This is a genomic window from Aliiroseovarius zhejiangensis, assembly GCF_014656375.1.
In the GTDB taxonomy this organism is placed as follows: Bacteria; Pseudomonadota; Alphaproteobacteria; order Rhodobacterales; family Rhodobacteraceae; genus Aliiroseovarius; species Aliiroseovarius zhejiangensis.
Map to the genome: position 1 here is coordinate 792,880 of NZ_BNCH01000001.1, position 111,131 is coordinate 904,010.

General features: G+C 60.3%; 112 protein-coding genes, 1 tRNA gene and 1 pseudogene (2 of these 114 only partly in view). 46 read left to right on the plus strand and 68 right to left on the minus strand.

The genetic code is table 11. The features are described from left to right. A protein-coding gene (locus IE188_RS04000; protein ID WP_191285143.1) for an SseB family protein crosses the window boundary here: on the plus strand, positions 1-785 show its 3' portion. It extends 4 nt beyond the left edge of the window; only the last 785 of its 789 coding nucleotides appear in the window; the start codon falls outside the window, past its left edge; the stop codon is at positions 783-785. Positions 786-833: 48 nt separating this feature from the next. On the opposite strand, the gene IE188_RS04005 is transcribed toward IE188_RS04000, so the two are convergent. After that, the gene (locus IE188_RS04005; RefSeq protein ID WP_191285144.1) at positions 834-1,082 is read right to left on the minus strand and encodes an accessory factor UbiK family protein; all 249 of its coding nucleotides are present in this window, start codon (positions 1,080-1,082) and stop codon (positions 834-836) included. Positions 1,083-1,174: 92 nt separating this feature from the next. Here IE188_RS04005 and lgt point away from each other — a divergent pair, with 92 nt between their 5' ends. Genes lgt through pgeF form a run of 3 tightly spaced genes read left to right on the plus strand, consistent with a single transcriptional unit; the run spans position 1,175 to position 3,923 of the window. After that, positions 1,175-2,083: a prolipoprotein diacylglyceryl transferase gene (gene lgt, locus IE188_RS04010; RefSeq protein ID WP_191285145.1), complete on the plus strand. Its 909-nt coding sequence runs from the start codon at positions 1,175-1,177 to the stop codon at positions 2,081-2,083. Further along, positions 2,080-3,168, plus strand: a complete 1,089-nt coding sequence (locus tag IE188_RS04015) for a class I SAM-dependent methyltransferase (RefSeq protein WP_191285146.1) — start codon at positions 2,080-2,082, stop codon at positions 3,166-3,168. The genes lgt and IE188_RS04015 overlap by 4 nt, the downstream gene beginning before the upstream one ends. Next, positions 3,165-3,923 (plus strand): peptidoglycan editing factor PgeF, encoded by a 759-nt coding sequence (pgeF, locus tag IE188_RS04020; RefSeq protein WP_191285147.1) that lies wholly within the window; start codon positions 3,165-3,167, stop codon positions 3,921-3,923. Before IE188_RS04015 ends, pgeF begins: the two co-directional genes overlap by 4 nt. Before the next feature lie 16 nt (positions 3,924-3,939). On the opposite strand, the gene IE188_RS04025 is transcribed toward pgeF, so the two are convergent. Next, the gene (locus IE188_RS04025) at positions 3,940-4,440 is read right to left on the minus strand and encodes an Lrp/AsnC family transcriptional regulator (RefSeq protein ID WP_191285148.1); all 501 of its coding nucleotides are present in this window, start codon (positions 4,438-4,440) and stop codon (positions 3,940-3,942) included. A 244-nt stretch (positions 4,441-4,684) separates the two neighbouring features. On the opposite strand from IE188_RS04025, the gene trxB reads away from it, so the two are divergent. From trxB to IE188_RS04040, 3 genes are all read left to right on the plus strand, one after another. Then, positions 4,685-5,626, plus strand: a complete 942-nt coding sequence (gene trxB / locus IE188_RS04030) for a thioredoxin-disulfide reductase (protein ID WP_191285149.1) — start codon at positions 4,685-4,687, stop codon at positions 5,624-5,626. Then, complete coding sequence (locus IE188_RS04035; RefSeq protein ID WP_191285150.1) at positions 5,623-6,063, plus strand: RES family NAD+ phosphorylase; 441 nt, start codon at positions 5,623-5,625, stop codon at positions 6,061-6,063. Before trxB ends, IE188_RS04035 begins: the two co-directional genes overlap by 4 nt. A 123-nt stretch (positions 6,064-6,186) precedes the next feature. Beyond that, entirely contained in the window at positions 6,187-8,262 is a 2,076-nt protein-coding gene (locus tag IE188_RS04040) for a bifunctional sulfate adenylyltransferase/adenylylsulfate kinase (RefSeq protein WP_191285151.1), read from the plus strand. Between the two features lie 73 nt (positions 8,263-8,335). On the opposite strand, the gene IE188_RS04045 is transcribed toward IE188_RS04040, so the two are convergent. Continuing rightward, positions 8,336-8,575 (minus strand): DUF1150 family protein, encoded by a 240-nt coding sequence (locus IE188_RS04045; RefSeq protein ID WP_191285152.1) that lies wholly within the window; start codon positions 8,573-8,575, stop codon positions 8,336-8,338. Positions 8,576-8,579: 4 nt separating this feature from the next. Next, positions 8,580-8,993 carry an Hsp20 family protein gene (locus tag IE188_RS04050; RefSeq protein ID WP_191285153.1) on the minus strand — a complete coding sequence of 138 codons (414 nt, stop codon included), beginning with the start codon at positions 8,991-8,993 and terminating at the stop codon, positions 8,580-8,582. 167 nt (positions 8,994-9,160) lie between these two features. On the opposite strand from IE188_RS04050, the gene IE188_RS04055 reads away from it, so the two are divergent. From IE188_RS04055 to IE188_RS04070, 4 genes are all read left to right on the plus strand, one after another. Then, positions 9,161-9,379 carry a YdcH family protein gene (locus IE188_RS04055; protein ID WP_191285154.1) on the plus strand — a complete coding sequence of 73 codons (219 nt, stop codon included), beginning with the start codon at positions 9,161-9,163 and terminating at the stop codon, positions 9,377-9,379. Positions 9,380-9,433: 54 nt separating this feature from the next. Then, entirely contained in the window at positions 9,434-9,922 is a 489-nt protein-coding gene (gene purE, locus IE188_RS04060) for a 5-(carboxyamino)imidazole ribonucleotide mutase (protein WP_191285155.1), read from the plus strand. Further along, complete coding sequence (locus IE188_RS04065) at positions 9,915-10,991, plus strand: 5-(carboxyamino)imidazole ribonucleotide synthase (RefSeq protein ID WP_191285156.1); 1,077 nt, start codon at positions 9,915-9,917, stop codon at positions 10,989-10,991. The genes purE and IE188_RS04065 overlap by 8 nt, the downstream gene beginning before the upstream one ends. Positions 10,992-11,237: 246 nt before the next feature. Next, on the plus strand, positions 11,238-11,963 hold the full coding sequence (locus tag IE188_RS04070; protein WP_191285157.1) for an outer membrane protein: 726 nt from the start codon (positions 11,238-11,240) through the stop codon (positions 11,961-11,963). Between the two features lie 27 nt (positions 11,964-11,990). Here IE188_RS04070 and IE188_RS04075 read toward each other — a convergent pair whose 3' ends face one another. The 3 genes from IE188_RS04075 to IE188_RS04085 form a co-directional block, all read right to left on the minus strand. Next, positions 11,991-12,509 (minus strand): DUF2937 family protein, encoded by a 519-nt coding sequence (locus tag IE188_RS04075; RefSeq protein ID WP_191285158.1) that lies wholly within the window; start codon positions 12,507-12,509, stop codon positions 11,991-11,993. Positions 12,510-12,616: 107 nt separating this feature from the next. Beyond that, complete coding sequence (gene proS, locus IE188_RS04080; RefSeq protein ID WP_191285159.1) at positions 12,617-13,969, minus strand: proline--tRNA ligase; 1,353 nt, start codon at positions 13,967-13,969, stop codon at positions 12,617-12,619. A 153-nt stretch (positions 13,970-14,122) separates the two neighbouring features. Continuing rightward, the gene (locus IE188_RS04085; protein ID WP_191285160.1) at positions 14,123-14,311 is read right to left on the minus strand and encodes a hypothetical protein; all 189 of its coding nucleotides are present in this window, start codon (positions 14,309-14,311) and stop codon (positions 14,123-14,125) included. Between the two features lie 172 nt (positions 14,312-14,483). Between IE188_RS04085 and IE188_RS04090 the strand changes: the two genes are divergently transcribed. The 4 genes from IE188_RS04090 to IE188_RS04105 are packed head-to-tail and all read left to right on the plus strand — an operon-like array spanning position 14,484 to position 20,093. Then, positions 14,484-15,578: an AI-2E family transporter gene (locus IE188_RS04090; RefSeq protein ID WP_191285161.1), complete on the plus strand. Its 1,095-nt coding sequence runs from the start codon at positions 14,484-14,486 to the stop codon at positions 15,576-15,578. Next, entirely contained in the window at positions 15,578-16,261 is a 684-nt protein-coding gene (locus tag IE188_RS04095; protein WP_191285162.1) for an HdaA/DnaA family protein, read from the plus strand. The genes IE188_RS04090 and IE188_RS04095 overlap by 1 nt, the downstream gene beginning before the upstream one ends. A 41-nt stretch (positions 16,262-16,302) precedes the next feature. Next, entirely contained in the window at positions 16,303-18,501 is a 2,199-nt protein-coding gene (locus IE188_RS04100) for an RNA degradosome polyphosphate kinase (RefSeq protein WP_191285163.1), read from the plus strand. A gap of 50 nt (positions 18,502-18,551) precedes the next feature. Then, positions 18,552-20,093, plus strand: a complete 1,542-nt coding sequence (locus IE188_RS04105) for a Ppx/GppA family phosphatase (RefSeq protein WP_191285164.1) — start codon at positions 18,552-18,554, stop codon at positions 20,091-20,093. On the opposite strand, the gene IE188_RS04110 is transcribed toward IE188_RS04105, so the two are convergent. From IE188_RS04110 to IE188_RS04120, 3 genes are read right to left on the minus strand one after another with little or no spacing between them, the layout of a single operon-like run. After that, the gene (locus tag IE188_RS04110; RefSeq protein WP_191285165.1) at positions 20,090-20,440 is read right to left on the minus strand and encodes a hypothetical protein; all 351 of its coding nucleotides are present in this window, start codon (positions 20,438-20,440) and stop codon (positions 20,090-20,092) included. The genes IE188_RS04105 and IE188_RS04110 overlap by 4 nt on opposite strands. A 9-nt stretch (positions 20,441-20,449) precedes the next feature. Further along, a complete protein-coding gene (locus IE188_RS04115) occupies positions 20,450-21,493 on the minus strand; it encodes an endonuclease/exonuclease/phosphatase family protein (RefSeq protein ID WP_191285166.1) in 1,044 nt (347 codons plus the stop codon). Continuing rightward, positions 21,493-22,173, minus strand: coding sequence for a molecular chaperone DjiA (locus IE188_RS04120; protein ID WP_191285167.1), 681 nt, complete (start codon positions 22,171-22,173; stop codon positions 21,493-21,495). The genes IE188_RS04115 and IE188_RS04120 overlap by 1 nt, the downstream gene beginning before the upstream one ends. Before the next feature lie 174 nt (positions 22,174-22,347). On the opposite strand from IE188_RS04120, the gene nhaA reads away from it, so the two are divergent. Then, entirely contained in the window at positions 22,348-23,541 is a 1,194-nt protein-coding gene (gene nhaA / locus IE188_RS04125) for a Na+/H+ antiporter NhaA (RefSeq protein ID WP_191285168.1), read from the plus strand. On the opposite strand, the gene IE188_RS04130 is transcribed toward nhaA, so the two are convergent. From IE188_RS04130 to IE188_RS04170, 9 genes are all read right to left on the minus strand, one after another. Further along, positions 23,538-24,011 (minus strand): GNAT family N-acetyltransferase, encoded by a 474-nt coding sequence (locus IE188_RS04130; protein WP_191285169.1) that lies wholly within the window; start codon positions 24,009-24,011, stop codon positions 23,538-23,540. The two genes, nhaA and IE188_RS04130, sit on opposite strands and share 4 nt — an antisense overlap. After that, positions 24,008-24,625, minus strand: coding sequence for a VOC family protein (locus IE188_RS04135; RefSeq protein WP_191285170.1), 618 nt, complete (start codon positions 24,623-24,625; stop codon positions 24,008-24,010). Before IE188_RS04135 ends, IE188_RS04130 begins: the two co-directional genes overlap by 4 nt. A gap of 67 nt (positions 24,626-24,692) precedes the next feature. Then, on the minus strand, positions 24,693-26,819 hold the full coding sequence (scpA, locus tag IE188_RS04140; RefSeq protein ID WP_191285171.1) for a methylmalonyl-CoA mutase: 2,127 nt from the start codon (positions 26,817-26,819) through the stop codon (positions 24,693-24,695). Positions 26,820-26,854: 35 nt separating this feature from the next. Further along, a complete protein-coding gene (locus IE188_RS04145) occupies positions 26,855-28,399 on the minus strand; it encodes a hypothetical protein (protein ID WP_191285172.1) in 1,545 nt (514 codons plus the stop codon). A gap of 2 nt (positions 28,400-28,401) precedes the next feature. After that, a complete protein-coding gene (locus IE188_RS04150) occupies positions 28,402-30,447 on the minus strand; it encodes an acetyl-CoA carboxylase biotin carboxylase subunit (RefSeq protein ID WP_191285173.1) in 2,046 nt (681 codons plus the stop codon). A gap of 131 nt (positions 30,448-30,578) precedes the next feature. Beyond that, positions 30,579-30,785: a hypothetical protein gene (locus tag IE188_RS04155; RefSeq protein WP_191285174.1), complete on the minus strand. Its 207-nt coding sequence runs from the start codon at positions 30,783-30,785 to the stop codon at positions 30,579-30,581. A gap of 355 nt (positions 30,786-31,140) precedes the next feature. Continuing rightward, positions 31,141-31,488, minus strand: a complete 348-nt coding sequence (locus IE188_RS04160; RefSeq protein ID WP_191285314.1) for a hypothetical protein — start codon at positions 31,486-31,488, stop codon at positions 31,141-31,143. 47 nt (positions 31,489-31,535) lie between these two features. Further along, complete coding sequence (locus IE188_RS04165; RefSeq protein WP_229836470.1) at positions 31,536-32,033, minus strand: DUF6497 family protein; 498 nt, start codon at positions 32,031-32,033, stop codon at positions 31,536-31,538. After that, positions 32,003-33,535 (minus strand): acyl-CoA carboxylase subunit beta, encoded by a 1,533-nt coding sequence (locus IE188_RS04170; protein WP_191285175.1) that lies wholly within the window; start codon positions 33,533-33,535, stop codon positions 32,003-32,005. The genes IE188_RS04165 and IE188_RS04170 overlap by 31 nt, the downstream gene beginning before the upstream one ends. Before the next feature lie 169 nt (positions 33,536-33,704). Between IE188_RS04170 and IE188_RS04175 the strand changes: the two genes are divergently transcribed. The 3 genes from IE188_RS04175 to IE188_RS04185 all read left to right on the plus strand — a co-directional run bounded on the left by IE188_RS04175 (position 33,705) and on the right by IE188_RS04185 (position 37,225). Beyond that, a complete protein-coding gene (locus tag IE188_RS04175) occupies positions 33,705-34,919 on the plus strand; it encodes a multidrug effflux MFS transporter (RefSeq protein WP_191285176.1) in 1,215 nt (404 codons plus the stop codon). Positions 34,920-34,991: 72 nt separating this feature from the next. After that, entirely contained in the window at positions 34,992-36,395 is a 1,404-nt protein-coding gene (locus IE188_RS04180; RefSeq protein ID WP_191285177.1) for a helix-turn-helix domain-containing protein, read from the plus strand. Then, positions 36,392-37,225 carry an alpha/beta hydrolase gene (locus IE188_RS04185; RefSeq protein ID WP_191285178.1) on the plus strand — a complete coding sequence of 278 codons (834 nt, stop codon included), beginning with the start codon at positions 36,392-36,394 and terminating at the stop codon, positions 37,223-37,225. The genes IE188_RS04180 and IE188_RS04185 overlap by 4 nt, the downstream gene beginning before the upstream one ends. 49 nt (positions 37,226-37,274) lie before the next feature. Here IE188_RS04185 and IE188_RS04190 read toward each other — a convergent pair whose 3' ends face one another. From IE188_RS04190 to betI, 4 genes are all read right to left on the minus strand, one after another. Further along, complete coding sequence (locus IE188_RS04190) at positions 37,275-37,514, minus strand: YdcH family protein (RefSeq protein ID WP_191285179.1); 240 nt, start codon at positions 37,512-37,514, stop codon at positions 37,275-37,277. Between the two features lie 85 nt (positions 37,515-37,599). Further along, complete coding sequence (betA, locus tag IE188_RS04195; RefSeq protein ID WP_191285180.1) at positions 37,600-39,255, minus strand: choline dehydrogenase; 1,656 nt, start codon at positions 39,253-39,255, stop codon at positions 37,600-37,602. 25 nt (positions 39,256-39,280) lie between these two features. Continuing rightward, positions 39,281-40,789 carry a choline-sulfatase gene (betC, locus tag IE188_RS04200; protein ID WP_191285181.1) on the minus strand — a complete coding sequence of 503 codons (1,509 nt, stop codon included), beginning with the start codon at positions 40,787-40,789 and terminating at the stop codon, positions 39,281-39,283. Further along, positions 40,786-41,367 (minus strand): choline-binding transcriptional repressor BetI, encoded by a 582-nt coding sequence (gene betI, locus IE188_RS04205; RefSeq protein WP_229836474.1) that lies wholly within the window; start codon positions 41,365-41,367, stop codon positions 40,786-40,788. The genes betC and betI overlap by 4 nt, the downstream gene beginning before the upstream one ends. A 193-nt stretch (positions 41,368-41,560) precedes the next feature. Here betI and IE188_RS04210 point away from each other — a divergent pair, with 193 nt between their 5' ends. From IE188_RS04210 to choV, 3 genes are all read left to right on the plus strand, one after another. Beyond that, positions 41,561-42,493 carry a choline ABC transporter substrate-binding protein gene (locus IE188_RS04210; protein WP_191285182.1) on the plus strand — a complete coding sequence of 311 codons (933 nt, stop codon included), beginning with the start codon at positions 41,561-41,563 and terminating at the stop codon, positions 42,491-42,493. A 79-nt stretch (positions 42,494-42,572) separates the two neighbouring features. Then, positions 42,573-43,403 carry a choline ABC transporter permease subunit gene (gene choW, locus IE188_RS04215; protein WP_191285183.1) on the plus strand — a complete coding sequence of 277 codons (831 nt, stop codon included), beginning with the start codon at positions 42,573-42,575 and terminating at the stop codon, positions 43,401-43,403. Between the two features lies 1 nt (position 43,404). Next, a complete protein-coding gene (gene choV / locus IE188_RS04220) occupies positions 43,405-44,463 on the plus strand; it encodes a choline ABC transporter ATP-binding protein (protein ID WP_191285184.1) in 1,059 nt (352 codons plus the stop codon). A 12-nt stretch (positions 44,464-44,475) separates the two neighbouring features. Here choV and IE188_RS04225 read toward each other — a convergent pair whose 3' ends face one another. The 5 genes from IE188_RS04225 to IE188_RS04245 form a co-directional block, all read right to left on the minus strand. Then, complete coding sequence (locus IE188_RS04225) at positions 44,476-44,952, minus strand: hypothetical protein (protein ID WP_191285185.1); 477 nt, start codon at positions 44,950-44,952, stop codon at positions 44,476-44,478. A gap of 110 nt (positions 44,953-45,062) precedes the next feature. After that, complete coding sequence (gene polA / locus IE188_RS04230; protein ID WP_191285186.1) at positions 45,063-47,858, minus strand: DNA polymerase I; 2,796 nt, start codon at positions 47,856-47,858, stop codon at positions 45,063-45,065. Positions 47,859-47,950: 92 nt separating this feature from the next. After that, positions 47,951-48,133 carry a zinc-finger domain-containing protein gene (locus IE188_RS04235; protein ID WP_191285187.1) on the minus strand — a complete coding sequence of 61 codons (183 nt, stop codon included), beginning with the start codon at positions 48,131-48,133 and terminating at the stop codon, positions 47,951-47,953. Positions 48,134-48,201: 68 nt separating this feature from the next. Further along, a complete protein-coding gene (locus IE188_RS04240; RefSeq protein ID WP_191285188.1) occupies positions 48,202-48,588 on the minus strand; it encodes a histidine triad nucleotide-binding protein in 387 nt (128 codons plus the stop codon). Between the two features lie 33 nt (positions 48,589-48,621). Then, positions 48,622-50,199: a DUF5928 domain-containing protein gene (locus tag IE188_RS04245; protein WP_191285189.1), complete on the minus strand. Its 1,578-nt coding sequence runs from the start codon at positions 50,197-50,199 to the stop codon at positions 48,622-48,624. A 153-nt stretch (positions 50,200-50,352) separates the two neighbouring features. Here IE188_RS04245 and IE188_RS04250 point away from each other — a divergent pair, with 153 nt between their 5' ends. Further along, entirely contained in the window at positions 50,353-51,171 is an 819-nt protein-coding gene (locus IE188_RS04250; RefSeq protein ID WP_191285190.1) for a sulfotransferase family protein, read from the plus strand. Between the two features lie 39 nt (positions 51,172-51,210). Next, complete coding sequence (locus IE188_RS04255) at positions 51,211-51,627, plus strand: OsmC family protein (protein ID WP_191285191.1); 417 nt, start codon at positions 51,211-51,213, stop codon at positions 51,625-51,627. Between the two features lie 22 nt (positions 51,628-51,649). On the opposite strand, the gene IE188_RS04260 is transcribed toward IE188_RS04255, so the two are convergent. Further along, positions 51,650-52,645 (minus strand): adenosine kinase, encoded by a 996-nt coding sequence (locus IE188_RS04260; protein ID WP_191285192.1) that lies wholly within the window; start codon positions 52,643-52,645, stop codon positions 51,650-51,652. After that, positions 52,642-53,286, minus strand: coding sequence for an endonuclease III (gene nth, locus IE188_RS04265; protein WP_191285193.1), 645 nt, complete (start codon positions 53,284-53,286; stop codon positions 52,642-52,644). Before nth ends, IE188_RS04260 begins: the two co-directional genes overlap by 4 nt. Positions 53,287-53,420: 134 nt before the next feature. Between nth and IE188_RS04270 the strand changes: the two genes are divergently transcribed. From IE188_RS04270 to IE188_RS04280, 3 genes are all read left to right on the plus strand, one after another. Next, entirely contained in the window at positions 53,421-54,269 is an 849-nt protein-coding gene (locus IE188_RS04270) for a bifunctional helix-turn-helix domain-containing protein/methylated-DNA--[protein]-cysteine S-methyltransferase (protein ID WP_191285194.1), read from the plus strand. A 95-nt stretch (positions 54,270-54,364) separates the two neighbouring features. Continuing rightward, entirely contained in the window at positions 54,365-55,030 is a 666-nt protein-coding gene (locus tag IE188_RS04275; RefSeq protein ID WP_191285195.1) for an OmpA family protein, read from the plus strand. A gap of 107 nt (positions 55,031-55,137) precedes the next feature. Then, entirely contained in the window at positions 55,138-55,896 is a 759-nt protein-coding gene (locus tag IE188_RS04280) for a FadR/GntR family transcriptional regulator (protein WP_191285196.1), read from the plus strand. Positions 55,897-55,975: 79 nt separating this feature from the next. Here IE188_RS04280 and IE188_RS04285 read toward each other — a convergent pair whose 3' ends face one another. The 5 genes from IE188_RS04285 to IE188_RS04305 all read right to left on the minus strand — a co-directional run bounded on the left by IE188_RS04285 (position 55,976) and on the right by IE188_RS04305 (position 58,636). Then, positions 55,976-56,548: a F0F1 ATP synthase subunit B family protein gene (locus IE188_RS04285; protein ID WP_191285197.1), complete on the minus strand. Its 573-nt coding sequence runs from the start codon at positions 56,546-56,548 to the stop codon at positions 55,976-55,978. Beyond that, positions 56,545-57,087 carry a F0F1 ATP synthase subunit B' gene (locus tag IE188_RS04290; RefSeq protein ID WP_191285198.1) on the minus strand — a complete coding sequence of 181 codons (543 nt, stop codon included), beginning with the start codon at positions 57,085-57,087 and terminating at the stop codon, positions 56,545-56,547. The genes IE188_RS04285 and IE188_RS04290 overlap by 4 nt, the downstream gene beginning before the upstream one ends. Before the next feature lie 72 nt (positions 57,088-57,159). Next, entirely contained in the window at positions 57,160-57,396 is a 237-nt protein-coding gene (locus IE188_RS04295; protein ID WP_055188564.1) for a F0F1 ATP synthase subunit C, read from the minus strand. A gap of 57 nt (positions 57,397-57,453) precedes the next feature. Further along, the gene (locus IE188_RS04300) at positions 57,454-58,164 is read right to left on the minus strand and encodes a F0F1 ATP synthase subunit A (protein WP_229836505.1); all 711 of its coding nucleotides are present in this window, start codon (positions 58,162-58,164) and stop codon (positions 57,454-57,456) included. Between the two features lie 121 nt (positions 58,165-58,285). Then, positions 58,286-58,636 (minus strand): AtpZ/AtpI family protein, encoded by a 351-nt coding sequence (locus IE188_RS04305; RefSeq protein WP_229836477.1) that lies wholly within the window; start codon positions 58,634-58,636, stop codon positions 58,286-58,288. A 228-nt stretch (positions 58,637-58,864) separates the two neighbouring features. Here IE188_RS04305 and IE188_RS04310 point away from each other — a divergent pair, with 228 nt between their 5' ends. Then, complete coding sequence (locus IE188_RS04310; protein WP_191285200.1) at positions 58,865-59,188, plus strand: ArsR/SmtB family transcription factor; 324 nt, start codon at positions 58,865-58,867, stop codon at positions 59,186-59,188. An 8-nt stretch (positions 59,189-59,196) separates the two neighbouring features. Here IE188_RS04310 and IE188_RS04315 read toward each other — a convergent pair whose 3' ends face one another. After that, entirely contained in the window at positions 59,197-60,087 is an 891-nt protein-coding gene (locus IE188_RS04315; protein ID WP_191285201.1) for a LysR family transcriptional regulator, read from the minus strand. Between the two features lie 115 nt (positions 60,088-60,202). Here IE188_RS04315 and IE188_RS04320 point away from each other — a divergent pair, with 115 nt between their 5' ends. Then, on the plus strand, positions 60,203-60,769 hold the full coding sequence (locus tag IE188_RS04320; RefSeq protein WP_191285202.1) for an FMN-dependent NADH-azoreductase: 567 nt from the start codon (positions 60,203-60,205) through the stop codon (positions 60,767-60,769). 35 nt (positions 60,770-60,804) lie between these two features. On the opposite strand, the gene IE188_RS04325 is transcribed toward IE188_RS04320, so the two are convergent. The 3 genes from IE188_RS04325 to IE188_RS04335 form a co-directional block, all read right to left on the minus strand. Then, on the minus strand, positions 60,805-62,064 hold the full coding sequence (locus tag IE188_RS04325; protein WP_229836480.1) for a glycerate kinase type-2 family protein: 1,260 nt from the start codon (positions 62,062-62,064) through the stop codon (positions 60,805-60,807). An 83-nt stretch (positions 62,065-62,147) separates the two neighbouring features. Continuing rightward, positions 62,148-62,223: transfer RNA gene (locus IE188_RS04330), tRNA-Thr, on the minus strand. Positions 62,224-62,270: 47 nt separating this feature from the next. Beyond that, complete coding sequence (locus IE188_RS04335; protein WP_407648162.1) at positions 62,271-63,932, minus strand: ABC transporter permease; 1,662 nt, start codon at positions 63,930-63,932, stop codon at positions 62,271-62,273. An 89-nt stretch (positions 63,933-64,021) separates the two neighbouring features. Here IE188_RS04335 and IE188_RS04340 point away from each other — a divergent pair, with 89 nt between their 5' ends. Then, positions 64,022-64,897 carry a hypothetical protein gene (locus tag IE188_RS04340; RefSeq protein ID WP_191285204.1) on the plus strand — a complete coding sequence of 292 codons (876 nt, stop codon included), beginning with the start codon at positions 64,022-64,024 and terminating at the stop codon, positions 64,895-64,897. Positions 64,898-64,965: 68 nt separating this feature from the next. On the opposite strand, the gene IE188_RS04345 is transcribed toward IE188_RS04340, so the two are convergent. Next, on the minus strand, positions 64,966-65,223 hold the full coding sequence (locus IE188_RS04345; RefSeq protein WP_191285205.1) for a DUF2312 domain-containing protein: 258 nt from the start codon (positions 65,221-65,223) through the stop codon (positions 64,966-64,968). Positions 65,224-65,377: 154 nt separating this feature from the next. On the opposite strand from IE188_RS04345, the gene IE188_RS04350 reads away from it, so the two are divergent. Next, a complete protein-coding gene (locus tag IE188_RS04350) occupies positions 65,378-65,593 on the plus strand; it encodes a hypothetical protein (protein ID WP_191285206.1) in 216 nt (71 codons plus the stop codon). 26 nt (positions 65,594-65,619) lie between these two features. Here the strand turns inward: IE188_RS04350 and IE188_RS04355 are convergent, their stop codons facing one another. The 8 genes from IE188_RS04355 to IE188_RS04390 form a co-directional block, all read right to left on the minus strand. Then, positions 65,620-67,713: a 3-hydroxyacyl-CoA dehydrogenase NAD-binding domain-containing protein gene (locus IE188_RS04355; RefSeq protein WP_191285207.1), complete on the minus strand. Its 2,094-nt coding sequence runs from the start codon at positions 67,711-67,713 to the stop codon at positions 65,620-65,622. A gap of 164 nt (positions 67,714-67,877) precedes the next feature. Continuing rightward, positions 67,878-68,090, minus strand: a complete 213-nt coding sequence (locus tag IE188_RS04360; RefSeq protein WP_191285208.1) for a hypothetical protein — start codon at positions 68,088-68,090, stop codon at positions 67,878-67,880. A gap of 64 nt (positions 68,091-68,154) precedes the next feature. After that, positions 68,155-68,481: a TraR/DksA family transcriptional regulator gene (locus IE188_RS04365; RefSeq protein WP_191285209.1), complete on the minus strand. Its 327-nt coding sequence runs from the start codon at positions 68,479-68,481 to the stop codon at positions 68,155-68,157. An 82-nt stretch (positions 68,482-68,563) separates the two neighbouring features. Beyond that, complete coding sequence (locus IE188_RS04370; protein ID WP_191285210.1) at positions 68,564-69,577, minus strand: FliM/FliN family flagellar motor C-terminal domain-containing protein; 1,014 nt, start codon at positions 69,575-69,577, stop codon at positions 68,564-68,566. A 63-nt stretch (positions 69,578-69,640) separates the two neighbouring features. Continuing rightward, a complete protein-coding gene (locus tag IE188_RS04375; RefSeq protein ID WP_191285211.1) occupies positions 69,641-72,346 on the minus strand; it encodes an ATP-binding protein in 2,706 nt (901 codons plus the stop codon). After that, positions 72,346-72,648 (minus strand): hypothetical protein, encoded by a 303-nt coding sequence (locus tag IE188_RS04380; RefSeq protein WP_229836508.1) that lies wholly within the window; start codon positions 72,646-72,648, stop codon positions 72,346-72,348. Before IE188_RS04380 ends, IE188_RS04375 begins: the two co-directional genes overlap by 1 nt. 54 nt (positions 72,649-72,702) lie before the next feature. After that, positions 72,703-73,071, minus strand: a complete 369-nt coding sequence (locus tag IE188_RS04385; RefSeq protein WP_191285212.1) for a response regulator transcription factor — start codon at positions 73,069-73,071, stop codon at positions 72,703-72,705. Positions 73,072-73,213: 142 nt separating this feature from the next. After that, the gene (locus IE188_RS04390; RefSeq protein WP_191285213.1) at positions 73,214-74,554 is read right to left on the minus strand and encodes an XRE family transcriptional regulator; all 1,341 of its coding nucleotides are present in this window, start codon (positions 74,552-74,554) and stop codon (positions 73,214-73,216) included. A gap of 297 nt (positions 74,555-74,851) precedes the next feature. On the opposite strand from IE188_RS04390, the gene IE188_RS04395 reads away from it, so the two are divergent. From IE188_RS04395 to aat, 6 genes are all read left to right on the plus strand, one after another. Next, the gene (locus IE188_RS04395; protein WP_191285214.1) at positions 74,852-75,133 is read left to right on the plus strand and encodes a glucose-6-phosphate isomerase; all 282 of its coding nucleotides are present in this window, start codon (positions 74,852-74,854) and stop codon (positions 75,131-75,133) included. Positions 75,134-75,353: 220 nt separating this feature from the next. Next, positions 75,354-75,896 carry a LuxR C-terminal-related transcriptional regulator gene (locus IE188_RS04400; RefSeq protein ID WP_191285215.1) on the plus strand — a complete coding sequence of 181 codons (543 nt, stop codon included), beginning with the start codon at positions 75,354-75,356 and terminating at the stop codon, positions 75,894-75,896. Positions 75,897-76,009: 113 nt separating this feature from the next. Further along, the gene (locus tag IE188_RS04405; RefSeq protein ID WP_191285216.1) at positions 76,010-76,417 is read left to right on the plus strand and encodes a hypothetical protein; all 408 of its coding nucleotides are present in this window, start codon (positions 76,010-76,012) and stop codon (positions 76,415-76,417) included. Between the two features lie 200 nt (positions 76,418-76,617). Continuing rightward, the gene (gene accB, locus IE188_RS04410) at positions 76,618-77,124 is read left to right on the plus strand and encodes an acetyl-CoA carboxylase biotin carboxyl carrier protein (protein ID WP_191285217.1); all 507 of its coding nucleotides are present in this window, start codon (positions 76,618-76,620) and stop codon (positions 77,122-77,124) included. Positions 77,125-77,134: 10 nt separating this feature from the next. After that, positions 77,135-78,487 carry an acetyl-CoA carboxylase biotin carboxylase subunit gene (gene accC / locus IE188_RS04415; protein WP_191285218.1) on the plus strand — a complete coding sequence of 451 codons (1,353 nt, stop codon included), beginning with the start codon at positions 77,135-77,137 and terminating at the stop codon, positions 78,485-78,487. 5 nt (positions 78,488-78,492) lie between these two features. Continuing rightward, positions 78,493-79,149 (plus strand): leucyl/phenylalanyl-tRNA--protein transferase, encoded by a 657-nt coding sequence (aat, locus tag IE188_RS04420; protein WP_191285219.1) that lies wholly within the window; start codon positions 78,493-78,495, stop codon positions 79,147-79,149. On the opposite strand, the gene IE188_RS04425 is transcribed toward aat, so the two are convergent. The 14 genes and pseudogenes from IE188_RS04425 to IE188_RS04490 form a co-directional block, all read right to left on the minus strand. After that, positions 79,113-79,475: a DUF2155 domain-containing protein gene (locus IE188_RS04425; RefSeq protein ID WP_407648164.1), complete on the minus strand. Its 363-nt coding sequence runs from the start codon at positions 79,473-79,475 to the stop codon at positions 79,113-79,115. The genes aat and IE188_RS04425 overlap by 37 nt on opposite strands. After that, entirely contained in the window at positions 79,472-79,927 is a 456-nt protein-coding gene (gene mlaD, locus IE188_RS04430) for an outer membrane lipid asymmetry maintenance protein MlaD (RefSeq protein WP_191285220.1), read from the minus strand. Before mlaD ends, IE188_RS04425 begins: the two co-directional genes overlap by 4 nt. A gap of 54 nt (positions 79,928-79,981) precedes the next feature. After that, complete coding sequence (locus tag IE188_RS04435) at positions 79,982-80,356, minus strand: NADH:ubiquinone oxidoreductase subunit NDUFA12 (protein WP_191285221.1); 375 nt, start codon at positions 80,354-80,356, stop codon at positions 79,982-79,984. 186 nt (positions 80,357-80,542) lie between these two features. Further along, complete coding sequence (gene clpX, locus IE188_RS04440) at positions 80,543-81,811, minus strand: ATP-dependent Clp protease ATP-binding subunit ClpX (protein ID WP_191285222.1); 1,269 nt, start codon at positions 81,809-81,811, stop codon at positions 80,543-80,545. 159 nt (positions 81,812-81,970) lie between these two features. After that, entirely contained in the window at positions 81,971-82,600 is a 630-nt protein-coding gene (locus IE188_RS04445; RefSeq protein ID WP_191285223.1) for an ATP-dependent Clp protease proteolytic subunit, read from the minus strand. Between the two features lie 240 nt (positions 82,601-82,840). Further along, positions 82,841-83,686 (minus strand): annotated as a pseudogene (locus tag IE188_RS04450) (ABC transporter permease); the annotation flags it as partial. A 14-nt stretch (positions 83,687-83,700) separates the two neighbouring features. Further along, positions 83,701-84,975, minus strand: coding sequence for an ABC transporter permease (locus tag IE188_RS04455; protein ID WP_191285225.1), 1,275 nt, complete (start codon positions 84,973-84,975; stop codon positions 83,701-83,703). Between the two features lie 75 nt (positions 84,976-85,050). After that, positions 85,051-86,157 (minus strand): extracellular solute-binding protein, encoded by a 1,107-nt coding sequence (locus IE188_RS04460; protein WP_191285226.1) that lies wholly within the window; start codon positions 86,155-86,157, stop codon positions 85,051-85,053. Positions 86,158-86,270: 113 nt separating this feature from the next. Then, complete coding sequence (locus tag IE188_RS04465) at positions 86,271-87,371, minus strand: ABC transporter ATP-binding protein (protein WP_191285227.1); 1,101 nt, start codon at positions 87,369-87,371, stop codon at positions 86,271-86,273. 181 nt (positions 87,372-87,552) lie between these two features. Continuing rightward, positions 87,553-88,761: an aminopeptidase P family protein gene (locus tag IE188_RS04470; RefSeq protein WP_191285228.1), complete on the minus strand. Its 1,209-nt coding sequence runs from the start codon at positions 88,759-88,761 to the stop codon at positions 87,553-87,555. Positions 88,762-88,951: 190 nt separating this feature from the next. Further along, positions 88,952-90,166, minus strand: a complete 1,215-nt coding sequence (locus tag IE188_RS04475; protein WP_191285229.1) for an efflux RND transporter periplasmic adaptor subunit — start codon at positions 90,164-90,166, stop codon at positions 88,952-88,954. Between the two features lie 4 nt (positions 90,167-90,170). Beyond that, a complete protein-coding gene (locus tag IE188_RS04480; RefSeq protein ID WP_191285230.1) occupies positions 90,171-92,534 on the minus strand; it encodes an ABC transporter permease in 2,364 nt (787 codons plus the stop codon). Positions 92,535-92,536: 2 nt separating this feature from the next. Next, positions 92,537-93,268 carry an ABC transporter ATP-binding protein gene (locus tag IE188_RS04485; protein ID WP_191285231.1) on the minus strand — a complete coding sequence of 244 codons (732 nt, stop codon included), beginning with the start codon at positions 93,266-93,268 and terminating at the stop codon, positions 92,537-92,539. Positions 93,269-93,404: 136 nt separating this feature from the next. After that, positions 93,405-94,169, minus strand: coding sequence for a metallophosphoesterase family protein (locus IE188_RS04490; protein WP_191285232.1), 765 nt, complete (start codon positions 94,167-94,169; stop codon positions 93,405-93,407). 515 nt (positions 94,170-94,684) lie between these two features. Between IE188_RS04490 and IE188_RS04495 the strand changes: the two genes are divergently transcribed. The 5 genes from IE188_RS04495 to IE188_RS04515 all read left to right on the plus strand — a co-directional run bounded on the left by IE188_RS04495 (position 94,685) and on the right by IE188_RS04515 (position 100,244). Further along, a complete protein-coding gene (locus IE188_RS04495; RefSeq protein ID WP_191285233.1) occupies positions 94,685-96,424 on the plus strand; it encodes a type I secretion system permease/ATPase in 1,740 nt (579 codons plus the stop codon). Next, a complete protein-coding gene (locus IE188_RS04500; protein ID WP_191285234.1) occupies positions 96,414-97,709 on the plus strand; it encodes an HlyD family type I secretion periplasmic adaptor subunit in 1,296 nt (431 codons plus the stop codon). The genes IE188_RS04495 and IE188_RS04500 overlap by 11 nt, the downstream gene beginning before the upstream one ends. Before the next feature lie 143 nt (positions 97,710-97,852). Beyond that, a complete protein-coding gene (locus IE188_RS04505) occupies positions 97,853-98,674 on the plus strand; it encodes an ABC transporter substrate-binding protein (RefSeq protein WP_191285235.1) in 822 nt (273 codons plus the stop codon). Between the two features lie 11 nt (positions 98,675-98,685). Next, complete coding sequence (locus IE188_RS04510; protein ID WP_191285236.1) at positions 98,686-99,516, plus strand: amino acid ABC transporter permease; 831 nt, start codon at positions 98,686-98,688, stop codon at positions 99,514-99,516. Next, a complete protein-coding gene (locus IE188_RS04515) occupies positions 99,516-100,244 on the plus strand; it encodes an amino acid ABC transporter ATP-binding protein (RefSeq protein WP_308442432.1) in 729 nt (242 codons plus the stop codon). The genes IE188_RS04510 and IE188_RS04515 overlap by 1 nt, the downstream gene beginning before the upstream one ends. A gap of 17 nt (positions 100,245-100,261) precedes the next feature. Here the strand turns inward: IE188_RS04515 and IE188_RS04520 are convergent, their stop codons facing one another. The 5 genes from IE188_RS04520 to IE188_RS04540 all read right to left on the minus strand — a co-directional run bounded on the left by IE188_RS04520 (position 100,262) and on the right by IE188_RS04540 (position 106,884). Next, positions 100,262-100,882 (minus strand): YdeI/OmpD-associated family protein, encoded by a 621-nt coding sequence (locus IE188_RS04520; RefSeq protein WP_191285237.1) that lies wholly within the window; start codon positions 100,880-100,882, stop codon positions 100,262-100,264. A 64-nt stretch (positions 100,883-100,946) separates the two neighbouring features. Next, entirely contained in the window at positions 100,947-101,474 is a 528-nt protein-coding gene (locus IE188_RS04525) for an HdeD family acid-resistance protein (protein WP_191285238.1), read from the minus strand. A gap of 29 nt (positions 101,475-101,503) precedes the next feature. Then, a complete protein-coding gene (locus IE188_RS04530; RefSeq protein WP_191285239.1) occupies positions 101,504-103,054 on the minus strand; it encodes a phospholipase D family protein in 1,551 nt (516 codons plus the stop codon). Between the two features lie 399 nt (positions 103,055-103,453). Continuing rightward, on the minus strand, positions 103,454-105,550 hold the full coding sequence (locus IE188_RS04535) for an oxidoreductase (RefSeq protein WP_191285240.1): 2,097 nt from the start codon (positions 105,548-105,550) through the stop codon (positions 103,454-103,456). Positions 105,551-106,026: 476 nt separating this feature from the next. Beyond that, the gene (locus tag IE188_RS04540) at positions 106,027-106,884 is read right to left on the minus strand and encodes a Rossmann-fold NAD(P)-binding domain-containing protein (protein ID WP_191285241.1); all 858 of its coding nucleotides are present in this window, start codon (positions 106,882-106,884) and stop codon (positions 106,027-106,029) included. Between the two features lie 91 nt (positions 106,885-106,975). Here IE188_RS04540 and IE188_RS04545 point away from each other — a divergent pair, with 91 nt between their 5' ends. Beyond that, on the plus strand, positions 106,976-107,860 hold the full coding sequence (locus tag IE188_RS04545) for a LysR family transcriptional regulator (protein ID WP_191285242.1): 885 nt from the start codon (positions 106,976-106,978) through the stop codon (positions 107,858-107,860). 172 nt (positions 107,861-108,032) lie between these two features. On the opposite strand, the gene IE188_RS04550 is transcribed toward IE188_RS04545, so the two are convergent. Beyond that, positions 108,033-108,671, minus strand: coding sequence for a GntR family transcriptional regulator (locus IE188_RS04550; RefSeq protein WP_229836485.1), 639 nt, complete (start codon positions 108,669-108,671; stop codon positions 108,033-108,035). A 194-nt stretch (positions 108,672-108,865) separates the two neighbouring features. Between IE188_RS04550 and IE188_RS04555 the strand changes: the two genes are divergently transcribed. The 3 genes in view from IE188_RS04555 to IE188_RS04565 are tightly spaced (at most 21 nt apart) and all read left to right on the plus strand, a layout consistent with a single transcriptional unit that may run on beyond the window. Further along, positions 108,866-109,831 carry a Bug family tripartite tricarboxylate transporter substrate binding protein gene (locus IE188_RS04555; RefSeq protein ID WP_229836487.1) on the plus strand — a complete coding sequence of 322 codons (966 nt, stop codon included), beginning with the start codon at positions 108,866-108,868 and terminating at the stop codon, positions 109,829-109,831. Between the two features lie 21 nt (positions 109,832-109,852). After that, the gene (locus IE188_RS04560) at positions 109,853-110,293 is read left to right on the plus strand and encodes a tripartite tricarboxylate transporter TctB family protein (RefSeq protein WP_191285243.1); all 441 of its coding nucleotides are present in this window, start codon (positions 109,853-109,855) and stop codon (positions 110,291-110,293) included. Positions 110,294-110,314: 21 nt separating this feature from the next. After that, positions 110,315-111,131: the 5' portion of a tripartite tricarboxylate transporter permease gene (locus tag IE188_RS04565; protein WP_191285244.1), read on the plus strand. Its footprint extends 689 nt past the window's final position; the window shows 817 of its 1,506 coding nt (coding positions 1-817); it begins with the start codon at positions 110,315-110,317; its stop codon lies off the right edge, out of view.

Sequence of the window (111,131 nt, forward strand, 5' to 3'; positions counted from 1 at the left end):
CCGACACGACCCGCCTTGATGATGCCCATGCCGCAATGCAGGCCGATCTGGAGGACGATGCCGCGCGGCTTCGGTTCTATGAACGTCTGGCGGATGGAGAGCTGTTTCTGCTTCTGAGCCAGGAACCCGAGGGCGATGACCTCTCGCCCGAGCTGTTCGAACTGGAAGGCGCGACATTCGCTCTTGTCTTTGATCGCGAGGAACGGCTGGCCGAGTTCGTCGGCGCCCCTGCCCCCTATGCCGCCCTGCCGGGGCGGTTGGTCGCCAATACGCTGGCGGGGCAGAACATTGGCCTGGGGGTCAATCTGGGCGTCGCACCGTCGTCAATCCTGATCCCGCCCGAGGCGATGTCGTGGCTGGCAGAGACACTGAAATCCGGCCCCGAACAGGTCGAGGCCCGGATTGCCGAAGTTCACCCCCCGTCGGTGCCGGACGCCTTGGTCGCCTCATTGGATGCCAAGCTGGCCTCGGCAGGTGGATTGGCCAGTCATGCCTGTCTGGCAGCAGTCACCTATGCGGATGGTCGAAAGGGTCACCTGCTTGGTTTTGTGGATGCCGTCGCCGGTGCCGAACGCGCTTTGGCAGGGGCCGCGAACGAAGCCCTGACCTTTTCAGGGCTTGAGGCCGGAGAAATGGATGTGGGGTTCTTTGCCAGCAAGGATCAGGCAGCAGGGAAGCTCGCAGCCCTTGGGATCCGGTTTGATCTGCCTGAACCCGAACCACAGGAACGGCTGGCACCGGTCGCGCCCGGTTCAGACCCGGACAAGCCGCCCATCCTGAAATGACGGGCTGAGGGGCAGCGTTCGACAAATTGCCGAACGCTGCAGCAATAATCAGCCTTTGGCCTTCTTCTCAAGCGCGTCCAGACGTGACTTCAGCGCCTCGTTTTCCTCGCGCGCTTTCTGCGCCATGGCCCGCACGGCATCGAACTCTTCGCGCGTCACGAAATCACGATCTGCCAGCCAGCGGTCCATCCAGCTTTTCATTGCTGTCTCGGCCTCGTCCTTTGCCCCCTGAGCCACGCCCATGGCGTTGGTCATCAACTGGGACATATCGTCCAATATCTTGTTGCGCGTCTGCATCGGCATCTCCTCGCTTGTTGGGGTCTATATGGGGATTCCCGAAGGCAGAGACAAGGTTGACTTGCCCCGCCGGACAGGGTCAGGAATGCGGCATGTTCTTGGCTATTCCCTTTCCCGCCATCTCGCCCGAAATCTTCTCGGTCGAGATTGGCACATTCACCTTCGCCCTGCGCTGGTATGCGCTGGGGTATCTGGTTGGCATCGCCATTGGCTGGTGGATCATCGCACGCGCGATTGCGCGCCCGGGCTTGTGGCGCGGCGACGCACCAATCACACGCGCGCAGCTCGAGGATCTGGCCACCTGGGCCATCGTCGGTATCGTGCTGGGGGGGCGCCTGGGCTATGTGCTGTTCTATGACCCGGGTTACTTTCTGCAAAACCCGCTGGAGATCCCGAAGGTATGGACCGGCGGCATGTCGTTCCATGGCGGCTTTCTGGGCATCATCGCCGTCACATGGCTGTTTGCCCGCAAACACGGGATTGCGGTGGCGAAGCTGGCCGACCTGTTGGCCATCGCAGCCCCCATCGGCATCGGGTTGGTGCGGATCACCAATTTCATCAATGCCGAACTTTGGGGCCGCCCGACCACCGCGCCCTGGGGTGTCATCTTCCCCGGCGAGGCGGCGCAGGACTGTCCGGGTTGGGATGTGGCGCTCGGCGCGTGTGCCCGCCACCCCAGCCAGCTTTACGAAGCGGTGCTTGAGGGGCTTTTGCTGGCCGCGATCCTTCTGACTCTGGCCTTCCGCCGCGGGTGGCTGAAACGCCCCGGCCTGCTGACGGGACTGTTCTTTTTGGGCTACGGGCTGTCGCGCTTCGTGGTTGAGTTTTTCCGGCAGGCAGATGCGCAGTTCATCTCGCCCGACAACCCGTGGGGTCATGTCCTCCGGCTTGGTGACTGGGGGTTGACCATGGGGCAGGTGTTGACGCTTCCGATGATCGTGATCGGGATTGCCACGATGATCTGGGCAACCCGCCATTCGCAATCACCTGCCGCCCCATGACCCCGCTTGCAAAGATACTGGCGCGACAGATCGCCACCGCTGGCCCGATTTCCGTCGCAGACTTCATGGCTGAATGTCTGCTGCATCCGGACCATGGCTACTACGCCACCCGCGACCCCTTCGGCGCGTCCGGCGATTTCACCACCGCCCCCGAAATCAGCCAGATGTTCGGCGAGCTGTTGGGGCTGGCACTGGCGCAAACCTGGCTGGATCAGGGCGCACCTGCTCCGTTTACATTGGCCGAGCTTGGGCCGGGTCGCGGCACCTTGATGGCGGACATCCTGCGCGCCACGGGACGTGTGCCGGGGTTCCGCGCCGCCGCCCGGCTGCATCTGGTCGAGGCCTCACCTGTTCTGAGGACGGCACAGGCCAAATCCCTTGCTCCACGCGACGTCACCCACCACGATACGGTCGACACGCTGCCGGATGCACCACTGTTCCTGATCGCCAACGAGTTCTTCGACGCCCTGCCCATCCGCCAGTTCCAACGGGACGGCACCGGCTGGCGTGAACGTCAGGTGGGGCTTGACGGGAGCCGGCTGACCTTTGGTCTGACTTCCCCCCTGCCCGTCCGCGATCTGGCGCACCGTTTGGACGACACGCGCGAGGGTGATCTGGTCGAAATCTGTCCCGCCAGCCCCGCAATCATGGCGCAGATCGCGACCCGGATCGAGGCACAGGGCGGCGCGGCGTTGATCATCGACTATGGGGATTGGCGATCGGTGGGCGACACGTTTCAGGCCATCGCGGCCCATGATCACGTTGACCCGCTGGCAACCCCCGGCACGGCCGACCTGACCGCGCATGTGGATTTCGAAGCTCTGGTGCGGTCCGCCGCCCCGCTGACCCCGCATCTTTTGACCCCGCAGGGCCTGTTTCTGGAGCGTCTGGGCATCACCCAACGTGCCCAGACCTTGGCCGCGAACCTGTCCGGCGACGCGCTGGAGGCCCATGTCAAGGCGCACCGACGCTTGACGCACCCGGATGAAATGGGGACGCTGTTCAAAGTGCTGGGGCTGACTCGCGCGGATGCGCCGGACCTGCCTGGCCTCACCCGAACACCCGACCAGACCGGCCCCGCATGACCCTTGAGATCATCACTTCCAACGCCCTGGCACCCATCCAACACGGGTTTTTCACCCGCCGTGGCGGTGCATCATCAGGCGTCTATGCCGGGCTGAACTGCGGGGCGGGAAGTCAGGATCAATCCGAACTTGTATCAATCAACCGCGACCGGGTAGCTGATGCAATGGGGGTGACATCTGACAAGCTGTGCGGCGTGCATCAGGTGCATTCGCCCGACGTGGTGCATGTGGACGGGCCGATCAATAGTGCCAAACCACAAGCCGATGCGCTTGTCACGGCGACCCCCGGCCTTGCCCTGACGATCCTGACCGCCGATTGCCAACCTGTGTTGTTCGCGGATCCCAAGGCCGGCGTGATCGGTGCTGCCCATGCCGGGTGGAAAGGCGCGCTGGACGGCGTGCTGGAGGCGACGATCGGCGCGATGGTCGACCTTGGGGCCATGCGGGACAACATCACCGCCATCATCGGTCCCACCATCAGCCAGCGGGCCTATGAAGTCGGGCCGGAGTTCCTGGACGCGTTCATGGGGCAGAACCCGGACTATGGCCGCTTCTTCGCCGGGGGCGAAGGGGACCGCGCGATGTTCGACCTGCCGGGTTTCGGCCTTTACCTGCTGCGCGAGGCAGGCGTGGGTCGGGCCGAATGGATCGGGCATTGCACCTATGGCGACCCGGATCGGTTCTATTCCTATCGACGCAGTTGCCACAGGAACGAGCCGGATTACGGGCGTCTGATCTCGGCCATTCGCCTGTAAGCGCACGGCACCCGGATCAGGGCGCCGATCCCAGCCGCGCCTCGAGCACGTCGAAGGGAACACCCGGTTCATCCTTGGCGCCGCGAATGACCAGCGATGTCTTCACCGAGGCCACGTTTTCGGCGGCTGTCAGTTCCTCGGTCAGGAAGGTCTGGAAGGTGGACAGATCCGGGGCCACACATTTCAGAACGAAATCGACCTCGCCATTCAGCATGTGGCATTCACGAACCAGCGACCAGCCCCGACACTGGTTTTCAAAGGCGGTCAGATCGGCTTCGGCCTGGCTGACAAGCCCGACCATGGCAAAGACCTGCACCTCGAACCCGAGCGCACGCGCATCGACATCAGCGTGATAACCGCGAATCAACCCTTGCTCTTCCAGCGTTCTGACCCGCCGCAGACAGGGCGGCGCGGAAATGCCCACACGTTTGGCCAGTTCGACATTGGTCATGCGACCATCGGCCTGAAGCTCGGCGAGAATCATGCGATCAATCGGATCAAGTTTGCTTGCGGTCATGGAGGAACCTTCTCGGGTGGGTCCACTGATCCCGGCAGAACCAGAGATTTCGTTGGAAATTGCGCAGAGATTACCGCCCAGAGATCGAATGCGCAACAATCTTTCGCGCCTGCGCAACATAATTTCCACTCAAACGCATATCGGCGCGACCGGATGTCCTGTCAACGGATGCGCAGACGGGCTTTCCACCAGCCCCCGGTCGCCTTATATGCGTTGCAAACCCAGAACGCTCAAGGAAATCCGCATGTCCGACACACGCAAAACCAAAGTCCTGATCATCGGCTCCGGCCCGGCCGGTTACACCGCCGCCGTTTACGCGTCCCGCGCCATGCTGGAGCCGATCCTTGTGCAAGGGATGGAGCCCGGCGGCCAGTTGACCACGACCACCGAGGTCGAGAACTGGCCCGGCGAGACCGAAATCCAGGGGCCCGACCTGATGGTCAAGATGGAAGCCCACGCGAAAGCCGTCGGGACCGACGTGGTCAGCGACCTGATCACGGATCTGGATCTGTCCGAACGCCCCTTCACCGCCACCGGTGACAGCGGCACGATCTACAAGGCCGACGCGGTCATTCTGGCGACCGGTGCACGCGCCAAGTGGCTTGGGCTGGACAGCGAAGAGAAGTTCAAGGGCTTCGGTGTGTCCGCCTGCGCGACCTGTGATGGGTTCTTTTACCGGGGCCAGGAAATCGTGGTGGTCGGTGGTGGCAACACCGCGGTCGAAGAAGCCCTGTTCCTGACCAACTTCGCGTCAAAAGTGACGCTGGTGCACCGCCGGGACGAACTGCGCGCCGAAAAGATCCTGATCAACCGGCTGATGAAGAACGAAAAGATCGAACCGCTGTGGGATCATGTGCTGGAAGAGGTCGTGGGCGACGAAGACCCGCTGGGCGTCACGGGCGTGCGCGTCAAGCATGTCAAAACCGGCGAGATCACGGAAATACCCGCCAAGGGCGTCTTTATCGCTATTGGCCATGCGCCTGCGAACGAGCTGGTCAAGGACGTGTTGGAGACCCATATGGGCGGCTATGTGGTGACGCAGCCCGACAGCACCGCAACCTCGATCCCCGGCGTGTTCGCGGCGGGCGATCTGACGGATTATAAATACCGCCAGGCGGTGACGTCGGCAGGCATGGGGTGCATGGCCGCGCTTGAGGCCGAACATTTCCTGGCCGAACAGGAATGATCCGGTTCACCGGCACGGTCTATCGCCTGATCTTTGTGGGTCAGGACGCGACCGCGCCGGTGCCATCGCCTGAAGGACGGTTTCACCATTCCGGCCAGCTGGCCATCTATACGTCCCTGACGGCCGAAGGGTGTGGGGTGGCGATCAAGCGGTACCTGCACCCGGATGACGCACCGCGCCATATCGTGCCACTTGCCGTCGATCTGGACCGTGTTGCCGATATTCGCGGTCAGGTGGGCGCCTCGGTCATCTGGCAGGACAATCGCGCTGCAGGCTGTCCCGCGCCGACTTGGGGGTACTCGGATCAGGCCCGCGCGGATGGGGCGCAGGGTTTGATGTATTCTTCACGATCCCGCCCGGATTTGACTCATCTGACCCTATTTACAACCGACCCGGGTGCCCTGCGCATGACCGGGCTGCCAATCCCGTTTCCCTAGAGGTAAAAGTGCGTTGCGCACGGGTCACGGTCTGCATTTTCCCGACATTCCCCATGTTTCTGCTTTGCCTTGGCGGCAATTCGTGCAATGCGTTCACGCGTGAACACTCTTTGAGTCGCTGTTATGACATCGCACCCGGTGAAAGCCAACTATGCCGAGGAAGACCAAATCTTCCGCCTTCTGCGCCAGCTTGATCTGGCGCCGGACGCGTCGCAACGCGCGACTGCGGCAGCGATCGGGATATCACTGGGGCGGCTGAATGCGCTGCTCCGCAACTGCGCTGATCGCGGATTGGTCCGCGTCAGCGAACGCGCCGGCCCCGACAAGCGCCCGCGCTTTGCCTATTCCATCACCTCTCAGGGTGCCGCCGAAAAGGTGCGCCTGAGGGATACATTCCTTGCCCGAAAATTCGCCGAATACGACGCCCTGCACGCCGAGTTGACCGGCACCTCCAGTGGCCTCTCGCCCTTAAAACACAGGACACATCCCATGCAGAACAACCTCTCTCCTATCCCCGAGCTCTATGTCTCGTATGAAAGTGCGCAGAAGCTGAAAGTCGAAGCCGCAGACCTGATCAGCCACGACCTGACCCAACGGCAAACCTGCGATCTTGAGCTTCTGATGAATGGCGGTTTCAACCCGCTGAAAGGCTTCCTGTCGGAAGAGGATTATAACGGCGTCGTTGACAACATGCGGCTGGCGGACGGCACTTTGTGGCCGATGCCCATCACGCTGGACGTTTCGGAAGATTTTGCAAACTCGATCGAACTGGGTCAGGACATCGCCCTGCGCGATCAGGAAGGCGTCATTCTGGCGACAATGACCGTCACCGACCGGTGGGAGCCGAACAAATCCCATGAGGCTGAGAAGGTTTTCGGGGCCGATGACGACGCCCATCCGGCCGTGAATTACCTGCACAACGTGGCGGGCAAAATCTATCTGGGCGGACCGATTGTCGGCATCCAGCAGCCCATCCACTATGATTTCCGGGGGCGTCGCGACACACCGAACGAATTGCGCGCCTATTTCCGCAAGTTGGGCTGGCGCCGCATCGTCGCGTTCCAAACCCGCAACCCGCTGCACCGCGCGCACCAGGAACTGACCTTCCGCGCCGCAAAAGAAGCGCAGGCCAACCTGTTGATCCACCCGGTCGTGGGCATGACCAAACCGGGCGATATCGACCACTTCACCCGCGTGCGGTGCTACGAGGCTGTGTTGGACCAATACCCCGCCGCCACCACGACGATGAGCCTTCTGAACCTCGCCATGCGCATGGCCGGCCCGCGCGAAGCTGTTTGGCACGGTCTGATCCGCAAGAACCACGGCTGCACCCACTTCATCGTCGGTCGTGACCACGCCGGCCCCGGCAAGAACTCGGCTGGTGAAGATTTCTATGGCCCCTATGACGCACAGGACCTGTTCCGCGAGTACGAGGACGAAATCGGCGTCGAAATGGTGGATTTCAAGCACATGGTCTATGTGCAGGACCGCGCACAATACGAACCGGCGGACGAGATTCTGGACAAGGACGACGTGACGATCCTGAATATCTCGGGCACCGAACTGCGCCGCCGCCTGTCGGAAGGTCTGGAAATTCCGGAATGGTTCAGCTTCCCGGCTGTTGTGGAAGAACTGCGCAAAACCAAGCCGCCGCGCGCCGAACAAGGCTTCACCGTGTTCTTCACCGGCTTCTCGGGGTCCGGCAAATCGACCATTGCCAATGCATTGATGGTTAAGCTGATGGAAATGGGCGGGCGTCCCGTCACGCTACTGGACGGCGACATCGTGCGCAAGAACCTGTCGTCTGAGCTTGGCTTCTCGAAGGAACACCGCGACCTGAACATCCGCCGCATCGGCTATGTCGCCTCCGAGATCACCAAGAACGGCGGGATTGCCATCTGTGCGCCCATCGCGCCCTATGCCACCACCCGCCGCGCCGTCCGCGAAGAGATCGAGCAGTTTGGCGCCTTTGTCGAAGTGCATGTCGCCACCTCGATCGAAGAATGCGAACGCCGCGACCGTAAGGGGCTGTATAAGCTGGCGCGTGAAGGCAAGATCAAGGAATTCACCGGCATCTCGGACCCCTATGACGTGCCGCAAAACCCCGAGCTTAGCGTCGAGACCGAGAATGTCGACGTGGACAACTGCGCCCATCAGGTGCTTCTGAAGCTGGAAAGCATGGGGCTGATCAAGGCCTAAGCCAACCAGACCGAAAAACGCAAAAACCCGGGGAATTCCCCGGGTTTTTATTGTTCGGATGGTCCGGTTCGTATCAGTGGATCGAGACCGGTGAAAAATCGTTCTGTCGCGCCAGTGCATAGGCCAGGTCGCGGTCGACCACCAAGGCCAGTTGCTCGCCGTCCTCGCGGTGGACGGCATAAAGCGTGTCAGCCCCGTCAGCCTGTTCGCGGGCCTCGTCCTGAATGGAATCTGGCAAGTCGTCGATCGCAACGGCTTTGACATAGACGATATTGCCAATCCCGAATTGGCCAAATGGAAGCTTATGGTTCATCGGCTCACCCCTTCTTTATCTGGATCGTCTGCACAAGACGCTCTGGTTCGGCGCGTTCAAGATCAATGTGCAACAGACCGTTTTCCGTGTGTGCCCCTTTGACGTCGACGCCATCGGCCAGCACGAAACTTTTCACGAATTGACGCCCGGCGATGCCACGGTGCAGGAACACGCGTTCCCGGCCGTCGTCGCCCTGCGCGCCCCGGATCACAAGCTTCGCATTTTCAACCGTGATCGACAGGTCGTCATCGGCAAAACCGGCAACCGCCAATGTAATGCGATACGCCCGGTCGCTGACCTGTTCTATATTGAAAGGGGGATAGCCGTCCTTGCCCGATTTCGCGGCCTGTTCGACCATACGCTCTAGCTGTTCAAAGCCAAGCAAGAAGGGATGAGTTCCCAAGTTCATCTTTGTCATCGACACGTCCTTGATAAAGCGACACGTTTGCAGGCCCCGCACAGGCGACCTTGTGAAAAATATGGGGTGTCGGACGAAGGGTTGCAAGAGCCGCTTTTCCTTGGCCTTGCGCCAGACTTGGCGTTAAACTGTGGCAGCAAATGGCCCAGAAAAGACGATCCGAATAAATGAGCAACGCCAAAGAGATGAAGACCGAAGAGGTGCTTCGTGTGGAGCTGGAAGTCTTTCGCGCCGAGCATCGGGATCTGGACGATGCGATTCACGCTCTTGAAGAACGCGGGATGGCGGATCAGTTGCAATTGCGACGTCTGAAAAAGCAGAAACTGGCCTTGAAGGACAAAATCTCGCGGATCGAGGACAAACTGACGCCGGACATCATTGCCTGATTGCATCGCGGCCCCAGCCCCTTATAAAGCGGGCTTCCAAGACACGAGGTCACAATGACAGATGTGAAAGTCGGGATCATCATGGGCAGCCAGTCGGATTGGCCCACGATGAAAGAAGCCGCCAATATTCTGGATGAGCTGGGCATTGCCTATGAAGCGAAGATCGTTTCGGCCCACCGCACCCCGGATCGCCTTTGGGAGTATGGAAAGACAGCAGCAGATCGCGGCCTACACGTGATAATTGCGGGCGCTGGCGGGGCGGCGCATCTGCCCGGCATGATGGCGTCAAAAACCCGCGTACCGGTGGTGGGCGTGCCGGTTCAGACCCGCGCCCTGTCGGGGGTCGACAGTCTGTATTCCATCGTGCAGATGCCCAAGGGCTTTCCGGTCGCCACCATGGCCATCGGCGCGGCGGGGGCAGCCAATGCAGGGCTGATGGCGGCGGGGATCCTTGCGGTCTCGGACCCGGCGCTGGCCGATCGGCTGGACGCCTGGCGCGCGGCGCTGTCCGCCTCAATCCCGGATGAGCCTGCCGATGACTGAGCCCCTGCCCACCGGATCGACAATCGGGATCCTTGGCGGCGGCCAGCTGGGCCGCATGTTGTCGGTCGCGGCATCGCGCCTTGGGTTCACGACCCATATTTACGAGCCGGGCGCCAATCCACCCGCCGGTCATGTCGCCGATCGTGTGACGACCGCCGACTATGACGACATCGCAGCGTTGGAGCGGTTTGCCGCTTCGGTCGACGTCATCACCTATGAGTTCGAGAACATCCCGACCGCAGCCCTCGACGCGCTTGAAGCGCATCGCAGCATACGCCCCGGTCGCGAATCGCTGCGTGTCAGTCAGGACCGGTTGACCGAAAAGGACTTCCTGTCCGGGCTTGGATTGCGCGTTGCCCCCTATAATAACGTCGAGACGGTTAACGACCTTAAACGCGCGCTCGAAACAGTTGGCACACCCTCGATCCTGAAAACCCGCCGCTTTGGGTATGATGGAAAAGGTCAATCCCGGATCACGTCCGCAGATCAAGCAGACCAAGCCTTTTCCGACATAGGCGGCGCCCCGTCGGTGTTGGAGGGCTTTGTTGATTTCACCCACGAGGTCAGCGTTATCGCGGCACGCAGTGCAGCGGGCGACATCGCCTGTTTCGACCCCGGAGAGAACGTGCACAAGGATGGCATTCTGGCCACCACGACTGTCCCGGCTCGTTTGAGCCACGCGCAGCGCACGGACGCTGTTCTGATGGCGGCCAAGATCCTGAACGAACTGAATTATGTCGGCGTCATGGGTGTGGAGCTTTTCGTTACATCTCAGGGGCTTATCGTCAACGAGATTGCGCCCCGCGTCCATAACTCCGGCCATTGGACACAGCAGGGTTGCAACGTCGACCAGTTCGAACAACATATCCGCGCGGTGGCGGGATGGCCTCTGGGCGACGGCGCGCGGTATGCTGATGTGGTCATGGAAAACTTGATCGGTGATGACATGGACAGGGTGCCCGACATCGCGTTGGAACCTCACGCGTCCCTGCATCTGTATGGCAAGGCCGAGGTCAAACCGGGTCGCAAAATGGGCCATGTGAACCGGGTCATCGCGACAAAGAAATAGAACTTTATCTACAATGGCCTTCTGCCCCACGCTTTCAGGTGGCTGTGGCATTATCTGGAAATTGAAAGTCGCGGCGTGATTGGTGCGTCCGGGTCTGGTCTGTTGCGGATCAGGGCGAGTATTCGACCACTGCGGCAGATTGCGGATTTGCGCTGGCCGCTACAAGATATATTGCGAAAACATGTTCCAAACCCCAAGTTTTGTGGCTAAGAAAAGCTGACTGAATGTTTTAAGTGATGGATTGTCATGTTGCGCTGTTCTTTGTTCGCCAAACCACTCGCCGCTCTCACGTTGATCTTTTTCTCGCAAGCCGCGCTGGCCGGAAGCCTGTCCGATCCGGTGATCGAAACCCCGGTCGACCGCATCGTTGTGGACAATCGCCCCTATTGGGAGGGCGCTTATGTCGGGGCCACACTGGGATATGATTTCAGCGGCGGTGACCGAATTGGCATCACGCAAGCGTCGGGCAACCGGTTCACGCTCGGCACCTATGAAAACAGCGGTTGGGCTGGCAGCCTGCGCGCCGGGTATCGCTGGCAAGTGGACCGCTGGGTCTTTGGTCCGGAACTGGCCATCGAAGGCGGAATGATCGAAGACAGTTTCGCGGCGCGGGGATATCGCGGCACGACCACGATGAATCATGCGCTGTCGCTGCGCCTGAAGGCTGGCTATGTCTGGCCGGTGCTTAATTCAATCGTCTATGGCACGGTGGGCGTGTCACGCGCTGAATTCGATTACAGCGTTTTGGGCTCCGGATCGGCGGGGCCAATCGCGATCAATGACACCTATACGACCAATGGCTACATTTTGGGCGTGGGCATCGAACAACCGCTGACCAAGCGCCTATCGCTCACCGGCGAGTACGAATACATGAACTACGGCAAGGATATGCTGTCGGACGGGTTGGGCAATGACACGCTGGCAACCCCCTTGTTTCACAGCGTCAAGCTCGGCCTGAACCTGCGGTTCTGATTGCCCCCTCTGCGGCCGTGCAAGCCCTCAGGCAGTGCGACGGAATGGGCGCAGGAACGCACCAAGGATCAAAGACACCAGAAGCCATCCGCCGACAAAGCCGATCCCGGCGCATAAAAGACCATCTGCCGTCACCGGGACGGCAGGGCGGAAATCTTCCCAGGTGCGTTTGGCCAGATCGGTATCGCGGAAGTGCCAGACCTTTGCAAGTCGTGCCATGGGTTCAGTGCCTTTCAGGGCGGTATAGGCGGTGTCCAGACGTTCAAACCGGGTAAAATTGGTCTTCATCTGGTCCCGCAACCTGTCCTGAAAATCCGTACCACCCATATTTTGCAGGGCTTCGTCGCGCGTATACCCGGCGGCCTTAGCGGTCAGATCGAACCCGGCGGTCACGATCTGCAATTCGGTCCGCGCACCGGCCAGCCGTTGCATGTACTGTTGTGTGAACTCGGGGAACTGGCTCATCGCCACCGCGCCTGCGATGCCGCCAATCATTGCCAAGGTTCGGATCATGTGCTTCACCTGCGCGTTTCTTATCTTTGCCATCAGCCTTCCAAAGCCGAGGGATCAGGTCAAGTCACAGCCCCCTTTGTCCGGAACAAACAACAAAGGCGCGCCGGATTGGCACGCCTTCGCTTTGGGTGTCGGCTTGATCAGAGGCCACGTACGCGGTGCGGTTCGAATATCTCGATGACCTTCGCCACGGCCGCGTCCGTCGTCAGTTCTTCGCTGTCTCCGGTTCGGCGGCAGGTCAGTTCAACCACCCCGTTTTTCAAACCGCGCGGCCCGACGGTGATGCGCCACGGCAGACCGATCAGGTCCATCGTCGCAAACTTGCCGCCCGCGCGTTCGTTGCGGTCGTCGTAAAGCGGCTCCAGCCCGGCGTTGGTCAGGTGCTGATACAGCGCCTCGCAGGCCGCATCGGCTTCGGCGTCGCCTTGTTTCAGGTTAACGATCCCGCAATGGAAGGGCGTCACGCCTTCGGGCCAGATGATGCCCTTGTCGTCATGGCTGGCCTCGATGATCGCACCCAGAAGGCGGCTGACCCCGATCCCGTGCGATCCCATGTGAACCGGCACCTGGTTTTGATCCTTGTCGACCACCGTCGCGCCAAGCTTGTCGGAATAGGTCGTGCCGAAATAGAAGATCTGCCCGACCTCGATCCCGCGCGCCACCCTGCGGCGATCTTCAGGCACCTTCTCGAACGCCGCTGTGTCATGGGTTTCGTCCGTGCGGGCATAGCGCGAAGTGAACTCGTCCATAACCCCCTGACATTGCGCCACATTGTCATAGTCGATGTCGCGGTCGCCAAAGGTCAAATCCGTGACTTCGCTGTCATAGAATACTTCGCTTTCGCCGGTTTCGGCCAGCACAAGGAACTCGTGTGTGTAATCCCCACCAATCGGACCTGAATCCGCGCGCATCGGGATGGCTTGCAACCCCATCCGTTCATAGGTGCGCAGATAGCTGACCAAATGGCGGTTATAAGCGTGCAGCGCGTCCTCTTTCGTCAGATCGAAATTGTATCCATCCTTCATATAGAACTCGCGCCCCCGCATCACGCCGAAACGCGGGCGGATCTCGTCGCGGAACTTCCATTGGATCTGATACAGGGTCAGCGGCAGGTCCTTGTAGGAATTCACATGCGCGCGGAAGATGTCTGTCACCATCTCTTCGGCCGTGGGGGAAAACAGCATGTCGCGACCGTGACGATCCTTCATGCGCAACATTTCCTCGCCATAGCCGTCATAGCGGCCGCTTTCACGCCATAGGTCGGCCGACTGGATGGTCGGCATTTGCATCGGGATGTGGCCGGCTCGGATTTGCTCCTCGTGCACGATATTCTCGATCTTGCGCAGCACCTTGAATCCCAACGGCAGCCACGAATAGATACCGGCGGATTGCTGTTTGATCATACCGGCGCGCAGCATGTAGCGGTGGGAAACGATCTGCGCCTCGGAAGGGGTTTCCTTCAGAACGGGCAGGAAATAGCGGGACAGGCGCATATGGACCTCTGTTCAATCACGACTTTGTCGACAGCGGTCTATGACATCAAGACAGGCGGGGCAATCACGCATTGATTGGCGCACTGGTTTTTCCGCGCGCCCCTGCCGGCGTCGCGCGGCACACAACCCAAAATCAGGCAAGCGGGCTGCCGGTCAGATCGTGCCCCCGACACTGATCGTGATCTTGGTTTCCTGATCCGGCGAGATATCGCCACCGGAATACGTGACACCCGCCTTGGTTTCACCGGAAATCGAAATTCCCGGATCGCGGGGTTCGTAGTCATGTCCGGTACAGGCCGACAGCAATACAGACCCCAGTAAGAGTACAAGACCAACGCGCATTGGATCCCCCTTTTCAAGATGTCGAATATCGCCGGTGGCATCAGTATTTCACCCAATTCCAGGCAGGGGCAAGGGCGAACTTGCACAGCGCCGCGGTGCACCCCGCGCAGGGCTGCACTTGAATTGCCACGCAAGCTGCGCGACATAGGGATCAGTATGTTGAGGAGCTGAAATGGCCTTACCCGTTCAGACGCAGGTGAAATTCTGGTCGATCACGATCGCCATTCTGGCGGTTTCGCTGTGGTATCTGGGCGACGTAATCATGCCCTTCATCCTGGGCGGTGCGATTGCCTATTTCCTTGACCCGATTGCCGACCGGCTGGAGGCGATGGGCCTGTCCCGCGTGGCGGCCACCGTGATCATCTCGGTCCTCGCGATCCTACTTTTCGTCATCGCCTTTCTGATGGTGGTGCCGACGCTTGTTTCGCAGGCAGTTGCCCTTGCCGACGCGGCACCCACGCTGTTGAAACGGCTGGAGGTCTTTCTGATCGAGAATATCCCATCGATCATAGACGAGGATTCGACCATACGTCAGTCGCTGGCCAGCCTGGGGCAAGCCATCAAGGAACGCGGCGGCGAACTGGTGGGCACGGTGCTGAGCTCGGCAATGGGCGTCATCAACATCGTGATTCTGTTGATCGTGACCCCGGTGGTCGCGTTTTACATGCTGCTGGACTGGGACCGGATGGTGGCCAAGATCGACGCCTTGCTGCCGCTGGACCACCGCCCCGCCATCCGTCAGATCGCCAGTGACATCGACCGCACTCTAGCCAGTTTCATTCGGGGTCAGGGCACGGTTTGTCTTGTGCTCGGCACCTATTACGCGGTCGCCTTGATGGCCGTCGGGTTGCAATTCGGGCTTGTCGTCGGCTTCATCGCGGGCCTGATCACCTTCATCCCCTATGTCGGTGCCATTGTCGGCGGCACCCTGGCCATCGGGCTTGGGCTATTCCAGTTCTGGGGGGATTGGTGGCATCTTGCGGCGGTCGCCGGGATATTCATGTTCGGCCAGTTTTTCGAGGGCAATATCCTGACACCAAAACTGGTGGGCAGCTCGGTCGGGCTGCACCCGGTCTGGCTGCTTCTGGCCTTGTCTGTGTTCGGCTCGCTGTTCGGGTTTGTCGGCATGCTGGTGGCGGTGCCCGTTGCGGCCGCGCTGGGAGTAGTTGCCCGGTTCTTTGTCGGGAAATATCAGGAAGGACTGCTTTATCAGGGTCTGTCCATTCCCGAAGCCCCCAAGACCAGTGACGAAGGCGACGCGGACTAATGGCACGCCAACTGACCTTCGACCTGCCCGCCCATGCGGCGCAGGGGCTGGATGATTTTCTGGTCACACCCTCTAATGCCACCGCCATGGCCGCGGTCGAGACGTGGCGGGACTGGCCAAACCGCAAACTGGTTCTGGTCGGCGACAAGGGCACCGGAAAGTCCCACCTCGCCCTCGTCTGGGCGGGGATGTCTGGGGCGGCCGTGATTGCTGCAAATGATCTGACCGGAGCCGACATTCAATCGCTTGCCGGTCGATCCGTCGTCGTCGAAGATGCCGATCAGGTCGCAGGCAACGCCCCGGCGGAAACCGCCCTGTTTCACCTTCACAACCTGGTTCTGGCCGAAGGTGGTCATCTGCTGATCACGGGAAAAACCGCCCCGTCGCGATGGGGGATCAGCCTGCCCGACCTGAAAAGCCGGCTGGAGGGGACGACACCCGCCACTCTGCACGCGCCCGATGACCTGCTGTTGTCCGCCGTGCTGGTCAAACTGTTCGATGACCGCCAGATCGCTGTCCCTGCCAATCTGATCGACTATCTTGTGCCCCGGATGGACCGGTCGCTTGCGGCTGCTGCAGCGTTGGTCGAGCGGCTGGACAAGGCCGCCTTGTCCGAAGGGCGCCCCCTGACCCGCAGCCTGGCCACTCGCGTCTTGCAAAAAGAAACGGGATCCGGGGCATAACGTCATCTTTCCGTCACATGCTGGCGTGTTAGACTGGGGGCATGAATAAGACCAACACACCCCAGATTCCTCTTGCCGATTTCCTGGCGTCCGGGTTTCCCGCCCCTCAGGATTTGCCGCCTGACGCCTATGACGGGCCACGGCGTTTCTTCAATCGCGAACTTAGCTGGCTTGGCTTTAACTGGCGCGTGCTGGAAGAGGCTGAAAACCCGCGTGTGCCTTTGTTGGAACGGCTGCGCTTCCTGTCGATTTCCGCCACCAACCTTGACGAGTTTTATACCGTTCGCGTGGCGGGTCTGCGTGAACTGGTGCGCGAAGGTGTGACAACCCCCGCCGCCGATGGGCTGAGCCCGACCGAGCAGTTGAAACTGATCGACACCGACGCTCGTGCGTTGATGGCGCGGCAACAGGTGGTGTTCGAGGAACTGGCAGGCGAAATGCAGGGTCAGGGCATCATCATTTGCCGTCGCGACGACCTGACGAAAGACGATCGCGACTATCTGGATCGCATATTCCTGAGCCAGGTCTTTCCTGTCCTGTCCCCGCTTGCCATCGACCCGGCACACCCGTTTCCGTTCATCCCGAACACCGGCTACACGCTGGCGCTGCAACTTGAACGCAAGTCGGACAAGCAGAAATTGAAGGCGCTTCTGCCCATCCCGCAACAGATCGACCGCTTCGTGCCCCTGCCCGCCGAAGAAGGCCAGTATCGCTTCCTGCCGCTGGAAGATTTGCTGCTGGAGCATCTGGGCTTGCTGTTCCCCGGCTATGTCGAGAAAGGCAGCTGCGCCTTCCGTATCCTGCGCGACAGCGATCTTGAGGTCGAAGATGAAGCCGAAGACCTTGTGCGCGAGTTTGAAACCGCCCTGAAACGCCGCCGGCGGGGCGAGGTGGTACGGATGAAGATCACCAAGAACGCGCCATCCGGGCTGTTGTCGATGATCATGCGCGAGCTGAAAGTCACAGATGACGAGATTGTCGAGGTCGACGGCATGATCGGTATGGCTGATCTTGGCCAGCTTGTCCTGAAGGACCTGCCCGACCTATTGTGGCCCAGCTTTTCACCGCGGGTGCCGGAACGGGTTCAGGACCATGACGGCGATATGTTCGCCGCGATCCGGCAAAAAGACATGCTGCTCCATCACCCGTACGAGACTTTCGACATGGTGGTGCGTTTTCTGCATCAGGCCGCGCGTGATCCGAATGTGGTGGCGATCAAGCAAACGCTCTATCGCACGTCACATGACAGCCCGATCGTCTCGGCCCTGTGCGAAGCGGCCGAGGACGGCAAATCAGTCACCGCGCTGGTTGAACTGAAAGCCCGGTTTGACGAGGCCGCGAACATCCGTCAGTCACGACGGCTGGAACGCGCGGGCGCGCATGTTGTCTATGGGTTCATCAACTATAAAACTCACGCCAAGATCTCGACCGTGGTGCGCCGCGAGGGGGACGAACTGGTGACATACACCCATTATGGCACCGGCAACTATCACCCGATCACCGCGCGCATCTATACCGACCTCAGCCTGTTCACCTGCGACCCGGCGCTGGGGCGTGACGCAACGCGCGTTTTTAATTACCTGTCGGGTTATGCCGAACCGCAATCGCTTGAAAACCTTGCGATTTCTCCGCTGGATCTGAAATCGACACTGATCGAACGCATCGAAGCCGAGGCCACCCATGCCCGTGACGGCAAACCGGCTGAAATCTGGGCCAAGATGAACTCGCTGGTCGAACCTGACGTGATCGACGCGCTTTATGCGGCCTCGCAGGCGGGGGTGAAAATCAGCCTTGTTGTGCGCGGCATCTGCGGGTTGCGCCCCGGCATCAAGGGGCTGTCCGAGAACATCCGGGTCAAGTCGATTGTGGGACGGTTTCTGGAACATTCCCGGATCGTCTGTTTCGGTAATGGCTATGGATTGCCGTCGAAAAAGGCGCGCGTTTACATGTCGTCTGCCGACTGGATGGGGCGCAACCTGAACCGCCGCGTGGAAACCCTGGTCGAAATCGAGAATGCCACCGTCAAGGCCCAGATCGTCAGTCAGATCATGGCCGCCAACCTGGCCGATGTTGCGCAAAGCTGGGTCATGCAGCCTGACGGACGCTTCCACCGCGCCGATCTTGGCAATATCGAACGCCCGTTCAATTGCCACCGCTTCTTCATGGAAAACCCGTCGCTGTCCGGTCGCGGCTCGGCCGGGGCATCCGACGTGCCGGAACTGACCCATTCGCAAGATTGATCGCGGACGGACAGCCAGCTAACGTATCACCACGAAACAGAGGACATTCGATGGACGGACGCGGTGAAACCGGTGACGATTGGGGGCCATTTGGACGTCCGCTGTTTGATGATCCCTCAGTACGGGCGCTGCGGCGTGTCGGGGTGGTGGATATCGGGTCGAACTCGGTCCGGTTGGTGGTGTTTGACGGGGCGGCGCGCAGCCCGGCCTATTTCTTCAACGAAAAGATCCTGTGTGGTCTGGGCACGGGGCTGGCGCAAACCGGTCGCTTGCATCCCGAGGGTCGCGCCCGCGCTCTTGCCGCCATCAAACGGTTTCAGAAGCTCGCAGAGGGGATGAAAATGCCCCCCCTGTCCGCAGTGGCCACCGCAGCGGTACGCGAGGCCAGTGATGGCCCGGAATTCTGCGACGAGGTGCTGCGCGAAACCGGGTTGAACATCTATGTCATTGATGGCGAGGAAGAGGCCCGCTTGTCGGCACAGGGTGTGCTGCTGGGCTGGCCCGATGCCAACGGGTTGATGTGTGACATTGGCGGCTCGTCGCTGGAACTGGCCAGCATTTCCGGTGGACAGGTTGGCAAACGCGTGACCTCGCCGCTTGGGCCTTTGAAGCTGGCCGGCGTTCCGGGTGGCAAGAAGGGGTTGAAGGCCGAGATCGCCCGCGTGGTCGGGCAGCTTGCCGAAACCATGGGCACCGATCACAAGCGCCTGTTTCTGGTCGGCGGATCATGGCGGGCCATTGCACGACTGGACATGGAGCGGCGTGGCTATCCCCTGACGGTCCTGCACGAATATCGCATGACGCCAAAATCCCTGATCACCACGCTTAATTGGATTGACGAGATCGACCTGAACCAGATTCGCCAGCGCACTGGCACGTCGGCTGCTCGGATGGCGCTGGTGCCGATTGCCGCGCAGGTGCTCAAGCGTCTGGTGCGAGAATTTCGCCCGAAAGAGATCGCCGTCAGCTCGTTCGGCATCCGCGAAGGGCTGCTGTATCAGCAAATGCCCGAACGTCTTCGCCGGCGTGATCCGCTGATCGAAGCCTGCTATGTCGCCGAACAGAAGGACGCGCGCATCCCCGGCTTTGGCAAGCGTCTGTTCGCGTTTCTGCAACCCCTGTTCAAATCCGCCAAACCCGCAGAACTGCGACTGATCAAGGCGGCCTGCCTGCTGCATGATGTTAGCTGGCGCGCCCACCCTGATTATCGGCACGAGGTCTGTTTCGACAACGCGACCCGCGCCAATCTGGGCGGATTGACCCATCAGGAGCGTGTGTTCCTGGGCCTAGCACTTTTGCACCGTTACAAAAATGCCCGCGAAGGTTCGCGGTTCGAACCGCTGTTCGGCATCCTGTCAGAAAAGAACATCAACCGGGCCGAAGTGTTGGGCAAGGCGATGCGGTTCGGCGCAATGCTGACGATGAAAGATCCGACCAAACTGGCCGCGCTGAAGTGGTTTCCGAAGAAACGCCAACTTGTGCTGATCCTGGACAAGGGCGGCAAAGACCTGTTCGGCGAAGTGGCCGAAGCCCGCTTCACGGCGTTGGCGAGCGCGCTCCAGGCAGAAGCCACCGTGAAGTTCCGGCGCTAAAGCTCGGTCTCTCCGGGGGCTGCCGGATCGGCGCCCAGCGGGATGCGCCGCCGGATGATGATATCGCCATTGGGCAGGGTTTCGGGCGGGTGATAGGCGTTCAGATCGCCGAACCGGTCAACCAGTTCAGCCCAGCCTTCCGCCCATTTTTCGGCCATCGGCTCAACCTCTTTCGCCAATCCATCCAGCAGCAGCTGAAACCCCCGGTTCAACAACTCTGCCCCTTCGGACAGTTCGGGGTTGTCAGGCGGCGGGGTATCCATCCCCTTGTCTTCGGTCAGGGCCGGGGCGGTCAGGCTGGCAAGGACGATCAGCGCCGATGCGGTGGTTTTTGTGATCTGTTTCATCCACTATATTTAGGCGCGATCCGGCTGGTGTGAAGGCGACAGATCAAAGTCAATCGACACCGGGAAATGATCGGATGCGGTCAACAGGGCCTCGCGCAGTTCGGGCGTACCATAGCATTCGGGGTCGTCGAACGGGTGCCAGATGCGCCACTGCGGGTCTCTGGCCGCCAGATCGGGCGAGACCATCACGTAATCCAGCAGCGCCTGAAGAAAGCGCCGCTCCTTGGCGATATAGAACCGCGACGTGGCCGGGCGGGCCCCTGACTTGTGGGTCAGGATCATCCGCGCGTGCGGGTCATACATGCAGGTCGCGTCATCCTCTCCCATCACGATCTCGACGCCGGAACGGCCGAACAGTTTCTCGTAATCGTCCAGCCCCGGACCGTCATTGAAATCACCCAGCACGATCAGCGGGTCACCGGCACGCAAGTGGTCGTCCACCCGTTGGCGTATCCAGATACATTGCGCCATCTGCTTGCGGCGGTTTTCAATCGCCAGTCGTATGACATCGCTTGGCCCCTGCGCACCGTGGGGGGCTTTCGATTTCACGTGAACACCGATCAGTCGCAGCGGTGTTCCGCTTTCCCGGTGCGTCAGCTCCACCTCAAGCGGCGGCTTGGAAAACACGATCGGCTCGGGCGAGGCATCGGTGTCCAGATCAAGATGAAAAACCCCGTCAAATCGCGGCGCAACACGCGCACCGACCTCGCCCAGCGGGTCATGGCGGGCGGAAAAGACATAGGGGTCATACATCAGCGCGATTTCCTGCTGGGTGTCATTTGCAAACCCGATCAGCGCCTTGCGGGCGCGCAGATCGAACAGATCGGCGAACCGTTCCAGCGCGGGCACAGTATATCGGCGCCTGTTCTCGTCGGGCGCTTCGATCACCATGATGGCATCCGCGTCAAGCGCCCCGAACACCATTCCCACTGCATTCAGCTGCGCCCGCCGCGTGACATCACGCCGCCCGGACCATTGTTCGTCGAACAGCGGATGGCCTTCGTCGTCAAACAGCGAATTGAACCATTCGACATTATAGGTCGCGATCCGCATCAGGATCGATCCTTGCTGATCTCTTCCCAGGCCCGGTTGACGGCGATCAGCCGTTTTTCGGCCAGTTTGACAGCCTCTTCCGGAACACCACGCGCCAGCATCCTGTCGGGGTGGCTTTCGCGCACCTCGGACCGCCAGACTTTGCGGATTTCTTCAAGCGGCGTGTCGGGTGTGACGCCCAATACGTCGTACGGATCGGGATGGGCATCCGGCACCAGCCGCGACCGCAAGGCCCGGAACTTGCGCGGGGCGATGCCGAAAATCTCGGACACATGTTGAAGGAAGTCGTTTTCGGCCGGGTGATACTCGCCATCGGCAATCGCGATATGAAAGAGGCCTTCCATCAGATCGCAGAGCGCCGGATCGTCCGGTCCGAACATCGCCGCGACCTTCTGGGCATAAAGCTCGAACCCCGCCACATCGGTGCGGGCCAGGTTGAACAGCCGGGCCGCGTTCTTTTCTTCGCTTTCCGGGATGTCAAAAACCTCGCGAAAGGCCGACACTTCGTCCCGCGTGACCAGGCCGTCGGCTTTCGCCATCTTCGCGCCCAGCGCAATCACGGCAATCGCAAACCCTGCCGAGCGTTCGGGGGGCGTGCGCAAATGTGCAAACACGTCAGACAGTGTTTCGCCCTTGGCAAGGGCGGACAGGGCATCTGTTATGCGCGACCAGATAGACATGCGCTTTTGTTACACAGTCCGGCACATGAAAACGAGCATAAAGCGTGCGCCAACCGCCATGATTTTTGCGTCAAAGCACTGGGTGCGTGTCGTTTTTTCAGTTTACTATCCTTGAATATTGACCCCAAGTCACCATGTGACACCAAATATGACTAAAACAGTAGGGATACATGAATGCTCCTAAGGACATTTGACCGCTTCTTCCGCCATGATGCATCGGGGGGCGTTCTGTTGATGCTGTCCGCCGTTGCCGCGATGATCGCCGCCAACGGGCCCGTCGCGGGTCAGGTCAATGATGTTCTGGGGGCCAAGTTTTCGATCCTGATCAATGATCAAGGTCTGTCCAAGCCGCTGATCTTGTGGATCAATGACGGATTGATGGCCGTGTTCTTCCTGCTGATCGGGTTGGAGCTTAAGCGCGAAATGCTGGAAGGCAAGCTGCGCAACCCGCGCGACATCATCCTGCCGGGCATGGCGGCCGTGGGCGGCATGGCCGTTCCGGCCGTCATCTATGCCGCGATCAACTGGTCCAATCCCGAAACTTTGTCAGGCTGGGCCATTCCGGCGGCCACGGATATTGCCTTTGCGCTGGGTATTCTGGCGCTGATCGGAACACGTGCCCCCGTGGCGTTGAAGGTGTTTTTGCTGACCCTTGCCATTCTGGATGACCTCGGCGCCATCATCGTGATCGCACTGTTCTATACGGCCGAACTGAAGGTCGAGTATCTGTTATACGCGTTGGTGCCGCTGGTCGCGATGTGGTGGCTGAACATGCGTCAGGTGCACCGGATCGCACCAATTCTGATGCTGGGTGCCGTGCTTTGGGTGCTGGTTCTGAAGTCCGGGGTGCATGCCACATTGGCTGGTGTCGCCACCGCATTCTTCATTCCGATGAAGGACAAATGGGGGAAATCCCCTCTGCACAGCCTTGAACACGCATTGGCCCCTTACGTTTTTTTCATGATCGTGCCGATCTTCGCCTTCGCCAATGCAGGTGTCGCGCTTGAAGGCATGTCGGCAGACGCATTGATGGCCCCTGTGCCGCTGGGGATCATTGCCGGTCTTGTACTGGGCAAACAGCTTGGCGTCTTTGGCCTGACCTTCCTGACCGTGAAAGCCGGGTTCGCGCAGTTGCCGCACGGCGTGGGCTGGGCGCATGTCTATGGCGTTTCGGCGCTGGCGGGGATCGGGTTCACCATGTCGCTTTTCATTGGCAGCCTCAGCTTTGCCGATCCGGTTTTGATGAATGATGTGCGCCTGGGGGTTCTGGTGGCCTCGGGCCTGTCGGCTGTCATCGGGGCAACGGTTCTGGTGATGGCAGGCAATCCGACCCGCGAGGCGGAAAAGACCGCAGCCGAGCCGGCCTAGAGCCTCTTTTGCATCAGTAACAGGTCGTGCCACTGGCCAAACTTGCGCCCTGCCTCTGCCACGCGGCCGACGGTGACAAAACCGATGGCCGCGTGAAACGGCTCTGCATCTGGGTTTGAGGCGGAGATGCACGCGATGATCGAGTGCACCCCAAGATCGCGCGCGCGCTGCTCCACCTTTGCCATCAAGGCCCGGCCCTCCCCCTGCCCCCGCGCCGACGGGGCCAGCATGATCGAATGCTCTTTGGTGTGGGCATATCCCGACCCCGCTCGGAACGGGAACAGCGCGGCAAAACCAGCGATGCGTCCTTCCCGCTCGGCCACCAGAAACGCGTCATAATCGCGAAGGGCGTCGGCCACGTCCTGTTCCGTTTTTTCAACGCTGTTGAAAGTGATCAATGTCTCGCGGATCGCGAGGTTCCAAAGCGTGAGGATGCCGGGAATATCAGCCTGCGTGGCGGCGCGGATCATGGCAGTTCAACCAAGCCATGCGGCGTATCCAGCCACGCGCTGACCCCAGGTGCACCGGAATGAACCGACAGCCGACGATCCGCCACCAAGGGGGCGAGCGCAACCGACAGCGCCTCGGCCTCGGGGTGCGTGACCTCAAGTGCTGCCAAACGCAGCCCGAGGTCGGGCAGGTCGGGCGCGGGTTGGGCGCCCTTCCAGTGCAAAAGCCCCGGTGCACACCCTGAAAACGGCAGCCGCCCATCCGACGGGATCGCCATATCCCACGCATATGAGCCACGTTCCAGGGACAGCACGTCGCCGGTTCCGTCAGGCGCGCGATGCAGCGCCTGCGTCAGATCCGGCACCCGGACAACCCAGTTGGTCAGACGCGCAGGGCCGGTGAAATAGTCCAGGTCAAACCATCGCGCGCGACCGGGGTCGGGTGCGTCGGGGTTGATGGCGATGACCTCAAGATACGTAGATGGCCCCAGCGACCAAAGCGCATTGTGGGTGCCCATGAGCGGGTGTTCTCCTCCCCCCGCCATGGGCACCCCCAGCAGGTCCTCAAGGCACGCGACACCTTCAGACAGGGTCGCGGAGGACACCACAAGGTGATCAATCTGTCCCAGAGCCAAGCCAATCTCCTTCCCGGTCTGGGGTGAGGCTGGCGGGATTTGCTGCCAGCCGCAAGTGTCTTGTGCGTCAGGCGCGCGCTTCGCGCACCAGTTTCAGGATGTCCTGCGCGGCTTCAGGAATGTTCGTGCCCGGACCGAAAATGGCTTTCACACCGTTTTTATAAAGGAAGTCATAGTCCTGCTGCGGAATGACGCCACCGCAGATGACGATGATATCCTCGGCCCCCTGATCTTTCAGCGCGTTCACCAGTTGCGGGGCCAGCGTCTTGTGACCCGCGGCCTGAGAGCTGATGCCGACAATATGCACATCGTTGTCGATCGCGTCCTGCGCGGCCTCTTCCGGGGTCTGGAACAGTGGGCCCACATCGACGTCAAAACCAATATCGGCAAAGGCCGTGGCGATCACCTTGGCCCCCCGGTCGTGCCCGTCCTGCCCCATCTTGACCACCAGCATGCGCGGGCGACGGCCTTCAGCCTCGGCAAACTCCTCGACCGATTTCTGAATGGCGGCAAATCCTTCGTCGCCTTCATAGGCGGCGCCATAGACACCGGCCAGCGTTTTCACCTCGGCGCGGTGGCGACCGAATTCCTTTTCCATGGCCATAGAGATTTCTCCGACAGTTGCGCGGGCGCGGGCGGCCTCGACAGCCGCTTCCAGCAAGTTTCCACCTTCTTTTGCACGGCGGGTCAGTTCCGCCAGCGCAGCTTCGCAGGCGGCGCCATCCCGTGTCGCGCGGATCTTTTCAAGCCGTGCCACCTGGCTTTCGCGCACCGCCACGTTGTCGACATCCAGAATGTCGATCGGGTCTTCTTTTTCCAGCTTGTACTTGTTCACACCAACGATGGTTTCTTCGCCACGGTCGATCATCGCCTGACGCTTGGCCGCCGATTCCTCGATGCGCAGCTTGGGCATGCCGCTGGCAACGGCCTTGGTCATGCCGCCCATCTCTTCGACCTCTTCCATCAGGGCCCAGGCCTTGTTGATCAGCTCGTCGGTCAGGCTTTCGACATAGTAGGAGCCCGCCAGCGGATCGACCACGTTCGTGATCCCCGTTTCCTCCTGCAAGATGATCTGCGTGTTGCGCGCGATCCGGGCCGAGAAATCGGTGGGCAGGGCGATGGCTTCATCCAGCGCGTTGGTGTGCAAGGACTGGGTGCCGCCCAGCGCCGCCGACATGGCTTCATATGCCGTGCGGATCACGTTGTTATAGGGGTCTTGTTCCTGCAGGCTGACGCCTGAAGTCTGACAGTGGGTGCGCAGCATCTTGGAGCGTTCCGACTTCGCGCCAAATTCCGTCATCACGCGGTGCCACAGGGTGCGGGCTGCGCGCAGCTTGGCGGCTTCCATGAAGAAATTCATGCCGATGGCGAAGAAGAAAGACAGGCGGCCTGCGAACTTGTCCACGTCCATGCCGGCCTCGATCGCGGCGCGCACATATTCGCGCCCATCGGCCAGCGTATAAGCCAGTTCCTGCACCAGATTCGCGCCGGCTTCCTGCATGTGATAGCCGGAGATAGAGATCGAGTTGAATTTCGGCATCTCATTGGACGTGTATTCGATGATGTCCGAGATGATCCGCATCGACGGTTCTGGCGGATAGATATAGGTGTTGCGCACCATAAACTCCTTCAGAATATCGTTCTGAATGGTGCCCGACAGAAGCGCCCTGTCATGTCCCTGCTCTTCTCCGGACACGATAAAGTTGGCCAGGATCGGGATTACAGCCCCGTTCATCGTCATCGAGACCGAAACCTTGTCCAGCGGAATGCCATCAAACAGGATTTTCATATCCTCGACCGAGTCGATGGCGACACCCGCCTTGCCCACATCGCCCACCACGCGCGGGTGGTCACTGTCATAACCCCGATGCGTGGCAAGGTCGAAGGCAACCGACACACCTTGCTGACCCGCCGCCAGGTTGCGGCGATAAAAGGCGTTGCTTTCCTCGGCGGTCGAGAAGCCCGCATACTGGCGAATGGTCCAGGGGCGGCCCGCATACATAGTCGCCTTCACGCCACGGGTGAAGGGGCCAAAGCCGGGCATGCCGCCCATATGGTCCAGATCCTTGGTGTCGTCCGCCGTGTAAAGCGGTTTGACCTCAATCCCTTCCAGGGTGTCCCAGGTCAGATCCTCCAGGGCACGACCGCGAAGTTCCTTCTCGGCCAGTTCTTTCCACTTGGCTGTATCGCTCATGGCGTCATCCTTTTCGTATTTCGGTGTCTGTCCCGTCATAACGCGCTCTCGACCCGCAATTCAGCGGCGCCGACAACGCGTGGGGCGAAGTCTTCGATCTGTTTGCGCAAGGCTGGCGCGGCATCCGGTGTGGTGGCATAGAAGCTGACATCGCGTCCGCCAAGGAACCCGCCCGCGCCGGTATAGCGCAGCGTTCCAACCTTGACCCAACCCGCGCCGATGCCGTTATCAATCCATCGGTCATAGATTATGGCCAGTTCGACACCGGCATCCTGTACGATCTCGTCGGCCCACCCGTCTTGCGGGTTGTCCAGCCTGGTCGACAGCGCGCGGTAGGAAGCCAATCCCCACAAATCCAGAACATAGTTGGGATTGTTCCACGCAACGTAGCCCAGATCGTTTACCGCGACCGGCTTTTGATACACCTCTTTCACGAAGGTGCTCATATTGCGCTGCTGTGAATAGATGCCCAGCGCACCGTATTTTCCGTATTTCACCAGCCACGCCCCATAGGATACGGCCAGATAAGCGAAACTGATCACAAACAGCGCCCGCGCCGACGTCAGGCTTTCGGCCCGGAACACGCCCAGCATAACCATGCCGAAGACGAAGCTGAGGGCATAGAGTTCGTACCGATTGAACCAGCCAAACTGACCCAGCAGCAAATGTCCGGTTCCAGCAAACACCGCCCCGGCCAACAACGCCCGTACCTTACCCTCTACTCGCGAGAGGGCCGCCGCCGCCACCACAACAGCAATCATCATCACGATGGCCTTGTCGGACAAAAGCAACTGGGTCGCCAGTTTTATCGGCAGGTCAATCAGGTTGAAGCGACTGTCCTGCCCGCCCCCTGCCAGTTTCGCCATGACGGAATTGGGCAGCGGCTCCAACCCAAGTGAGGTCAGAAACAGCATGAACCCCGCAACCAGAGCCACCGCAATGGCAAACAGCGCCGCGCCCGCCTTCCACCGTCCCAACATCGCCAGAGCGAGCACCGCGCCGCCCGTGACCGCCAAGCCTTCAAATCGGATCATCGGCCCCAGAAGCATGCCTGCAACCAAGAGCCAATGCAGCCGCCCTTCGTCAAGCTGATATTGCAGCCCGCGCAAAACGGCCAAGCCCGCCAGCACATGCAGGGTGTGTTCCATCCCCACCTGTGCTATCCCGGCCAAGTTGAACGCCAAGGGGCCAAGGATCGCCAAGGCAAGTGCAACACGCCAATCCGCGACCGCGTTCTGCACAATGCGCCCCCAAAGCAAAGCCGCCAATACCAGTGCAACCACGTTCCAGAACACAGGCACCAGCGCATGAAATTCGGTGCCCGAGAACGGCACCAACAAGAGCGGGTAAATCGGTGACGACGCAGCCGAAGTATATTCGCCCGGATTCACCCCATACCCCCCTGCCGCGATCTGTTCCGCGACAGCCAGATGGATGTAAACATCGTCCAAGGGGTATTCGAACGCCCCCACCAAGCCATATGCCATGGCTTGCACAAGCAGAAACACCGCCACGCTGACGCCAACCGCAACTGCGGGTTCAAAGCGACGCACGCCTGTCATCGTGGCGGTCAGGCTCATCCTTACTCAAACTCCATGATCACTTCGTCAACGGCCAGACTGTCACCAGCGGTCGCGTTGATCTTGGACACGACGCCCTTCTTTTCAGCGCGCAGAATGTTTTCCATCTTCATCGCCTCGATGGTGCACAGGGCCTGGCCTTCCTGCACCTCTTGCCCGGCTTCCACATCCACCTTGACCATCAGGCCCGGCATTGGGCAGAGCAGCATTTTCGATGTATCCGGCGGAAGTTTTTCGGGCATCAGGCGCGCCAGTTCTGCCTGGCGGGGGGTGCGCACGTGCACCTTCAGGTCTGCCCCCCGGGTACGCACGCGCAACCCGGCGGTGACTTTGTCGACCTTCAGCACAAGCGGTGTGCCGCTGACATCCAGAACGGCAAGGCTGTCGCCCGGCGTCCAGTCGGACTTGACACGCAGCTTCGATCCATCCTCGAACTTGACGGTCGATCCTTTCTTGTCGGCCTTGATCTTGACCGCGATGTCTTCACCCTGGAGGGTTACGACCCATTTCTTGCCGACCTTGCGTTCATGGTTGTCCATCCGCCCGGTGATGCGGGTGCGGCGAATTTCGGCAACACGGTGCATCGCGGCGACCGAGGCCGCTACACGCTTCAGGTCATCCTTGCCCAGCGTGACCCCTTCGAACCCGTCGGGATACTGTTCTTCGATGAAGGCGGTCGTCATGTCGCCCTTGATGAAGATCGGGTGATCCATCACGGCGGACAGGAATGGCAGGTTGTGGCCAATGCCTTCGACCTCGAAACTGTCCAGCGCCACGCGCATCGCCTCGATCGCCTCGTCCCGGGTCGGCGCCCATGTGCAAAGCTTGGCAATCATCGGGTCATAATACATGCTGATCTCGCCGCCTTCATAGACACCGGTATCGTTGCGCACGGCCATGTCACCTTTCGGCGCGTCACCTTGCCACTTGTCATTGTCCAGAAGCGGACCAGCCGCGGTTTCCGCAGGCGGACGATACCGCGTCAGCCGCCCGATCGACGGCAGGAACCCACGATACGGGTCTTCCGCATACAGACGGTTTTCAATCGCCCAACCGGTCAGCGTGACATCCTTCTGGCCAAACGACAGCTTTTCGCCTGCCGCGACCCGGATCATCTGCTCAACCAGATCGACGCCGGTGATCAGCTCGGTCACGGGGTGTTCCACCTGCAAACGGGTGTTCATTTCCAGGAAATAGAAATTCTTGTCGCCATCGACAATGAATTCGACCGTGCCCGCGCTGGCATAATCCACCGCCTGCGCAAGCGCCACCGCCTGTTCACCCATCGCCTTGCGGGTCGCCTCGTCCAGGAACGGGCTTGGCGCCTCTTCCACCACTTTCTGGTTGCGGCGCTGGATCGAGCATTCCCGCTCGCCCAAATAGACGCCATTGCCGTGACTGTCGCACAGAACCTGAATTTCGATATGGCGCGGTTGCGTCACGAATTTCTCGATGAAGATACGATCATCCCCAAACGAGCTTGCGGCTTCGTTCTTTGACGACTGGAAACCTTCACGCGCTTCGTCGTCATTCCAGGCGATCCGCATCCCTTTGCCGCCACCCCCGGCGGAGGCCTTGATCATCACCGGATAACCGATTTCGTTCGAGATCTTCACCGCCTCGTCGGCATCCTCGATCAGGCCCATATAGCCGGGAACGGTCGACACTTTCGCATCCTGCGCGATTTTCTTCGAGGTGATCTTGTCCCCCATCGCCTCGATCGCGCCCTTGGGTGGGCCGATGAAGGCCACGCCGGCCTTCTCCAGCGCCTCGGCGAATTTCGAGTTCTCGGACAAAAACCCGTAACCCGGATGGACGGCTTCCGCCCCCGTGTCCTTAATCGCCTGCATCACCTTGTCGATCACGATATAGGACTGGTTTGCGGGTGGCGGGCCGATATGCACGGCTTCATCCGCCATTTTCACATGCAACGCATTCCTGTCAGCATCCGAATAGATGGCAACCGTCTGGATGCCCATCTTGCGGGCGGTCTTGATCACGCGGCAGGCGATCTCGCCCCGGTTTGCAATCAGGATCTTCTTGAACATGTCCTGTCCCTTCCGTTCAAATATAGGCGCGACGGGCAGGCCGATCGCGCAAAGTGGCATGGAAAAGCCCACCGGAAACGGTCCCGGCGGGCTGAAAATCATGAGAAGCGCCGCACACAGCGGCGATATGGTCAGTTACAGATGCGCACACCGACATCATCGCACAGCGCACCCGCGCCCGCGCCGATGACCGCGCCTGTAAGAAGGTTGCCGCTGGCCGCTTTCGCAACCACCGCACCCGTTGCCGCGCCGACACCGGCGCGCTGAAGGTCGTTCCACTGGCATCCTGCCAGCAGGGCAAGGGCCGTGGCCCCCACAAGAAGTTTGCTGATCTGCATCGTTGACTGCCTCTGGTTGTATTCTTTATGACATCCAGTTTGCCTTGATTTGCCAAAATTCCAAAGCAGATTTTTGAACCCTGCCCGACCAGCGCGTCATATACGGCCAGAAAGCTATCGCCGCGAACGCCCTTGGCAAAAAAGAGGCCCGGTTCAGTTGCTTTCGCAAAGAACCGGGCTGAAGAAGGGGAAGGGTAATGGTTTCGACAAACCATAGCGGAAAACGGGGATATGTCGTCCGCTTGAGAAACAGATTGGCATGCTTTTCCCGCGTTACAAGAACGCGTTGCGGCAACACCCGCCTTTTGGGCTGGAATCTGCCGGTTCGATGTGCGGGCGGGCGGGTTCATGCCGATCAGTCCTCGAAAATGTCCGGAAATGCGGCCGCTGCGCGGGTCACGTCGATCACCAGAAGCGCCTCGTAGCTTTCCGGGTCAAACGGATCCTCGGCGGGCACGACCTCGCGCCCGAACAGCCAGGACAGGCGCCCGGCATCCAGATTTCCGCGCTCGAACGGCTGATCGCCGAAGTAATGCCAAAGCGCCTCCATGAAGCCCGCATCGGCGCGGCGGTCGGCGGGTTTGCGGTCGGCGAACCGTTCCCGTGCAATCAGCGGCGTCGCGCCCGATTTGTTGGGGCGTCGGATGGTGAACTGATAATCCGACCCCGGAAGCCGACCCGGAAACCCTTTGTGTTTCGTCATATACGGCAGCGCCATCAGAACCCCTCCCATAATATACGGCAGCGCCATCAGAACCCCTCCCATACGCACATGCCGCCTTCGGGACGGTAGGCTTCGAAAAACTGTGTCGCTTCCGGGTCCGCAACGCCATGTTCGACGAACCGGTCTGACAGCACGATGATGACCTGATCGGGCAGATCGGTGCCTGCGTCGATCATGTGCGGCAGCACGAAATCCTGACACAGCACTGCCATGTCAGCCTCCGCCTGCATGAATTCCACGTCCCCGGTGCCGCGGGCGATGCGCGGAGCAAGGAACCGCACCCGGATCGCCGTTCCGACGGCACTGTCTTCGCCTTCGATCACATCTAGGAATGTCACCTCTTGCCCCGATGGCACATCGATCCGGGTGCCAGGTTCGAACAACGCAACCGTGGACCCGGCCGCGACCGGCGCAGACAGGGACAGGGCCACGGCACACGCCGCCGCCCCGACCAGACCCAACGGGCCGTTATGCGTTGCCTGACCCGACATCCTTACAGTGGGATATTGTCGTGTTTTTTCCATGGGTTCTGCAGCTTTTTATTGCGCAAGGACGCAAACGCCCGGCAGATCCGCATCCGCGACGACCGCGGCTGGATCACCTCGTCGATGAAGCCACGCTCGGCGGCCACGAAGGGGTTGGCAAAGCGTTCTTCGTAATCCTGCGTGCGCTGCGCAATCTTCTCGGAATCGCCCAGCTCGGACCGATAGAGGATCTCGGTCGCCCCCTTGGCGCCCATAACCGCGATCTCGGCGGTGGGCCAGGCATAGTTGAAATCGCCGCGCAGATGCTTGGACGCCATCACGTCATAAGCCCCGCCATAGGCCTTGCGGGTGATCAGCGTAACCTTCGGCACCGTGGCTTCGCCATAAGCGAAGAGAAGTTTTGCCCCGTGCTTGATGACGCCACCATATTCCTGGCTGGTCCCCGGCAGAAAGCCGGGCACGTCGACCAGCGTCAGGATCGGAATCTCGAACGCGTCGCAGAACCGCACGAACCGGGCGGCCTTGCGCGAACTGTCGATGTCCAGGCACCCGGCCAGCACCATCGGCTGATTGGCGACGACACCGACGGTCTGGCCCTCAAGGCGCACAAATCCGGTGATGATGTTCTTGGCGAAATCCTCTTGGATCTCATAAAAATCGCCTTCATCCGCCAGCTTCGCGATCAGCTCTTTCATGTCATAAGGCGCGTTGGCATTGTCGGGCACCAACGTATCAAGGCTTTTGTCCACACGGGCCGGATCATCGAAGAACGGGCGCGTGGGGGCCTTGTCGCGGTTGTTCAGTGGCAGAAAATCGACCAGTCGGCGGATTTCAGACAGCGCCTCGACATCGTTCTCGAACGCGCCATCCGCGACCGAGGATTTCCGTGTGTGAGTCGACGCCCCACCCAGTTCTTCGGCGGTCACAACTTCGTTGGTGACGGTTTTCACCACATCCGGGCCGGTCACGAACATGTAGGAGCTGTCTTTCACCATGAAAATGAAATCGGTCATGGCGGGGGAATAAACCGCCCCACCCGCGCATGGCCCCATGATGACCGAGATCTGCGGCACCACGCCCGACGCCATGATATTGCGCTGGAACACCTCGGCATAACCGGCAAGCGAGGCGACACCTTCCTGAATACGCGCACCACCGGAATCGTTGATGCCGATCACGGGCGCGCCGTTCTGCATCGCCATGTCCATGATCTTGCAAATCTTTTCCGCGTGCGTTTCCGAAAGCGAGCCGCCAAAAACGGTGAAATCCTGACTGAACACATAGACCAGCCGTCCGTTGATCGTGCCCCATCCGGTAACAACCCCATCCCCTGCGGGCTTGTCTGCCGCCATGCCAAATTCCGTGCAGCGGTGGGTCTTGAACATGTCGAATTCTTCGAACGAGCCTTCGTCCAGCAACAGCTCGATCCGCTCGCGCGCGGTCAGCTTGCCCTTTTGGTGTTGACTGTCGATGCGACGCTGGCCACCCCCAAGACGGGCGGTTTGACGACGATCTTCAAGCTCCTGATGGATATCTTTCATCTGGCGACACTCCTTGATTTCTGGGCAAAGTAACCTCCAAGCATCCGATCTGAAAGAAAAATTGGGCGAATTTGCAAACTTATTGCAATGTGATTATTGCAAATTGAATAAATGCAAATTCTTCTCGTCCGGGATGGACAGTCGAACAGCCCCCGCCTAGCCATACCCCATGTCGTCAAAACCCGCATCCCGTTTTCTGGACTCCTCCACGCCGCCGCATGTCTTTACCCTGACATTCGTCGCGGCGGCGGCAACGCTGTCGATGAATGTGTTTCTGCCGTCGCTGCCCGGCATGGCGCGGTATTTTCAGACAGACTATCACATCGTTCAGTTGTCTGTTGCGCTTTATCTTTGCGTCAATGCGGTAATGCAGGTCATTGTCGGCCCCGTATCCGACCGGTTTGGTCGCCGGCCGGTGATCCTGGCGGGGTTCGCCATCTACATCCTTGCCACACTTGGCTGTATCTATGCCCCCAGCATCGAGATATTCCTGGGCTTTCGTATGCTGCAAGCGGCGGTCGTCGTCGGCGTGGTCCTGTCACGCGCTGCCATTCGCGACATGGTGCCGGGCGATCAGGCAGCCTCGATGATCGGATATGTGACCATGGGCATGTCGATCATACCGATGATCGGCCCCTCGATCGGTGGCATTCTGGATCAGGCCCTTGGCTGGAAAGCCAACTTCTGGCTGCAAGCCGGCGCGGGCGTTGCGGCCATGTTGCTGACATGGCGCGATCTGGGCGAGACCATCACCCCGCAGCCCGGCGGGTTCAGCGCCCAGTTCCGCGCCTATCCTGCTTTGCTCACTTCACCCCGGTTCTGGGGATATTGCGCGTCAGCGGCGCTCACCTCGGGGGCGTTCTTCGCCTATCTTGGTGGCGCACCCTATGTCGGCAGCGAGATCTACGGCATGAGCCCTGCCCGCCTTGGCCTGTTCTTCGGCGCACCTGCGGCGGGGTATCTGGTGGGAAATTACCTCTCGGGCCGCTATTCCATGCGGGTTGGCCTGACCCGGATGGTGTTTTGGGGGGCCATCATCACGGCGACGGGACTGGCGCTCTCGCTTGCACTTTTCCTGCTTGGCCATGGGTCCGAGTATGTCTTTTTCGGCTTCATGACCTGGGTCGGGGTCGGCAATGGCATGACGCTGCCCAACGCCACCTCGGGTATGATGAGCGTGCGCCCCGAACTGGCGGGCAGCGCCTCGGGCTTGGGTGGCGCGCTCAACATCGGTGGTGGGGCGGCCTTGTCGGCAATAGCCGGGTGGCTGTTGGCACCGGGATCAACCGTCCTGCCGCTGTTGCTTTTGATGTTCACCTCGTCGGCGCTGGCGGTGGTGGCGATTATGTTGGTCATCCGGCGCGAGGCGCGGTTGAACCTTTGACGCAACACCTTTGCAAATGATACAAAGGCACAACCGCAAATTCTGCAAACCTTTCAAGGGAACGCCCCGCGCATGGCCACCCAAAAGCTCTATGCTGGTGTAAAACTTCGGGAAATTCGCACACGCCTTGGCCTGACGCAGAAGGTCTTTGCCGAAAAACTGGGCGTCAGCCTGCCTTACCTGAACCAGATGGAAAACAACAACCGCCCCGTTTCGACCGGGGTTGTTCTGGCGCTGGCGCAGGAGTTTGGCTTCGACGTTGCCGAATTGTCAACCGGGGATGCCGAGCGGCTGGTCAGTGACATGCGCGAGGCCTTTGCCGACCCGGTGTTCTCGGACGTGCCACCCCTGGCGGATCTGCGCTTGGCCGCGTCCAACGCCCCCGCCCTTGCCCATGCGCTTCTTGAACTGCACCGCGCCTATCGGATGGGCCATGAACGATTGGCGTCACTGGACGAAAGTCATGGCAGAGATGATCACGGATCGAAAGCCAGCCCGTGGGACGAGGTGCGCGATTTCTTTCACTATTGCGACAATTACATTGATGCAGTGGACCGTGCAGCCGAGCATTTCGCCACCACCGGAAAATCGCGCGGGCTGGACCCTGCCGGGATGGCCGAGGCCGTGTTGGGGGACCGGGGCATTCGGGTTGATCGGGTCGATCAGGAGGCCATGCGCAGCTATGACCCCGAAAGCCGGGTGCTGCGCCTGTCGCGCCGCCCGCCGCGCGCCACGCAGGAGTTTCAACTGCTGATGCAGGTCGCCCTGCTGACCCAGGACGCGCTTCTGGAAGCGACCTTGGATTTCGCGCGATTCCAAACCGACGAGGCCCGCGCCATCGCAAAACTGGGGCTTGCCAACTATTTCGCCGGCGCGGCCCGCCTGCCTTATGAGCAGTTTCTTGCCGCCGCTCACGAGACCCGCCATGACCTGGAACGGCTGGCAGAGCGTTTCGGCGCGTCGATTGAACAGGTGGCGCATCGGCTGTCAACGCTTCAACGGCCGGGCGCGAAGGGCATTCCGTTCTTTTTCGTGCGCGTCGATCAGGCCGGGACGATCACCAAGCGGCATTCGGCCACGCGGCTTCAGTTTGCCCGGTTCGGCGGCGCCTGCCCGCTGTGGAATGTTCACCAAGCCTTTGAAACACCTGGACGTTTTCTGCGACAACTGGCGCAGACGCCGGATGGTGTCAGGTATTTCTGCCTGTCGCGGAATGTCTCGAAATCAGGGGGCAGCTTCGATGCGCCGGTGCGGCGCTATGCGATCGGGTTGGGGTGCGAGGTGAAACATGCCGGTGCGCTTGTCTATGCCGACGATCTGGACGTCACGAATGATGCCGCATTCGAACCAATCGGCGTTTCCTGCCGAATCTGCGAACGTCAGGATTGCCACCAACGTTCGGTCCCGCCCCTTGAACGCAAGCTGCAAGTCGACCCATATTCACGGGGTATGCTTCCCTATGAGATCAAGCGATGAAGAAATTCCCCTTTCTGGTGCTTTTGATGGTGGCCATGTCTTGCGCCACTGTCGTGCCCGCGCCCGCACCTGCCCAGGCAAACAGCGTGCAATCCGCGCTTGAACGCAAAGTCTTCTATCAGTTCAATCCCCAGAAGGCGGACCCGAAAAACGCCCACCCGAAATTATCGGCGAAACGCTACAAGGGTGCGGTGATCTGGGTCACCCCGCCCGAAGCGGGCAAGCCGACGATCTATTACCTGCCGGGATCCGGGGGAAACCTTGGAACGCGGAAGAGGAAATTTCCCTGGTTTGTCAATCAGGGCTATGGGCTGGTGGCCCTGGCCTATCCGGGGATGAGCGGCAGCAAGGGTCTGCCCAGCCGCAAAACCATTCAAAGCCTGGCCAATTCGCTGTATCGCGATCTGCCTGAATATGTCGGAAATGGTCCGGTAATCATCATGGGGGAAAGTCTTGGAACAGGTGTCGCTCTTCAGATCGCTGACAGCAAGATCGGACGCCAGCGCCCCCCTTTGGGGCTGATCCTGCAAGCGCCTTATACATCGCTGAATGATCTGGTCGCCGCCAAGCAACCCGCGATGGTTCCGCTGTTTGCGGCACGCAATGACCTTTGGCCATCGAAACGCATCATCAAACGCGTCACTGTGCCGATATTCATCATGCATGGAGGCAGCGACAAAACGGTGCCGGTTTCGATGGGACGCACGCTTTTCAAGATGTCGCCTAGTCCAAACAAGCTGTTTGTCACGCAAAAAGCCGCCGGTCACACAACGATCTGGTCAACCAAATCCCTGAATAAAATGAAGAAGTGGATCGCGGCGCTTCAGTAAGCCAAGCCACCCCGCGACGCACGGGATGACTTGTCTGATGCAAGACGGGTCAGGCCGCCGTCAGCCGTCGATAAATCTCATCCTTCAGGGCAGCGCGTTTTTTGCGCATATCCTCTTCATTGAACTGGTCCGTTGGCTCTACGTTGGTTTCGGCGCGATGCACCGCGCGATTCAACTCGTGATATTCGTCGGCCAGCTTGGCGAAATGGGCGTCGGACTGTTTCAGTTCGGTCATCTTGTCGACCATTTCCGGAAACTCTTCATGCAATTCATGGGGGGTATGGGACATTCGCGACTTCTCCTTCTGTCTGTGTTCGACACAAGACTGCGCGCACGCCCGACCCGCCGCCTTGACCCGGATCAAACCACCGTCGTTAACGCTGTGAATTTTGCCAGTCAGGGTGGATCCAGGGCTGGTCATTTGACGCCGGCAACCGACGCCCAAGGATGTGGTCCGACGCCTTTTCCCCCACCATGATCGACGGTGCGTTCAGATTGCCATTGGTGATGCGCGGAAAGACTGAACTGTCGGCCACCCGCAGCCCGTCGACACCTATCACCCGCAATTCCGGGTCGACCACAGCCCGCGGATCATCCGCCCGTCCGATCCGGCACGTCCCGCAGGGGTGATAGGCGCTTTCGGCGTGATCACGAATGAAGCCGTCAATCTCGTCATCGGTTTGCAGGGCGCTTCCGGGCTGGATCTCGTGTTTCACGTGGTCTTTGAACGCATCCTGAGCAAAAATCTCGCGGGTCAGGCGGATGCAGGTGCGGAAGTCGCCCCAGTCCTGGTCCGTCGACATGTAATTGAAGAATATCCGCGGGGCCTCGTTCGGGTCGGCGCTTTTCAAGGTGATTTCACCGCGCGACGGGGATCGCATCGGGCCGGTATGGGCCTGAAAACCGTGCCCTTCGGCCGGCGCAGTGCCATCGTAACGCACCGCCATGGGCAGGAAGTGATATTGGATGTCCGGGTATTCGACGCCTGCGCGTGATCGGATGAAGGCTGCGCTTTCAAACTGGTTCGATGCGCCCAACCCGGTCTTGGTGAACAGCCATTGCGCACCAAGGATGCCCTTCCACACCAGGTTCCAATACCGATAGAGCGTGATCGGCTTCTGCGATGCATATTGCATATAGACCTCAAGATGGTCTTGCAGGTTCTGCCCGACACCCGTGCGATCCGCGACCACGTCGATGCCATGTTCGGCCAGATGTGCGGCGGGACCGATCCCCGACAGCATCAGAAGTTTGGGCGAGTTTATGGGGCTTGCTGCGATGATGACCTCGGCTTCGGCGCGGATCACCTCAACCCGGCCACCGCGTTCGACTTCGACACCTGTTGCGCGCCCATCCTCGATGATGACCTTTCGGGCGAAAGCACGGATCAAGTCGCAGTTTTCCCGTTTCAGCGCAGGGCGCAGATAGGCATTCGCCGCCGACCAGCGCCGCCCTTTCCAGACGGTCTGCTCCATGGGGCCGAAGCCTTCCTGCTGTTGCCCGTTGTAATCCCCTGTCACCGGATAGCCGGCCTGAGTTCCAGCGTCGACAAAGGCGTGGAACAGCGGGTTGGCACGGGGGCCTCTTGTGACATGCAGCGGCCCATCGGTGCCACGCCAGCTTGCGTCCCCGCCATGACCGCCGTCATGCCAGTGTTCCATCCGTTTGAAATAGGGCAACACATCGGCATAGGACCATCCATCAGCACCGCTTTCTGCCCAGTGGTCGAAATCCTTCGCATGTCCGCGCACATAAACCATGCCGTTGATTGAACTGGACCCACCAATGACCTTGCCGCGCGGTGTGACCAGACGGCGACCACCCAGATGCGGTTCGGGTTCGGTCATGAACCCCCAGTCATACTGGCGCATGTTCATGGGATAACTCAGCGCGGCGGGCATCTGGATGAATGGGCCTGCATCCGTGCCGCCATGCTCGATCACCAACACGCGCTTGCCCGCTTCGGCCAACCGATAGGCCATCGCACAGCCCGCGCTGCCTGCGCCGACGATGATATATTCTGCTTGCATAGTCGTTTCGTCCTTGTCGGGCCGCTTATTCCCCGCGTGGGAAACGCTGACCGTCTTCCAGAGTGTCCAGGTTCATGTGATTGCGCATGTAGCGTTCCGACGCCCGTTGCAGCGGCTGATAATCCCATGGGAAATAGGCGCCGTTGCGCAGCGCCTCATAGACCACCCAGCGCCGGGCCTGGCTTTCGCGTACTTCGGCGTCAAACGCGGCCAGATCCCAGCGCGCTTCCGACTGAGCGCGCAGGCGGTCAAGTGTGCCTTGATACGCCGGGTCACCTGCGAGGTTCGTCAATTCGTGCGGATCGTCTTGGATGTTGAAAAGCTGATCGGGATCCAGCGCACAGCGGGTGTATTTCCAAGGTCCATGTCGTAAAAAGACAAGAGGCGCATAAGACGCTTCCGCCGCATATTCCATCGCGACGGGGCTGTCGCGCCCTTCGCCCTTGGCCAGCGGGACCAAGGTTTCGCCATCAACCCATGGCTGCACCTCGTCCAGGGAGATGCCGGCCAGATCAGCCAGTGTCGGGGTCACATCCAGCGTCGAAACAGGCGTTGTAACCAGCCCCGGCTCAAGCCCCGGCGCCGCGATCATCAAGGGCACCCGCGCAGAGCCTTCATAGAAATTCATCTTGAACCACAACCCGCGTTCACCCAGCATGTCGCCGTGGTCTGAAACAAAGACGATGATCGCCTCCTGCCGCGTACGCTCCATCACATCCAGCATCTCTCCCACCTTGTCGTCCAGATAGGAAATATTGGCGAAATAGGCGCGACGCGACCTGCGGATGTCCTCGTCGGTGATGTCATAGCTGCGCCAATCATTGGCGTCGAAAATCCGTTGCGCGTGGGGGTCGTGATCGTCGTAATCCATTGCGGGCACATCGGGCAAAAGATGTTCGCAATCCTCATAGAGATCCCAGTATTTGCGCCGCGCCACATAGGGATCATGCGGGTGCGTGAAACTGACCGTCAGGCACCACGGGCGGTTGTCATGCCCCCGCGCCAGATCATAGAGCTTGGCGCAAGCGTGATAGGCGACCTCGTCATCGTATTCCATTTGATTGGATATTTCGGCAACACCCGCCCCGGTCACGGAGCCCATGTTGTGATACCACCAGTCGATCCGCTCGCCGGGTTTGCGATAGTCTGGCGTCCAGCCGAAATCGGCCGGGTAGATGTCTGTGGTCAGACGGTCTTCGAACCCATGCATCTGGTCCGGCCCGACGAAGTGCATCTTGCCGGACAGCGCCGTTTGATAGCCCGCCCGACGCAAGTGATGCGCATAGGTCGGAATGTCCGACGCGAACTCGGCGGCGTTGTCATAGACCTTGGTGCGACGTGGCAACAGACCGGACATGAAGCTGGCCCGCCCCGGCGCGCAAAGCGGGCTGGCGGTATAAGCGTTCTGGAACCGCACCGACCGTGCGGCCAGTTTCTTCAGGTTGGGGGCGTGCAACCAATCGGCTGGGCCATTCGGAAACAGGGTTCCATTCAGCTGGTCAACCATGATGATCAGGATATTTGGCTTGGTCATGTGTCGCTCTCCAGCATGGTATCGAGGCATTTGAGCACGCGGTCACAGGCGCGTGCGCCGCTTGGAGTATCCTCGCGCAGGGCGTGGCGGATATAGAGCCCGTCAATCATCGACGCGAGCGTATCCGCCAGATCATGCGCGTCGTCACCGACAAGCGGGCTCAATGCATGGACCAGATTGGAATGCAGACGGTGCTGATAGACGCGCAACAGACGGCGCGCCCCGTCATTGCTTTGCGACATGACATAGAAGTTCAGCCACGCCGCGATGACCTCGGGCCGGAAATTTCCCGCCTCGAAATTGGCGCGGATGATCGCTTCGACCCGGTCACGGGGCGAAGTGGCGCCGAACAAGGCCGCGCGCACCTGCGCACCGTAAACCGACAGGATATGGCGCATCGCGGCCAGGAAGATCTGTTCTTTCCCACCGAAATAATGATGCGCCAGCGCGCTGGACACGCCGGCCCGTCGGGCGATCTGGGTCACGGTGACGTCCAGACTGCCCGCGCGCCCGATCTCGTGAATCGTGGCCTGAACCAACGCCCCGCGCCGGATCGGCTCCATTCCAACCTTAGGCATGACCCCTCCTGTCCTGGTGTTCCGGCAGGGTTGCGTTTTTTTAATTGACTCGTCAATCAATAAAAAGCAGCGTCTGTGACCAATGAAGCCGGTTTCACCCCTTCGCCCACTGCGATAGGGTTGGCACGAACGGTTCGGGACCACCCGGGCCATCGGTCGCACAGAAACCGCACCACAAAACAGGGAGCGAACCATGAACCTCAAATCAACACTTTCCGCCATCGCATTGTCCGCCGTGGCCTCGGCCGCATTTGCGCAAGAGGGCTGCAACGAAGTCGTGTTCTCGGACGTGGGCTGGACGGACATCACCGCCACCACCGCCGCCACCACCGTTGTGCTGGGGGCGCTTGGATATGACACTGATATCAAGGTGTTGTCGGTGCCGGTCACCTATACCTCGATGGCCGAAGGCGATATTGACGTGTTCCTTGGCAACTGGATGCCCACAATGGAGGCCGACATCGCCCCCTATCGCAAAGCAGGGACCGTCGACACCGTCCGCATGAACCTTGACGGGGCCAAATACACCTTGGCCGTGAACAAGGCGGCAATGGATCTGGGCATCAAGGATTTCGCAGACATCGCGGCGCACAAGGACGCGCTTGAGGGGAAGATTTATGGTATCGAGCCGGGCAATGACGGCAACCGCCTGATCCAGTCGATGATCGACGACAACGCGTTTGATCTGCAAGGGTTCGAGGTCGTCGAAAGCTCGGAACAAGGGATGCTGGCGCAGGTCGCGCGGGCCGACAAGAAGGGCGAACCGGTGGTGTTCCTTGGCTGGGAACCGCACCCGATGAATGCCAATTTCGACATGGGTTACCTGACCGGTGGCGATGACTTCTTCGGCCCCAATCTGGGTGGCGCACAGGTCATGACCAATACCCGCAAGGGCTATGTTGAAGAATGCCCGAATGTCGGCAAGTTTCTGCAAAATCTCGAATTTTCGCTGGCCATGGAGAACGAGATCATGGGCGCGATCCTGAATGATGGCGAAACCCCCGCAGATGCAGCCAGCGCGTGGCTGAAGGCCAATCCGGATGCGTTCATGGCCTGGCTGGACGGTGTCACCACAGTTGATGGCGGTGACAGCGTTGCCGCCGTAAAAGGCGCATTGGGTCTTTGATCTGAGCTAAACGAACAGACACGCCGGGGCACGCTCCGGCGTGTTTCTTTGACCTTCCCTTTTTTCAACAAGGCAAAGCATGGACTGGCTGACCGACACGAAGATCCCCGTGGGCAAGACCGCCAAGCAACTGTTTGACTGGCTTCAGGAAACCGGGGAGCCGTTTTTTGACTGGCTCAGCTGGCTGATGGAGCTTCTGATCGACGCCATCCTATGGGTTCTGCAAACTCCACACCCCCTTCTTGTGGTCGCGGCCTTCGTGGCCATCACATGGATTTTGCAGCGCAACTGGAAAACCTGCGCGCTGGTGTTCTTTGGGTTCCTGTTCATCCTGAACCAGGGGTATTGGGAGGAAACGACCGAAAGCCTGACGCTGGTCCTGTCGGCCTGCGTGGTCTGCATGGCCGTCGGCATGCCGATCGGGATCGCTGCCGCCCACCGCCCGCGGTTATTCCGTGCCATGCGCCCGGTTTTGGATCTGATGCAAACCCTGCCCACCTTCGTGTACCTGATCCCGGCCATCGTGTTCTTTGGTATCGGCATGGTGCCGGGCCTGATCGCCACCGTGATCTTCGTGCTGCCCGCGCCCATTCGCCTGACCCATCTGGGGGTCAGTTCCACCCCGCCGGCCCTTCTGGAAGCCGCACAGGCCTTTGGTGCCACCCCGCGCCAGACCTTGTGGAAGGTCGAACTGCCCTATGCGCTGCCGCAAATCATGACCGGGCTGAACCAGACCATCATGCTGTCCTTGTCGATGGTGGTCATCGCGGCGCTTGTCGGTGCGGATGGTCTTGGCGTCCCGGTCGTGCGGGCGCTCAATCAGGTGAACACCGCCCTTGGCTTTGAAAGTGGCTTCATCATCGTGGTCGTCGCCATCATGCTTGACCGAATCCTGCGCGTGGAACGCTGACATGACACAGACACCCAATCCCATCGACTCTACCGGAGTTGCCGTCAAGTTCGACAATGTCTCGATCGTGTTCGGACAAACGCCGGAAAAGGCCCTGCCCCTGATGGACCAAGGCATGACCCGCGCCGAGGTGCAGGAAGCCACAGGCCAGGTGCTGGGTGTCCATGATTGCTCGCTGACCGTGCAGGAGGGCGAAATCCTGGTGCTTATGGGGCTGTCCGGGTCCGGCAAATCCACCCTGCTGCGTGCCGTGAACGGGTTGAACCCGGTCGTGCGGGGTGCGGCCCATGTCTGCGACGGAAACGTGCTGGTGGATGTGACCCATGCCGACAAGAACACCCTGCGCCGCATCCGTGCGCGCCGCGTGGCGATGGTGTTTCAGCAATTCGGCCTGCTGCCCTGGCGCACGGTGCGCCAGAATGTCGGACTGGGGCTGGAGCTTGACGGTGTCTCTGCCGCCGACCGCAAAGACCGGGTCGATGCGCAATTGGCGCTTGTCGGTCTGTCCGACTGGGCGGACCGCAAGGTGGGCGATCTGTCCGGTGGGATGCAGCAACGTGTCGGGCTGGCGCGTGCCTTTGTCACCGAAGCCCCGATCCTTCTGATGGACGAGCCGTTTTCTGCACTGGATCCGTTGATCCGCACCCGGCTTCAGGATGAACTGCTGGAACTGCAACAAACTTTGCGCCGCACCATCATCTTTGTCAGCCACGACCTGGACGAGGCGTTCAAGCTTGGCGACAGGATCGCCATTATGGAAGGCGGGCGGATCGTGCAATGCGGCACGCCACGTGACATTTTCACCCAGCCCGCCAATGACTATGTGGCGGATTTCGTGGCGCACATGAACCCGTTGGGCGTTCTGACTGCGCGCGATGTCATGACGGATGATATTTGCACCGCCCCTGTCAGTGTCGATGTACGCGACCGCGTGGCAAAGGTGATGACCGCACTGAACGGTCAGGCGGAACTGTCCGTCACCGAGCGCGGCATACCCGTCGGGCGGATCACGTCGGACGATGTGATGAAGCGCCTTCTTAACCCGCGCGGCGACGCCTGAGCCGGCCCTGCCTTACGTGCCCGACAGGCAATAGCGTCGCGTGGGGGTCTTTCCGACCGCCTTGCGCGGGCAGGCCCCGTCAGGCAAGGCACCTACACTGACTTTGCCCGGTGTCGGCACCGCGACAATCTCGTGCGCCCACCCAAAGGGCCGCGCCTGAAGGGTCCAGCCAGACAGGATGGGCCTGCCATCTGTTGCGGCCACCGCCAGATGGTGATCGTCCGGAGACATCAACAGCCAGTAGCTGCGCCCACGAAATTTCGAGTGCACCTGCCCGACTTTCATCCAGACACCGTCGCCTGCCGGTTTTGAGCAGACCTCGGCCCGCGTAATCGCGCGCTCAGCGCCCTGTTCACCCGACACGGGCTGCCACCCGATCACCCGGTCACAGAAGGTCACATCACCGGCGGGCGTTTCGGTTTTGCTGCCTTGGCAACCCGCCAGACCGATGGATGCGATGACAGCTGAGACCACGAGTGTTCGACGCATGTTGGCCCTCCAGTTGAACATCGAAACCCTAGCGCAGTTGCAGGGCGGGTCAAGCACCGTCAGACAGGCCGGGCGCTGCCCCGCTTACCGCGCCAATCGCGGGGGATGGGTCAGTGCGCTTCGGCCCAGTTCAGGCCGACGCCTGCATCGACAATCAGCGGCAGGTCCAGTTTCACCACCGGTTCCGCCGCTCCTTCCATGACGCCCTTCACGACGCCGATCACCTCGTCCACTGCGCCCTCGTCCACCTCGAAAATCAACTCGTCATGCACCTGTAACAGCATCTTTGCGGGCAGTTTGGCGATGGCATCGGGCATCCGGATCATGGCACGGCGGATGATGTCGGCGGCAGTGCCCTGAATGGGCGCGTTGATCGCCGCGCGTTTGGCAAAGCCTGCATGGGGGCCTTTGGCGTCGATGTCGGGCGTGTGTATCTGACGACCGAACAGGGTTTCGACCCGCTTGTGGTCCTTGGCAAACGCCACGGTGTCGTCCATGTATTTGCGAATGCCTGGGAAGCGTTCGAAATAGCGGTCGATGAAGCCCTGCGCCTCGGTGCGTGGGATCCGCAGATTGCGGGCCAGACCGAAGCCGGAAATGCCGTAGATCACCCCGAAATTGATCGCCTTTGCCTTGCGGCGGATGTCGGGCGTCATCTGGTCCATGGGAACATCGAACATCTCGGACGCGGTCATGGCGTGAATGTCCTGCCCATCGCGGAACGCCTGTTTCAGCGCGTCAATTCCCGCAACATGGGCCAGGATGCGCAGTTCGATCTGGCTGTAATCCAGACTGATGAGCCGGGTGCCCTCGGGCGCGACGAAGGCTTCGCGAATACGGCGCCCTTCTTCCGAGCGGACCGGGATATTCTGCAAGTTCGGATCGGTCGAGGCCAGACGCCCCGTGTTTGCCCCGGCAATCGAATACGACGTGTGCACCCGCCCGGTTTCCGGGTGAATGTGATCCTGCAACGCGTCCGTATAGGTCGATTTCAGCTTCTGGAGCTGACGATAATCCAGTACGCGGGCGGCGAAATCGTGTTCGGTGGCCAGATCAGCCAAAACATCGGCTGGGGTCGACCACTGGCCGGACTTCGTGCGCTTGCCGCCTTCAAGCCCCATCTGATCAAACAGGATTTCCCCGACCTGCGCCGGGCTTTGGACGTTGAACTCCTTGCCCGCAATCTCGTAAAGCTCGGCTTCGTAGCCGGCCATTTTCTGCGCAAAGGCATTGGACATGCGCGACAGGACGTCACGATCGACCTTGATGCCCGTCATTTCCATCTGCGCCAGCACAGGCACCAATGGGCGTTCGAGCCGCTCATAGACCCGCGTGACCTTGGCGCTGTGCAGGCGGGGTTTCAGAGTGTGCCACAAACGCAGCGTGATGTCGGCATCTTCGGCGGCATATTTCACGGCGTCTTCAACCGGCACACGATCAAAGGTAATGGCCGTCTTGCCCGTGCCCAAGAGCGATTTGATCGAGATCGGCGTGTGCCCCAGATAGCGATCCGACAGCGTGTCCATGCCGTGATTGTGAAGCCCCGCATTCTGCGCATAGGACATCAGCATCGTGTCATCAATCGGCGCGATATCAACGCCATAGCGCGCCAGGATCTTGGCGTCATATTTCATATTCTGGCCGATTTTCAGGATTGCGGGATCTTCAAGCACGGGCTTCAGAAGGGCAAGCACATCGTCCAGCGGCATTTGCCCGTCGGCCAGATCGTCGCTGCCGAACAGATCATCCGTCTGGCTGGTCTTGTGGGCCAGCGGGATATAGCACGCCTGCCCCGGCTCGACCGCCAACGAGATGCCGACAAGATCGGCCCGCATCTCGTCCAGACCCGTGGTTTCAGTATCAAAGGCCACATATCCGCGCCCGTTGATCCGGTCGATCCACGCCTTGAGCGCGGTGGAATCCTTGACCCATTCATAGGTGTCAGGCTGAATTTCGGGCATTTCGGGGCCATCCGTCCCCCCGCTTTCGGGTTCCGCCACCTTGATCTCGGGCGCGTCCATCCCAAGCTTCTTGGCGACGCGATTGGTCAGGGTCCGGAACTCCATTTCTGCCAGGAATGTCAGCAACGTTTCCGGATCGGGGTCTTTCAGTTCCAGCTCATCGAATGAAAGATCCATGTCCATGTCATCGTCCAGACGCACCAGATCACGACTGATGCGGATCTGCTCCACATTGTCGATCAGGGTCTGCCGCCGCTTGGGCTGCTTGATCTCACCGGCGCGCTCCAGAAGCGTATCCAGATCGCCGTATTCGTTGATCAACAAAGCTGCCGTCTTTATACCGATGCCCGGCGCGCCCGGCACGTTGTCGACACTGTCGCCTGCCAACGCCTGCACATCCACGACGCGGTCCGGGCCGACGCCGAATTTTTCTTCGACCCCTTCGACGCCGATCCGCTTGTTCTTCATCGGGTCCAGCATTTCGATCCCGCCCCCGACAAGCTGCATCAGATCCTTGTCCGAGGACAGGATGGTGACCCGTGCGCCCGCCTTGTCGGCGCGTTTGGCCAGGGTGGCGATGATGTCGTCTGCTTCAAACCCCTCTTTCTCGATGCAGCAGATATTGAAGGCGCGGGTCGCATCGCGGGTCAGTGGAAACTGCGGCACAAGGTCTTCGGGCGCCGGGGGACGGTTGGCCTTGTAAAGCGGATACATATCGTTGCGAAAGCTCTTGCCCGAGTAATCGAAAACCACTGCGACATGGGTCGGCGCATCGGGGCCGGTATTGTCTTCGATGAACTTGAACAGCATGTTGCAAAACCCGGCAACCGCCCCGATGGGCAGCCCGTCGGATTTGCGCGTCAACGGCGGCAGCGCGTGATACGCCCGGAAGATAAAGGCCGACCCATCGACCAGATGCAGATGACACCCTTTTCCGAAGCTCATCGAACCCTCGCTTTCTTTGCCCTGCGCCTTGGGACGCAAAAGGCCGCGTGGCGTCTGCCCGCGGCCTGTCTTTTCTGACCCGATGACAGCGTTTACGCTGCCTTGTCCGCATGATCCCTGTGCACGTATTTGCAATCGCAATACGGGCATTCGACCCAGCCGTGCTCCTGCGGAATCTGCAAGTAAACGCGCGGATGGCCCAGCGCGCCCTCACCGCCGTCGCAGGCGACTTTGTAGCTGTCCACAATCTTGGTTTCAGGTGGAGTCTGGGTCATCCGGGACACCTCGTTCATTCGTTTCGCCGTATGATACCAGCCCCGCCACGCGCTGCAAGGCTGAACGATCATTCCCCGGCGCGTTTCAGCATCCGCCCCAACATGCGCCCCCCCAGGATATGGGTATGAAAATGTGGAACCTCCTGCACGCCATGCTCGCCGGAGTTTGCAATCGTGCGATAGCCCTGCCCATCATCACCCGGTGCGATGCCCAGCGCCGCACAGACCTTGCCGATCGCGCGAGTGTAACCTGCGATTTCGGCATCCGTCGCGGCAGTCGCGAAATGGTCATGGTTCACATATGGCCCTTTGGGGATCACCAGCACATGGACCGGTGCCTGGGGCTGGATGTCGCGAAAGGCCAACGCATACTCATCCTCGTAAACCGTATCATTGGGAATCTCTCCGCGCAGGATTTTGGCAAAGATGTTCTGGTCGTCATAGGTATATGGCATGTCAGCCTCCTGTGGTTCAGGTGTGGGTGGCGATCAGTCGGTGAACAGGTGCCCCAGTTCTGCGATCTCTTTGGCGCGTTCCTCGGTGATCGAAAGGAACCGCGACAAGGGTATGGTGTTTTCTTCCACACTGGCAGATTCGCTGATGCGGTAATACTCGGAAAAGCCGGCATCCCGGATCTGTTCGCTTTCAAAGGCGACATCCGCCCGGATTGTCGGCAACAGCCGGTTGATGGCATCCTGTGGCGTGTTGTCACCAGCCAGGCCCACGCGCTTGGCATGGCCCAGAAGGTAATCGTCCGAGAACTCGCAATTGATCTCCAACAGCCGTGTGGTCGAACGGTCGGCAAAGAAATCCTGCATCAGATCAAGATTGTTGGGGTCCATGCAAACGACCAGTCGATTGGTATCATGGTAATCAAACAACATCCGCATCAATGCCCGTCGGTGCCGTGTCCGCTTGCCCATTCGGGTCTGAATACCGCCCAGATCGGGCATCGGGCAGCTTTCTTCGTCGAACAGATATTCGATCGCGGGCAGGTCGGTCACCGCGGCGATCTTCTGCGACAGGCGTTTGCCGACATGCCACTTCTTGCACACGATGATCAAAAGCTCACGATCCCGGCCCAGACTGCTTTCGGCCTCCCAGAAACGAGGGGCGAAGCGTTGACCGATCCGGCCCCGGCCGGTCAGGAATTTGAACAGGCTGCGCCCCTCGTTCGAGATCTGAAAGGTGACACCTTCGGCGGCGTAAAGATCGCCCAAGCGGCGCTTCAATTCGTGCGCTTCAGGGCTGATCTTGCGGGCAAACAGGAAATCCTGGCTGAGCAGCAAATCATAGTGATCGTTATAGAACGTCACCGGCATCCCGTAGTCGGTGAACATCAGAAAGGTCGGTGTGCGTGCGCGTATCTCGCCCTCGGGCACCAGATGGCGCACCAGAGTCTGAAAGAAGGTCTCGTCCGGGATCCAGGTGGTGCGAAAAAAACGCATCACATCGCGGCGTTTGCGAGTGAACTCAACGATCCACTCCACCGTGCGCCGCCTCAGACACCACCACTGGCTGCCGATCATCACCTGAATATCGGACGGAATATCCCGCCTCAGCTTCAGTTTTTTCTGCAAGTTGAAACTGGCATAGAACCGGCGTTTCTGTGTGCGTTCGTTGAAGACGTGGCGATAGATCAGCCGTTCTTCCTTCATGCCGGTCTTGATCCAGTCGCTTTCGAAGTAATCAAAGCTTTCAATGTAATCGACATCGGCGGCATCCAGAAAATCATGGGTATATTCGGCCGATTTGATCGCCATGCAGTCGCCGGACACCATATAGAAATGCGTGGCGCGCGGAAAATCTTCCAGCGCGGCCTCGACCGCGTTCAGGGTGGCCTGGACCAGCGACCACTCTCCCCAACCGCATTTCACGCGCTTGCGGGCAAAGGTCACGTTGGGGTTGTCGGCCAAGGCCTCGCGGATTTTCTGATAATGCGCGGGATTGGCACTGGCGTCGAAATGGATCGCCATGCAGTCGCCAACCGCCGTCAGCCGCGTGGCCTGATTGATAATGGCGTCAGGATCCTTGTGGCACAGCAGAATGAAGGCGATTTTGGCCATGGTGACGTCACAAAACCCTTGTCGGCGCGAAGACTGCGGCCATTGTTAGCGTGAAAGACCATTGAATAAACAGTGTTTCTTTGCTTTTTTCTGAACGGTATGGCTGTCTTTTGTTCAAACGGTCTTTGAAAGGGCCTCGGAGGTATTAAGTTCATGGGATTTCCCGGCACCTGGATGACCGAAAGCGAAAGCGTCGTATATCGCGTCGTGCCGAAATGTGCGTGTTCGACGATTGGGCAGATCATGTTCTATTCCGATCATGGCACTTTTTTCGATGGCGACATCCATGACAGCACCGAGGGGCTGCACAAATGGGCGCAGGAGGGCTCGCAACCGCTGATCGAAGCGAATGTGCTGGCGCATAAAAGCTATGCATTCACCTGTGTGCGCAACCCCTATACCCGCATCCTGTCCAGCTTCTTCGACAAGATTTGTGGCATTCAGCGCAACGGGCGGCGCTATCGCGGCAATCTGGTGCCGCTTCTGATCCAGAAATACGGGATCGAGGTAGGCGACCCCGAGAACGGCTTCGACTTCGACCAGGTGAAAAGCTTCCGGCGTTTCCTGTTGTTTGCGCGTGATACGATCCGCTGGCGCCGTCCGATGGACCCCGATATTCACTGGTCAGCGATGTCCGGTCATGTCGCGACCTTCATCGCCAATGGCGGGCGCTATGACAAGATTTTCTGGACCGAACAGTTCAACGACGGGATGCAACAGGTGCTTGATGCCATAGAAACTCCGCAGCCGGTGGCCCTGTCTGACATTCCCCGCTTCAATGAAAGTGAAGGTCACGGTCCCAAACGTGCCCATCCGGTCGAAGATTACTTCGATGATCTGTCGATGCATCTGATGTACGAGATCTATAATCGCGATTTCGATCTGTTCAGATACGATTTCGACAATCCCGCCAACAAGATGCCGGTGGGCGAAATTGATCTGGACGAGGTGCATGCGAAGCTGGGCGACTAGTCCAAATCCAGACAGTTCCAAACACAAGGTGAAATCATCATGAAAGCACGCGTCAAATGGGCCGAAGGCCGCACCTTTGTCGGCACGTCAGGCACGGGTCACAGCATTGTACTGGGCACTAGTCACGGCGACGGCGGCACCCCCGGCCCCAGCCCGATGGAGCTGTTGCTGATCGGCACGGCGGGGTGTTCAGCCTATGACGTGGTGTCGATCCTGGAAAAATCCCGCCAGACCATCGAAGACGTGCGTGTCGAAGTGGATGCCGAACGGGCCGAGTCCGACCCGAAAGTGTTTACGAAAATCCACCTGCATTTCGTCGTGAAAGGTCGCGGGATCAGCACCGACAAGGTCGAACGCGCCATATCCCTGTCGGTGGACAAATATTGCTCGGCCTCGGCGATGATGGCGGCCATGGCAGACGTCACCCATGACTTCGAGGTGGTGGATACCGCCTAGGCGGCCGCCCGGCTGTAGAGCGTCAGGCGACCAGCCCCTTGTCCCGCAGCAAGGCCAGCAGGTTGCGATCGGCACGCGGCCCGATATGGCGGATCACCTCACCGGCAATCACGCAGCCCATTTCGCCGCAAGTACGCATGTCGGCACCATGTGCCAGACCATAAAGGAACCCGGCGGCAAATCCATCCCCGGCCCCGGTGGCATCGACCGGCACGATGCGTTCAACCGGCACGTCCACACGTTCACCATTTGCCAGGATCGCAACGCCATCCCCGGACCGGGTGCAGACCACCATCGGGCAAATCGCGGCGGTTTTGGCAATTGCGTCTTCCATGTCGTCCGTTTCAAACAGTGATTTGATCTCATCCTCGTTGCCGATGACATAATCAAGGTCGTTCTCGATCAGCGTCAGGAAATCGTCGCGGTGACGTTCCACGCAGAAAGGATCCGAAATCGCAATCCCCGCCAACCCACCTGCCGCCCGACAGGCCCGCGCCATGGCAATGAACGCGTCTTTTCCCTTGTTTTTATCGAACAGATACCCTTCCAGGAACACGATCTCGGCGTCGGCGGCCACATCGGGATCGACGTCCTCGGACCCAAGTTCGGCCGAAATGCCCAGATAGGTGTTCATCGACCGCTCGCCATCGGGCGAAACAAAGATCATCGACCGCGAGGTGGGCAACTCGCCCCCCGGCACTGGCGGATTGATGAAGCGGGTGCCGTCCATCTCCATCGCGTCGGCATAAAAGCGGCCCAGTGCGTCGTCATGCACGCGGCCCACGAACCCGGTCGGAAGGCCCAGCTTGCCGATCCCGGCCAGCGTGTTGGCGACCGACCCGCCAGCGGCCTGCTTGCGGTCCTTCATCGCGGCATAAAGCACCTCGGCCCGGTCGCGTTCGACCAGTTGCATGATGCCCTTCTCGATCCCCATCAGCTCAAGAAAGCTGTCATCGGCCACGGTCAACACGTCGACAACCGCGTTTCCGATGCCAACCACCTTATACTTTTTCGTCATAAATTCTTGTCCTCATAGGGGCATAGATCCCGGATTATGCAGTTTCCGCACATCGGCGCACGGGCCTTGCAGGTGTATCGTCCATGCAGGATCAGCCAGTGATGGGCGTGCTGCTGGAAATCGGCCGGGATGTTGTCCTCGATCGCACGTTCGACCGCGGTCACATCCTTGCCGACCGCAATTCCGGTACGGTTGCCAACGCGAAAGATATGGGTGTCGACGGCCTGCGCCGGCACGCCCCACCACATATTCAGAACCACATTCGCGGTCTTGCGCCCCACGCCGGGCAACGATTGAAGGGCGGCGCGGGAGTTGGGCACCTCGCCGCTATACTCGTCGACCAGAATGCGGCTCAGCTTGATGACGTTCTTCGCCTTCTGTCGATACAGGCCGATGGTCTTGATATGCTCGATCAGCCCCGCTTCGCCCAGGGCCAGCATCTTTTCCGGTGTATCGGCGATCTTGAACAGCGCGCGGGTCGCCTTGTTGACACCCACATCCGTGGCCTGTGCGGACAGGGCCACCGCCACCACCAACGTATAGGCGTTCACATGCTCAAGCTCGCCCTTCGGCTCTGGCTCGGCTTCGTGAAAGCGGTCGAAGATCGCGCGGATCTGGTGATATCCCAGTTGCTTTACCATGCTGACCCTATGCCTGTTTCTGTCCCCCCGGACAAGACAGATCCCCCGATGATCGTGACCGGATGCGCAATTTCCGGGTCGCCATCGCCACTTTAATTGCGCCATGCTGAACCCGACACGACATCGAGGACGCCATGATCCACCCCGAAGACAGCTATCATTACAACGTGATCCGCCGCGCAATCGACCATATCGACGCGGCAGAAGGCGAGCCGTTGTCGCTGGACACATTGGCCGCACAGATGGACATGTCGCCCGCGCATTTCCAACGGGTGTTTTCGCGCTGGGTCGGGGTGTCACCGAAACGGTATCAGCAGTTCCTGACGCTGGGCCATGCCAAGACCTTGTTGCAGGACAGGTTCTCGACGCTGCAAACCAGTCATTCGGTGGGGCTGTCGGGACAGGGCAGGTTGCATGATCTGTTCCTGCGGTGGGAAGCCATGAGCCCCGGCACCTATGCTGCCGGTGGGGCGGGTCTGACCATCAACTGGGGCTGGTTTGACAGCCCGTTCGGCCCCGCTTTGGTCATGGGCACCGACAAGGGCATTTGCGGGCTGGGTTTCGCTGCCGAAACAGGCGAGGACATCGCCATGTCCGACCTCCGGTCGCGCTGGCCAAACGCCACGTTTTGCGAAAACCCGACAGAATTGACGACATGGGTTGACCAGGCATTTGAACAACGGGGCGTGACCCCCCTGCACCTGATCGGCGCCCCCTTTCAGATCAAGGTATGGGAGGCGCTGTTGGCGATCCCGACGGGCCACGTCACGACCTATTCACAGATTGCCGACACCATCGGATCGCCACGCGCGGTGCGGGCGGTTGGTACGGCCGTGGGTCGAAACCCGGTCAGCTGGCTGATTCCCTGCCACAGAGCGTTGCGCAAATCCGGCGCGCTGGGGGGGTATCACTGGGGCTTGCCGGTCAAGCGCGCCCTGCTTGCCTGGGAAAGCGCCCGAACCGAGGACGCCGCAAGCGCCTGAATTCAGCTGTTTTTCGCCAATCCCGGGGCTTGTTATTCGATAACAAACAGCGTTCATGTAAAGGAAACGCGAAAAGCTAACCTGAGGAATGCAGTATGCAATTGAAACACACAGTTCTGTCCTTCGCCGTGATCGGCGCATTGGCAACCTCCGCCTGCACGTCGCCCACCCAAAGCCCGACCAGCAATGTCGGGCCGCGCACCCAGAACGGTGCGGCCATCGGGGCCATTGCAGGCGGCCTGTTGGGCGCAACCCGCAAGGGCGATGGCAAGTTGGGTAAGGCCGCCGTCGGCGCCGTGATCGGTGGCGTGATCGGTGGGGCCATCGGTCAGCAGCTTGACAAGCAAGCCGGCGATCTGCGCCAGTCGATCAACAACGACCGGATCAAGATCGTGAACACCGGCAGCGAACTGATCGTCACGATGCCGCAGGACATTCTGTTCGCCACCGACAGCGCCCAAGTCAGCTATGCGCTGCAATCCGATCTGCGCGCGGTGGCTGACAACCTGCGCCAGTATCCGAACTCGGTGATCGAGGTCGTGGGCCACACGGACAATGTGGGCAATGCCGAATACAATCTGTCGCTGTCAAAACGACGGGCCGCATCGGTGGCATCTGTCCTCATCTCAAACGGCGTACCCAGCTCTCGCGTCGTGACCATCGGCTATGGTGAAGATCGCCCGGTTGCGTCGAACCTGGATGCCTATGGGCGCCAGCAAAACCGCCGGGTCGAGATCATCATTCGTCCGATCCGCAACTGAACCAAACGGACCAAACAGGAGAAAGCCGGGCAATGACCCGGCTTTTTTCATTGAGGCGTCCACCCGGATGTGGTCATATTATATGACCAATTCGCGCAGGACAGGAAATGCCTTTTCAAAAAATAGCGGCAGGCAAGCTGTCACAATCAGTAGTCGAACAGATTGAGTTGTTGATTTTGCGCGGCATTCTGCGGCCGGGCGAACGTTTGCCATCCGAACGAGATCTGTCCGACAGAATGGGCGTGTCGCGTCCATCCTTGCGCGATGCCATTGCCGACCTTGAAGAAAAAGGGTTGCTGTCACGCCGGGCTGGTGCCGGTATCTTCGTCAGCGAAAGTCTGGACAGTTCTTTCCCTCCTGCGCTGACACAGCTTTTCTCGCGTCATGACGAGGCCGTTTACGACTACATCGCGTTTCGGCGAGACATGGAGGGGCTGGCGGCGGAGCGGGCGGCGAAGTTTGCCTCTGATACCGATATGAAAGTAATCGACGAGTTGTTCCACAAGATGGAACACGCGCCCGAGGGTCAGGGGGCCGATCTGGACAGCGACTTTCACATGGCGATCATCGAAGCCAGCCACAACGTGCTGATGGTCCATATGATGCGCGCCATGTATGACCTGCTGAAGCAAGGGGTGTTCTACAGCCGCCAGGTGGTGATCCAGATCACCAACACCCGGCTTGACCTCCTGGAACAGCACCGCGCCATCAACGATGGGCTGCAAGCCCGTGATCCGGTGCGTGCCCGTGCGGCTGTCGAAGCGCATATGGATTTTGTCACGCAAGCCTATACGGACCTGCGCCGGGCAGACCGAAACGAAGAGGTTGCCCGTCAACGCCTGACCTATGAGAAAGAACGCGGCTAGGCTTTTTGATTTCAACCGTTTGGTTGCATAAAAAAACCCGACCTGAACGGCCGGGTTTTCAAAGTCTTATTCGGATCACTTAGTGCAACTTGGCTTCAACCGTCTTGATCGCATCGTCGATCAGGCTGTTGCCTTCGGTTGCCGTCATCTGCTTGGCGATCACGTCGCGGGCGGCGGCCACGGCCACCTGGGCGGCGGTGTCGCGCACCTCTTTCACCGCAGCGGCCTGCGCCGACACGATCTGGTCTTCCGCATTTGCCAGACGACGCGCGATCGAGGCTTTCAAATCCTCTTTTGCGGCGGCGGCGGCATTGGCAGCCTCTTCCTTGGCATGGGCGACGATGCGCTCGGCCTGTTTGGCGACCTCTTTCTGCTTGCGTTCATAGGTCGCCAGAATGGTCTGCGCCTCTTCACGCAATGCGCGCGCTTCTTCCAGTTCGGACTTGATGCCATCGGCACGGTTGTCCAACTGAGCACCAAGCATCTTGTGGACGCCCATATAGCCCAGGAATGTGACGAACAGCAGAAAGGCCAGCGTCACAACCATATTGGTGTTGGCCAGGTCGGTCCAACCGGCATCCCCAGCCGCAAAGGCAGGGGCAGCCGCCATTACCGAGAAAGCAACGAGAGCAAGTTTCTTCATCTGTCTCATCCTTTCATCCGTGCGTTCACCGCTGCGGTAATGGACTTGGCGTCGGCCTTGTAGCCCATGGTTGCCAGGATTTCCTTGGCGGCATCCTTGGCGACGGCTTTCACGCTGTCGACGGCACCGGCACGAATCTCCGCAATCGCGGCTTCGCTTTCGGCGGCCTTCGCAGCGATTTCCGCGTCTGCCTTGGCAGCGGCGGCATCGACTTCGCCCTGAATTTCGGCGCGAGCTTCGGCAACGATCTTGTTGGCCTCCGCACGGGCATCCGCCAGAGCTTTGTTATAGGCTTCTTCGGCTTCAACAGCCTTCTGCTTCAGATCTTCGGCAGCGGCCAGGTCGCTGGTGATCGTGCCGCGACGTTCCGACAGCACGGCCTCGATCCGGGGCAGTGCGATCTTGGTCAGCACGAAATAGATCACGACCAGCGTGACAACGAGCCAGAAAATCTGGTTCCCGAAGGTCGAGAAATCCAGCTGCGGCATGCCGGCGGCGTCTGCGCCCCCGTGTGCGGCATCCGCGGTCTGATGCGTATTACTTGCCATGTCTTATCTCCAAACCGGGTTCCTGGGGGCGAAGCGCGGACGCCTCGCCCCGGCGTAAGGATGGTTCAGGTCTTAGACAGCAAACATCAGCAGAAGTGCGACCAGGAACGAGAAGATGCCCAGGGCTTCTGCAAATGCGATACCGATGAACAGTGTCGCGGTCTGAGCGGCAGCAGCCGACGGATTGCGCAGGGCACCGGCCAGGAAGTTACCAGCAACGTGGCCCACACCGATAGCGGCGGCACCCGAACCGATAGCTGCCAGACCTGCACCGATGAATTGACCCATTTGAGCGATATTGCCTTCCATTGTGATTTCTCCTTACGTTGGAATGCTTGAATTGGATGGATGAGCGGGCTGCAACCGTCAGTGCGACGGATGCAGGGCGTCTTTCAGGTATACGCAGGTCAGGATGGTGAACACGTATGCCTGGATGAAGGCCACCAGCACCTCAAGTGCATAGACGGCTGAGATGGCGAGGATCGGCAGGAAGCTGAACACGCCCAGCGCGGCGGCAAAACCGGCGAACACCTTGATCACGGCGTGACCTGCCATGACGTTGCCAGCCAAACGAATGGAGTGGCTGACGGGACGCACGAAGTATGAGATCAGTTCGATGATCGCCAGAACGGGCCGCAGCGGCAGCGGCGCGGCCGACACCCAGAACAGACCCAGGAACCCCATGCCGTTTTTCACGAAACCCAGAACGGTCACGAAAACGAACACGATCAGGGCCAGCACAGCGGTCACGGCGATATGGCTGGTGGCGGTGAAGGATGTCGGGATCAGCCCCAGAAAGTTGGCAAACAGGATGAACATGAACAGGGTCATGATGCCGGGGAAGTATTTCACGGCGTCCTTACCGGCCACGTCTTCGACCATCTTGTAGACAAACCCATAGGCCAGTTCAGCGAGCGACTGCCCACGGGTCGGCACAATCGCGCGGCCACGCGATCCAACGACCAGAAGCAACACGATCCCCACGATCGCCAGCACCATCCACAAGGTCTGGTTGGTCGGGGTGAAGGTGCCCAGGTGATCACCGCCGAACAGCGGTTTGATCTCGAACTGGTCCATCGGGTGAATGGCCAGACCCGGATGCTCAGGAGCGAAAATCAGACCCGAGATCAGGACCAGCGCCAGAACGACAAAGAATGCAATCTTGATGACCGGGCCACCACCCTGTTTTGCGCTTTGATCAGCCACGTCCGTTACCCTCTTCTTCTGCGGCATCTTGCGCGTTTTGCGCATCTTCCGCCTTCTTCTGCATCTGGGCCGCGGTCGACAGCATCACCTTCATGCCTGCCGCGAAGCCCAACAATATGAACAGCACCATGAAAATGGGCTTCGTGCCAAACAGCGCATCCAGCCCGTATCCGATGCCAAAGCCGATCAACAGACCGACCGTAAGCTCTATGACCATCTGCCAGGCAAAAGACGCCTGGTTATAGGCCTCGTCCCCCGTGGCGGTTCCCTCGTCCTCTCCCTTCGCGGCCTTTATGCGAGCCTCAAGCTCTTTCAGGCGCTCAGCATCAGGAGTTTTGGACACGGATATACCTCCGGTGACGGTTGCTGCATGTGCTAAGGGCTGAGGGGGCATGAGTCAACGACCTTTAGCGCCAACAGACACAGCCATAAGCTGTTGTTTTACAACACTTTCATGAATGACACGGTGCACGGGTATTTCGCCACCCTGCGAAAACCGCCGCAAAACCCGAAATCTGCATTATTCAACCATTTGGTTGACGATCAAACTGCTCCCGCCTAACCCATAGGCATGGAGAACCGCCTTGATCTTGCCTTTGCCGCCTTGTCCGACCCGACCCGGCGCGCCATTCTGACCATGCTATTGGAAGATGACATGGCGGTCACCGATGTGGCCGACCCTTTTGATATGTCGCTAGCGGCCATTTCAAAGCACCTGAGCATCCTGACCCGCGCCGGGCTGATCAGTCAGGAAAAACGTGGCCGCGTCAAATGGTGCAAGCTGGAACCCGACGCCCTGCGCGACGCCTCGGTCTGGATGCAGAGCTTCGGGCAGTTCGAACCGGTGAACCTGGACGCATTCGAACGGTTTCTAGAAGCTGAGCTGCGGGAGTGACCGCCCCATCAAGGCAAGGTCAGTCCCTGTTCCGATTGCGCCCAATGGCGGGCAGCGTCCTTCAGATGGGCCAGCACCGCCTGCACCTTGCTGGACCGATGCAGATCCACATGCGTGACCAGCCAAAGATGCGATACCCATTCGGGACGCGGGGGCAGCACTTCGACCAGGTCCGGCAACGCGCCGTGCACGGCAAAGCCCAATCCTGCCCCGGCCAGCAGCGCCTCTTGCATGGCGACGTCGTCCGAGACGCGAAAACTGATATCCGCTGATGGAACCACCTGAGCCAACCACCGCATGAACGGGGCGCGGGAATTGGTCTCTTTCGGTCCAATAAAGCGGTGCCGGTCGAGCGTCTTTTCCACAGGCATGCCATATCGCTCGACATAGCAGGGCGCAGCGTAGAGCCCGAATGCCACGTCCAGAAAGGGTTGCACCACATTGTCCGGTTCCTGCGGCGCCGTACCTGCCCGGATGGCAATATGGGCTTCGCCGTACTCCAGCCGGAACAAGCGTGCACCCGTAAGAAGCTGCACCCGCAACTCCGGGTGGCGGAACTGGAAATCGGTCAGGACAGGGGCCAGCCGCGCCGAGAAGCCCGGCAAGGCGGTGACCACCAAGTTTCCTGACACCTCGTCACCCTGGCCCTTGAGCCGCCCTTCAAGTTGGTTGAACTGGTCTTCCGTCATCTGGGCAATGCGGGCCAGGTCCGCCCCTGCTTCGGTCGGCGTATAGCCACGCGCGTGACGTTGAAACAGCTTGACACTCAGCCGCTGTTCCAGCGTGTCGATATGGCGAATAACGGTGGCGTGATGGATACCCAAAGCGTCCGCCGCGCCGCTGACCGTGCCCGCGCGGGCCACATGATACGCCGTTCTGATCTCATCCCAGTCTTTCAATCGGCCGTCCTGCCGTTGTTCTGTGCAATTTCAAACATACACTGTGATTTCGTGCAGATTGCGTTCTATTTTGCAAGGCTTCATATGTAAGTCAAAGCACAAGCAGGAGCATACCATGACACATATCCTTCGCATTGACAGTTCGGCCAGGTCAGACGGATCCATCTCACGCGCACTGGCGGACAAGGTGATCGCAAGATACCCGGGTGTCGACGTCACGACCCGCGACCTGGCGCAGGGCATTCCGCATCTGGATGCCGCCTGGACCGCAGCAACCTTTACTCCGCCCGAAGCCCGCAGCGATCAGGACAACGCCGCGCTGGCCCTGTCAGATCAGATGATCGCCGAGGTGCAGGCCGCCGACCTGATCGTCATTTCTGCCGCCACCTACAACTTCTCGATCCCCTCAACTCTGAAAGCATGGATCGACCACCTGGCCCGCGTGGGCGTAACCTTCCGGTATCGCGACGACGGCACGCCCGAGGGGCTTCTGACCGGAAAACGCGTGATCATCGTCACCGCGTCCGGCGGCACACCCATCGGGGCGCCACATGATTTCCTCAGCCCGTATCTGAAATTCATTCTGGGCTTCATGGGCATCTCGGATGTCGAGTTCGTTTCCGCCACAGGCGCCGACGGCATCGCCGAGGCCGACGCGACCATCGAGAAACTGGCCGCCTGAAAGCGGCTGGAAGGCCACTCGGGCACCCAAAACCCTTATCGAATCAGGATCGCCCGAAAATCATTGACGTTCGTGCCGGTCGGCCCCGGCACGAACAGATCACCCAAGGCATCAAATGCCCCCCAAGCGTCATTTTGCGCCAGCATGGCGGACGGATCCCGCCCCATCGCACGCAAACGCCCGGCGCTGCGCCCATCGGCAAATGCCCCAGCATTGTCCTCGGACCCGTCGATCCCATCGGTATCGGCCGCCAGCGCGGTGAACCCATCCAGACCGGCGCAGGTGATGGCAAGGGACAACAGAAATTCAGTATTCCGACCGCCGCGTCCCGTGCCCTTCAACGTGACCGTGGTCTCACCACCCGAGAGCAGAACGCACGGGGGCTGGAAGGGTCTATGACGCGAGAGCGTTTCGCGGGTAATTGCACCGTGCATCTTCGCCACTTCGCGGGCCTCACCCTCGACAGCATCGGACAGAATGATGGCCGGAACGCCCTGCGCGGCGGACCGCGCCGCCGCCGCCTCCAGGCTCAGCCGAGCCGAGGCAATGACCGTCACCCGGTTCTGTGCGAACACCGGATCGGAGGGGTCCGGCGCAGGATTTGCACGAATATGTTCGATCAGTCGTGCGGGCAGATCAATGCCCCACGCATCGATGGCCGCAAGCGCATCGGCCTGATTGGCACCGTCAGTCACGGTGGGCCCGGACGCCACTTGCGACGGGGCATCGCCCGGCACGTCCGAGACGATCAGGGAAACGACTTTTGCGGGATGGGCCGCCTGCGCCAAACGCCCCCCCTTGATCCGTGACACATGCTTGCGGATGGCATTCATCACAGAGATTGGCGCCCCCGACGCCAACAGCGCCGTGTTCAACCGCTGTTCATCTTCCAGGGATAACCCATCTGGCGGCGCGGGCAGCAAGGCCGAGCCGCCGCCCGTGATCAGCGCGATGACAAGATCGTCCGGGCCCAGTCCGCTGACCGTCTCAAACAGCGCCTCGGTCGCCGCCAGCCCGGCCTTGTCCGGCACGGGGTGGGCCGCTTCCAGAACGCGAATGTGCTGACAGGGCCCGGCATATCCATAGCGCGTCACCACGACACCTTCGACGGGCGCAGCCCAAAGCGTTTCGAACGCCGCAGCAAGCTGCGCGACACCCTTGCCCGCTCCGACAACAACGGTTCTGCCGTTTGGCTTTTCAGGCAAATGCCCCCGCAAAATCTGTTCAGGGTCGGCGGCCCTGATAGCGGCTTGAAAGAGATCGGTCAGAAAGGTTTTGTCAGATGCATCAATCATAGCGCGACCATAGAGGGGCGTATCGGCTATCTGCAAGCTTGATGCAGGGCAACGCAATGGCAAATGGCTTGATATTGTGTAAATGGTGCCCCCACACGGACTCGAACCGCGGACCTACTGATTACAAATCAGTTGCTCTACCAGCTGAGCTATAGGGGCACTGGTGGGGATTTAAGGGGTTCTGCGGGCGGGTTCAAGCAAAAGGTTCACGGGCGGCTGGCGCGGGCCATCAAGGCCACGGCACACAGGCCTACGGCAATCACCATCAATGCTGGGGGGGCGGCCTGTTCCAATTGCTCAAGCGACGCCTGTTCGTACACGCGAGTCGCCAGTGTGCCATAGTTGAACGGGCGCAAAAGCAGGGTTGCGGGCAGTTCTTTCACACTGTCGACAAAGACCAGAAGCAGAGCCGTCCCGACCGAGCTTCTGATCAGCGGGACATAGACTTCGGTCAACGCGCCGCGTGCCGAGCGGCCCAGCGAACGCGCCGCCATCGGCAGGTTGGGCGAAACACGCCCGATCGCCGCATCCGCCGCCCCCTGTGCGATGGCAAAAAAGCGCACGCAATAGGCATAGACCACCGCGAAAGCGGTGCCCGTCATCATCAGGCCGGGATCCCAGCCGGTCAGCGCCAGAATGCCATCAGCCAGCGCATTGTCGGTCGCCGCCATCGGGATCAGGATGCCGATGCCCAGCACCGCCCCCGGCGCCGCATAGCCGATCGTGGTCAGTGGCATCAGCTTGCGCGGCAGGGAACGCCCGGACATGCGCACACCATAAACCAGGAACAAGGCCGCCGTGACGGTCACGACAGCGGCAATTCCACCCACGGTCAACGTATGCCACAGCGCCGAGGCAAGCCCGTTGGACAGCCAGTATTCAGGTTTCGAGATTGCGTGGATCATCAGGACGGCAACCGGCAAAACGAACCCGATCACGAAGGGTATGGCACAGGCAATCAGCGCCAGCAGGCCGGGCACGGGGCCAAGCGCGCGCGGCTCGACCGGGCGGCTTTGGCGCGACATGCGATAGAACCGGCTGCGGGACCGGCTGATCTTTTCCAACGCGGCCAGCAGGAACACGAAGACAAGAATCACCATGGCGATCTGGGCCGCGCCTCCGGCATTGTGGCTTTCCAGCCAAACCGTGAAGATGCCTGTGGTCAATGTCTGCACCGCAAAGTAATCCACGACGCCGAAATCCGACACGGTCTCCATCATCACGATGGCGACGCCTGCGGCAATGGCAGGGCGTGCCAGCGGCATACCGACCCGCCAGAACCGCGCAAACGGCCCGGCCCCCAGCGCGCGGGCGACCTCATACGCATCTCCGGATTGCTCACGAAAGGCAGCCCGGGCCAACAGGAACACATAGGGGTTCAGGGCCGCGGTCAGTACCAGAACGGCCGACCAGCGCGACCGGATCTGAGGAAACCAGTAGTCGGCCGCGCTGTCCCAGCCGAACAGGGCGCGCAGCCCGGTTTGCACGGGGCCGGCATATTCCAGAAAATCGACAAGCGCATAAGCGCCCACATAGGCCGGGATGGCCAATGGCGTCAGCAACAGCCATTCCAGCCAGCGGGCACCCGGAAAACGATACATGGTGATCAGCCAGGCGGACCCCGTGCCCACTGCGGCCGACAAGGTGCCGACCGACAAGCACAACAGAAGTGTGTTCGAGACATAGCGCGGCAAGGTCGTATTCCACAGATGCGGCCAAGCGTTTTCAGCCGGGGTCATCGCCAACCATATGATCGAGAAAATCGGCAGCAACACCAGCAATGCAATGCCAATCGCGCCCGCAGACCAGAGGTCGGGCATCTGTCTGACGCGGCGCGTCGCTGCAATCTGAGTCTTTTGGTCGGTCATCATTTGCCCGTTTAGCCCGAAACAGGTTTAACTGTCCAGAAATCCACCATATGTTTCATTGGGACGACCGCAAAAAGGGCCAGTTCTGAATGCAAATCTGTTTCCACCTCGGCGCCCATTGCACGGATGATGACCACCTGATCAAATCCTTGCTGAAAAACAGCGGACAACTGGCAAAGCAGGGCATCGCGGTGCCGGGTCCGGGGCGGTATCGGGGGCTGTTGGCCGATGCTTTGGTCAAACTGCAGGGCGCACAGGCCGATGACGAAACGCAAGAGATGCTGCTGGACAGTTTCGTCGACAGCACCGACGCCAGACGGCTGGTTCTCGGCCACAAGAACTTCATGGGCGCCCCGCATCGGGCGATCGAAAACAACCAGCTTTACCACCTGGCCAAGCGCAACACGGTCTGGATACGTAACCTCTTCGCCAACCACGATGTCAGTTTCTTCATCGGAATGCGCAACCCGGCCACCTTTGTCCCGGCCATCCTGCACTCCGCACCCGTGGCGGACCGGGCGGCCCTGCTGGCCCAGATCGACCCGCACGGGCTTCGATGGTCAGATACGCTGTTGACCATCCGCGAGGCCAATCCCGCCACACCCATCACCGTCTGGTGTAACGAGGACACTCCCCTTCTGTGGCCCGACATCATGCACTCAATCGCCGGTGTGAACGGCACGCAACTCCTGTCCGGGGCGCTTGACATCCTGCGGCCCATCATGGTGCCGGAAGGGTTTGACCGCTTGCGGGACTATCTGGACAACACCGAGATGCCGACCCCGCAGCAGCGCCGCCGGATCATCGCCACCTTCCTTGAGAAATACGCCATCCCGGAGGCGCTTGAGGAAGAGATCGACCTGCCCGGCTGGACCGAAGACATGATCGACGATCTGACCGACGCCTATGATCGCGACCTTGACCGGATCGAGCGGATCGAAGGTGTCACGCTGTTGCTTGCCTGAAATGGCAAACCCGCCAAGCCGGCGGGTTTACGGGCAGTTCAGACGCCGCAGCGCACTCCGCAGCGCACCTACATGCCCAGCGCTTCCTTATACATCTCAAGCACTGCTTCTTCTTCGGCGATGTCGTCCTTGTCGCGTTTGCGCAACGCGATCAACTTGCGCATCACCTTGGTGTCATAGCCGCGCGCCTTTGCTTCGGCCATCACCTCTTTCTGCTGATCGGCCAGATCTTTTTTCTCCATATCCAGCCGCTCGATCCGCTCAATGAATTGGCGCAGTTCGTTGGCGGTCACGCGATAGCTGTTATCGGGCTGAGTGTCGTCCATGTCGTCCTCTTCTTCGGGTTGCCCCTGACTAGCCCGTCGCCCTGCCCGCTTCAAGAGAGACCGGCGCGATGAATTTGTCAGACGGCAACCCACCGCCGGGGTTGCACCTGGACGCATGTCGGGCTAGGCGAACATCACACAGACGGAGGGTGCCATGGACTGGCTGATCATCATCGGAGCGATCTTGTCGCTTGTCGGGCTGGCGGGCCTTCTGGCCAGTGCGTTTCGGGTCATGAAAGCAAAACGCGAGAATCTGGACGATGCTGCCCTGCGGGCGCGGGTGCAAAAGGCGATGGCACTGAACATGGGTGGTCTGGCGCTGTCCGTGATCGGTCTGATGTGCGTCATCTTGGGCGTGTCGCTGTCCTGACAACAGGCAACAACCAGAACACCCGCTCAGTCGCCGTTCAGATCGCTGAAGTGGCGCCCGTTCTTGATCAACTCGTCGAACAAAGGTGACGGGGCCCAGAATTTCGGCTCTTCCGGCTGATAGGACAGCAGCGCGTTCTTCACCGCCAGCAATCCGCGCTGGTCGGCCGCCATCATCGGGCCACCGCGAAACCGCGGAAATCCGTAGCCATAGAGCAAAACCACATCAATATCCGACGGGCGCAGCGCCACCCCTTCTTGCAGAAGCCGCGCGCCTTCATTGGCCATCGCGTTCAGGCACCGCTGTTGAATCTCGTCCGCTTCGAAATGCCGTGGAGTGATATTTTTCTTGCGCCGCTCGTCTTCGACAATGGCCAAGGCATCCTGGTTTTCGACCGGACCAAGCCCATGGCCATGCACGTAATAGCCCCGGCCCGATTTCTGCCCGAACCAGCCTTCTTCACACATCCTGTCGCCGATCGCCACATAACGGTCATCGGGGTCGCGCGTTGCGGCCAGACGTTTGCGGCGCGCCCAGGATATATCCAGCCCGGCCATATCCAGCACCTGATACGGACCCAGCGGGAAGCCATAGGCGCGCATGGCTGCATCAATTTGCGCAGGGCTGGCACCGTCCTCCAGCATGAAATCCGCCGCCAGTCGATAGGCGGCCAGAACCCGGTTTCCGATGAACCCGTCTGCAACCCCGGCCCGCACCGGCACTTTTCTGAGCTTCTTGGCCAGAGCAAATCCGGTGGCCACCACGTCGCGATGCGTTTTTTCACCCACAACGATTTCAAGCAGCTTCATGATGTGGGCAGGCGAAAAGAAGTGATACCCAACCACATCCTCCGGGCGCGAAATCGTCGCGGCTAATGCGTCAATGTCCAGATATGAGGTGTTGGTGGCCAGGATCGCCCCCGGACGCAGCACCTTGTCCAAGTGCTGAAACACATCGCGCTTGACCGTTTCATCCTCGAACACCGCTTCGATCACCAGATCGACATCGGACAAACGTCCCATATCGGTCGTGCCGTTCAACCGTGACAGCCTGTCATTGGCGGTCGATTGATCAATGCGCCCCTTGCCCACCGATTTCTCATAATTGTCCTTGATGCGGGCGATCCCGCGCGTCAGGCCGTCATCGTCACGTTCAACCAGCGTGACCGGAAAGCCCGCATCTAGGCAGGAAATGGCAATGCCAACGCCCATGGTGCCTGCGCCGACGACCCCGATGGTCGACACGTCGCGCAGTTGTGCGCCCTCCAATTCAGGCACTTTCGCCGCGCGTCGTTCGGCAAAAAAGGCATGGCGCAGAGCCGTGGCCTGAGGACCGGTTTCGCAATCATCAAAACACTGGCGTTCCAGGGCGATACCGGCTTCAAACGGCAGCAGAAGCGCGGCTTCGACGCAATCGACGATACAGCGCAGCGAGGGCACGAAGTTTCCGGCCACCCGCGCGCGCCAGGATTTAATCGCCTCGCTAAACTGGATCGGGTCGTCAAACCCTTCACGTCGGTCACACGTCGGGCGCGGCGGCGTTGACTGGGCAATCATGTTCCGCGCAGAAGCCAGCGCCGCGCGTTCCAGGTTCTTGTGAATCACCTTTTCGATCAGGCCCATCGCGGCAGCCTTGTCAGCCGAAATCGGCTTGCCGGTGACCATCATCTCCAACGCGGCATTGGCGCCGACAATGCGCGGCACACGCTGCGTCCCGCCGCCGCCCGGCAACACGCCCAGATTGACCTCGGGCAAGCCCATGGTCGCGTCGTGCAGGGCGATGCGATAGTGACAGGCCAGCGCCAGTTCGAACCCGCCGCCAAGAGCATGGCCGTGAATGGCCGCCAGAACCGGTTTCGTGCAGGCTTCGATCCGGGCGCAGACATCGGACAGGATAGGGGCGGCACGGGGGCGCCCAAACTCGCGCACATCGGCCCCTGCAGGAAAGGTCTTGCCGTCGGCCATCAAGACGATGGCACCGATGTCGTCATCGGCATCGGCCTTCTCGAACGCGTCGATCAATCCCTGCCGGATTGCCTGGCTCAGCGCATTGACCGGAGGATTGGAAATCCTGATGAGGGCAACGCCATCCGTGACGTCATAACGAACCTGTGCTGTCATCTGTGCCTCTGTCCCTGCCTGCTTTCAGTCGCCAGAAAAAGGCGCCTTTTGTCAATGGTCTGGGGTCAAAAACCGATCACTTTCGACCGATTGGTCGGTAATGCTGCACACTGGACACGTTCCGATCGGCGCGCAGCCGCCCATCGGGCCGCGCGCCGGGCTCGTCAGACCGGCAAATTGTCGAACAGATCGTCGGCGCCATCATCCTCGAGGTCAGCTTCGAACTTGCGAAAATCCTCCGGCACCGGCTGCCCGGTCTTTTCCAGTTCCGAAATCTTCTCGCGCAGCTGCTCCTGCAACACGTGACGGTCTTCGGGACGCTTGGCGATTTCGTCCAGGATCATGCTGATCGAGGCTTTAAGCTCTTCAAATGCCATATTCTCCTCCAAGGTTCGTGATGTTGTGTCCGAAATGGTCACGCCCGGTCGGGTCGGTTGCGGGTCAGGCGTGTTTCGCGGCACAATCGCGACAGAACGGTGTATGCGGCACAACATCCAGACGTTCAGATTGAATCTCGGTGCCGCAGGTCACGCAAAAGCCGAACTCGCCTTCATCCACACGCGCGAGTGCCGCTTCGATCTTTACAAGCTCATCCTGCCCCGAAGACCCCAATCCTTCAAGGACTTCATCCTCTTCACGTTCGACGGCAAGTTCTTCCCAGTCTTTCGAACTGTGACTTTCCAACTCTTCCTCGATCTCGTGAAGCCGCGCGTTCAACTCTTTCTGACGCGCCAGCAGCATGTTTCGATACTTGCTTACATCAACCATGTTTTGTCTCCTTCTCGGCTTGATAGTGGGACCAAGCCGGTCAGGGTGCTTTGATACAGGTCAATCAGAGCGCAGCACGGTCTCAACCAGAGTTATCGGCGGTTTGCTCACCCTGCCGGGGATCCGTTTCACCCTGGCTTGCCCCATCTGGCAAAACGCCGGCGACCTGATCGTGCGGCGCAACCGGATCCGCCTTTGGGGGGCCGCCCCCCTGCCCCGGCAGATCCAATCCGATCCTCAGCGCCCGTTGCCCAGCCGCTTGCCCCAGTCGACACGTGGCACGCACCTGCCCGGTCAGGTCTTCCAACTGGACCCTGTCCAGCACCTCACGGGTCAGTGCAATGGTGACGCCGGGCACCAGCCCCGTCACCTCATCCAGAGACATGCGGCACCGATGCAGTACCGCGCGCAGATCGCCCCGTGCGCCCAGCATGACAGGCGGCGCTTCGGTGGCTGGTTTCTGAACCCCATCGGTTTGCGGCGCATCATTTGGCTGGCGCGCTGCGAAAGGCAGCAGCAGGGTCAAGCGTCCTTGTTTGCCGCCATCGCCCAGATCAAGAACCGCCTGAAAACGGCGATAGGCGATGTCGGGCAAGGTCATGGTGGCGGCGCGATAATCATCCAGTTGCAGGGCAAAACGATATCCGCTGCAAAGGCCGGCAATCGGCAGCCGAGCCGCGGTTAAGGCGTTTTCCAGTTGCTCCAAAACCTCGTCAAAGAAATCGGCACACATGGCCGCGTCGGTGCGGGTGGGCGCGCGCGCCTGGGCGGGGGTCGGCAATACCCGCCCGACGGTCTGCATTTCGATCACGGCAGCGACCAGATCGGGGTCGGCGATCAACAGGCCGAACCGGCTGTCCGCCCCTTCGGCAATCGCCAGAAGATCCTGTTCGCCGACGGCTTTCCCAGCCGCGGACAGGACAACCCGGTCTTCCGTGACATCGGTTGCCGCGATCGCCAGACCCGCCGTCGCATCCCCCGCGCGTGCCAACGCCTTTCCCAAGGCCCCGGCAGCCGTGACGGGCGGGATTTCGGGCGGCGGGCGGCCGGCCCCCGCCTTTTGGCGCAGCGCGCTGATCTGATCCGGGTCAGCCATGATTGGTCCGTTCTGGTCGCATGCACCAGACCTGACAAACCAAGGTTGACAATTGGTTTAAATTCAACCGCGGTGGGGTATTTTTTCCAGTGGCAGCGTGACACGAAACGCCGCGCCCCTTTGCCCCGGCAGATAGGTGATCGCCCCGCCAAGCCGGTCCATGACCTCGCGGCAAATGGCCAGCCCCAGCCCGGCGCCACCCGCAGCGGCATTGTCGGTCAGGCGCGAGAATTTCTCGAAGATCATCACCTGGCTTTCGGTCGGGATACCAGACCCGTTGTCCACGAAATCAATCCGCAACACGCCGTCGCGCACGCCCACCCGGATGGTCAACCGCTTGAACTTCGCATCACCATATTTTGCCGCATTGGCAATCAGGTTGATGAACACCTGTGCCAGCCGGTCGGTGTCGGTGGCGATGACAATCTGTTCGCGCGCCAGATCGCGGTGGATGCGCAGGTCTTCGGCCACGATCAAGGATTGCGTGGCGGCAACTGCCCGGTCCAACACCTTCGACAACACTTCGCGCTGAGGGTTCAACTGCACCTGACCATGTTCAAGCACGCTGAGATCAAGCAGGTCATCCAAGAGCCGCGTCAGGCGCAATGCCTCGTCATGAATGATCGAGGCGTGTTTTTCCGCTGCCTCGGCATCCCTGATCCCGCCATCGCGCAGGATCTCGGAAAACGCGCGGATCGAGGTCATGGGCGTGCGCAGCTCGTGGCTGATCTGGCTGAGAAACGCATCTTTCTGGATCGACAGCTTGGTCAGCTTCTCGTTCGCAGCCGAGAGTTGCCGCGCGGTGGTCGTCAGCTCTTTCTGCTTCGCTTCAAGCTGCGAGGAATAGACCAGCATCTGCTGGGTTTCATCCGCCACTGCCATAAGATCGTCGACCGATACCGTGGCCCCGCCCATGATCTGGGCGATCATCGCATGGGCGGTGGCCGCCCCCACTGAACCCGACAGCTCGCGTTCAAGGCGTGCCATGAAATCGGGGGTGGTGTCGGGTAAATACCCCTCTTTCCCCTGCGCACTGGCCTGAGTCTGAAACAGCGTCTGCGCCGCATCGGCCCCCATGGTACGTTGGGCCATCACCAGCAGATCCTCGGCCACCGCCGCAGACGCAATACCGCCCTGTGTCTGGTGGGTGTGGTCCAGCACATTGACGAACTGCGCGCCCTGCAACCGTTCCAAAGGGCCGGGGAAAGAGACGAGGGACACGCCGACAAAGGCAAAACTGTTCAGGATCATCGACCAGAACACCGCATGCACCACCGGGTCAAGCCCCGTGACGCCGAACAGGGCCTGCGGTTTCAGCCAGGCAAGCCCCAGTGGTCCTTCGGCCAGCAGAGATGCGCTCATCAACCCGGCGTCACCGAAACTGGGCAGGAACAGGGTATAGGCCCAGACGATGAATCCCGTGACCAAACCCGCCGCCGCGCCGTTGCGCGACGCACCACGCCACAGCAAGCCTCCGGCCATGGCGGGCAGGACTTGCGCCACCCCGGTAAAGGAAATCATGCCGATCGCCGCCAGGGCCGTCCCACCGCCCGACATGCGGAAATAAAGATATCCCAGCACCAGCACGCCAATGATCGACAAGCGGCGCGCGGCCAGAAGCACCTGACGCACGTCACCTGACACCGTGGCTTCTTCGGGTCGGATGGACAGCCAGAGGGGCATGATGATGTGGTTCGACACCATGGTCGCCAGGGCAATCGACGCCACTATCACCATCGAGGTGGCCGAACTGAACCCCCCAAGGAAAGACAGCATCGCCAGCCCATCCTGATCGAAATGCAACGGGATGGTCAGCACGAACAGGTCCGGGTTCTCTCCGGCCGGCAAGGTGCCAAGACCGACCACCGCGATCGGCACGACAAAGAGGCTCATCAAGAAAAGGTAAGTCGGAAATGCCCACGAGGCGACAGCAAGCTGACGTTCGCCCAGATTCTCGACCACCAGCACATGAAACATGCGCGGTAGCGTCAGAAATGCAGCGGCAGACAGGAAGGTCAGTCCGACCCAACGCCCGCCCGTGATAGACCAGGCGCCGTCCGGTGCGGCGCGCATCGCCTGATCCACGGCCTGCGCGATACCCGCCGGGCCGCCTCCCACGCCCCATACGACGAAGATGCCCACGGCCAGCAAGGCAACCAGCTTGACCACCGCCTCGACCGCGATGGCGGTGACCACGCCGTGATGTCGTTCATTCACGTCGAGGTTGCGCGTGCCAAACAGGATCGTGAAAAGGGCCAGACCGCCCGCCACCCAAAGTGCCGTCGCATCCAGATCAGGCACGCTCCACCCCGCCGAGCGATCCCGCGCAAACACCGAAAACGCCAACGTGACCGATTGCAGTTGCAACGCGATATAGGGGGTCGTGCCGATCACCGCGATCAGCGTCACGATCACCCCAAGCAGGTTCGACTTGCCATAGCGCGACGACAGCAAATCCGCGATCGATGTCACACGCTGCGCGCGCCCCACCCGCACCAGTTTTCGCAAGAACCACCACCAGCCAATCATCACCAGCGTCGGCCCAAGATAGATCGTGACGAACTCCAACCCCGAGCGCGCCGCGTACCCAACTGCCCCATAGAACGTCCACGCCGTGCAATAGACCGATAGCGACAGGGTATAGATCAGCGGTGAACTGAGAAACCTGTTCTTGTTGCGCGCCGCACTTCGATCGGCCCCGAAGGCCACCAGGAACAACAGGATCACATACAGCAGACAAACCGCGACGAGCGTATTGAAACTGAGCATCAGTCGCGCCCTGCCTGTCGGTCAGGGTTATCCCGGGCAAAGGACGGCAATTTGTCGTCGGGGTCTTGCGATACGCCCGGCCAACGGGTCAGACCCCGCGCGATGATCGCGGTGGCGACGATCAATGCAAACCAGGCTGCAAACAGATACAAGCCCTGCGCAGCCGTGCCGACCCCGGGGGCCAACAACGGCAGCAGAAACAGAAACACGCCCAGGACCGGCAGCAAACGGGCAGCATCTTCGAGCCGGCGCCGTCGATAGCTCTGGCGCGCCAGAAACAGGGGCTCGCGACGGACCCTCATACGCAGGCGGCCCGTGTCCATGGCATTGGGATCGGATGGCACGACATGGCGTCTTTAACCCGGCACAAGCTCATTCAGGGTTTCAACCACCTCGGCGTTTGAAAAGGGCTTGGTCATGAAGCGGTTCACGCCAAGCCGTTCGGCCTGTTCGCGGTCGGTTCGCTGGCCGCGCGCAGTCAGCATCAGAACGGGCAACCGCCGCGTCAGTTCGTGGGCGCGCAGGTCTTGCAATATATCATATCCCGACCGGCCCGGCAGCATCACATCAAGGATCAACGCATCGGGTTTGGCCTCCAGCACCGCCTGCACCGCCGTTTCGCCATTGGCATGCGTGCCCACCGTCCAGCCATCCCGGCTGAGTATGAAACTGATTGCCGCGACAATATTTGGTTCGTCCTCGATGACGAGCACCTGTTTTGCCATATATCCCTCCGCTGGGGCTGGCTGTCGCCGCACCCTTGTCCGTGAATATCGACAATGCACAGACCCATGTCAAAACAAACCAAAACCGAGAATGTGTCACGCAGTCGAAACACCCACGCGCAGGCTCTTGTCGCGCGCGGACCTAAACGGCATCGGCGGACAAAAGCGACGCCTCGCGCCGTGCCGCACAGCCGGGGCGCGGACAGACCCGGCATGACGAGCCAACGGGCAAGGCGTGGGCCTCTGCATCCCCCATGCGCGCATCGTCGAACGGTTCGATCAGCATATAGGCGTCCAGAACCGGGGGCAGGTCGAATCGCAGAGCCTCTCTTGGCAGGCAGATCGCCTGACATAGAAACCTGCGCGGCGTGGCACCGGGCATTTCCACGACGGCGCGTAGCGGGTGTCCGGGACGGCTGAGCGCCTGATATAACGGCCAGTACGAACAGGCCGCCCCGAACCGCGGCAGGGAAAATCCCGGCAGCGCCTTGCGCAAGAAAAGCGTGCCCGATCCATCGCATGACACAAGCCCGACCGGCGGAAGGTCATCCATCGTCGGTGCAAACGCCAGACGGCGCATGACGGCAGGCAAGGTCTGCTGAAACCGGGCGGCCAGTTGGCTGGGATCTCCGCCGCAATCCAAGCGCGCCGCTTGAAACGCCGCCAGAGGCATCGCGGCGGCATCTTCCACATATTGCCGGAAATGCTGTCGCGCGACATCTTTGGCCGCTGCGGTTTCAAGACTGCCAACCTGTGCGATCAGACCATTGATCCGGGCGGTGACCTGATCGCGTGTCGCGCCATGCAACCCTTCCAGTTCAGGAAGATGATGGTCGCGCTGATCCAGAAAGACGGCCAACTCCTCTCCCGGCACAACCGGGGCCATGTCGCGGTCGGCGCCCGCATCCAGATATTGCACCAGCCCCTGCGCCGCGCTGGACAGGCGCCGGCCCTCGTCCCGCATATTGCCCATGAAGCGCAGCCGCCACTCCGGGGCGATCTCCCCCCCTTCGGTCAGGATGCCCACGGTCGAGCGGATCGCTGTGACGGCCGAAATCACCTCGTGCAGAGAGGCGGCTAGTTCGGGATCATGGGTCAGACGGTCGGACAAGGCTTCGACCAGTTGTTCAAGGTCGCGGATGCGCTGGTGCTGTGCGGCCACCAAAGCCGCCCAACCGGGAAATCGCCCGGCCAGATCCTCGGACCGGTGCAGTTCCGGGGTCAGTTCCGGCATCCTTTGCCCGGCTTCGCGCAAAGCCCCAAGCAACGCGGCCTCGGCCCCTTCGGTCAGCGACCGAGGGTCGGTGCGCAGCTCTCGTGCCAGATCTTGCAACAGCTTGCCCCCGGCCCGGCGGCGATTGTGTTCGATCAGATTCAGATAGGCGGCCGAGATCCCGACAGCCGCGGCAAGCGCCGATTGTTTTTGCCCGAGAAACAATCGGCGCTCGCGAATACGGCTTCCTGTCAGACGGGACTGTGGCATTGTGATACTCGCGCGGCGTTTCCGACAAATGCGCTGCCGGATATTTACAGAAACACTGAGTGTTTTTTCTCATATTTACAAGAAATCTGTTTAATCCAAGCGCGTTGCTGCCGCCTTAGTTTTGTGGCGCGATATTTCTGTTCCGTTGTGTAAAGAATCTGCTCACCCTGCACGCACGCATCAGCCGCCCTTGGCGACTTCCCGCCACTTCGCCCCCATCGGATGCACACAACATTCCCTTGCGGCCACAAATCCTTACAAACTAAGGTGAACTCACGATTCATCCAGGAGGATACCATGAAGAAAGCCATTATGACCCTTGCTTGTGTTGCAACGCTGGCGCTGCCCGCCTGCAACCGCCCGCTGACCGACCAGGAAAAAACCATCGTTGGTGGCGTGGCAGGCATTGGCGCCGGGATACTTACGGCGAATGCGATCGGCGCAAACAAAAACTGGACCGTGCTGACCACGTTGGCCGGCGCAGCCGCTGGTATCATGGTTGCCCGCAACTATCATACCAACCAATGCGCCTATTCGAACGGTGACGGCACCTATCGCACCCGTCCCTGCCCGGTCTGATCGGCTATTGGAACAGAACAGAAAGGCGCGCCTTCGGGCGCGCCTTTTTTCGTGCACGCGACCAGCGTTTGGCTGCTCGGATGACCGGTTAGGATCGAATTACTGCTACCCGTGAGTGTTGTCCGTCCCGCCTCACCTCGTCATATGTCTGATCTGTGCAAGCGAGAGCGCGACAGCACCGCCAATTGAATTGCCACCCATCCTTTGGCAGGATGGCGCAATGACGCCAATGGACCTTGCCTTCATGCACGCACCGACCGGGCTTGCGCTGACCGAAAACCGGATCGTGCGGCAATGCAATCTGCGCTTTGCGGAGATGTTTGGCGACCAGGTCGACGCCTTTACAGATATGCCACTGGAACGCCTTTACCCTTCGCTCAAGGATTATGAGAAGGTGGAACGTGTCGGCGGTGACCAATTGCGAAAAACGGGGCGTTATGAAGACGAACGCATTATGCGGCGCCTGGACGGAGAGCTGTTCTGGTGCCGAGTGCGCGGCACCAGCCTGACGCCGGATACACCCTTCAAACAAGGGGTGTGGAGCTTTGCGGACCTGTCTGCCGAACGCCCGGTCGTGGCGCTGACTCCGCGCGAACGGGACGTGGCGATCCTGACGTGCCAAGGGCGCACATCAAAGGAAATCGGCCTGATCCTGAACCTCAGCTATCGCACGGTCGAAGCCCATCGCGCGCGGCTTTTGCAAAAATTCGGCGCGCGAAAACTGCCGGAACTTGTGGCGAAATTCTCGGGTATGCCGCTCTAGCGGTTAACCATTCCGTGCTTTTCCGTGCTTTCTCCTGCTCCAATTAACGCTTTAGCAAGAATGATTAATTATTCTCAAACGCGGTCGGAAGCAAACCACAGAGGGAGCCAGACATGGAATTCACAATACCTGCCCCGCTTGGGGCGCAGGCCAGCTTACTGGCAAACATGCCGGTGCGAAAAATGCCGGACAGCACGAAGGTCGAAGCCGCGCCCAATGCCGGAAAGGCGCGCGCGGACATGCACAACTCGGCACGCCACGGCGCAGATCAGTCAAGACAGTCCGACGTCACGCCCCGGCCCTCTGACCTTCCGGTCGATCCCGAGACATTGGCCGGCCCACCCCCCAGCTTCCAACTGAACGTGCTGGAACTGGACCAGAAACTTCAGCAGCAACTGGCGCAGCTTGAAACCCATCGTGCCCATGCGCAGCAGCCCGAAGGGCCCGACACGCCGCAGACGGGCGACCGAAAGGCTGATGCATCCCGGCCGTCTGAAAACATGGCTTCGAACGACGTCTGACCTCATCGAATTGAAGGCTTTTTTGCAATATTTCCACGACTCGCAACCGACCCCTGTTCCTGTGGTCTGTCCAAAAAAACTGTGGTTCCTCACCACCAGGAAACCTTAATCGCTTTTCTCCCCTTACCTGGCGTCCTATAAGCGTTGCAATCATGCATTGCCCACGCATAGTTCGGGCAGATAAACAACGGTAAGGCCCCATGACGAAAAAACATCATGAGAATGACGTGTCCTTCATCGAGGCACTGGCGAAAATCCTTCAGGAAAACGATCTGTCCGAAGTCGAGGTCATGCGCGATTATGGCGAGAATGACAGCCTGAATGTCCGCGTGAGCCGCGCGAAAGAGGTCGTCCAGATGGCCGCCGCCGCCGCGCCAGCCATGGCGGCCGCCCCGGCCCCTGCACCGTCCCCGGTTGTCACCGCAGCCGACACCAGCGCCCCGGCCCGCGCCTCGGAAGACCCCGCAAGCCACCCGGGCGCCGTGCCGTCGCCGATGGTCGGCACCGTCTATCTTCAGGCCGAACCGGGCACACCCGCTTTTGTCAGCATTGGCGACAAGGTCGAAGAGGGGCAGACCCTTCTGATCGTCGAGGCGATGAAAACCATGAACCAGATCCCCGCGCCGCGTGCTGGCACCGTCAAGCGTATTCTGGTCGAAGACGGCGCACCCGTTGAATTCGGCGCCCCCCTGATGATCATCGAATAAGGGACGTCACATGGCCCATTTCGACAAAATCCTGATCGCCAACCGCGGAGAGATTGCCCTGCGCGTCATCCGAGGTGCGCGCGAGATGGGGATCAAGACCGTGGCGGTGCATTCCACCGCGGACGTGGATGCCATGCATGTGCGCATGGCGGATGAAAGCGTTTGCATCGGCCCGCCCTCCAGCACCGACAGCTATCTGTCGATCCCTGCCATCATCGCGGCCTGCGAAATCACCGGCGCGCAAGCGGTGCATCCCGGCTATGGCTTTCTGTCCGAGAATGAACAATTCGTGCAGGTTCTAGAAGATCACGAGATTACGTTCATAGGCCCCTCGGCGGAACATATCCGCATGATGGGCGACAAGATCACCGCCAAGGAAACCGCGATCAAGCTGGGCATCCCGGTGGTTCCCGGATCGGATGGGGGCGTGCCCGACCTGGCCACCGCCCGCAAACTGGCCGCCGAAATGGGCTATCCCGTGATCGTCAAGGCCACCGCCGGTGGGGGCGGGCGCGGCATGAAGGTTGCCCGGTCCGAGGCCGAGATTGACACCGCGTTTTCCACCGCCCGATCCGAGGCAAAAGCCGCCTTCGGCAATTCCGAAGTCTATATGGAAAAATACCTGCAAAAGCCGCGTCACATCGAGGTGCAGGTATTTGGCGATGGCCAAGGCAACGGCGTGCATCTGGCCGAGCGTGATTGCTCGTTGCAACGGCGCCACCAGAAAGTGTTTGAAGAAGCCCCCGGCCCCAGCATCAGCCCCGAGGAACGCGCCCATATCGGCGGCATCTGCGCCAAGGCTGTGGCCGAGATGGGCTATCGCGGTGCCGGTACGATCGAATTCCTCTATGAAGACGGCGAGTTCTATTTCATCGAAATGAACACCCGCTTGCAGGTGGAACACCCGGTAACCGAAGCCATTTTCGGCGTCGATCTGGTGCGCGAACAGATCCGCGTAGCCGAAGGCATGCCGCTGTCCTTCGGGCAGGACGATCTTGAGGTCAATGGCCACGCGATCGAGATTCGCATCAACGCCGAACGCCTGCCGAACTTCGCCCCCTGCCCCGGCAAGATCACCCAATATCATGCGCCCGGCGGGCTGGGTGTGCGGATGGACAGCGCGCTTTACGATGGCTATTCGATCCCGCCCTATTACGACAGCCTGATCGGCAAGCTGATCGTGCATGGCCGCGATCGGCCCGAGGCACTGGCGCGGCTTCACCGTGCCCTTGGCGAGTTGATTGTTGACGGCGTCGAGACCACGGTGCCCATGTTCCACCAGTTGCTGGCCGAGGAAGACATCCAAACGGGTCGTTACAATATCCACTGGCTGGAACGCTGGTTGGAAGAAAACTTGGGCTAGGGCCAATGGCCCCGCCCCTTGATCCACCGCCGCTGAGCGCCGATCTTCTGCTGCGTGCTTACGCCATGGGCGTGTTTCCCATGGCCGAAAGCCGCGACGATCCGCGTGTCTTCTGGGTGGACCCCGAGGCGCGCGGCATATTTCCACTCGACGGCTTCAATATCTCGCGCAGCCTTGCGCGCACAATCCGGCGCGCACCCTTTCAGATCGCCCTGAACCGTGATTTCACGGGAACCGTCGCCGCCTGTGCGGACCGTGACGAAACCTGGATCAACACCACGATTTTCGGCCTGTACAACGACCTGCACCGCATGGGCCATGCGCATTCGCTGGAACTGTGGGACGGTGATACGCTGGTCGGCGGTGTCTATGGCGTCACGCTGGGGCGGGCCTTTTTCGGGGAAAGCATGTTTTCGCGCCGGCGGGATGCCTCGAAGATAGCGCTGGCTTATCTGACCCGGCACCTGTCAGACACGGGGTTCACCCTGTTTGACACGCAGTTCCTGACGCCACATCTGGCCAGTCTGGGCGCGGTGGAAATCCCACGTGCGGCGTATCACGAGATGCTGGAGCAGGCGCTGTCGCACGGGGTCGCTGATATCACGTCCCGGCCCTTGCCCGATGCTCACTCCGTCGTGCAGCGCAAGACCCAGACGTCATAGCGTTGATGGTCCAGCGCGTTCAGCGCCGGGGACGACGCGATCATCCAACCTTCGAATGTGGTCTGGTCATCGTTGCCATCGCGGATCACCAGCCAGGCATACGCATCCCCGGACGGGTTATCCGTGGGATAACGGCATTCCCCCAGCGTGACACGCAGTTTGCCCAATTCGACCGTGTCCCCAACCTTCATCGAGAAATCGACGGGCATACCGGACACCTTGTCCAAACCGCGCAACAGCGCGCCGGTGGCCTTGCCGGTTTCGGCCGTGGCAGAAAGGGCCGACACGGCCAGCGCGGCGGCGGTCAATGCGACCCTGATGATCACTGGCTATCCTCGCTTCCAGCAACATATTTCAGCAAAAGCTGCACAAGGCTGACCGACCCTTGCGTGTCCTCAATCTCGGCACCCGGTTCCAGGTTGAAGGGCGATCCACCGGGCAAAAGCTCCACATAAGACCCGCCCAGCAGGCCCTCGGACGAGATGATGATGGCGGTGTCATCCGGCAGGGCCACGTCGGATTGCACCGTGAAATCTGTGTCGGCGCGGAAGGTTTCCGGGTTCAGTTCGATCCCCGTCACACTGCCCACCTTGACGCCGCCCAACCGAACATCCGTCCCGACCGAGATCCCGTCGGCGGTGCGGAACGACGCGGTATAGCTGTGGCTGGCGCCAGTCCCGGACAAGCCAACGATCTGGCCGGCATACAGGAAGAACCCGACTGCCGCGGCCAGAACCACGCTGCCGGTGACGACTTCTGTTGTGTGGCTATCGCTCATGGCAGCCCCTCTCAAACAGTGAATACGGAATGCGGGTCTGACGGCGCTTGCGGCCTATTCTGGTTGCCAGGCTTCATAGTCGCGGCGATCCGCCGGTTCGGCCTGACGCAGCGATCCGGCAGGCGCATAAGCCAGCGGAGTGCCAGTCAGGTTGTCCTGATGCGGCTTTTCCCAAGGTTTACGGGCCAGCGGCGCCTCGGCCGGGCTGTTGTCGAACGTGTGGTGCAACCAGCCATGCCACTCGGGGCTGACGCGACTGGCTTCGGGTTCGCCGTTGTAGATGACCCAGCGGCGGCTGTCGTCACGGTTGCGATAAAAGGCATTGCCTTGCTCATCCTCACCCACCTTCACGCCTTTGCGCCAGGTAAACAGACGGGTGCCAATGGTTTCGCGGTGATACCAGGTCAGCAGGGACAGGATGAAACGCATGTCAGTCTCCGGTTTTATTCACACTTCATATGGCGCAAGCGGGCCGGAAGGTCCAGTGTTTTGCGCCGGAATGGGCGGGCTTTGCGCAAAATGCGGCGGCTTGGCGCAGTTGTGTCGTGCAAGTAAAAAGCCACCGCGCGGGCGGTGGCTTGATTTTCGTTCAGGTGATGCCCCCTGCAGAGCAGGTCAGCTTGCGCTGACCTCTTCCTTCGCGGGTTCGCCATAGATGATCAGGGGCTTGGCGTCCGAGGTCACAGCCTCTTCATTCACCACGACCTCGTCGACATTCTCAAGCCCCGGCAGATCGAACATGGTGTCCAGCAAGATGTCTTCCATGATCGAACGCAGGCCACGTGCGCCGGTCTTGCGTTCGATGGCGCGTTTGGCGATGGCCTTCAACGCATCATCAGTAAAGGTCAGTTGCGCGTCTTCCAGTTCGAACAGGCGTTGGTATTGCTTGACCAGCGCGTTCTTGGGCTTGGTCAGGATGGTGACCAGGGCTTCCGCGTCCAGATCTTCCAGCGTCGCAATGACGGGCAAGCGCCCGACAAATTCCGGGATCAGCCCGAACTTCAGCAGGTCTTCCGGCTCAAGTTCTTGAAACAGCTCGCCCACGCCACGATCGTCGTTTTCACGCACGTCCGCGCCAAAGCCCATGGCCGAGCCCTTGCCGCGCTGCGCGATGATCTTGTCCAGCCCCGCAAATGCCCCACCACAGATGAACAGGATATTGGTCGTGTCGACTTGCAGAAACTCCTGCTGCGGATGCTTGCGCCCGCCCTGTGGCGGAACCGAGGCCACGGTGCCTTCCATGATTTTCAGAAGCGCCTGTTGAACCCCCTCGCCCGACACGTCGCGGGTGATCGAGGGATTGTCCGACTTGCGGGTGATCTTGTCGACCTCGTCGATATAGACGATGCCACGCTGGGCGCGTTCGACATTGTATTCCGACGCCTGAAGCAATTTCAGGATGATGTTTTCCACATCCTCGCCGACATAGCCGGCTTCGGTCAGCGTGGTCGCGTCCGCCATGGTGAAGGGGACGTCCAGAATGCGCGCCAGCGTTTGTGCCAGCAGGGTCTTGCCGCAGCCCGTAGGGCCGATCAGCATGATGTTGGATTTCGCAAGTTCGATCTCGTCCCCGGCCGCAGCGGCGTGGTTCAGGCGTTTGTAGTGGTTGTGAACCGCCACAGACAAGACGCGCTTGGCGTGGGCCTGACCGATCACATAGTCGTCCAGAACCTGACAAATCTCGATCGGGGTCGGCACGCCATCGGCGGCTTTCAGGCCCGTCGTCTTGGTTTCTTCGCGAATGATATCCATGCACAGTTCGACACATTCGTCGCAGATGAACACGGTCGGGCCCGCAATCAGCTTGCGCACTTCATGTTGGCTTTTGCCGCAGAACGAACAATACAGAGTGTTCTTGCTGTCGCCGGAAGAATTATTCGCCATCATCTCGTCCTATAGGGTCCACGCCGGAACCCGGTTTGCGCCCGATCGAGCGGTCTTTGCTACCTTTCCTGCAAGTTTAGGGCAGTGTCCGGGCAGGCACAATCCGGTTTTTCCCGTGCCCTGCCCGGTGTGATTTGCCCTGTCAGGACGGGTCAGGCGCTATTCCTCGTCACCGCCCTTGCCGCGATTCTCGACGATCTCGTCGATATGACCCCAGTCTTTGGCCTCTTGCGGCGACATGAAATTGTCGCGCTCCAACGCTTTTTCGACATCCTTCAAGGCGTTGCCCGTATGCTTCACATAGATCTGGTTCAGCGTGTCCTTGACCTTCTGGGTCTCGGCTGCGTGGATCATGATATCCGTTGCCTGCCCTTGGAAGCCGCCTGAAGGCTGGTGCACCATGATACGTGAATGCGGCAGCGAGAAGCGCATTCCCTTTTCCCCGGCCACGGACAGGACCGACCCCATCGACGCCGCCTGCCCGATGACCAGTGTCGACACCGCGGGCTTGATATACTGCATCGTGTCATAGATCGACAGACCCGACGTCACCACCCCACCAGGCGAGTTGATGTACATCGAGATTTCTTTCTTGGGGTTTTCAGCCTCGAGATGCAGAAGTTGTGCCACGACAAGGCTGGACATGCCGTCATGCACCGCGCCATTCACGAAAATGATCCGCTCTTTCAGCAGGCGCGAGAAGATGTCATAGGCCCGTTCGCCCCGTGATGTCTGCTCCACCACCATGGGCACAAGAGTGTTGTTATAAATTTCAAGAGGATCGTGCATTTCAGCCTGCTTTCATGTTCACGCCAGCGCCGTTGGTTCGGCCCCTGACGCATGATGTTAGTGTCCGTGCAAAGGGGCTGCAAGGGGGGGTAATCCCCCGTTTGGACCCCGTTCGGCACAATCGGGTCCGGGATGCCCGAAATTGGTTAACAATTTGCTGATCCAAGGGCGGTTGGATGTCCCAAACAAAAAACGGCACCCGATAGGGGTGCCGCTGTTTGATGTACTGGCGTCCCGCCATCAGCCGGGGCTCATCCCGCGCAAGCGCTCCGACCGTCGGCGCAGAAGCTCGACAATTGTCAGCAATACGATGGACACCGCCACAAGGATCGTGGCCACCGCAAGGATGGTCGGGCTGATCTGCTCGCGCAGGCCGGTGAACATCTGCCACGGCAGGGTCTGCTGCTTGGCCGAACCGACAAAGATCACCACGACCACCTCGTCAAACGAGGTGATGAAGGCAAAGAGCGCGCCCGAGATGACCCCCGGCAGGATCAGAGGCATCTGCACCCGGAAGAAGGTCGTCACCGGATCGGCTCCCATATTGGCTGCCGCCCGCGTCAAGGACCGGTCGAACCCAACCAGCGTTGCCGTCACCGTGATGATCACGAAGGGAATGCCCAGCGCCGCATGCGCCAGCACAACACCCCAGTAAGTGCCCGCCAGATTGATCTTGGAATAGAAGAAATACATGCCGGCGGCCGAGATGATCAGCGGCACGATCATCGGTGAAATCAGGATCGCCATGATCGCCCGGCGCGCGGGCACGTGCGGCTGGCTCAGACCGATGGCAGCCAACGTGCCAAGTGACACGGACAAGATGGTCGCCACCGGCGCGATCTTGATCGAATTCCACAACGCATTCTGCCAGTCGGGGTTCGAGAAGAAATCGCGGTAGTGCTTCAGCGAATACCCCTCCGGGTCCAGCCGCAGCATTTCAGGCGTGAAGGTAAAGAAGTTTTCGGCGTTGAAGCTGAGCGGGATCACCACCGCAATCGGCGCGATCAGGAAGAAGAAGATCAACCCGCAAATCACCAGGAACGTATAGTGCCAGATGCGCTGTCCGGTCGTCGCATAAGGAGGAAGTTTGGCCATGTCCGTTACCCCAGCTTCACGTTGTCGATACCGACGATCTTGTCATAGGCCCAATACAGGACCAGAACGACCGCCAGAAGGATCGCCCCAAGTGCCGAGGCCAGACCCCAGTTGAGCGATGTCGAGATATGGAACGCAATCTGGTTCGAGATGAACGTCCCCTTCGTGCCACCCACCAACGCGGGCGTGATGTAGTAACCGATTGCCAGAATGAAAACGAGGATCGAACCCGCCCCGATACCCGGAATGGTCTGCGGGAAATAGACCCGCCAGAAGGCCGTCCAGTCCGTCGCGCCAAGGCTTTTCGCCGCCCGCAGATAGCTGGGCGGGATGGTCTGCATCACCGAATACATCGGCAGGATCATGAAGGGCAGCAGAATATGCGTCATCGCGACGATCGTGCCGAACTGGTTGTTGATGATGATCAGGCGGGCGTTGTCATCGACCAGCCCGATCCATACGAGGATGTCATTGATCACCCCCTGTTGTTGAAGCAGGATTTTCCAGGCCGATGTACGCACCAGAAGCGACGTCCAGAACGGCAGCAGGACCAGGATCATCAACAGATTGGCCTGTCGGGTCGGCAGGTTCGCAAGCAGCCATGCCACAGGATAGGCCAGCAGAATGCACGAGAAGGTAATCAGCAGCGACATCCACAACGTGCGAACCAGAAGGTTCATGTAGATCCGCTCGGATTCCGGGCGCATTTCCGGCCCGTCAGCTCCCACGCGCATGTCCACGGCATTCAGGAAGTAACCCGAGGTGACGCTGGGCGAATAGGTCTGGATGGTGCGCCAGATCCCCGGATCGGCCCAATCCTTGTCCAGATCAATCAGTTCCTCTTTCCAGGGTCCGCCATTCTCGATGTCGAATTTCTTGGCTTTTCGGCCGGTCTTTCGGAACACCGACGCGATGCCAGGATATTCATAGTTCAGCCGGGAGCCCACCTTGGTATGGGTCTTGGCCTCTGACGCCTCTTTCAGATCGGCGGCCATCGCGGCAAACACCGCTTCGTCCGGCAACTCGCCCGAGTTCGCATCCCAAGACGACAAAGCCTCGACCGAGCGCGGCAGGGTCTGAACGACGATCTTGTTTTCCACCGAACGGTACAGCATGTCCGCAATCGGCAGGATAAAGCTGATCAGGATGAACAGCAAAAGGGGTGCGATCAGCAACAGCGCACGCAGCTTCTGCCGCCTGAGCGCCTTCGCCAGACTGCGTTTCAGCGGTGTTCCATCTGCGGCCAGTACGGGGCCGCTCGTGTTGGTCGTATCGCTCATGTCATCCCTGTCAGCGTCAGCTTTTTGTTGGTTTTGGGGTGGGAGGGGCCGATCGGCCCCTCCCGAAAGCCAGGATTACTTGGCCAGCCAAGCCTCGAACTTGGCGTTCAGATCGTCGCGGTTGTCAGCCCACCATTCATAGTCATAGATGTGAACGTTGCCGGCATTTGCGGGATCGGTCGGCATATGCGGCGCCATGTCGATGCCCAGCTCGGCATGTTTGCCAACCAGCGGAGCCGACGATTTACGTGCCGGACCATACGAGATGTACGCGGCCTGATCGGCCAGACGCTGGGTGTCGGTGGCGAACTTCAGGAAGTCCATGACACGCGCCTTGCGATCTTCCGGCAGACCGGCGGGAACAACCCAACCGTCAAGGTCGAAGGACTGCATGTCCCACAGCATGCCGATCGGCTGGTTCTGTTCGGCAATGGCCGAGAACAGGCGACCGTTGAAGGTCGATCCCATCACAACTTCGCCGTCAGCCAGAAGCTGCGGAGTTTCGGCACCAGCCGTCCACCAGACGACCTGATCCTTGATAGTGTCCAGTTTTGCCAATGCCTGCGCGACACCTTCATCTGTGCCCAGCGTGTCATAGATGGCATCCTTTTCCACACCATCGCAGTACAGCGCCCATTCCATATTGTCGATCGGACGCTTTTGCAGCGCACGCTTGCCCGGATAGGTCTCAAGGTCGAACACATCGCAAACCGTGGTCGGCGGGGTGTCACCCACCAAATCGGTGCGATAGCCGAACGTGGTCGAATACACGATCTGCGGGACAAAGCAGTCCGACACCAGCAGATCGCCGAAGTCTTCCGAGGCCGAGGTGCCATCGGGCGCAGCCGCCAGAACTTCGTCGTGGTCCAGCTCTTCTGCCAGACCTTCGTCACACAGACGCATCGCGTCGGACGCCACGGCGTCGACCAGGTCCCAGGTTACGTTGCCGGCTTCATTCATCGCGCGCAGCTTGGCCACGGCTTCTGCCGAGCTTTCGTCCCAGGTCACGCTGACCTCGGGGTGCATTTCCAGATACGGCTCGACATATGCCTTCACCTGGCTTGCCTGATAGGCTCCACCCCAGGAAACGAGAGTCAGCTCGTTGGCCATGTCCTGTGCCGAAACCGCGCCAGCGGCGGCGGTCAGGGCTGAACTGGCCAAAAGAGTCTTCACAAGTTTCATACTTAATCTCCCTAGTTATCCCCGTTCGATTCGTCGGGTTCGCATGAACGGGAACATTGCGAACCTCTGGCTAAAATGCCCGGCGCCCCTGACGGGCGCCGAAGCAAATCAAATCAGGCGTCCAGCGCGCGGCAATCCGTGGGCAACCAGCCAATCTCGATCTGCTGACCGGGGGTCAGGCGTTCGACATCCGGCGCGTTCCGGGTCTTGATGATGAAATCGTCATTTCCCGCCACCCGAAGACGCGTGCGGAAGATGTCGCCCATATAGATGAACTCCAGCACCTCGGCTTTCAGGGTGTGCACCCCTTCCTGCAAACGTTCCTTGTTGTATTCCACACGCTCGGGGCGGATCGACACGGTGGTCCGATCCCCGACCTTGGAGACGTTGATAGGTGTCGCATCAATGATCTCGCCATCATCCAGCTTGACGATGCAGGTATCACCTGTGATCTCGGTCACCACACCTTCCAAGGTGTTGTTTTCACCGATGAACTGGGCAACAAAGCTGTTCTCCGGCCGCTCGTAAAGCTGATCGGGCGGGGCAAGCTGCTGGATCCGGCCATCGTCGAACACGGCGACATTGTCGGACATGGTCAGTGCTTCGGTCTGGTCGTGAGTCACGTAAACGGTAGTGATCCCCAACTGGTGCGCAAGGTGGGTGATTTCGAACTGCATCTTTTCGCGCAACTGCTTGTCCAGCGCGCCCAGGGGTTCATCCATCAGCACAAGTTCAGGCTCAAACACCAGCGCCCGCGCCAGGGCAACGCGCTGCTGCTGTCCACCCGACAACTGGGCCGGGCGACGCCCACCGAAGTCACCCATTTCCACCATATCCAATGCGCGTTTGACTTTCGCCTCGCGGTCGGATTTGCCGATTTTGCGCACTTCCAACGGGAAGGACAGGTTTTCGGCAATCGTCATATGAGGGAACAGCGCGTAGTTCTGGAACACCATCCCGATGCCGCGCTTGTGAGGTGGGATATTGTTGATCGGCTTGCCACCAAGCCGGATGTCGCCGTGCGTCGCGGTTTCGAAACCGGCCAGCATCATCAGACATGTTGTTTTGCCAGACCCCGACGGCCCAAGCATGGTAAGGAATTCGCCCTTTGCCACTGACAGGTTCAGGTCTTTGACGACCAGCGTTTCCCCATCATAGCTTTTCTGGACACGATCAAAAACGACGAAGCCGTCGTTGGAAGCTGCATCAGCCAAGTGACCCCCCTGGTCTATGTTTTTCTTTTCGTTTGTTGGGCATAAGCCAACACGAACCCAACGTGAATTTCAACAGCAAATCCGCAGGCTGTCGCGAAAGTTTGACCTCGCGACAGCCATAGCCTCTACCCAAATCTGCTGATTTCAGGGTTCGATCGCGACATGTTTTGCGAATTTCGCGTCATGCCTGCACGATGTTGTGCTCGGGCCCATACGGGAAGCCGGTAATGTTCTCGGCGTCCGTTTCGCCAACAACAAGAATATCGTGCTCCCGATAGCCACCGGCACCGGGTGTGCCCTCAGGCAGGAACAACATCGGCTCCATCGACACGACCATGCCGGGCTCCAGCACCGTGTCGATGTCTTCGCGCAGCTCCAGCCCGGCTTCGCGGCCATAATAGTGCGACAGCACCCCGAAACTGTGCCCATAACCGAACGAGCGGTATTGCAGCAGACCTTCGCTTTCGAAGAATTTGTTGATCTCGGCAGTGATGCCCGAGCAGGTCGCGCCGGGTTTGATCAACGAAATGCCCAGTTCATGCGCGGCGACATTGGCCTCCCAGATGCGCAGGCTTTCCTTGTCCGGATCGCCGATGAACAGGGTACGCTCCAGCGCCGTGTAATAGCCCGAAATCATCGGGAAGGTGTTGAGCGACAGGATGTCGCCAGCTTCCAGCTTGCGCGTTGTCACCGGGTTATGGGCGCCATCGGTGTTGATGCCAGACTGGAACCAGACCCAGGTGTCGCGAATCTCGCTGTCCGGGAAAGAGCGTGCGATCTCTTCTTCCATCGCATCGCGGCCGGCCATGGCGATATCAATCTCGCGCGCGCCGACCCGGATCGCATCACGAATGGCCGCGCCACCGTGGTCGGCAACACGCGCGCCCTCGCGGATCAGGGCAATCTCCTCAGCCGATTTCACCATGCGCGCCTGCATGGTGTCCGGGGCGATGTCGGTGAAACTGGCACCTGCCAGGAACTCTTCGGCCAAGGCCCGCTGTGCCAAGGTCAGGTGATCGCCTTCGATCCCGATGGACTTGGCCCCACCCATGACGTCTTTGACAGCACGCCAGTAGTTGTTGCGCTCCCAATCCGTATAGATGACGTTTTCACCAAAGCTGCGCCGCCAGGGCTGGCCCGCGTCGATATTGGCCGACACAGTGGTGCAGCGATCCGCCGTCACAACGCAGCCATAGGGCCGCCCGAACGAGCAATACAGAAAGCCCGAGTAATAGGCGATGTTGTGCATCGACGTGAACAGAACCGCATCAATCCCACGGTTGGCCATGATCCCGCGCAAGGTTTTCAACCGGCGCTCGTATTCCGCATTCGAGAAGGGCAGCGGGGCTTTTTCGCCATTTTCACAAACAAAAAACTGTGTGCGTGACATATCTCAGATCTCCGTATTCCGAGGCCGAGATGGATGTGCCCGGCCAACCAAACTCCCCGGCGTGCAGGGCAGTTGATCTCCGGACCTTGCGCGGGCTATGGAGCCGATGCGCAGGGCAGCGACGCCATCGCTGCGGATGGCGCGATTTTTGGCGAAGGATCGGGATTCTGTCAATTTCAAAATTGCGGCGTCACAGCGTTGCGCGATCCACCACAAGAACGCCATCGGTGACCCGGTCGCCGGGATGGGTGACAACCTGCTCTCCTTCTGCAAGGCCGGACAGGACCACGGCTTCATCGCTGTTGCGATGGCCCAGCGTCACCTTGCGCTGCGTGACGTAATCGCCGTCGACCACGAACACGGCCCAATCCACACCGTCGCGAAACAACGCCGACAGAGGCACGATCACGCCTTCGCCCTGCCATTCGACGATGCGCAAAAAGACGCGAAAGCCGTGACCCAGCGCCGTACGATCCTGCTTCGGCGTCAAAAGGTCCAGCACCACACGCACGCGTTGCTCTTCGATGCCCAGTGCCGAGACCTTGGTGAACCCGGCTGGCTCGATCACACGCACACGTGCCGACAGCGACCCACCACCGCCCCACCTGTCGACATAGGCCTGCGCGCCGGGCGTCAGGCGCACCGCATCGGTTGAAAGGACTCCGGCCGTGATCTCAAGATCATCGGTTTCGCCGATGGAAAGGATCGGGGCTCCGGGCAACACCGGTCGCGCGCTTTCATTGGCAACGCTCAGCACCTTGCCCGAAACGGGGGCCTTCACATCTATGCAGCAGGCGTCGTCCGGTGCGGGGTCGTTGCGGTCGCGCGGCTCGATCAGGGTGGCCCGTTGCGCGGACAGTTCCGCCACCCGCATGTCATAGGCCGCATGGGCGCTGTCCAGTTTCGCGGCGGCCACATCGACGCCCAGTTCGGCATCCTCCAGCTGTGCCTGTGGGATGGTGCCGCGTGAATGTAGGTCGTGCAGCCGGTTCAGAATGGTCTGTGCATGGGCCAGATCCGCTTCGGCCATCAAGATCTGCGCCTCGGCCACCGACACCGCCGCCGTGGCCTGTGCCACCGCCGCTTCGGCCTGCGCCCGTGACCGTACATCCAGAAAAGCCGGGTCTCCGGGGGCGATCCGGGCGACGACGGTTTCGCCAGCCGTCACCATGTCGCCGATCGACACCGGGCTGCGCGCCAGGTGACCCGCCACGGGAGCAGACACGTCATAGACATCGCGCACCCGGGTGCGGCCTTCGACGTTGACGGTCACCTCGATAGGGCCACGCGCGATGGTGGTGATGTCGACGGGCACCGGTTCGGGTTTGGTCGCGACATAGGCAAATCCTGCCACGGCCACCACCGCGACCCCGGCCAGTATCGTCTTGCGCATGTTCCAGCTCATCGGGTTACTCCCTTGTTTTCATCACGGCGACCAGGTCCATCCGGTCGATCCGCCGCCGCACGATCAATGCCGATACGACCGATGCCACCGCCACAACGCCTGCCGCCCAACCATAGGTTCCGCGCGACACGACCAAGGGGATGGAATACAGATCGCTGTCAAAACTTGCGACCATCGCCCCGGCCAGCAGCCGACCAATCACCAGACCAAGCGGGATCGCCGCGGCTGTCAGCAGGAAAAGCTCGCCCAGCAGGATATAGCTGACCTCGCCACGGGTGAAACCCAGGATACGCAGGCTCGCCAGCTCGCGCGCGCGTTCGGAAAGCTGAATGCGGGCCGAGTTATAGACCACGCCGATCGCAATCAGCGCCGCCAGGAACGAATTGATCGTGGTCGTCATACCCGCGTTCTGGGCGATCGTATCGGTGAACGACTGCCGAACCTGCGCCAGCAATGTCAGCCCCGCCACCGCCGGTGCCGTCTTGATCGACTGAAACAGATCGTGCTCGCGCGCAGGATCGATCAGCAGATTGGCCTGCGTGACCTGCACGGGCTGATCCAGCAGCCGCGCCAGAGCCTCGGCATTCATATAGGCACCCAGCCCGAAATACTGCCCGGCCAACCCCGTCACTTTCAGACGGTGCTGGCTGTCGGGAATGGTCAGAAACTCGACTGTCACCGTGTCGCCGACCGAAGCGTTGATGTGATCTGCCAGTCGCCGGGCCAGGACGATACCGTGTTCCGGTTGAACGAGGTTCCGGGTTTCGACATCAAACACCCGCGACAGTGTATCGTCGGGCCGCCGGCCCTCGACCGCAATGCGCCGGGTTAAATGACCGTTGGTCAGTCGGACAGGCATCGTCCACACCCCTTCTGCGGACAACACGCCGGGCAGGTTGGCGACATCTTCCAGAACACCTTCGGGCCGTTCCAGGGCAAATTGCACGATCGCATCCTGCCGGTTGATCTGCACAAAGCTCACGTCCAGCAACTCGTCCATCGCATCGAACATGAACAGGGCCGCGATCATGACCGACGCCGAGGTGGCAATGCCCAGCGTCGTCAAAGCAGCCCTCAGAGGCCAGCGTCCGATGGCGCGCAGGATCATCATCGTGGGCTGGCGCGGTTTCAGCCAGACAATCAGATGATCCAGCAAGCCGCGCCTGAACCGGGTGGGCGCCGGGGGGGCCATGGCCACCGCCGGGCTCAACCCGACCACCCGCCGCACCGCACTGATCGCGCCCAGCCCCGCCGCCAGAAGCCCCGCCGCAGCGGACACCGCATAGATCGACGGGTATTGCACGAAGACCAGATAGGGAAAATGAAAGAACTCGGAATACAGCCGCGCCATGCCCCGGCCCGCCAACATCCCGAAGCCCCAGCCAAGCGACACCCCAAGGCAGCCGATCACAAGTGCCAGCTTGATATAGTGCCAGCTGATCTCGACCTGCTGATAACCAAGCGCCTTCAACAGCCCGATCTGCTCTCGCTCCAGTGCGATCAGTCGCCCCAGAACCATGTTCACCAGGAAGGCCGAGATGACCAGAAAGATTGGAGGCACCACCTGGGCCATGACGGCAAGCTGCGTCAGCTCGGCGTCAAGGAACGCGTTCGAGGTCTGGTCCTTGCGTGGATACGCCCCCGTACCGCCATAGGGCTTCAGCAGATCATCCAGCGCATCCGTCACCGCGTCGACGTCGGCATCGCGCGACAGTTGCACCGACACCGCGTTGAACGCACCGGTCAGGTTGAAGGCCGCGCCCAACACGTCCTCGGCCATCCACAGGATGCCGAAGCGTCGGTCATCCGGCATGATCGAGTTCGGGCCGATGGTATAAATGAACTCCGGGCTGAGGGCGGTGCCGGTGATCGTCAGATCGCGTTTCTGCCCGTTCAGGGTGACGCCGAACGTGTCGCCGGGTGTGAACCCATGCGCGTCCGCGAAGTTCTGGTTCACCAACACCTCGCCGCGCTGCCCCGGTTCGGGCATGCGCCCCTTGGTGATTGTCGGAATATTCAACGCGGGCAAACCCGAGGCGGGAAAAGACAAAACCTGCCCCACGGCAGGTTCGGACATATCGGCAACATCCAGAATGGCGAAATCCGAGATCCGTGTGTCCACGCGCATGATCCCATCTATGGACAATATCTCGGCCGCCAGGGCATCAGGCGCGCGCGAGGCGGTGGCAAACAGATCGCCGAACCGGTTGCGCTCATAGAAGGTATCGCGGGTTTCGCGCAGGCTGCGTTCGGCACCGTTGGACATGACCATGATCATCACGCCCACAGCCAGCACCGCCGAAATCGCCAGGCTCTGGGTCCAGAGCCGCCTGAGGTCACGCAGTAGCTTTCGATCCAGAACCCGCATCGCTACCACACGATCTCGGTGGGTTCGATCCGCTTGGCGTTTTCCCGGATCTCGGAAATGTCGCCATCGGCAAAAAACACGACCCGGTGTGCCATGGCCTGAATGCCCGCGTTATGGGTGATCACAAGGGTCGATGTGCCAAGCTCGGCATTGATCTTGTGCAGGGCTTCCAGCACCTGAACCCCGGTCTTGCTGTCCAGCGCGCCGGTGGGTTCGTCGCAAAGCAGCACCTCGGGACGTTTGGCAATCGCGCGGGCGATGGCAACGCGCTGTTGTTCACCACCGGACATTTCGGCTGGGAAATGATCCATGCGGTGGCCAAGTCCGACACGTTCCAATGCCTCTTCCGGGGTCATGGGGTCGGATGAGATTTCCGTCACCAACGCCACGTTTTCACGCGCGGTCAGGGACGGAACAAGGTTGTAGAACTGGAACACGAAGCCCACGTGATCGCGGCGATAGCGCGTCAGATCGCGATCGGACTTCGCGGTCAGCTCTTCGTCGCGGAACCAGGCCTTGCCCGACGTTGCCGTATCCAGCCCGCCCAGAATGTTCAGAAGCGTCGATTTGCCCGAACCCGACGCCCCCAACAAGACGATGATCTCGCCTGCCGGCACTTCCGCTGTGACACCGCGCAGGGCGTGGACGTCAACGGCCTCGGTCCGATAGGTCTTGGTCAGGTCCTGCATCCGGTAGATCGGAGTGCGGCTGGCATCGCTGTTGTCAGAGCCCATGGTTTCCACCGCTCTTCTGCTTTGGCGCTATGTCCGTGTCGCGCCTCAACCGGATGTTGTCATACCTGCCGGGCGTATCAACCCGTATTCGCCCCCGCCGTGTGGAAAAATCGTCGCAACCCACTGGACGCGCGGACTAACCCAGCGGCCGAACACCTTCGTTCGAAAGATGGACGGCCGACAACCGGCCAGTATGAAAGGCGCCGGTGTCGATTGCGACACGACCGTCCCGACACTCCACTTCGGGAACGATGGTGTGCCCATGGACGACCCATTGCCCGTCGGTCCGGGCGTGGCGGCGAAAATCAGGGTGGCCCCAAAGCAGCGCCGTCCGGTCTTGCCGTGGCATGTTGACAAACGGGTCCGCACCGGCATGCGTCACCCAGACATTGCCCGTGTTCCAGACCAGGGGCAGACCACGCAGCCAGGCCAACAGCTTCGGCCCCATGGCTTCTTGAAGCCCTCTGCGGATCCGCGCGACCTCGTCCGGTGTGGGGGAATTGGCGGACAGGCTGATCCCGAAGCTCTGCAAGGTCGCGACACCACCGTTGCGCAACCAGATCCGATGATCATGCAAGCTGCCATCAAGAAACGCCAACAGCATGTCTTCGTGGTTGCCCAGCAGGCAGGAAATCCGTTCCGGGTCGGTCGACTGAAGCGCGCACAAATGGCGCAGAACCGCCGCGCTGTCAGGTCCGCGGTCGATATAGTCGCCCACGAACACCACCGGCAGATTCGGCCCGTCCAGCGCCAATCTGCCCAGCACATCAGACAACAGGTCCATGCGGCCGTGAATGTCGCCGACCGCGCAAAACGGGCTGTCGGGCCGGATTGGCGCATCGAAACCGGGCACGGCTTCCCGCGCGGGTCTGGCTTTGCTTCGAGCTGTGAACCAACGCATGCGCCGCTGTGCCCCTTCTGATCTTCCCCGATACGACCTCTGTTCGCGGGGCTTCTGAGACCATAAGACGACCCGGGCACAGAACGCCAGTGTTGCTGCGACCGATCCGAAAGGTCGCGGCACCTCGGGGGCCCCTTGGGGCGACTCGCCTGTACAGTCCGTGCCCTGCACCGGATGCGCATGCCACGTCGGCGTTTTCACACCGTTTTCGGTCGCATCATTGGGCGAAAACCCGACCAGTCCCTGCCCCGGCTACCTTGATTGGCACAAGTCTGCCGATCGCGGACAGGTAAACAAGCATGGGATCGCCTATTCGCGCAGGGGTGGAGCAGACGACTCCACCTTTTTCGGTTTTCACCCTTTTTGGCCTGATCACTCACGGAGACCACCGGGCGAATTGGGGTGTGCTGTTTGGGCAATGCCGACAGCCCCCCATTCGTTTCCATTCCGGCCAAGGTGCATTGCCCAGTCGCGGCGTCGTGCCTGCTGCCCATCTCGTCCAAAACGGAGCGGACATGACCGATCCTGACCAACAATCCCGCGAACTTGGCCAAAGGCTGGCCGGGTTTCGATCCGACCTTATCGGCGTTGCTGTCTTCAGTGCGGCGGTCAACCTTCTGATGCTGACCGGCCCACTATTCATGCTGCAAGTCTATGACCGGGTTCTGTCCAGCCGGTCGACAGCCACCTTGGTGGCCCTGTTTGGCCTGGTGGTTTTTCTGTACTCGTTGATGGGGTTTCTGGACCATGTACGCGGGCGTGTTCTGGCGCGTGTTGGTGCGGGGTTTCAGGCGGCGCTGGACCGGCGGGTATTTGATGCCGTGCTGCGGCAGGCGGAAAATGTCGACCAGAGGGCGCGCCCGGCGACGGGGCTGCGCGATCTCAGCAGCATTCAGTCGCTGCTGGCCTCTCCGGCGCTTACCGCGCTGATCGACCTGCCCTGGGCACCAGCTTTCCTGGCCCTTCTGTTCATTTTCCACCCGATGATGGGGTGGTTCGCCCTGGCCGGAGGCACGGTTCTGTTCGTGCTGGCATTTGCCAGCCAACGCACTTCGAATACGGCCATGGCCGATGCCCGCCAGCACGCCGCCCGCGCCGACAGCCGCACCGCCGAGATGCGCAAATCCATCGAGACCATTCAGGGTCTTGGCATGAAAGAGCCGCTGACCAATGACTGGAGCGAGGTGCGCACCAACGCGCTGCGCAGCCGCATCCTTGCCGCCGACAAGCGCGGACGGCTCGCGGCAACCACCAAGGCGTTCCGGTTGCTGTTGCAATCCGGCATTCTGGCCCTTGGGGCCTGGCTGGTCCTGCGCGGTGAACTGACTGCGGGTGCAATGATTGCCGGCTCCATCCTTCTGGGTCGGGCGCTGGCCCCGGTGGAACAGACCGTCGCACAATGGGGTGCGTTTCAGGCGGCCGCACAAGGCTGGCGGTCTTTGCGCAACATCCTGTCCACCACCCCGCCCCGCCCTTTGCCGATGCGCCTGCCCGCGCCGCAAAGCCGGATGGAGGTCAAGGGACTGGCCGTGGCCCCCGCAGGTGTGACCAAACCGTTGCTGATGGGGGTCAGTTTCGATGTCCAGCCCGGCGAAGCTGTCGCAGTCATCGGGCCGAGCGCTGCGGGCAAATCAACCCTTGCCAAGGCGCTGACCGGGGTCTGGCCGACGCGCGCCGGGGAAATCCGGCTGGGCGGGGCCGAGCTTCACCAATACGCCCCCGACCGGCTGGGACGCCTGTTGGGCTATCTGCCGCAGGACGTGGTTCTGTTCCCGGGGACGGTGGCCCAGAATGTCGCCAGGTTCGATCCCGACGCCGACCCGGACGACGTTGTCAAAGCTGCCCAGGCCGCCGGGGCGCATGACCTGATCCTGAGCCTTCCGAACGGCTATGACACGATGATCACCGACGCAGGCAGCCTTCTGTCCGGCGGTCAGCGTCAGCGTGTCGGGCTGGCACGCGCCTTGTTCGGCGATCCGGCGGTCCTGATCCTGGACGAACCGAACTCCAGCCTGGATGACAGCGGCGTCCGGTCACTGAACCGGGCGATTTCGGACGCCAAGGCCGCTGGCCGGGCGGTTCTGATCATCTCGCACCGGCCATCGGCGCTGGCGCAATGCGAACGTGTGTTGCTGATCGACAAGGGCAAGATGCGCGCCTTCGGACCGCGTCAGGAAATCATGGACAAATTCGTCAGAAAAAGCCCGGCCGCCGTGCCGGTTCAACAGGAACGGAGGCTTGAACATGCCCAGTGACTGGAACGCGAAACCCTATATCGCCCAAGGCATATGGGCATTGGTCATCGGATTGGGCGGCTTGATCGCCTGGGGAACCTATTCCACCATCAATGCAGCCGTCGTGGCGTCAGGCTATGTCGAGGTTGATCAGCGCAAGCAGGTGGTGCAACACCCCGATGGCGGTGTCGTCGCCGAGATCAACGTGCGCAACGGTGATACAATCAAGGCGGGTGAAACGATCATCCTTCTAGATGACGCCGAGCTGCGGTCTGAACAGAACATCATCCGCCACGCCCTGTTTGAAGTGCAGGCCAATATCGACCGTCTGTCTGCAGAAGCGGTTGAAGCCGCGCAGATCACCTTCCGCCCGGCGCTTGTGGCGGATGCAAAGGGCGAGCCGGACCTGCACGCCATCCTGGAGACTCAGCAGACACTGTTTGACACGCGCCGCAAGACACTGAGCCAGACAGACGACCAGTTGCGCGAACGGCGGGCGCAATCCGAAGCATCGATCGTGGGGCTGGAAAAACAACTGGCCGCCAACCGTGAGCAGGCCGAGTTGACCAAAAACAACCTGAAGACCTTTCAGGATCTGTTGAACAAGAACCTGACTGAACGGTCGCAAGTGCTGGATCTTCAAAAGCAACTGGCCCAGATCAACGGCCTGACCGGCGAAACCGAGGCGCAAATCGCCGCCACGCGCAACGCGATCGCGGGATACGAGATCGAACGGCTGAAAGCGCGGTCAGAGCGGCAGGAAAGCGCACAGGAAGAGATCCGCAATCTGCAACCGCGCGAGGCAGAGTTGCAGGAGAAACTGCGGGCGGTCGAAACCCGCCTGTCCCGTCTGAACCTTACGGCCCCGGTCGACGGTGTGGTGTATGGCATGTCCGTCTTTACCGTCGGCTCTGTTGTCCCTGCCGGGGGCGAGGTAGCGGCGATCGTGCCAGACAACAGTCCCCTGATCGTGTCCGTGCAACTGGCCCCGACCGAAATTGACCGGATCACGGTCGGACAGGACGCAGTGTTGAAGTTCCCGGCGTTCAACGCGCGCACGACACCCGAGGTTTCGGGACAGGTCAGCCTGATCTCGGCGGATGCGATCACCGATGAAAAGACCGGACAGAGGTATTTCGCAGGCGAAGTCGAGATTGACCCCGCGGCGTTTGACCTTCTGGGCGAGAACGAGATCATCCCCGGCATGCCGGTCGAGGCGTTCATCCAGACCGGTGCGCAAAGCCCGGCCTCCTATCTGTTGAAACCTTTCACGGATTATCTGGACCTGGCGTTCCGCGAGGAATGAAGGCGGGCGCGGATGGGTGCAAACCCGCCGCACCTGCCCCGTTTGGCGACCGCTTGGTCGCGGTCGCCAAATCTCAACTTCATCTAGACAGCCAAGTTCGGCCCGCCCTAAAGTCACAGGGCGCCTTCCAATTGGAGATTCCGATGAAACCGATTTTCGCAACCGCCCTGATGTTCAGCTTGCTGGGGGCGACCTCCGCCCTTGCCGACAACCATTGTGCCGATGGCAAGACCCTGACCCCTGATGTTCTGACCATCGCCACCGGCAATCCCGCCTATTATCCCTGGGTGATGGATGACGATCCTGCCAGCGGCGCCGGGTTCGAAGCAGCCGTGGCCTATGAGGTGGCCAAGCGCATGGGATTTGAAAAAGACGCCGTGGTCTGGACCCGCGCGACATTCGATCAGTCCATCCAGCCGGGGGCGAAGGAATTTGACGTGAACCTGCAACAGTTCTCGATCACCGAAGATCGCGAAAAGGTGGTCGATTTCTCAGAGCCTTACTATTCCGCCGCCATGGCGGTTCTGGTGCGACAGCCAACGATTGACGGTGGCGCCACGGCCGACATCGAGTCGCTCAAGTCCCTGAAATGGGGTGTGATGGCAGGCACCACGGCGCTGGAAACCGTGAACGCCGTGATCGCACCGCCCGACGCGCCGCTTCTTTATGATGACAATGTAAACGTGGTCGAGGCGATGAAAGCCAACCAGATCGACGCGGCCTTGTTTGACCTTCCCACTGCGCTTTACCTTAGCGCCGTGACCTTGGATGATGGGGCGCTTCTGGGGCAATTCCCTGCCGATCGCAGTGAAAACCCGGACCAGTTCGGCATACTGATGGAAGAAGGCAGCCCGTTGAAAGCCTGTGTCGATGAGGCGCTGACCGCCATGAAAGAGGACGGCACCCTTGCCGCGATCGAAGCCGAGTGGCTGCAAGAAACCACCGGCGTTCCGCTGATCAAGTAACGACACGACCCATGAAAACGGCAAGTGCGGGCCTTACGGCCCGCCAAATCCATGAACGAAAGGCGCGACGCCGGTCGGTGATGATCGCAACGCTGTCCACAGTTGTCGTGGTCGGGCTGATCGTCATCTTCCTGCCGATGACACCGGGCTGGGACCGGGTGCGCAGCAGTTTCTTCGACGGCGAGATTCTGGCCAAGACCTTCCCGTCGCTTCTGTCTGCCTTTCGCTGGGATGTGGCCATTTTCCTGTGGTGTACTCCGGCCATTGCGATCCTTGGCCTGTTGATCGCGCTGTGTCGCGATGCCCGTGCACCCGCCCTGTTTCCCCTGCGCATCTTCGGGGTGCTCTACACCGACATTTTTCGCGGCGTGCCGGTGATCCTGATCGTTTTTCTGATCGGTTTCGGCGTGCCGGGCCTGGGCCTGCAACGCCCGTGGAACAGCCCCTATATCTGGGGGTCTCTGGCGTTGATCCTGACCTATTCCGCCTATGTGGCCGAGATCTTTCGCGCAGGCATAGAAAGCATCCATGAAAGCCAGCGCGCCGCCGCCAAGTCACTGGGCCTGTCACATGCCGACATCATGCGCTATGTCGTGCTGCCGCAGGCCATCCGCCGGGTGGTGCCGGCCAATATGAACATGCTGGTTGCATTGCAAAAAGACGTCGCACTGCTGTCCTTCATTGGCCCGGTCGAACTCCTGCGGCAGGCTGGGGTGCACAAATCCCTTCTGGCAAACTTCACACCCTATGTGGGGGCTGCAATCATCTTTCTGGCGGTCACGATCCCCGTGACCCGCTTTGCCGATTACCTGATCGCCAAACAGAACAAGGCGCGCAGCTGATGTCCGTGTTGCGCCTGTCAAATGTCACCAAGTCCTTCGGCGCGACCCAGGTGTTGCGCGGCATTGATCTTGAGGTCAACGAGGGTGAAATGATTTGCCTGATCGGCGCGTCAGGGTCCGGGAAATCCACCCTGCTGCGCACAATCAACCTGCTGGAGCCGATTGACGAAGGCGAAATCTGGTTCGATGGGCAGGACATTTCACTGCCCGATGTTGCCCCGCAACCCATCCGGCGCAAGATCGGACTGGTGTTTCAGAGCTTCAACCTGTTTCCACATATGACCGCCGTTGAAAACGTGCTGCTCGCGCCGTCGCGCGTGTTCAAACGGTCAAAGAAAGACCTGCTGCCCGAGGTGATGCAACTGTTTGAGCAGTTCAACCTGAAGGACCGGATGCAGGCCTATCCGGATCAGTTGTCAGGCGGCCAACAGCAACGCGTTGCCATCGTGCGCGCGCTGGCAATGCGGCCCCGCATCATGCTGTTTGACGAAGTGACATCGGCCTTGGACCCGGAACTGGTCAGTGAGGTGCTGGACACGCTCCTGAAGCTGAAGGCGCAGAACATGACAATGATCCTGGCCACCCATGAGATGGGGTTTGCCCGCGAAGCTGCCGACCGGGTCTGTGTGCTGGATGGGGGCAAGATCATCGAAACCGGCACCCCGGATCAGATCTTCAATGCCCCGCAAACGAAACGCGCGCAGGCATTCCTGGCCTCGGTTCTGTGACGAGCACCCACGGTGCGTTACCGTTCATTGGCGCCCTTTCCGGCCAGTATCTTGTTACGAAACCGGTCAATGCGGGCAAAACGCGTGGCTGACTTCTTCGCCGACGTCAGATTGATCACATAGCTCCTTTGCCGTCCGGGCGTCAGCGCGTCGAAGGCAGACGCCAGGTCGGGATCTGCCGCCAGAACCTCGACCAATTCGTCGGGCAGGTCAAAACTGGCTTCGGTTTTTCGGGGCAGAATGCCGGCTTCGGCATATGATGTCGCCTCGGCAAGATAGGATCGGATCACCGGTGCCAAGGCCGTGACCTGTGTCGGATCGGTAAACCGGATCAGACAGGGGGTTTGGGTGTTCGGCCCCGGTTTTTCCAGAAGTTTCTCTGGGTCTTTCATCAACGCGGCGTTAAAGAATGTCAGGCGGAAATCACCGCGAAACGCGCCGATCAACGCGATGTTGCGATCCCCAAGCATATAGCAGGGATGCCCCCATTTCACGGTCTCGGACAGCCCGGCGCCCAGACATATGGCGCGCAGGTCGTGCAATCCGTCCGCCCAGATCCGGGTGGAGCAGTCAGGCGTGGCAAAACGCCCGCATCGCCCGCAGCCATCGACGAAATAGTCATCCACATCGGTGATCATCCCAGACCCCTCCTGGCCGACCCGCCCGGGTAAACGCTCACGCTGCCGGCAAAAAACCTCCAGGCTACCCCAATTCCTTGACAATCGACTTGCGTGCCAGCGCGATCACGATCAGCGAAACACCGTTCGAAATCAACTCGATCGCCAGATAGACCCCCAGCACCACCGCCGCCGATTGCGGGAAGTTCGAGAAGATCATCAAGGCCAGAATGATGGACAGGGCGGCGGACGCAATCATGATCCAGCGAAAGGGGCGAAATTCGGCCCGGAACGCCAGGATCAGCCGGAACAATCCGGCCATCATCAACATAATCGCTATTGTATAGGTCAGGGCCAGCATACCTTGCAGCGGGTTCGCCAGCAGGCTGATCCCCAGCAGAAGAAACAGCACCCCGAGCAGAAGCAGCGACAGGCGCGCGCCCCAACCCTGATCGCGAAACGCCGAAATCGCGACAATCAGACCGATCAGCACGAAAGACCAGCCGACAAGGATCTCGGCGGTCAACGACGCAGCCAGCGGATTGGCCAGTGCCAGAACCCCGCCGACAAGCGAAATGATCCCGGCGATCATCCAGAATATCCAATGTCGCATAGCTTTATCCTTTCATGTTGAACTGATGGTCACAGAAGCCACTCGATCGGCAGCACCCCCAAAACGAAGATCGCCATGCGCTGGAACAGCGTCGCGCCGGGTTCATCGTCGTGCAGGATCGTTTGCCCGTTTTCGGATGCCTCAACCCAGACCAGATCGCCATCCGCGGCAAGATCGGGCTGATAGCTGACAGCCCGCACCGGGCCATCGAACCCCGCACTGACTTGCCGCGCCAGGGTCGGGCTGTCGATCAGAAATCCCATTTCACAATTCAGAATGGCAGATCGTGGATCGAAGTTGAACGACCCGATGAAAACGCGCTGCTGGTCCAGCGCAAAGGTCTTGGCATGCAGGCTGGCCCCTGACAAGCCGAAGGGCATGGTCTGCAGCGCCGCCTCCTGCGTCCCGCCGCCACGCAGCTTGAGCTCATAAAGCTCGACACCGGCCTGCAACAGCCTGGTCCGGTATTTCGTATAACCCGCATGAACCATCAGCACATCCGTGGTGTTCAGCGCATTTGTCAGAATGCGGACATCCTTGCCGTCGTTGGAAAGCCCGGTGAACCACTTGGTACCTTCGCGCCCCGGAACGAAATACGCCGATACAAGGTCAAGCCGGTCCTCGACCGTCCCCATGATGCTGCCCAGTCGCGTGATCATCAATTGCTCGCGCGTCGCCACACCCTGCCCCTTGACGGGATCATCCGCCACCAGTTGCACATCCGTCCATTCCAGTGCTGCGTTGCCTTGCGCAAACCTCTGGGCGCTGGCATCCGTCTGCGCCTGAAACACCTTTGCCTCATCACCACCTTGAACATCCGCAACTCGGGCGCTGAATGCCTCGATCTTGCCCGAACCGGCGATGATGGTCTCGACCCCGAAGACCGACGGGCTGTTCCAATAGGCGTCGAATACGCTGGCGGTATCGCCCACCACAGCTCCCACCGCCAGCACATCCATGTCGATATAGAAATTGTCGTCACCGACCTGAAAATACTCGTCCCCGATATTGCGGCCGCCGATAATCGCGGCAGACCCATCCACGATCAGCGATTTGTTGTGCATCCGTCGGTTCATGCGAAAAAAGTCAAAGGAATACCCCAGATGCTTCGGGTTTCGAATGGTGGACGGATTGAAAAGGCGAATCTGAAAATTGTCCTGGGCATTCAGCGCAGCCATGAACCCGTCCAGCCCCGGCACCCCGTTGTCATCCAGCAGCAACCGCACCCGGACCCCGCGCTGCGCGGCCTTGTGCAGCGCGTCGAGCATCAGAATACCGGACACGTCGTCATGCCAGATGTAGTATTGCGCATCAATCGACTGTTCGGCGGCGTTGATCAGGGCAAGCCGGCTGGCGATCGCGTCATGTCCGTTCTGAAGGGGCAGAACGCCGCTTTTGCCGGGATGAGCCGCACCGGCGCTGCTGACGCGCGCACCCAGCGCCGTAGATGTATCGGGCGGCAAGGCGCGGCTGACAGGTCTGTCAGAGATATCCGGTAAAGGAAACACCAGCCGCGCAACGATGATGGCAATGCCCAGGACAAGGACGATCTTGGCGGCACGAACTATGAAACGTTTCATAGGGGAATGCTAGAAACACGGTTCGGGTCTGTATAGTCGAAATCTCGCGCAACCACCCACCCTTGATCACGGATCTTGTTGCCGATGCTTTGCTTTTGTTCAGTCATCCGGGGCTCAAAAGGCGTGAAAAGCACGCGGGTTCAGAGGCCGCAATCGCCGTCACGAAATGCGGACAACCTATGGCCGCAATGAAATCTTGTGGCCAGATCGGAGCGTTGATCACCAGCTTGGTGGCATGACCGCAGACAAAGGCGCATCTGCCCGGCTGTGAAGGTCGGTGTTTGGGTCAGGCTGCATGTCCGAAACATGAGCCCCCCGCGGCGTTCTGGACAAAGGGCTGACTCCAAAGCAATTCACGTCGATAAAGATGCTCTGCCTGCCCCCATTTCGTTTTCCAGGTCATGGTATTTGCCCTACATCTTCCCGCATCGGTTCAGGTGGCACTTCAAACTCGATGTTTCGGGCGAACGAATGGCCGGCGTAAACCGCCATTGCGATCAATGACGGCGCAAGGCAATCGCCGATCCGCGTCACGGTCTTGATACCCGCGTCGCGCCATTGTTCTTTCATCGCGATCAGGTCATTCCAGACGGCATCATTTGGCGTTCGCGAGGTCACCAGGACCAATGTCGCACACGCAATTTCCCGCGTTTCGCCGCTGTAAATGCAGGCGAGCGTTACGGCGTCGTCCGACATGCCCGTGAGTGTGAGCAGCGGCATGATCCGCACATTCTTTTCAATCAGGCGCCGCTGAATCCGGTCCTGTTCCAGCGTCCTTTCCGACCAAGGCGAGACAATGGGCGACGGTGTCACGAAGATCACCTCTTTCCCGGCATCGGCCAACATCTCGGCCAGGACACTGGCCATATAAAAACGGTCGTCGTCAAAGATGACCACCGGGCCGTCCGACGCCACGGCGCTGGCCCCGTTTGTCATCAGATCATCGGGTGTGAGCACCCGGTTCTGATCCAGAAACAGCATGGGTTTGCGATGTGCGCGGCCCAGTCCATCGCGCCGCCATGTTGCACCGGTGGCAAGCGCGATATGCGGCATCTGATAGTCCAGCAGGTCTTGCGCCGTCAGGGCGCTTTCCAGATAGAGCTCGGCGTTCGGGACCTGTTGAAGCTGCCAAAGCCGCGTGTCGCGCACCCGCCCCCAGGCCGCCAGACCCGGAAGCGCCGCCTCAAGGGTCACGCGCCCGCCCCAGCTATTGCCCGCCTCGGCCAGCATCACATCCGCGCCACGTTGGCTGAGCGCGCGGGCGGCCTCCAACCCGGCGGGGCCGCCCCCGACAATCAGCACAGGTTCGGGGTCAGCAAGCCGCGGGATGACTTCGGGATGCCAGCCGCGCCGCCATTCCTCGGCCGCGGTCGGGTTTTGCGTGCAGCGCATCGGGCTGCTGGTATTGTCGCCCATCACGCAGATATTGCAGCCGATGCATTCGCGGATCGTTTCAATATCGCCGGTCCTGATCTTGTTGGGCAGAAACGGATCCGCAATCGACGGTCGCGCGGCGCCGATCAGGTCCAGTTGCCCCTTTCTGATCAGACGTGCCATTGTATCCGGCGACGTATACCGCCCCACCCCCACCACGGGTTTGGAGGTGACCGATTTCACGAAGCCGGTATATTTCTCCTGAAACCCCTCGTCGGAAAACCGAGATGTCTGACTGTCGTTTGACCAATCGGACAGGTTCACATCCCACAGGTCAGGCTCTTCGGCCAAGGCTTCGACAATATCGCGCGCCTCTGCGTCATGCTGCATACCATCAGCCCCGAGCAGTTCATCGACCGCCAGACGAACGGCGACGGCGCAGGTGTCGCCCACAGCCTCTTTGGTATCCTGAATGACCTCGCGAAACAGACGCAGGCGATTTTCCAGCGATCCGCCGTATTCGTCCGTCCGATGGTTGTGCCGGGCCAGCAGGAAATGGTGCAGCAAGGTCATATCGTGACCGGCATAAGCATAGATGATGTCGAACCCGGCCTCTTTCGCACGCTTTGCGGCTGAGACATGCCACGCCCTGAAGGCTGCAATATCCGACTTGTCCATCTTCCGCGCCTGCACAGGGTCGTCGCCGTCCACGATGGCGTCAGACGGCGCAAGCGGTGCGGCGCGCGAGTAGCGATTGGCCGAATGCAAGCCGTTATGGGCCAACTGGATTGCCGCAAGGCTGTCGTGTTCGTGAATGGCGTCGGTCACAAGGCGCAGGGCGGGAATGTCCTCTGCCCCCCATAACCGCGCCTGATTGGAAGGCGTCAGGTCCGAGGTTGGGTGGATTTCGGTTTCCTGCGTCGACACCACGCCCCAACCACCTTCGGCTTTGATGCCCCTCAGGCGTGCCTCGGACCGTGGATAGCGATGGCCCATGCCCGTGCAATGAGGCACCTGATAGAAACGATTTGGCGTGGTAACCGGTCCGATCTTCAGAGGTTCAAACAACAGATCGTATTGGGCACGGGTGTCTTTGGACTGGCTTCGCGATTTATCTGACATCTGCTTCCACGCACTTGGTTTTACAGGCTCGGGAATAGTAGGCCCACAAGCGGCGGGCATTCAATTGGGAACATCCGTGCATGTGGTAACCCGTCACGTAGCGAACGTGGCCGTCGTTCAATGCATAGGCATGTCCGCCAACCGAAACGATCCGGGCCGTGCCTGTCCAGCGACCCGACGCGTGTAGCGGTTACGGACTACACGGCGGTCGCTGCGGTTATGACCGCTGGAATTGGCACGATCCAGTCAGGCCCTGCCCCGTGTCGTTCCAGTACCTTGGCCACAACCGCCGCCCGAATAGCCGCCGCATGTGATGGCGGTTGCGGGCGCAACAAAGCACCGCCTCTGGCAGTTCCTTCCAGAAAGAAATCATATGGCGCGCCCGGGTCATCCCGTTGACACCGCGATGAGCGGGCTTTGGTCGATCATCATTTCCGCTCGGCTTGAACATGGCCCAGCAAGACTTCCAGATCCACTTACACCGGCAGCATCTGGCGCAGAACACTGTCCAGAGGCGTTACCGCAAAGTCCGGTAGCAACTGAAGAAGTCGTGTGTCGGACAGGGCATGATCCGTGGTCCACAGATATCGCATCTCGTTCATTTCACGGGCGAATTCCCACACGGGCGCTGTCAGCGTGAAAAGCCACCAGGGGAAGCGAGCAAATTTCAGCTTCTGTTCGAGGATGTGTTCCAGCCCGTCCCTGATGTCGCGCGCGGTGAGTGTGTGTCCCGCAAACGGCACGTCTTCGAACGCGCCAAGCTCGCCACGCATCTCGGCCAATGCAACCGCGGCGCGGGCCCAATCAGGTAAGAAACACATCGCCTGCATTGTGTCGATTGCGCCGGGAACAGTCACCTTGTTGCGCTTTATCCTGCGCAGGAACACCTGGGACATCGGACAGTCTTGGTGATCAGGATCCATGAAGTTTCCCGCACGCAAGACGATCGTCTGCACACCACTGGCCGCATAGTCCTGCTCCATTTGCAGACGGATGGCGCCCTTTCGGCTGACGGGGTTGGGTGGTATGGTTTCGGACCATAGCCCTGCCGTGTCACCGAAGTGATAAACATTTCCCGGAAGGATCACCGTTGCATGTGCGCTTTTTGCGGCGGCAATCACCTGTTTTGTGATCCTGGGAAGTGTGCCCGCCCAGTTGTGATAATTTCGCGGGTTCATCCCGTTCACAATCACGTCGCACCCTCGCGCAGCTTGGCCCATATCGTCGCGGCCCCGATTGTACCGCCTGACATCCCAACCCGCCGCCTCGAACGCACGCGCGCTGTGCCGCCCCACTTTTCCCGATGCTCCGAGGATCAATACACGTTTCGTCATCCTTACCTCCTGTAAGATACCGGGAGGAAGGTAGTAAATTCAGAAATGGATTATAATTGTATATAAATTGGGGTTTGATATTCATTTTTGAATGATCATAGGCGATCTTGACTGGACCTATATCCGATCCTTTTTGGCCGTTGCCGAAACAGGTTCTCTGACCGCGGCCGCCAAAAAGACGGGGCAGAGCCAACCGACACTCGGGCGCCATATCAAGGCGGCGGAAAGGGCGCTTGGCACGCAATTGTTTGTCCGGACCACAGGCGGACTGCACCTTACCGAAGCAGGGCTGAGCCTGCTGGGCCCGGCCCGGGACATGGGCAATGCATCTGCGCGTTTCGCAACCCTGGCAGCCGGTCGCGACGCGCGTCTGAGCGGAACCGTTCGTATCACAGCCAGTGTCGTCGTGTCCCATTATCTGCTGCCAGCCGTTATCGCTGATCTGCGCCAGATCGAGCCGGACATCGACATCGAACTGGTTCCCTCTGACACCTCAGAGAGCCTCGTGTTCCGCGAGGCCGATATCGCCGTCCGGATGTATCGGCCAACCCAGCTGGACATTGTGACGCGGCAGATTTCTGACCACGCGCTGGCGTTATACGCGTCAAAAAAGCAGATCGCCCGGCAGGGGAATCCTCAGAGCTTTGAAGACCTGGCAGCGTTGGATTTTGTCGGCTTCGACAGGTCCGACATGATCATCCGGACGATGCGGACCCTTGGCTTTCCCGTGGATCGGAACTTTTTCGCGGTGCGGTGCGATGATCAGGCCACCTATTGGGAGCTGGTGCGCAACGGGTGCGGCGTGGGGGCGATGCAAACCATTATTGGCGACACTGATCCCTTGGTTGAACGGCTTGAATTTCAACCTGAGCTTCCCAGCCTGCCCGTCTGGCTTGCAGCACATTCGGCTTTGCACAAGACCCCGAGGGTCAAGCGCGTGTGGGACCATCTGGCCCATCACCTCGCGCAAAAGTAACTGGGTTCACACGCAAAGGCCTGGGTTTCCCATAAAGCTATCGTTGCTCATTGTAGGTTTTTTATCGCCGGTGCCTCTTCGGAGGGACGATGCATTCCCGGAATGGGGAAGCAGCGGCCCAAAGCGGTACACTGTTGCTGGCACGCATTCTGCGTGGCGTGAAGCTGACACCCTAAAGCGGATCTGGTTTGAAGGCGATGTTCAGATGGATGCGGTAGGAACTTTCGATGTGGTCCTTCGCAGCCTTTTCGGCGCGTTCGGGATCACGGGCGCGGATGGCATCGACGATGGCTTTGTGCTCGCGATACAGCTCTTCGGGGCGACCTTCAGGGATATATCGCGCGCCCCGCAGCAAGGCGAGGTCATCGCTGATCGCGTTGAACGCCTTCAACAGATAGCGGTTCTTGGCGGCATAGAAGATCGCATGGTGCAGATCCCAGTTCACCTGGTTCAGCGTGCGAATATCCGCATCTTCACCATGCACACGGTCAAGGATGACCTCCATCTGCTCGATTTCCATGTCTGACGCGTGCTGCGCGGCAAAGCGCGCGGCGATCCCCTCCAGTTGTTGGCGCAGCAGGTAAAGTTCGGATATTTCCATACGGTCCAGCTCGGCCACAACCGCGCCGCGCTGCGGTTCGATGGTGACGCGGCCTTCGGACTGCAGCCGGCGAATTGCCTCGCGGACCGGGGTGCGACTGATGCCGAGTCGTTTCGCGATGGACGCTTCCTTGATTCGCTCACCAGGATGGAATTCTCCTTCACGGATATCTTCCAGAAGCTGGCGATACACCAGTTCGGCCAGCGGCACATCCCGGTTGTCGGCTACAATGGAAATTCCGTGTCCTTCCAGTTTTCTAGGTCACATCAAAGAGCTGATGCAGTTCCGTCAGGAACCAGGGCTTGAACCAGTTAATACAAAAATATTGAATTCTCAAAATGTTTCTGATTGTATGCATTTAAGAACATTATATCAAAAATGTGCCTACCAACAGGAGGAAGCCGATGTTTGCCGCAATGAAATCTATTGCTTTGGGGGCTGCGATCGCAGTTGCCAGCACCACCCTTGCCATTGCACAGGATTATCCCAAGAAACCGGTCAGCATGATCGTGGCCTATTCGCCCGGCGGCGGCACCGATACCGCGGCCCGGATCATCGCGAATTACATGGAAAAGCACCTTGGCCAGCGGCTGGTTATCCGCAACAAGCCCGGTGCGGGCGGTCAGGTCGGGTTCTCGACGCTGGCACGGGCGAAGAATGATGGTTACACCATCGGGTTCATCAACATCCCGTCGATCTTTCTGGTGAAGATGCTACGCGATGATGTGCCATTCGAGATGTCGGATTTCGAACCCATCGGCAACATCCAGTTGGACCCGGTCGTGCTGACCGTGCCTGCCGACAGCCCGTTCGAGACATTTGCGGATTTTGCGGAAGCCGCGAAGGCCAATCCCGGCGGTTTGACCGTTGGCGGTGACGGGCCGCAATCGAACAACCAGTTGCAGCTTGTCGTGGCCGAAGACGCGCTTGGCATTGACGTGAATTTCGTGCCCTTCAACGGGTCGGGTCCGGCGATTACCGCGACGCTTGGCAATCAAGTCGATGCTTCGGTGCCCTCTGCCAGCTCAGCCACCGGGCAGGTGAACGAAGGCCGCCTGCGCGCGCTCGCCGTGTTTGCAGATGCGCGGTACCCCTATCTTCCCGACGTGCCCACCATCGCCGAGGCTTCGGGGGCCGAGGTTCAGAATATCGGTGCCTCAATGCGCGGTGTCGCGGTGCCCAAAGGTGTCGCGCCCGAGCAGAAAGCCGTTCTGGAAGAAGCCTTCAAGAACGTGGTCAACGACCCCGATTTCATCGCGCATATCGAACGTCTGGGCCTGCCTCTGACTTACATGACCGCCGATGAGTTTGCCGACTATCTGGCTTCGGCTGAAGAAGGTATCGGCAAATATGTCGATCTGCTGAAATAAACCAGACCGGGGGCCGTGATCATGATGACCGACCGCAACAAGGATCTTTTGTTTTGCGCTTTGGCGATAGTCGCGGCCCTTTCGGTACTGGTGGCCAGTTTCAGCTATCAATCCGCGTCGGCTTACTTTCCGCAGTTGCTGGCTGTGTTTATCGCGGTGCTCGCTGTTGTGTTGGGACTTCAAAGGCTGAAAGCCCCGGCTGAGCCGGTAGAGAAGCCTGACCACGCAGACCTTCTTGGTTTTGCAAAGGTGGTCATCAGCATTCTGGCCTATACCGGCGCGATGCTGGTGGTCGGGTTTCCAATTGCGACGGTGCTGTTTCTGACGCTGATGATGTTGACCCTGGGCGAACGCCGCCTGCACCTGATCCTGCCGGTCGCGCTTGGCCTGACCGGCTTGCTCTATTTCCTGTTCTTCTGGTTCCTCGGCGTCTATCCGCCCGAGGCCATGATATCGTTCTGATCCCGTCGGCGAGATTTCCACATGCTTGAAAACCTGCTTCTTGGACTTGAGACGCTTTTGACGCCGATGGCCTTGTTCGCCGTAACCATCGGAGTAATCGGCGGGGTGGTGATCGGATCGCTGCCGGGCCTGACCAGCACGATGGGCGTAGCACTGCTGATCCCGCTGACATTCTCGATGCCGCCCGAGGCCGGGTTGGCGATGCTGGGCGGGATCTATCTTGCCTCGACCTATAGCGGGGCGATCAGCGCGATCATTCTGAACATTCCCGGCACACCGGCTGCGGTGGCGACCCTGCTGGACGGCCACCCCATGTCACAACGGGGCGAGACGACGCGCGCGCTCGCCCTGGCCACGTTCGGGTCCAGCATTGGCGGTGTCCTGAGCGTCATTGCCTTGCTATTGCTGGCCCCACCCTTGGCCGAGTTTTCGCTGCGGTTCGGATCGCCCGAGTATTTCCTGTTGGCGGTGTTCGGCATTACCGTGATCGCATCGCTGTCGGCGGGCGCCATGTCCAAGGGGCTGATGGCGGGCGCGATGGGGCTGTTGCTTAGCACCATTGGCTCACACCCCCTGACGGGCGAGCTTCGTTTCACCTTCGGGCAACCGTCGCTTTATGACGGTATTCCCATGGTGGTGTCACTGATAGGGCTGTATTCGATCCCGGAAGTGATCTCGATGATCAGCAACCGCACAAATGTCATGCCGCAAGCTGATGTCGCGGGCAGCAAAGGGGCGCTGTCTTATCTGGGCGAGGTGATGGCGCGCAAATTCAACGTGCTGCGGTCGTCGCTGATCGGCATTATCGTGGGCATCATCCCCGGTGTCGGGTGCAGTG

Excerpts from the sequence above, each read along its gene's own strand:
- IE188_RS04050 (WP_191285153.1), bottom strand. The coding sequence starts at position 8,993 with ATGACAAAGATGAACTTGGGAACTCATCCCTTCTTGCTTGGCTTTGAA.
- choV (WP_191285184.1), top strand. The coding sequence starts at position 43,405 with ATGACACAGACACCCAATCCCATCGACTCTACCGGAGTTGCCGTCAAG.
- IE188_RS04110 (WP_191285165.1), bottom strand. The coding sequence starts at position 20,440 with ATGAAACAGATCACAAAAACCACCGCATCGGCGCTGATCGTCCTTGCC.
- IE188_RS04370 (WP_191285210.1), bottom strand. The coding sequence starts at position 69,577 with ATGGCTGACCCGGATCAGATCAGCGCGCTGCGCCAAAAGGCGGGGGCC.
- IE188_RS04015 (WP_191285146.1), top strand. The coding sequence starts at position 2,080 with ATGACCCCGCTTGCAAAGATACTGGCGCGACAGATCGCCACCGCTGGC.
- IE188_RS04435 (WP_191285221.1), bottom strand. The coding sequence starts at position 80,356 with ATGCGTTTCATCCTGTCCCTGCTGACCTGGTATCACCGCGAAACCATT.
- IE188_RS04250 (WP_191285190.1), top strand. The coding sequence starts at position 50,353 with ATGGGATTTCCCGGCACCTGGATGACCGAAAGCGAAAGCGTCGTATAT.
- clpX (WP_191285222.1), bottom strand. The coding sequence starts at position 81,811 with ATGGCGAATAATTCTTCCGGCGACAGCAAGAACACTCTGTATTGTTCG.
- IE188_RS04395 (WP_191285214.1), top strand. The coding sequence starts at position 74,852 with ATGAAGAAAGCCATTATGACCCTTGCTTGTGTTGCAACGCTGGCGCTG.
- IE188_RS04100 (WP_191285163.1), top strand. The coding sequence starts at position 16,303 with ATGAATAAGACCAACACACCCCAGATTCCTCTTGCCGATTTCCTGGCG.
- IE188_RS04505 (WP_191285235.1), top strand. The coding sequence starts at position 97,853 with ATGAAACCGATTTTCGCAACCGCCCTGATGTTCAGCTTGCTGGGGGCG.
- IE188_RS04185 (WP_191285178.1), top strand. The coding sequence starts at position 36,392 with ATGAAGAAATTCCCCTTTCTGGTGCTTTTGATGGTGGCCATGTCTTGC.
- IE188_RS04065 (WP_191285156.1), top strand. The coding sequence starts at position 9,915 with ATGACTGAGCCCCTGCCCACCGGATCGACAATCGGGATCCTTGGCGGC.
- IE188_RS04355 (WP_191285207.1), bottom strand. The coding sequence starts at position 67,713 with ATGACAGCACAGGTTCGTTATGACGTCACGGATGGCGTTGCCCTCATC.
- choW (WP_191285183.1), top strand. The coding sequence starts at position 42,573 with ATGGACTGGCTGACCGACACGAAGATCCCCGTGGGCAAGACCGCCAAG.
- accB (WP_191285217.1), top strand. The coding sequence starts at position 76,618 with ATGACGAAAAAACATCATGAGAATGACGTGTCCTTCATCGAGGCACTG.
- IE188_RS04095 (WP_191285162.1), top strand. The coding sequence starts at position 15,578 with ATGGCACGCCAACTGACCTTCGACCTGCCCGCCCATGCGGCGCAGGGG.
- IE188_RS04515 (WP_308442432.1), top strand. The coding sequence starts at position 99,516 with ATGTCCGTGTTGCGCCTGTCAAATGTCACCAAGTCCTTCGGCGCGACC.
- IE188_RS04375 (WP_191285211.1), bottom strand. The coding sequence starts at position 72,346 with ATGCTCAGTTTCAATACGCTCGTCGCGGTTTGTCTGCTGTATGTGATC.
- IE188_RS04165 (WP_229836470.1), bottom strand. The coding sequence starts at position 32,033 with ATGGAAAAAACACGACAATATCCCACTGTAAGGATGTCGGGTCAGGCA.
- IE188_RS04225 (WP_191285185.1), bottom strand. The coding sequence starts at position 44,952 with ATGCGTCGAACACTCGTGGTCTCAGCTGTCATCGCATCCATCGGTCTG.
- IE188_RS04290 (WP_191285198.1), bottom strand. The coding sequence starts at position 57,087 with ATGGCAAGTAATACGCATCAGACCGCGGATGCCGCACACGGGGGCGCA.
- IE188_RS04150 (WP_191285173.1), bottom strand. The coding sequence starts at position 30,447 with ATGTTCAAGAAGATCCTGATTGCAAACCGGGGCGAGATCGCCTGCCGC.
- IE188_RS04115 (WP_191285166.1), bottom strand. The coding sequence starts at position 21,493 with ATGCGGATCGCGACCTATAATGTCGAATGGTTCAATTCGCTGTTTGAC.
- IE188_RS04240 (WP_191285188.1), bottom strand. The coding sequence starts at position 48,588 with ATGCCATATACCTATGACGACCAGAACATCTTTGCCAAAATCCTGCGC.
- IE188_RS04365 (WP_191285209.1), bottom strand. The coding sequence starts at position 68,481 with ATGGTTGATGTAAGCAAGTATCGAAACATGCTGCTGGCGCGTCAGAAA.
- IE188_RS04285 (WP_191285197.1), bottom strand. The coding sequence starts at position 56,548 with ATGAGACAGATGAAGAAACTTGCTCTCGTTGCTTTCTCGGTAATGGCG.
- IE188_RS04445 (WP_191285223.1), bottom strand. The coding sequence starts at position 82,600 with ATGCACGATCCTCTTGAAATTTATAACAACACTCTTGTGCCCATGGTG.
- scpA (WP_191285171.1), bottom strand. The coding sequence starts at position 26,819 with ATGAGCGATACAGCCAAGTGGAAAGAACTGGCCGAGAAGGAACTTCGC.
- purE (WP_191285155.1), top strand. The coding sequence starts at position 9,434 with ATGACAGATGTGAAAGTCGGGATCATCATGGGCAGCCAGTCGGATTGG.
- aat (WP_191285219.1), top strand. The coding sequence starts at position 78,493 with ATGGCCCCGCCCCTTGATCCACCGCCGCTGAGCGCCGATCTTCTGCTG.
- IE188_RS04475 (WP_191285229.1), bottom strand. The coding sequence starts at position 90,166 with ATGAGCTGGAACATGCGCAAGACGATACTGGCCGGGGTCGCGGTGGTG.
- IE188_RS04035 (WP_191285150.1), top strand. The coding sequence starts at position 5,623 with ATGATCCGGTTCACCGGCACGGTCTATCGCCTGATCTTTGTGGGTCAG.
- IE188_RS04495 (WP_191285233.1), top strand. The coding sequence starts at position 94,685 with ATGACCGATCCTGACCAACAATCCCGCGAACTTGGCCAAAGGCTGGCC.
- nth (WP_191285193.1), bottom strand. The coding sequence starts at position 53,286 with ATGGTAAAGCAACTGGGATATCACCAGATCCGCGCGATCTTCGACCGC.
- IE188_RS04025 (WP_191285148.1), bottom strand. The coding sequence starts at position 4,440 with ATGACCGCAAGCAAACTTGATCCGATTGATCGCATGATTCTCGCCGAG.
- polA (WP_191285186.1), bottom strand. The coding sequence starts at position 47,858 with ATGAGCTTCGGAAAAGGGTGTCATCTGCATCTGGTCGATGGGTCGGCC.
- IE188_RS04555 (WP_229836487.1), top strand. The coding sequence starts at position 108,866 with ATGTTTGCCGCAATGAAATCTATTGCTTTGGGGGCTGCGATCGCAGTT.
- betC (WP_191285181.1), bottom strand. The coding sequence starts at position 40,789 with ATGACCAAGCCAAATATCCTGATCATCATGGTTGACCAGCTGAATGGA.
- IE188_RS04530 (WP_191285239.1), bottom strand. The coding sequence starts at position 103,054 with ATGAAACGTTTCATAGTTCGTGCCGCCAAGATCGTCCTTGTCCTGGGC.
- IE188_RS04055 (WP_191285154.1), top strand. The coding sequence starts at position 9,161 with ATGAGCAACGCCAAAGAGATGAAGACCGAAGAGGTGCTTCGTGTGGAG.
- IE188_RS04405 (WP_191285216.1), top strand. The coding sequence starts at position 76,010 with ATGGAATTCACAATACCTGCCCCGCTTGGGGCGCAGGCCAGCTTACTG.
- IE188_RS04545 (WP_191285242.1), top strand. The coding sequence starts at position 106,976 with ATGATCATAGGCGATCTTGACTGGACCTATATCCGATCCTTTTTGGCC.
- nhaA (WP_191285168.1), top strand. The coding sequence starts at position 22,348 with ATGCTCCTAAGGACATTTGACCGCTTCTTCCGCCATGATGCATCGGGG.
- lgt (WP_191285145.1), top strand. The coding sequence starts at position 1,175 with ATGTTCTTGGCTATTCCCTTTCCCGCCATCTCGCCCGAAATCTTCTCG.
- IE188_RS04180 (WP_191285177.1), top strand. The coding sequence starts at position 34,992 with ATGGCCACCCAAAAGCTCTATGCTGGTGTAAAACTTCGGGAAATTCGC.
- IE188_RS04175 (WP_191285176.1), top strand. The coding sequence starts at position 33,705 with ATGTCGTCAAAACCCGCATCCCGTTTTCTGGACTCCTCCACGCCGCCG.
- IE188_RS04235 (WP_191285187.1), bottom strand. The coding sequence starts at position 48,133 with ATGACCCAGACTCCACCTGAAACCAAGATTGTGGACAGCTACAAAGTC.
- IE188_RS04345 (WP_191285205.1), bottom strand. The coding sequence starts at position 65,223 with ATGGACGACACTCAGCCCGATAACAGCTATCGCGTGACCGCCAACGAA.
- IE188_RS04245 (WP_191285189.1), bottom strand. The coding sequence starts at position 50,199 with ATGGCCAAAATCGCCTTCATTCTGCTGTGCCACAAGGATCCTGACGCC.
- IE188_RS04045 (WP_191285152.1), bottom strand. The coding sequence starts at position 8,575 with ATGAACCATAAGCTTCCATTTGGCCAATTCGGGATTGGCAATATCGTC.
- IE188_RS04390 (WP_191285213.1), bottom strand. The coding sequence starts at position 74,554 with ATGCCACAGTCCCGTCTGACAGGAAGCCGTATTCGCGAGCGCCGATTG.
- mlaD (WP_191285220.1), bottom strand. The coding sequence starts at position 79,927 with ATGAGCGATAGCCACACAACAGAAGTCGTCACCGGCAGCGTGGTTCTG.
- IE188_RS04160 (WP_191285314.1), bottom strand. The coding sequence starts at position 31,488 with ATGACGAAACACAAAGGGTTTCCGGGTCGGCTTCCGGGGTCGGATTAT.
- IE188_RS04270 (WP_191285194.1), top strand. The coding sequence starts at position 53,421 with ATGATCCACCCCGAAGACAGCTATCATTACAACGTGATCCGCCGCGCA.
- IE188_RS04070 (WP_191285157.1), top strand. The coding sequence starts at position 11,238 with ATGTTGCGCTGTTCTTTGTTCGCCAAACCACTCGCCGCTCTCACGTTG.
- IE188_RS04350 (WP_191285206.1), top strand. The coding sequence starts at position 65,378 with ATGGACTGGCTGATCATCATCGGAGCGATCTTGTCGCTTGTCGGGCTG.
- IE188_RS04540 (WP_191285241.1), bottom strand. The coding sequence starts at position 106,884 with ATGACGAAACGTGTATTGATCCTCGGAGCATCGGGAAAAGTGGGGCGG.
- IE188_RS04400 (WP_191285215.1), top strand. The coding sequence starts at position 75,354 with ATGACGCCAATGGACCTTGCCTTCATGCACGCACCGACCGGGCTTGCG.
- IE188_RS04190 (WP_191285179.1), bottom strand. The coding sequence starts at position 37,514 with ATGTCCCATACCCCCCATGAATTGCATGAAGAGTTTCCGGAAATGGTC.
- IE188_RS04295 (WP_055188564.1), bottom strand. The coding sequence starts at position 57,396 with ATGGAAGGCAATATCGCTCAAATGGGTCAATTCATCGGTGCAGGTCTG.
- IE188_RS04005 (WP_191285144.1), bottom strand. The coding sequence starts at position 1,082 with ATGCAGACGCGCAACAAGATATTGGACGATATGTCCCAGTTGATGACC.
- IE188_RS04470 (WP_191285228.1), bottom strand. The coding sequence starts at position 88,761 with ATGTCACGCACACAGTTTTTTGTTTGTGAAAATGGCGAAAAAGCCCCG.
- IE188_RS04085 (WP_191285160.1), bottom strand. The coding sequence starts at position 14,311 with ATGCGCGTTGGTCTTGTACTCTTACTGGGGTCTGTATTGCTGTCGGCC.
- IE188_RS04360 (WP_191285208.1), bottom strand. The coding sequence starts at position 68,090 with ATGGCATTTGAAGAGCTTAAAGCCTCGATCAGCATGATCCTGGACGAA.
- IE188_RS04535 (WP_191285240.1), bottom strand. The coding sequence starts at position 105,550 with ATGTCAGATAAATCGCGAAGCCAGTCCAAAGACACCCGTGCCCAATAC.
- IE188_RS04040 (WP_191285151.1), top strand. The coding sequence starts at position 6,187 with ATGACATCGCACCCGGTGAAAGCCAACTATGCCGAGGAAGACCAAATC.
- IE188_RS04210 (WP_191285182.1), top strand. The coding sequence starts at position 41,561 with ATGAACCTCAAATCAACACTTTCCGCCATCGCATTGTCCGCCGTGGCC.
- IE188_RS04145 (WP_191285172.1), bottom strand. The coding sequence starts at position 28,399 with ATGAGCCTGACCGCCACGATGACAGGCGTGCGTCGCTTTGAACCCGCA.
- IE188_RS04380 (WP_229836508.1), bottom strand. The coding sequence starts at position 72,648 with ATGAGGGTCCGTCGCGAGCCCCTGTTTCTGGCGCGCCAGAGCTATCGA.
- IE188_RS04105 (WP_191285164.1), top strand. The coding sequence starts at position 18,552 with ATGGACGGACGCGGTGAAACCGGTGACGATTGGGGGCCATTTGGACGT.
- trxB (WP_191285149.1), top strand. The coding sequence starts at position 4,685 with ATGTCCGACACACGCAAAACCAAAGTCCTGATCATCGGCTCCGGCCCG.
- IE188_RS04455 (WP_191285225.1), bottom strand. The coding sequence starts at position 84,975 with ATGAGCGATACGACCAACACGAGCGGCCCCGTACTGGCCGCAGATGGA.
- IE188_RS04310 (WP_191285200.1), top strand. The coding sequence starts at position 58,865 with ATGGAGAACCGCCTTGATCTTGCCTTTGCCGCCTTGTCCGACCCGACC.
- IE188_RS04300 (WP_229836505.1), bottom strand. The coding sequence starts at position 58,164 with ATGGACCAGTTCGAGATCAAACCGCTGTTCGGCGGTGATCACCTGGGC.
- IE188_RS04485 (WP_191285231.1), bottom strand. The coding sequence starts at position 93,268 with ATGGGCTCTGACAACAGCGATGCCAGCCGCACTCCGATCTACCGGATG.
- IE188_RS04275 (WP_191285195.1), top strand. The coding sequence starts at position 54,365 with ATGCAATTGAAACACACAGTTCTGTCCTTCGCCGTGATCGGCGCATTG.
- IE188_RS04480 (WP_191285230.1), bottom strand. The coding sequence starts at position 92,534 with ATGCGGGTTCTGGATCGAAAGCTACTGCGTGACCTCAGGCGGCTCTGG.
- IE188_RS04525 (WP_191285238.1), bottom strand. The coding sequence starts at position 101,474 with ATGCGACATTGGATATTCTGGATGATCGCCGGGATCATTTCGCTTGTC.
- IE188_RS04120 (WP_191285167.1), bottom strand. The coding sequence starts at position 22,173 with ATGTCTATCTGGTCGCGCATAACAGATGCCCTGTCCGCCCTTGCCAAG.
- IE188_RS04385 (WP_191285212.1), bottom strand. The coding sequence starts at position 73,071 with ATGGCAAAACAGGTGCTCGTCATCGAGGACGAACCAAATATTGTCGCG.
- IE188_RS04090 (WP_191285161.1), top strand. The coding sequence starts at position 14,484 with ATGGCCTTACCCGTTCAGACGCAGGTGAAATTCTGGTCGATCACGATC.
- betA (WP_191285180.1), bottom strand. The coding sequence starts at position 39,255 with ATGCAAGCAGAATATATCATCGTCGGCGCAGGCAGCGCGGGCTGTGCG.
- IE188_RS04255 (WP_191285191.1), top strand. The coding sequence starts at position 51,211 with ATGAAAGCACGCGTCAAATGGGCCGAAGGCCGCACCTTTGTCGGCACG.
- IE188_RS04500 (WP_191285234.1), top strand. The coding sequence starts at position 96,414 with ATGCCCAGTGACTGGAACGCGAAACCCTATATCGCCCAAGGCATATGG.
- pgeF (WP_191285147.1), top strand. The coding sequence starts at position 3,165 with ATGACCCTTGAGATCATCACTTCCAACGCCCTGGCACCCATCCAACAC.
- IE188_RS04335 (WP_407648162.1), bottom strand. The coding sequence starts at position 63,932 with ATGACCGACCAAAAGACTCAGATTGCAGCGACGCGCCGCGTCAGACAG.
- IE188_RS04340 (WP_191285204.1), top strand. The coding sequence starts at position 64,022 with ATGCAAATCTGTTTCCACCTCGGCGCCCATTGCACGGATGATGACCAC.
- IE188_RS04280 (WP_191285196.1), top strand. The coding sequence starts at position 55,138 with ATGCCTTTTCAAAAAATAGCGGCAGGCAAGCTGTCACAATCAGTAGTC.
- IE188_RS04325 (WP_229836480.1), bottom strand. The coding sequence starts at position 62,064 with ATGATTGATGCATCTGACAAAACCTTTCTGACCGATCTCTTTCAAGCC.
- IE188_RS04155 (WP_191285174.1), bottom strand. The coding sequence starts at position 30,785 with ATGCAGATCAGCAAACTTCTTGTGGGGGCCACGGCCCTTGCCCTGCTG.
- IE188_RS04320 (WP_191285202.1), top strand. The coding sequence starts at position 60,203 with ATGACACATATCCTTCGCATTGACAGTTCGGCCAGGTCAGACGGATCC.
- betI (WP_229836474.1), bottom strand. The coding sequence starts at position 41,367 with ATGCCTAAGGTTGGAATGGAGCCGATCCGGCGCGGGGCGTTGGTTCAG.
- IE188_RS04170 (WP_191285175.1), bottom strand. The coding sequence starts at position 33,535 with ATGAAAGATATCCATCAGGAGCTTGAAGATCGTCGTCAAACCGCCCGT.
- IE188_RS04510 (WP_191285236.1), top strand. The coding sequence starts at position 98,686 with ATGAAAACGGCAAGTGCGGGCCTTACGGCCCGCCAAATCCATGAACGA.
- proS (WP_191285159.1), bottom strand. The coding sequence starts at position 13,969 with ATGCGCCTGTCCCGCTATTTCCTGCCCGTTCTGAAGGAAACCCCTTCC.
- accC (WP_191285218.1), top strand. The coding sequence starts at position 77,135 with ATGGCCCATTTCGACAAAATCCTGATCGCCAACCGCGGAGAGATTGCC.
- IE188_RS04520 (WP_191285237.1), bottom strand. The coding sequence starts at position 100,882 with ATGATCACCGATGTGGATGACTATTTCGTCGATGGCTGCGGGCGATGC.
- IE188_RS04130 (WP_191285169.1), bottom strand. The coding sequence starts at position 24,011 with ATGATCCGCGCCGCCACGCAGGCTGATATTCCCGGCATCCTCACGCTT.
- IE188_RS04490 (WP_191285232.1), bottom strand. The coding sequence starts at position 94,169 with ATGCGTTGGTTCACAGCTCGAAGCAAAGCCAGACCCGCGCGGGAAGCC.
- IE188_RS04075 (WP_191285158.1), bottom strand. The coding sequence starts at position 12,509 with ATGGCAAAGATAAGAAACGCGCAGGTGAAGCACATGATCCGAACCTTG.
- IE188_RS04260 (WP_191285192.1), bottom strand. The coding sequence starts at position 52,645 with ATGACGAAAAAGTATAAGGTGGTTGGCATCGGAAACGCGGTTGTCGAC.
- IE188_RS04460 (WP_191285226.1), bottom strand. The coding sequence starts at position 86,157 with ATGAAACTTGTGAAGACTCTTTTGGCCAGTTCAGCCCTGACCGCCGCC.
- IE188_RS04560 (WP_191285243.1), top strand. The coding sequence starts at position 109,853 with ATGATGACCGACCGCAACAAGGATCTTTTGTTTTGCGCTTTGGCGATA.